Consider the following 115,343-nt stretch of genomic DNA (forward strand, 5'->3'; position numbering starts at 1 on the left):
AGCTCGCCCATGAAGGAAACCATGGGTGTCTATGTAAGCTCGGCCATGAAGGAAATCATGGGTGTCTATGTAAGCTCGCCCATGAAGGAAATCATGGGTGTCTATGTAAGCTCGGCCATGAAGGAAATCATGGGTGTCTATGTAAGCTTACCCTTAAAGGAAATCATGGGTGTCTTAATAAGGAGGAAATCATGGGTGTCTATTTAACGAAGAACAATGGCGCGAATGTAGCGCAGGCCAAAACTCGCCCCATAGTCTGGTCTATTGCTGGCTCTGACAGTGGCGGTGGAGCGGGCATACAGGCGGATAATTTAACCATTCACGACCTAGGAGGACATGCATGTACGGTAGTGAGCGCCATCACTGCGCAAAACTCACAGCAAGTACAAGGGATTACTGCGACTCCCACTGCAATGCTCATAAAGCAATTAGACTGTCTATTAGATGATATGCCCCCCGCAGCCATCAAAATCGGCATGTTAGCCAATGCCGAGCAAATGCTATGCATCAGTGAATGGCTTGCTAATAGCCTAAAACCTTATGAGCAGGCCAATAATCTACAGATTCCAGTGATTTGGGATCCGGTGATGGTATCCACCAGCGGCCAGTCGTTAACTACCAACAATGAACAAAAGGCGCATTCGGCATATCTGGAATTGGCAAAATCCGTAAGCTTGCTAACCCCTAACAATTATGAATTAGCAACACTACTGGAGTTATGCCATATACCAACCCCCACTCATCAAGATCCGCTCACTGATCTTGAAAAGCTTGGCAATCTTCTAAACTGCAACATTCTACTCACAGGTGGAGACTCCCCATTCAGTCCTGAGCAAAACCAAAGGACTCTCAACCAATCGACTCAAAACAGCTTCGCAACCGATTGGTTAGTGGCCAAAAACATAGCATTTACCTCACCTCAGCATCAACATCAGCGAATTGGATTTAGCAGTCCCCGTGTAGTCACCCAGCACAATCATGGAACAGGTTGTACCCTATCTAGCGCCGTAGCCACGGCAATGGCTCTGGGATATCCATTACTGGATGCGATTGTGGTGGCTAAAGCCTATGTTCATCAAGGTTTAACCAATGGGTATCCAGTAGGAGAAGGCCCTGGGGTCCTAGCCCGCAATGCCTGGCCAGAAGACCTTAGGCATTTTCCCATCATCATTCTGCCCAATTACCCTCGGGTAAACCAAGCAGATGACCTTAGTTTTGCAAGGGTCAAACAGCCTTTGCAAGTCTATCCGGTGACCAAATCGGTCAGCATACTCGAACAAGTGCTAAAAGCTGGGGCTCGTACCGTGCAATTGCGCTTGAAAGCCGCAGACAGCACTTATCAGTCTGATCATCAAATTGAACAGGCGATACAAGCAGCGGTCGCACTAGGCAAACAATATCAAGCACAGGTATTTATCAACGATCATTGGCAATTAGCCATGAAACATGATGCATTTGGTGTTCATTTAGGCCAAGAAGATCTGTTGCAGGCGGATTTATCTCAAATTGCAGAAGCTGGTTTAGCACTGGGAATATCGTCCCATGGATATTTTGAATTGCTGTTGGCGCAACAATTGTCTCCCAGTTATTTGGCCATCGGCCATATTTTTTCCACCCCAACCAAATCAATGCCCTCGCAACCCCAAGGGCTGGAAAAATTACAAAGGTATTGCGCGCTACTGGCTGATCGCTTGCCCCTAGTTGCCATTGGCGGCATTGATTACAGCAACCTTGGTGCAGTTAAACAAACACAAGTGGGAGACGTGGCAGTTGTGCGCGCAATCGAAACTGCAATTGATCCCGCAAAAATTTGGCAGGAACTGCAACAAAAATGGCAGACAAAGGTATGACAGAGACATTAAACGACAATCAGTTTATGCAATATTATCGGCAAATATTATTGTCTCAAGTTAGTGAATATGGTCAACAAAAATTGCTTAATCAGCATGTTATTGTCGTCGGTGTGGGTGGCTTGGGTTGCCATGTTACCCAACAATTAACTGCTGCAGGAATCGGACATATTTATTTGCTTGATGACGATTTGGTTGAATTGTCGAACCTGCCCAGACAAATTCTGTTTGATGTAACTTCCATAGGCAAACCCAAAGCGATTTGCGCAGCTGAAAAAGTGATAGCAATGAATAGCGATACTCAAGTACGCTATTTTTGCAAAAAGTTTACTTATTCTTTTGCTGAGGAACTATTGCACACCAATGCGGAACTGCAACAAGCCCATCAAAATGGTCAGTTAATCTTGCTCGACTGCACAGACAACATGCCCACACGGCAGTTAATAAATGCTTGGTGTGCAACTCACTTTATTCCATTGATCAGCGCATCAGTTGCCGCTTTTTCCGGCCAATTGTTGGTAATTGATGGTCAAGTTGCACCTCAAAGTGGTTGCTACCATTGTCTTTTTGGTAGCAATGCAAATCCCCAAGGGTGTGCCAATCTGGGCGTGCTTGGTCCTACCGTTGCGACCATGGCCAGTATGCAAGCACTAACAACGATAAAACACATCTTAAGACTAGACACTGAGCTTAAATACTTACACATTTTTGATGGCTTACAACTCAGTTGGCGACAGTTTGTTCGTCACCGAGATCCAAAGTGTAAAAGTTGTGGACATTGGCCATCCCAATCAGAAAATCAGCTTTCCTCAGCCCATCAAATCAGTCCAAAGAAGGTAAACTTATGATCACCCTATATGTCAATGATCTTCCCGTACACGTCAATAAAAATAGTAATTTACAACAAGTTTTAGCGCTTAGTATCCAATCCCTCAACTTGCAACTAGACAACATTGCAGCAGTACACAATCAACACCTGGTACCCAAAAGTCAGTGGGCAATAAGTGTATGTAATGAAAATGATCAGATTGAAATATTTAGTGCTGTAGCCGGAGGTTAATAATGCTAACCATTGCACAACACCGTTTTTCATCTCGTCTATTTAGTGGCACCGGGAAATTTTCCAGTAGCCAGGTAATGTTAGAAGCCTTGCAAGCTTCAGGAACTGAGTTGGTCACCCTAGCGATGAAACGCCTGGATTTAAAACGTGGAACCGACAATCTGATAGAACCTTTAACCCAAATGGGTGTGAAGTTACTGCCCAACACATCTGGGGCGCGTAATGCAGAAGAAGCAATTTTTGCCGCTCAACTAGCTCGAGAAATGTTACACACCCACTGGATAAAATTGGAAATTCACCCAGATCCTAAGTACTTAATGCCCGATCCAATAGAAACCCTAAAGGCTGCAGAAATCTTAGTTAAAAAAGGTTTTGTAGTGATGCCATATGTACATGCTGATCCCGTGTTATGTCGGCGCTTAGAAGAGATTGGTTGTGCGGCGGTTATGCCCTTAGCCAGCCCCATTGGTAGTAATCAAGGTTTACTGACCAAAACATTTTTACAGATGATTATTGAGCAAGCCCAGGTGCCAGTGGTTATTGATGCGGGGCTAGGTAGCCCATCAGATGCCACAGCCGCAATGGAAATGGGTGCTGATGCAGTTTTGGTCAACACGGCGATCGCTGCAAGCCAACAACCTGTCAGTATAGCCCAGTGTTTTCGCCAAGCCGTTATCACTGGACGCAAGGCCTATCATGCAGGATTAGGACAGGTATCTAAACAAGCCAGCCATACAAGTCCATTAACGGGGTTTTTAAATGAGTTTTGTTGATACCTTTAAGCAATTAGATTTAATCGAATTACAACTATCGTTAAATAGCACTACCTCTGCGGATGTTGAATCTGCTCTGCGCCACCCCAGCGGGGATCTTGATGCATTAATGGCGTTGTTGTCCCCTGCCGCCATCCCATACTTAGAACAAATGGCCCAACAAGCCAGACAAATCAGCTTACAACGGTTTGGCCACAATATTCAGTTATTCGCGCCCATGTACCTGTCTAACCTGTGTGCCAATGAGTGCGATTACTGCGGTTTTACCCTAAGCAATAAAATCAAACGTAAAGTGCTAAACAACCAAGAAATAGAGCAGGAAATGCAAATTCTTAAAAGCCGTGGTTTCGATTCTCTTCTCTTGGTAACAGGAGAACACGAACGTAAAGTAGGCCTAGACTATTTTGCTCGGGTTTTGCCCCAATGCAAACGCCACTTCAGCCATGTATCTATAGAAGTGCAACCTTTAGAAACCGATCAATACAGACAGCTGGTAAGTCTTGGATTAGATGGCGTAATGTTGTATCAGGAAACTTATCACCCCGTTACTTACGCTAAGCATCACATCCGCGGTAAAAAGTCGGACTTTTTCAATCGTTTAGACAGTCCAGATAGATTAGCTCAGGCAAATGTGGATAAAATTGGTTTAGGAGTATTGCTCGGCTTGGACGACTGGCGAATTGACGCCCTGGTAATGGGACATCATCTGGCCTACTTAGAGAATCGCTATTGGCGCAGTAAATACAGTATATCATTGCCACGGTTAAGACCTTGCAGTGGCGGTATTGACCCCAAAGTGCCTATTTCTGACACCGGACTCGTACAACTAATCTGTGCATTTCGCCTATTCAATGAAGCCGTGGAAATTAGCTTATCCACCCGTGAAACAAGCCAATTTCGAAATAACCTTATTCCACTGGGTATTACCCATATGAGTGCCGGCAGCTCCACTGAACCTGGTGGCTATGCTCAGCCAGCGAGCCAGCTAGAGCAGTTTGATATCAGTGACGAGCGTTCGGTTAAGGAAGTGGATGAGGCCATAAAGAGTAAAGGATACACCCCGGTGTATAAAGATTGGCAGGGAGACTGGATCATGGATTAAGTAGATAAACGAAAGGCTATTTAGTTCAAACAAGACGACTCTCTTAGAGTTGAATAGGTAACGTTAGGGCTAGAATTGCTATTGAAAATATTCTATACAAGTAGTTATGTTACCTTTAAACAGGTTAAGCTAGAGTCACTTATCTTCTTGAATGGGTAAAAATGACAGCTATATGTTGAGGGATATCTAGTGGTAAATGCTGAATTTATATTGCTATTGTTAAGCCCAGTATTTCTTATTGCTATAGGGGTAGAGCTGCGCAAACGTAAACAAAGTTACTCGTTCAAGGAATTTAGCCTGAATTTGGGTTTAGCCTTATCACACCAAGTTGCTGACATTCTTGCAATGCTCGCATTAATGCCGTTGTTTTATTGGTTGCACAAGAATTTCGCCATATTTACCATTGAGTTAAGCCTTGGCTGGGTAATCTTGGCCTTCATCTTACAAGACTTTTTATATTATTGGTTTCATCGCGCTAGCCACCAGTGTAATTGGTTATGGGCCGCCCATGTAGTGCACCATAGTTCCACTAATATGAACTTTTCTACCGCAATGCGCCAAAGCCTTTTTTATCCTATTGTTGGCATGTGGATATTTTGGCTTCCATTGGTTATCTTGGGCTACACGCCCGAATTGGTTTTCGCTGTTGTTGCCCTGAATTTAGCCTTCCAGTTTTTTGTTCACACTGAGCTTGGCCCTGAATTTAAAGCACTAGGCAAAATTTTTAATACCCCAACCCACCACTGCGTACATCACGCCACTAACCCCCAATATATTGATAAAAACTATGCAGGTGTACTTATTATTTGGGACAAAATTTTCGACACATTTATTAGTAGTAATGGTGAAGCACCAGTTTATGGTGTGACTGAGCGAGAATATAAGATTTCATTCTTTGATGTACTACTCACACCTTGGCGGATTCTGATTAGCAATGTCAGGCGGCAAAATAACATTTTTACTGGTGTAAAATTGTTATTTAAAAAACCCAGTAAGGTAAATTAGCTAATATCTCAACACACGGAATGTGTGCATTGATGTCGTTTTACTGAGTCCCTCATTATGACAGGGCTATTCAGGCTGGGACACAATGGGTCAGTATCAACAAAAAAAGCCTCGATGATATCGAGGCTTTTTCAACATTAAAATAAACTTGATTAAGAGTTAGCTCTTTTTCTACTTACTAACGCAAATAAGCCTAAGCTAAGCAGTAAAATTGAAGCAGGGGCAGGCACAGCTACCGAACCAGCTTGAGTCTCAATTTGAAATACCGCTTCTGTTCCTGTGAAATCAAAGACGCTGTTACCGTTACCAACATCGTAACTAATTGTTATGCTATTTGCCGTAAAAGATAGTATTTCAGTAATGGCAATATCAGTTAAATTGCCAGATACCCAAGACAAGCCAGTAATAGTTTCACCTGCATCAAACATAATATTGCTAATAGAAGCAGTGAAAACTTCAAAGTCCAAATCGTCTTGCGAGTCGAGTGTAATAATGTTTGTTGATGGATCTAGGTCGATAAACACCAAGCCACCGTTCCAAAAACTATCATTACTTAATAGATCGGAACTGTCTAATTCATTACCAGCCCCAACGGACGCGTTAAGATTTTCATAAGTCAATGGACCAGAATCATAACAACAGTATGGAAGATCAGCTTCAGTGCGAAAGTCACCTGAAATGATAGTAGCATTAGCTACGCCAGCGAAAAGTAAAGCAACGATACATAAAATTCTATTCATTTTTTACACCTCAATGAATGATACTTAGATTTATCATTTTAAAAGCAAATAACATGCCTAAATTACAAGCAATTGAATTTAATGCGATTTTTTAAATAAGATATTTCTTCTAATCAATAACCGTAAAGTAAACTGACAAAATAATTATTATAAACATATACTTAAGTATAATACGCGAGATATTTCCCATGGGCAATAATTATCCTGTTGTACAATTCAATCGTCTAAAATTTGCCCTTTTAGTTAGCGAGTAGGTAATTTCAAAACCAGGCCTCAAGTTAATAGTATTTCGAATAGCATGGACGTACAATGCCTGTAAATCATTCATGCTGTTTAAGGGATAATAGCCAAGGGTCACAGGGTCACCTCGATGGTCGGCGTTTTATCCTGTATTGGCTAAAAAGTCACGACAAGGTATCTCATGAAAATATTATTTTTTATTGGCGCACTTTTTTTAACCGGTTGTGCCACTACTCAAGGTCTATCGGTTTTTTCGTTTACCAATGCGCAAGTGCAATCTTTACTTCGTCAGCAGTTACCCAACTTAAGTGAACAAGCCAGTGTTATGGGTGTTCCTGTAGAATTAAGTGTAAACGACCTAAGCGTAAATATTGGCCCTGATAATCGAGATGTTATTGCTCTTGGCGTGGATTCGGGCGCAGAAATTAATGCTTTTGCATTTAAATATCCTGTCCGCTTGATGTTGCAAATTGAAGGCAGCCCTTCCTACGATAGTGACAAAAAAGCAGTGTATTTACGCAATCTTAAACTTATCGACTCCACAGTAGAAGCTGGGAAATATAAAGGTAATTTGAATGTATTGAATGACCAAGTAATGGCACTTATTAATACATTTTTAGCGACCACTCCAGTATATAAGTTGGATATGACGGATCCGAGAATTGCACTATTAAGTAAAGTACCTTTGAATATGAAAGTGGTAGAAGGTGCAGTTCAATTAGTGCCAAACCTCTAACACAACAGTTATTGAGCACCAAACTGAGTGCAGTTTAGCAGTACATTGCTGCGCTTATGTTAGGAATTGAAGGTCGTTTATTTATGCCACCCCTTGCATTTTCCCGTTTCGCCCTTATTAAACTAAGCAATTCATTACAGGTAGTTAGCATCCTTATATGTGGTCTTGGCGTGCACTAGTATTTAGTTTGTTTATTGCAATTTTTATTGCAACAAGTGCTCCTGCCCGCTCTGTCGATATTAATCTAGATGCAAGCTACGCTTCTCTGACTTCCCAAAGTGATACTCATCTCAACAACGAATACCATCAAATCACGCCCCTTGACGTAACTCAAGCCTGGTCGCCTGAATATATTCTTATTGAACAAAAAACAACCTTGAAAAAGCGAAAATCTAGTCACAAAGAGAATGATAAAGGCAGTTTTCAATCTAATCCTGCTTCTGATTTTTTTAAGGTTAATCGCGATATACGTTGGCCTCCCTTTGAGCGTTCAGCCTACAGTGCATTTAACTCAACAATACAAAACGAACCAATTTTTGTTCTAGCCTACGAATTTTTGCCTGAAATTTTAGGGCGTCAACATTTCTTAGCTCCCCTTAATCCAAGTGTTGATATCCCTTGGTTTCTGCGCCCTGATGCAGCAGATAATCAAAGTAAATTGAGTGGCTGGAAAGATGGAAACACGCAATATTCCGGTGCTATTACCTACCTAAGTTAACACGTTCTGGCACTTCACTAAGTGCACTTTTTTATGGGTATTTATATACCTTCATTTATTTCGCGTGTGAGTAAATCACCCGCGCATCCCGTTAGCCATTGCTTTGGGCAATGGGTATTCGATAAAAAAGAGAAAGAACATGCGTAAAACAACAGCAAAACCCAAGCACACATGGCAGTTAATCGTGATTATTGTCACTGTGCTTATATTAGGATTAAATGCTATCCCAACTTTATACGGTAACAACAATGCGTTGCTAGTTAGCTCCAACAGTCAAGAAACGTCACTCCCAGAACCTCAACGGTTGCGTCAGTTAATGCAACAAGAAAACATTCGCGTCAAACAAATTATCAGTGGAAATTCCGACAGTAAAATCGTTATTGAAGGTGATGATGAAGCGCTTTCCATTGCCCAACAAAAACTGAAACGTGATCTGGGTGACCGCTACGAAATCCGCTTAGGGAGTCAATCAGCAGCGCCGACCTGGTTAAATGAACTAGGCATGTCACCAATTAAACTGGGCTTAGATCTTAGTGGAGGCGTGTTGTTTGTACTGGAAGTAGACACCCCAAAAGCTGATCAAGAACGCATGGAAAGTGCCAAAGACGAAGCTATACACATCATACGTGAGCATGGTTTCAGGGGCATGAGTGTAAAACAGTCCTCAGCAAAAAATGGAACCTCTAATAGTCTTAATCTGCACTTTCTAACTCATCAAACAAATGATGTGAAAACTGTTGTACAAAAGTTGCAACAACATTTACCCGGTATTACCTATACCAAGGTCGATGAGAGTAATATGACTTTGATGTTTTCCGAACAAAGTAGTAGCGAATTTCATCAACAAATTATGGCTCAAGCACTAACGACTTTGCGAGGCCGTATAGAAGAATTAGGGATCACTGAGGCTGTGACTCAACGGCAAGGAGCCAATCGAATTCGGGTAGAGTTGCCGGGAGTGAAAGACCCAGAGCAGGCCAAACGTATCATAGGAGCTACCGCTTCTTTGGATTTTTATGAAGTGGCAAAAGAAGGAGAGATAGGTACAAAAACATTTAAAGATGATAATGGTCGTCAATTGCGCGTCACATCAAAACCCATTTTTACTGGTTCAAGTATTGAAAATGCAACCTCTGGCCGCGACGAAATGGGAATAGCCTTGGTCAATTTATCATTGGATTCAGTGGGTGGCGAAAAGATGTCTGCCTTCTCCAAAAATAATATTGGCAATCCTATGGTAGTCGTTTTTTCAGAATATCATCGCAACGCAGCAGATGAGATGGTTAAAAGTAGCAGGGTCATTAACGTTGCAACTATCCAGGCCCAGTTAGGAAATCGTTTCAGTATTACTAACCTAGAGAGTCAACAAGAAGCCTCCGAGCTTGCCTTATTGTTACGAGCAGGGTCGCTGGATGCCCCCATAACCATTGTTCAACAAAGAACTATCCAAGCTTCTCTAGGCCAGGACAATGTGAACAACGGCATTATGGCGTTAGCCATTGGTTTGGGTGTCACGTTAATGTTTATGGGATTGTGGTATCGCAAACTTGGCATTATTGCCAACACTTGTTTAGTACTTAATTTGGTATGTCTAGTTGGCTTGATGGCATTGTTACCGAATATAGTTTTAACCTTACCCGGGATTGCAGGCCTAGTGTTAACAGTGGGCATGGCAGTTGATACTAATGTGTTGATTTTTGAACGAATAAAAGAGGAGCGAAAACGAGGGAGAAGTAACTTCTTAGCCATAGAGGCTGGTTATAAAGAGGCGTTTAGAACAATTTTAGATGCCAATATCACCACTATGATCACCGCGTTAATCCTCCTTAGTATCGGTTATGGCCCGGTGAAAGGGTTCGCTATGACACTGAGTTTAGGCATTCTAACTAGTATTTTTACCGGCGTTTTCGTCGCCCACGTTTTGACCTATTTAGTGAAACCTCAAATCACAGTTAAGCGAAAGGAACTTATTTCATGAGCACAAAGTTAATCAACAACGAAAACGTTGCAAAAGACCATAATATTGCAAAAAACACCCCTGAAAAATCAATGTCTGCAGGTTCTAGATTCAGTCAATACCGGCTTGCAGGTTTCTATTTAGCGATAGTATTAATGGTGCTTTCAGCTGTGGGATTGGGGGTCAGAGGGTTGAACTTGGGGCTGGACTTCACGGGTGGTTACATGACGGAGTTCACAACTAGCCAAAGTATCGACAAAGTAGATATGCAACGTCAATTGGACACCCATTTAAACGAAGAATATGAACTTAATAGCAGTGTTACAAATACCCTCTGGACTGTGCGCCAAGCTGATGGTGTGTCTGTTGTTATTGATAAGGCTTGGTTAACTAACTTTGCTCAACAAAGTGGCTACGATATTACGCCTCAAGATTCTGTTTTCATTGGCTCCCAAGTGGGCTCAGAATTAATCGATAATGGCGGTTTAGCCATGCTTGTTGCAGGTATTGCGATGATGGTCTATTTGACCTGGCGTTTTGAATGGCGCTTAGCCTGCGGCTCACTGGTGGCGTTAGTACATGATGTTTTAGTGGTGCTAGGATTATTTTCTTGGCTTGGCTTGTCGTTTGATTTGACAGTTTTGGCTGCTGTACTCGCCATTATCGGCTACTCACTGAATGACTCTATCGTAATTGGGGACAAATTACGTGAAGTTATGGGCGCTAAATCCAATCACACAATGAGTGACATAGTTGACATAGCGGTCAAATCAACCTTGACCCGCTCGTTGATCACCTCAGGCACCACGCTGGCAACAATAGCCTCAATCTGGATATTCGGAGGACAGCCATTACAAGGGTTCGCCATCACCCTTTTTGCTGGTGTCATTTTTGGAACGCTTTCATCGATTGCAGTGTCAGCAACAATTCCGCAAATAATCGGCTTAGACCCTGGGTTCTATCAACATCGAGCGCAAGAGTTGTTACTCAATAACGAGCCTTAAAGCTTGCCTGGTAAATATTTCGAGTATTCCTAGGACAGCCACGAGTATTCCTAGGACAGCCACAATAAGGGTTTGCCATTACCCTTTTTGCTGGTGTCATTTTTGGTAGTGACAAACGACTATAGGACACCCACTACAATGGGTGTTTTATAGCACATGTTCTGTGGACATCCATAGCTACGAACAAATATAAAGACACCCATGGTTGATAATCATGGAAATGACCAAGGCACCCATAATTGCGAATGCTAATTATATTTTAGTAACAATCTTTGATATTCAAAATGAATTGGTTTTAAAATGAATTAGGAATGAAATAACCTTGATTTAAGAGGTACTTATCTCTAGTTAATTGATGTGAGGGCTCAATTACCTTATCTCAATTAACGGTTGAGACTAGTGTTATTTGCGCTTGTAATGATTTTCCGACGTGAATACTTCAGGTGTGTTTGAACAATACTTTTGCATTGGCCATACCGCGTATTCGCTGATGTTTTGTGCTGCGCTTAAATTGTTGCATCACTTGTTCACTCCCAGCCGCTGTGAAAAAGTACCGTTCAAATTCAATTGTAAGTGACAGCCATTGCTCAGGATTAAAACCTATACTTTTAAGAATGGAATTTTCTTTAGCTTTTATAAATCCAGTTTTTCCTTGTCGTACGCAGCGACCAGTGCAATGGACTAATTCACAATAATCGATAAAACTGAATGGAATACCAACCGGCCCTTTTTGTCGATGATTACCCACAAATTGCAATAGCGATTCAGGTTGTTTTCCACTTTTTAGATCGTGAATTCGTTTGAAAATACTCGTATGTTTTGAGGTTTCTGGCGTATTTTCGATACCAGCGCGAACCGGATTTAAATCAACGTAAGCCATGCAAGCTAAAACGGCTCGTTCGTCGAGTAATGCTTGTGATTTAAATCTTCCTTCCCAAAACCTTCCCTTACATTCATCTTCTTTGTTAGCTTCTCGGGCTATATATTCGTTCAGATTGCGCATAAACCAACTAATATCATACAAACGGCGACGATACACTTCGGTGATTTGATCCACAGTAGCTTGTTCACATTCACTCAGCTTTTTACCACGTAAAAATTTTTGTGTAAGAAGCGTGCCCTTATGCAATTGGTGCCAACGAGTAACCACCTCTTTTTTTGACCAACTTTCAGCTAGATTGTTATCTACAAACAATACCAAATGGGTATGATTATTCATTACTGCAAATGCCGCTATATCTATAGCGAAAACAGATCCTAAAAAGAGTAAACGGGACTCCACCCAGCCACGCCGGTGCTCATAACTTTGCCCTGTCAATTTGTCTTTACCACATAGGAATGACTGTCTGACACACCGGGATACACAATGATAATAAGAGGTATCACTTAAACTTATCTGGTTTTTTCGGGCTTGGGGCATACGCCATCCATCCTTGGTTGATTGATAACTTCTAAGTTTAGTCAAAAGTGGAAATTTAATAGTATTGAAATTCGCGTATAGGCAAATGCTGTCCCAAAGTAGGTGAAATATTAAAACAATGCTGCGCTAATGTTGGATGTCTCATTATGGCAGTTAAAGGTGGGTGTCCTACTAGCAGAGGTGCGCTAATTGCAAGCTTAAGATGGGTGTCTTAATAATAGTAGTGCGTTAGTGGGAAACTCAAGATGGCTGTCTAAATAACAAGGGCTACTCCGAGAAGCAGCGCTTTTAGAAAACCATGGGTGTCTTAGGTAATGCATATTAAATAACGAAGCCTACCCGTGTAAATCGCTTGTTTAACTACAACCCCGCGTGATATTGACTATCTGTTGATTCTGGCACCATTGCGTTTAATGTTTCTTCCACCTTAGTATCACCCGCAAGTAGTTGCTCGAATTGTTGGATTAGTGCAACCTTATCTGGCGACACTCGGCCACCCGCTCCAATATTGGTTAAATCAATCATAAAACCGTCAAACAAGTCTGCCAAATCATGGATAACCTGCATGTTCATAAACTGATCTTCATTGTAAATACTTGGATATCCCGCTTTTTGTTTATCAATGGCAAACGACATACCCTTAACATTAGTAATACTGGTTGATTTATCGCAAGACAACATGCATCCGTTATCTATTCTCGGCTTTTCACACCCCACACTTTGTTGAAAGAAACACTGCCGGCTGGTCATTAACAAAATAGGATGATAAATACTGTAAAATAATTTGAAGTTTTCAGGACGTGCAATGTTTTTCATTTGCATACGATTAAGCTCGTTAGAAATAAATGCTCCACTGCAATCAAACTCTTCTTTCATCGCCATCAATGCATACGAATTCGTGGTATTTAAAAATGGTCCTGCTATCCATTTTATCCCTAACTGATTAGCACGGTAAGCAATCCCCGTGTTGTTAGTAACTATTAATGGCGGTACAACCTTTTCCAAAATATTAATAGCCACATCATAATCTTTGCCAATTAGTACGGCTGGAAACCAGGGGATCAAGCGCGGATTGTCAGCCAAGAAGTCAATGTACTTAGTGCAGTTTCGTTTATAGGCATCAGGCAATTTAAAATAAATATCGGCCTTAGTAACATCGGCTAAATGGATATCGGCTTCGTCACAGATAAGAATAGAAAGCTCCGATTTAGCGTCACTTTGGGTGGTTTTAGCATGGCTTTTAAGCTTTGGTAATGTCACGGGTGGAATTAACGCTTGGGCACCATTTAACAGTCGCGAAGCTTCATTTTTTAGTAAAGTTAGATCACTAAATGGCACGCTAAGTCCTGCTGTCAACGTTGTTGAATCAACTTTTGCCAATTCATAATCAGCATTACCTAAACTTTTAAAACGTTTCACAAGCACATCATGATCAATGGCATTTTTATTACTTTTGGATAATAAACTGCTCGACTTCAACGTGAAACATTTACCCTCAGTATGGATCATTTTAGCTGCCATACTTTGATGGGAACTTACATCGTTGGTGCGAATACTTAAAGTTAATGGCGAGCCTTCCTCACCAGAAAACACCAAAGACAGTTCTACTTTATCTATACTCAAATATTGAATTTTTTCTCGAACAATATCATGAAGCTCATTTTTTTCTTGATACAGGGTTTGCTTCACTTCTTGTATTTGCACTACTGATATACGATTGCTGTCGTTGTCAGAACTGGCTTTAGCGATTGCATGATTTTTTGAGTTATCTCTTGGGTTATCGATAAACATCGACTGATTTAAGTCGCCACGCAAAAATGCATTAGAAAAATCTCGGTTAAACACTTTATAAAGGCGCTCCCCATCTTCAAGCAGCTCACCCGTTTCAATAAAGCCATCTATTTGTTTACGAAAACTATCCACCACTGTATGAACATAGCTTGCGCCTTTTATTCGACCTTCTATTTTAAATGAGTAAACACCTGCTTCAATAAGTGCTGGCAAGTCAAAAAAGGCCGAATTATCTTTTAGATTAAGAGGGAAATTATGCCCCGATTCTGTGGTTTCATATTCTTCACGACACGCTTGACTGCAGCGGCCACGATTACCTGAATTACCCGCACTTGCGGAGGTTGAATAACACAACCCCGAGAAAGCCACGCACAATGAGCCATGCACGAACACTTCCGTCAAAATATCATGTTCCCGGCTAACCGCAGTTAGTTCAGTTATTTCTCGTAAGTTTAACTCTCTGGATAAATTTACACGTGACGCGCCTAATTTTTTTAGAAAGGCTATTTGACCTGCATTATGGGTAGTCAGTTGGGTAGAAGCATGGATGTCCAAAGTCGGGAAATGTTTTTTCACTAGATTGAACATGCCAATATCCTGCACAATGATGCCATCTAAGGTAGTGTTTACTAGTTTGCTTAATAATTTGGCTAAAGTCGCAAACTCCTGCTCTAGAATGACAATGTTCAAGGTTAGAAAAATTTCACATTCGTACTGATGAGCAAGCCTAATGACTCCCACTAGTTGTTCAAAGGAAATATTAGATGCGCGATTTCGGGCGTTAAAGTTATCTAAGCCACAATAAACAGCATCGGCCCCTGCAATGATGGCTGCCTTAATGGCATCAATATCACCACCTGGCGCTAACAATTCAATTTTTGGGGTGGTTTGGAGATCATTCATGCCAACATTACTCATATAAGTGCGATTCATTTGGGTGTGATTCACAGGAATAGTATAATCCCTGCGACTTTATGCGGGCGATTTTACCTGTATAGTGAATCTTTTAATATGACTTAGGGTAGATAATTCTCTGTAAAGACCGCAAAGTACCAAATTAAGCGATGCTATACATGAAATAACCGCTAACCATTAAAAACAGTAGAAATATAAACTATGACACTGCCGATTCTTTACTCATTACGAAACTGTCCCTATGCAATGCGTGCCAGAATTGCACTTTTCAAAGCCAATCAACCAGTTGAAGTGCGTGAAGTAAAATTAAATAATAAACCAGCAGAAATGCTGCAAGCTTCCGCAAAAGGTACTGTCCCAATTTTAGTTTTAGGCGACGCAGCTTCGCCATCATCGATAATTGAAGAAAGCTTAGAAGTCATGCTATGGGCGTTAACACAAAATGATCCCGATGATCTACTTCTTAGAGATGAGCAAAACGTATTGCCGAATATGCTCAAATTGATCGCTCGTTTTGATGATGAATTCAAAGCCTGCTTAAACGCCTATAAATGTGCAAAGCGCTACAAAGAAGACAACCTAATTGAATGCAGACAAGCATGTGAAGTCTTTATTCAAGAACTAGAAGAACGTTTGAGTTATACGCAGGATAAATATAACGCAGTAGAGCAGCCTTTTATATTTTCCGCCCGAGAAAGTTTAGTTGATATAGCGCTACTTCCCTTTATTCGTCAGTTTGCCAAAGTAGAACGTCAATGGTACCTTCAATCTCCTTATCCCAAAGTGAAACAATGGCTTAATCATTACTTACAAAGTGTGATGTTCACCAAGGTGATGACAAAATTCGAAGTATGGAGTCCAACCAACTAACCTCGTCAGTTTAAATTCGAGTAAGCTTATTTTCTAACGATCCAGCTTCCATCGGCCTGACGACAGGCATTGCCATGCACTACTTCAGAAATTCCTCCAATAGTTGCTTGCACGGTATATTCACGACAGGTATCTCCATCAATTAAGTCAGTTTTAGTCGGCACAACTCGATATTCATACCCCGTATCTGGGTTATACCATTGTGTGGCTACACCGGTGCGAACTGTTTCTAAAGAATGCGTAACATAAGTTCTGTCCGTATGGTTCATATGACGACCAACTCTACCCCCAATATAGATTTCAACGGGAGGGCCAATAATAGTAGCCTTAGCTTGAGCCTCACCTTTGCCAATCTCATGACCAATAACACCACCGATAATACCACCGATGACTAAACCAGTGAGGGGGTTAGCTCCGCCTCCGCCGCCGTGCCCATGATGAATACCTCCACGACCGGCACAAGACGATAAGAATAAAACACTAATGCAACAAAATATAATTACTACTTTTCGGGAGTGTGAAAACATGATTCGTACCTTTATTGTCTAAATATTAGAACTCGGTATTTAACGCAAAGTATCAGTTCATCCCAAAGGGATCTCCAAGCTCTACTTAGCAACTCGTTAAAACCGAAATATTCCTATCAAGAACAAACTAAGGCTAACAATCAAATAGTCAAAAAACGTGTAAAGAATGTGGAGAAAGTGCGGATTTTTTACTATCGATTAATTTTGAAAAGATACAATAAACTTAGATGTCTTTTATTAATATTATCGAGATATTATCGAGACACCCATAATATTATCCCCCCCAATAATGTGTTGAGCATTTCACAACTAACTTCGAGTCTGGTTTGTAAACATGGGTGTCTAGGTTGCGTTGTCTAGGTAGCGTTCTATACATGGGTGTCTAGATAACATTCCTAGATAAGTCAACATGGGTGTCTAGATAGCAGAAAACGAAGTTATTATTGAGGTTGTCACAGGCGGCCTACAGCCATCCCTTTTGATTGGCAATACGTGCTGCATCAACTCGGTTTGTGGCATTCATTTTAGAGATGGCTTCCGACAAATAGTTTCGTAATGTACCTGGTGCTATAAATAACTTTTCGGCGATTTCAGCCGTAGACAAACCTTCAGCCGCAAGTTTGAGCGCTTTACGTTCTTTATCATTAAGTGGATCCTTGTCCCCAAGTGCCATCATGGCAAGCTCGGTATCAATTACTCGTTCGCCTTTTATTATCCGCCGCAAACTGGCAATCAAATAATCACTTGGGGCTTCTTTTAGCACAATCCCCCTCACTCCCGCCTCAATAGCTCGACGCATGTAGCCGGCCTTAGCGAAGGTTGTCATTATCACAACTTTTATATTTGGATATTGCTTCTGTAAAGTTTCGGCAAGTTCGATACCGGTCATACTAGGCATTTCAATATCACTTAATACGAGATCGGGGATGACATCTGAACTATTAATAAAACTAAGCGCTTTTGCACCGTCACCACAAGAAGCCACTACGTTTATATCTGATTCAAAACCAATTAATGCGGTCAGTGCATCGAGCACTAAGGTTTGATCTTCAGCAATAACTAATTTTGTACTCATTAAATTTCCTTTTTAGTTTAATTCATATCTCAAGATCGGCGTTTAGCCTAGCGGCAATGGGACACTTATTTCAAGGTGCATACCCTTGTCATGCTTGATAAGTAACCTGCCATTAATCATATCTATGCGTTCTTGCATACCGGTTAACCCATTTCCAGCTTTATAGGATTTATTAGGCTTACTGCCGTTATCACCTATGCACAAATGCATTGTGTTATCGTCAATACGTGCGTCAATGTAAGCGTTAGTTGCGTTGCTATGTCGCAGAATATTGGTAACGGCTTCTTTGGCGACAAATGACATTTGCAGCTCAATATCTATCGGCAAGTCCACTTTACTCAGCGTATTTGTTGTCAATGCAACTTCGATGTTGGCATTTTCGAGTAATTGAGTCAGCGTCTGTAATTCGCTTTGCAAGGAAAGCTTTTTCATGCCTGAAACGGCTTTCCTTACATCAGACAAGACTTCGCGGGAAACAGCACTAAGCTCAGCAAGTTGCGATTTTGCTTCATCTATACGGTCATGCTGAAGGAGTTTTTCTGCAAGCTCGGCCTTTAATGCAATTGTTGACAGGGTATGCCCAACTAAATCATGTAAATCTCGACCGATGCGTTCTCTCTCAGCAATGGCACTAACCTGCGCCAGCTCATTTGCAGCATGCTGTTTGTGTATTTCGATGAACGCTTCCTTTCGCTCTAGCAAGCCAAAGGTGAATAATGCTAAGCAACTAAAAACCGACGGAATCAGATAGCGTAAGTCAACGGCTTCATAATGCATAACCGAGACTACCATGGCGGTTATAACCGTTAGAAAACTGACCAAACGCGCCCAACCAGCGCCATGATAACCAATTATAAAGGTGGCAAAACCAAATAAAAATACGCCAGCAAAGTTCAAAAAAGTGCCGCCGATACATGCTATTACAAGACAGGTTATTGGTAATATTACCGCTTTCCCCTTAGCCAATACTGACCATATGTAACATCCCACAAAGATGGCATAAATACCGAGGGAAGCAAACAGATGGAAGCTGCTAGGTGCAGCTTCACTGATAAATAATGGGATAAAATAGAAGAATGAGAACACCAACGAAATAAAAGACCATTTCTTGCGTTCTCCGCGCCCAAGGGCCGGCAAGCTTATATTGGTGTTTAAAGACGTGGCTGTCATATTATTTCCTTGTGATTGTTACTGCATCACTTTGCGAGACTTGTTTTAAACGATGTAGCTGTTAATAAATCATTTTTGCTATCAGTTGAAACCTTGATGTTGGCATAACGTTTTTCTTGTATGTAAATACTGATCATATATATCACTACAATGACAGCCGGTACAGTCACAAACACATGCTCAGGAGCAACAAAGTAGCAGGTTACTATCCCGATGGTTCGGGTAATGGCATGAAAGTATCCAACCCAATGCTGAATAGCCCATGATAACGGCATCCACATTAATCCGGCAAGAATCCCTACCGACATAGGAATCGATTCATTTTCTTTTGTTGCGAACGGCATGACGATGGCAAACACTAACAATGCCATTACGACACCAGCCATAAACAAATTATCAAATTCATTTTTAGGGCCTTTGCGATTAAAAAAGTCTTCCCCTGTAAGTTTCGCGAAAAAAATGCCTAAATAGAAAATAGCACCACAACCCAACCAAACCGACCAGACCTTCGTTTCAACTGACTGTGCAAAAAAGCCAATAAGACCAATTACAGTCCAAACTAACATACCGGCTAAAGGCATAGCTAAAAAACGACGTTGACGAAACTGCTCGCGTTGTTGATCTAAAGTAAATGTATTCATTGTAATCTCGTAAGTTATGTAAAGGACGAGATTATTATTACGGATGGGGATACAAACAATAAGGCACAAATGTCACCAATAAGATGTGACATTTGTCATAATAGGTTGGTGGGATCTAAGGTAAAAGTGCAATATTGCACACAACGTCGGCCATACTAAGAAGTTATAGGGCTGTTGGATAAGTTGCTTTCCCCAACTTATCAGTCATTTCATTTTTTACCTTAAGTTGGAAAACCCTGTTGATGGACAAACAGGGAGAAAAAATTAACTTTTATGTATTTTCATCCAATAGTTACAATGAAAAATGATTGTATAAGTGCTCTTAATCTATTAATTTGAGATCCAAATTATTAGATGATAATTAGAAGCTTAAGCTACACTTTTTGTGAGAATGTTCCGTATCATTTAAGTCGTAAGGGAAATAAAATGGTTCAGGTCTTATCCTTACCTTTATTTATCACTTCTAGTATCAGCATACTTTTAAGCTTTTTCTTTTTGCTTTTATATTATCGTCTAACCTCCCGACACGAAGAATCAGTTAAGTATTATTTGCTATTTTCCCTTTCCGCTTTAGTCAGTAGTATTTTTCTTGGCGGCTTTGCGGTGTTATTAAATTCAGGTCAGAACCTGAATTATTTAAACATTGCTAACCGTGTAACAGTTATTTGCGCAATGTATACCACCCTATTGAGCTTGCATTTCTATGTTGCGTTTTTTCAATACAAAGCACCGATATTTCTTAAGTGGTGCTACGTTATCAGTAGTGTTTTTTCATTACTGGCAGTGGTGCCAAATCAATACTTTCTTAGTAAAGAGTTTCACTCAACATCTGCGTACTATACCGGTTTAAAATATGGTTCTTTATTTCAACTATGGGGGGTATGGATATTAGTATTAGCCGTTTACTGCATATTGATTTTAGTGAAAGTCTACTTACGTCAACGTAGACGACAAGAAAACAACAAAACTAACGCAGTATTACTGCTGTTATTAGCAAATACTGTCTGGATGATAACAGGGGTTTCCGATACTCTAACTGGAATACAAATAGTTGATTTACCACCACTTACATGGATAGGTTCATTTTTAGTGATTTCTACCATTGCTTGGGTACTTGTTCTGCATATCGATAATCTGTATGAAGAACGGCAACTGCTAAGTGATCGCCTTTTATATGACCATTTAACCCAAGCCTATTCTCGCAGTTATTTAGATATCCGCTTAAGCGAATCGATAAAGTTAATGTCACGCAATGAACTGACTTCGTTATCTGTTTGTATATTTGACGTGGACAACTTTAAAACCATCAACGACCAATATGGCCATGGGAATGGTGATGAATTACTAAAAAATATCACCACAATTATAAAGGAGAACATTCGGAGCACTGACTGTATTGCGCGATTAGGAGGAGATGAGTTTGTAATATTATTCTCTGATAAACAGCCTGACAATCATGCTCTTATGATTGTCGAACGTATTCGAAAGAACATATCTGAAATGCGATTTGGCATAGGAAATATCAAATTTAATGCATCATGTTCTTTCGGCATAGTTAGCGTAACGTCAGACCAATTACCCATGGATGACTTATCCAACCTGATGTTGACGTCTGCCGATAAGGCTTTATACAGTGCCAAACACAAAGGCAAAAATGCAATTGGTATTGCAAGTCTGTACGATTTGGCTTAACTAATCTGTTTAGCTATCGTCAAGGTAACAAACCTCCCTCATCAGAGTAACTTTATTTGACATCCAACATAGTTGAGTCAAAAGCAACAACTTCAAAAAGCAAACGATGCGCAACCAAAAAGCCTCTGCAAGAACTAACGAGACACCCATAGCATTATCGAGACACCCATATTCACCATATGTCATTAACTAGACACCCATAATTCACTTTAACTTAACTGAGTTATTCAATTAATAGCATGGGTGTCTCGTTAATTTATTCATTTGAATGGGTGTCTAGTTAATTTTGCCAGAGAGTGTCACATTGGTAGATTTTGGCCTCATGCCTCAACATGGGTGTCTAGATAACGGGTAAGGCAGTTAAAATAATGATAATGAAATTTGTCATTGTGGTTGATAATACACCGGCACTTCTTTTTGTTTATATCCGTTAATATAAAATCGAGTAGGCCAATCATGGGGTGGATAGTGCGCATCCATTTCTGGGCGCTTCGGTGTAACATCTTTAGTTTGGGAATGTGGAAGAAGTTGATTACTGCCAGGCACTGTATCTCTGGTATCAATATAAGAGTCACTAAAGTCTCCACATGTACCAAAGTGCTCAATACCATAATCCCAAAATATACCCGAATACACGCTAACAGGATCCAGATAAGTTGTTTGAACAATTAACTGTGGATTCGTTGATTTCGCGCCTTCACATATACCAAGGACAACAAATGCGCCGCAACTATGACCAATAGCATGAATTGCCTTTACGGATGATTGCTTCGCAATCCGCTCCCCAATCTCAATGCCAATTTTTTTACCGGCAACTGAACATAAAAACACATTGCCAGAAAAGTCGCGCCAATCAATGCTGTGGTTCTGTTGTTTTGTGCCAGCTAGTTGGGGGTAAGTATCTTCTGCCATCAAATTTTGCAATTCATCACTCCAATCCGCGGGTGACCCTTTCACCCCATGAGCCGAAAGAGTGATGTACTCCAGTCCTTTTTTGATAGGAAACTGAGTGACCGATGAAAAGTCTCTTGGCCAATATACGTAAATTGCAAATCCTAAGGTGCCCAGTATGAATGGAATACCAGGGATAATTACCAACCACCACCAAATGAAGCGGATCAATGTTTTTTTACTGATTTTGAACACGACTACTCAAATTTTAATAAAGGACCTTTAGTGTGAAGAGTTAATGAATCTTAAGCAAGTTTGTTGCTGTGCCAACTTCGCCACGTTGGTAAATGCATTTTGTAGTAGATATTACAGACTAGTTTGATCGCACCAAGTCTTCTATGAATGCTAACGTTTGGTTCTCCAATGCAAGTAGCACCATCTCAATAAATGCGTTCAACTAACCCCTTTTTAATGAGGCACGGCTAAAAACAATCTGAAGATATGTATTCGCGTTGAAAACCTCAAAATAGAATTTGCATTTGTCATGACGTCCCTTGAATTTGCATGAGTTAACTCCCGAGTAACTTAAATTCCAAAATTAGTCTTTGATAAGCTTCCTACGCTACTTGGGTAAAGTATTCGTAAACGATATTGCATGATTGGCGCTCGCTGAGGCATGCTTAAGGTCAAATAAAAAGACCATAAAGTTTGAGCAGTAAATTGTTTATGGCAGCAATATTTACCGTTGGTCACGATGAATCCTTTAAAAACAGCAGCTCAAACACCTAAGTAACTTCCCAATCGAGTCAAGGATAAAAAACATGTGGAATTTGCGATTATTGATCGTTGTTACCCTACTCATCGCTTTGCCTTTTTTTGCATTCGCCCACCATGGTAGTAGTGGGCAATTTGATACCAGTACAACGTTTGAGGTTAGTGGTCAGGTCACTGATGTAAGACTGGTTAACCCCCATGCCTATGTTTATTTTGATGTCACTAACAGTGCTGGAGAATTGACGAATATGCGTTGTGAATTGCAGTCTGGCTCTTTACTCAAACGTCGAGGGTGGACAACGGATATGTTTAAGGAGGGCACTAAAATTAAAATTCTAGGTTCACCCGACCGTACAGATCCCACTACCTGTTACATGAATCAGATTACTTTTGAAAATGGTATTACTGCCTCGCGTAACAGTATTTTTAATGACGATGGTACACTTGCATCAAGCAGTACAAACTTAGCACAGGAGTCAGCGTTAGCGCATCGCCCAATTAAACGTGCCGATGGTACCCCTAACCTTGATGGAAATTGGGCAATGGTGCGTGAAAAAGGTGCTCCTCCGGGAGCTGGCGGAGGCTCTCCAATAGTGCTAACTGCGGCAGGTAAAGCAGCGGTAGAAGGAGCAAATTCAGAGCAAAACCCGAGATTTCAATGCAAAGCTACCAATATCATAATGGACTGGTGGTTCGATCAAATGGTCAACACCATTCACCAAACAGATTCAAGTATCGAATTAACTTATGGTTTCATGAACCTCAAACGGACAATATATCTAGATGACACTCAGATGCCTAAGGATTTCGTGCCAAATCGCGCCGGATTCTCAACGGGTCAATGGCAAGGTGAAACGCTAGTAGTAACAACGACAGGGTTTGATGAAGGCTGGATAATGGCGCCCTTAGGGGGCGAACGTGGAGGAATGCCAAGAGGCAGACCAGACTTCCCTTCAAGAGGAGATGCAACTAAAGAAGTTGGCAAACGTCCACCTAAGCCACCTGGCGGGGGTGGTCCTCCTTCACCCGCTAAGAACAGCCCAGAATTAACCATCATAGAATACTTTTCATTGAGCGAAGACGGTACGCAGCTTACTCGAGAATACACATTGACGGATCCTGTTAATCTTGAGAAACCAATGACGGGCTCAGATAAAGTTATGCTCACCGATGATGCCTATGAGCCCTATGATTGTGATGACTTAACTACAGAACGAAAAAATGTATCAAATACTCAGAATCTCAATGCAAGCATTTCATTGAAGAAACCTTCTCCTTTGGATAATGCCATCATGCAGCCTCTGCATTGGCTTGAAGACTCTCCCCTTGGTTTGACCATTTCAAGCACACAGTGGGGATACCCCATCGCCCTCTCGTTACATGCAATAGGCATGGCTACTTTGGTAGGTATTGCTTTAATGCTCAGCGTCAAAGTACTAGGTTTTGCATCAGCAATACCAGTAACCGCTATGACTGCTTATTGGCGAGTTGCCCAAGCTGGATTTGTTATAAATTTGCTTTCAGGTGCAGCTTTGTTTTGTGGGAATGCTTCAGAGCTTTATTTTAATTGGGCTTTTCGGATCAAACTAGGCTTAGTATTTCTGGGGTTATTTATTACTTGGTGGATGTACAACACATCCATTAAGCGCTCAAATACAATCATTAAACCCCAGATTAAACTTGCTACTTTTGTTTTGGCTGTATGGGTAGCAGCGATTATTGCTGGTCGCCTAATCGGTTATATGTCCTAAGGAAAAAATTAATGAATAATTTACTATCTTGGGTCATCGATACACTCAACTCAACTTCCTTAAGCGGTCTTGTAATGAACAATGCCTATGTGTTTCCTGCATTGGAAATGGCTCACTTTTCAGGTTTATGCCTGCTATTTGGCTCGTTACTAATTGTCGACTTAAGGATCCTCGGTTTTGCCAAAGCGGTGCCGATTATTCACGTCGAAAAATTCATTCATTTCGCGATTATTGGATTTAGTATCAACCTCATATCTGGATTGCTATTTGTGGTTGGAGATTCAGATCGATATTTAGTGAATATCGCTTTCGGGACAAAAATGGGGATGATTGCACTCGCCGGCATCAATACAATTTACTTTATTCGATACATAAAACCACAACTGCAGGCTGGAAAGCAATCAAAAGACTTAAGCAAAGGAGCTTACACAGTGGCTTGGCTATCTTTGATTTCTTGGACCTGTGTCATTATTCTTGGGCGCTTTATTCCCTATGTAGAATAACCATATTTAACGGTTTATTTATCTAGACACCCATGATGATATATTGCCGTATTTGACGATATTTAACGAGATATTTAACGAGACACCCATGTTTATAGTTTTTCCCAACTTAGTATTCTTTAACGTGGGTGTCCTCGTAAACTCAAAATAGAGATAGTTGCCAAAGAAACTCCTAACATGGGTGTCTTGATAACTCATAACATGGGTGTCTCAATTATTTTTAATTATTAATTGAAGCTATTGGATAAAAAGAGAATCTGAGTGTAGGTTATGGTTTTGTACTAACCCGTAATTAAAACGCGTCGTGAAGGTAATATTACCACTTGAGAAAGGAGTCTATATTTAGTGACTTCCACATTAGTAGTTAATATTCGAAAATGAGTTATTTTACCAAGCCGCTAGAATCCCCTTTTTTGTTCTTAACTTAGTTTTGTAATGCATTTTTTGCACGTATTGCGGCAATACGCTTTATGCCATCTTCAATAACAGTGGCTTGCTTTTCTACAATTAAAACTTGTTCTTCAGTTTCTTCAATGCTGGACTTTAACTGCTCTTTTGCAATATTTTTCTGTTCTATTTCGTTTTCGCGAGCCGCAATTAACGAAATACTGTGTTTATTCATGTTCTCAATAGCCGTTGTTTGTTGCTGGATAGTCGCAATATCCGCTCTTAGTTCATCGCGCTCTTGTTCAGAAATCTGATATTTCGCTAATTCGCGTTTAGCATGAAATAACTGAGCATTATAATCATCGAGGGCTTGGCTAATTCCCTCCGCACGTTCGTTTAAATTATCTAAACGATCGCGCATTGCCTGTAAGAACTTATCAAATTGTCCAGTTGTCGAACCCACTATCACGTCTATTGAACTTTGCTCTTCGGGTTTTTCAGAAACAGCACAACTGGTTAAACTAAAATAAAAAACTATCAAAAAAATCGTCTTCAAATATGACATGGCTTTTCTCCTTAACTAGCAATTAAGTTAGCCATAACTGCTTCATCTGACTTTAATTCATTAATCGTAATTTGCAAATTCGCTAACATAGATGCAAGATTTTGCCTTTTCTTCACGAGCTCATCATAAGCTTGTTGTGTTTTTTCTTTGTCTGTTTCTAAATTAGAAATTTTCGACTTTGACTCTTCTAACGCATTGTCTAAATAAACCAAAGTGTCGTCATAACGATTTTTTAGCAACAAGCTTTCATCAAGGCGCGCTTTGGTGTCAGCTTTGAGTTTTTTCGCTTCTTCAATTTCTGCCGCCGTCAATGAAGCCTTAGCTTTCAAAGCTTCCATTCGCGCACGCGCTTCTTCAATTTCTGTTTGCGTTTTCTCAAGTGCACTTTGACGGGTTTCAATGGCGGATTCTGAAGCTGTTATCTCAGAATCTAAATATTCATATTCACTAGCATAAGCTAGACGTCTAACCCTAATCGCTTCCCCAACATATTCACCAAAGACAATGCCAGCTTTCATACCTATAGCAACACAGGCTGCTATAGCTTTAGAGCGAAATGGCATATTTCCTACCTTTTTATGGCAACCATAACCAAGCGCGATGCCCCCAACCACTTGACCAATTGTTTTTGAAGTTGCGATATCTTCTTTGCCTAACTGCTCAATTGGAGAACTAACATCAAAATCACTTAAATCTTCTGCCTGACCGCTGTCTGATTTATCTTTACTCGGAAAACCTGGAATTGTCCATTCAGCTTGACTAGGTAATGACACTAGAGAGGACGAAAGCGTCAGTAACAAAAGTAGTTTGTACGTATTCATCGTTTAATCCTTTTCAGATTGTTAGTTTTTTCAGTATCAAAGATTGTTTTTCGGTTTTTGTTGTTAACGACGAGACGTCGACAATTAAGTTATGTAAGTCTTTAAAAAATTCAGACTTTTCGTAGTTTCCCCGCACTTTTGTAGAAGCTATTTTATTTTCGATAGTGAGATCGACATCACTCTCTGCGATAGCTCTTTGTTCAGATAATGCGAGGGTTCGTGCGCTAGCACGTTGTAAATTATCTTGAATAGACACTCTGTTTTTGTCGTTGCTGGCAACAAGTATTCGTAAATTTTTCTGGGTTTTGGCATCTAATTCCCCCAGTGACCTGAGTGTATCTATTACACTTTCATTACTTATTATTTCGTTGCGATACATTTCCGCTTTTGACATCAATGTGTAAATAATCTCAATTTCTTCATCTATGTTAATTTTGGCCGTTTCTGAAATAGACTGCTCATCAAAAAGTGCTGATACATTGCTATAACGCAGCCCTATAACAACCAACAAACAAATGATCACTGCGCCACACCAAAGTAAGATAGGTTTCAGCTTGCTCTTTTCTACATGAGTCGGAGTCGGAGTCGGAGTCGGAGTCGGAGCAACAATACCACCAGGTGAGCCATCTGGTGCAATAGTTTTAATTTCGTCTCCTAAATCTTTATCCGAAATAGGATTACTTTGCAGTAATGCAGTTTTAAATTCTTCAGCGGTTTGAAAGCGGTCACTGATGTTAATCGCCATTGCTTTTAAGGTAGTATCAATAAAGTCTTGTGTGAACGCACCTTTAAATTTATCTAACTCTTCCACAGCAGGATCTACTTTTCCCTGCATAACTCGAACGGTTCTAAACTGTGCCTCAGGAGGCTGCGGGTTACTTGTAACGATTCTCCAAATCATTACTCCTACTGCATAAATGTCGGTCCATGCTCCTAAGTCGCCCTCAGAACCGAGTTGTTCTAAAGGCGCATAACCAGGCGTGTGCATTTGATGTTTGGTCTTTTGCGTTTGTTGAAAATTTTGCTTCGCTGCGCCAAAGTCAATCAATAATGGCCGACTATCTGCCTTACGAACAAAAATATTGGTTGGCTTAATATCTCTGTGTAATACACCTTCTGAATGAATAAAACTTAAGCCATCCAATATGGGCACAATAAGACTAATAATCTGCTCTTGTGTTAGAGAGTGACCTGCATCGGCATAATTATGGAGTATTTCAGCTAACTCTAATCCATGCTCTAGGTTCATAACCAGATAAGCGGTACCGTTTAAATCAAAGAAGTCTTTACAGCGAATAATATTGGGGTGGTCTTCAAATACAACGAGCTGTTTTGCTTCGTTTAAAAAAGATTCAATACCAGAGTTAAATTCTTCGGCGCTTTGCTGTGATACGGGTTGTACAGTGCTACCTTGACGAGATGCACAATGTTGTGGGAGATATTCTTTAATGGCAACATCTGAGTCCAGACGTAAGTGCTTGGCTTTGTATACAATACCAAAGCCCCCCATTCCGAGAACTGACTCAATTTGATACTGCTGAAGGATAGTACCTGGAGGTAATGCTAAACTTTCTGTTTGACTGCTCATACTCCGTCACTTTCCTTTCATAGTCCCTTGAAAAACAGCTTTTAGCAAATGCGGTAATGACTAAACACTCGGCAACGCTGTTACGAAAAATATAGCATTAACTTAGTAGACCTTTATTTTATACATCAAAAGCTAAACGCTTACAATCGTTCAAAAATCAAACTTTGTTAGAATGTTTTTCGTACTTCAGAGTCTACAATGACAAATTTGCGATAAATTAGTGTTTAGAAACAAATTCATGGTTGTTTTGTCTGATAAATTGTCAAACTCAGTTGGCCTAATTTGGCTTAAGGGCGTTCATGTAAAACCGAATTGGTCATTCATTAGATGATCGACTTACTGTGCAAAACCGTAGTCATTTTACATAATTGGCACAGTATAGCTTGGGCTTAGGAGACTTAAATGGAGCATTTTATTGTTCGAAAGCCTTTTGGTGATACATTTACTTATCAATATCCTTCTGGCAAAACAGTAAAGAACAAAGGTATTAAACGTTGGGTGAAAAGCTTAGCTATACCTCCTGCGTGGCAAGAAGTGCATATTGAACTAGACCGCAGCGCCAAGGTTTTAGCGTTTGGGCGCGACGCACAAAACCGTAAACAATATATTTATAATCCCAAATGGGCAGAGCAAGCTAGCGAACAAAAGTTTGAGCGTATTTTACGCTTTGCCAAAGAATTATCGACTATGCGAAGAGTCACGGGCCAACATATAACGCAACGTCCTATCGATGAAAAAACGGTTTTAGCCTGTATGACACGAATGCTCGATGAAGCCTTTTTTAGACCTGGCAACCACACTTATACCCGAAATAATCAAACATTTGGATTGACCACGTTACGTGTTAAACACATGAGTATTGAAGATGGTCAGGTACAATTTGATTACATTGGCAAAAGTCAGCAACCCCAGCATAGAGAGGTCGATGATAAATACGTTAAAAAAGTATTAATCCAACTTGAAAAAATGACTGGCTATGAATTGTTTGACATCACACTACCTGATGGCGAACGCAAAAAAATAAACGCGCAAGATTTAAATCAATACATATCCGAGGTTATGGGTGAAGACTTCAGTGCTAAAGACTTTAGAACATGGGCTGGTACCGTACTTATGGCGGTTGCGCTTGATGAACTTGGCCCCGCAACAGATCTGAAGCTAAATAAAAGTAATGTACTGAAAGCGATAAAAAAGGTCGCCAGCGAATTAGGCAATACACCTGCCGTATGCCGTTCAAATTACATCCCCCCCAATGTTATATTACATTACGAAAGCGGCCGCACTCTTGCGTATTTCCGAAAACAACTGAAGCGCTCTCGAGCCAAATACTTCAGTCCTGACGAAAAAGCCACATTGAAATTACTCGAATACTTAGTATCGAATTAAAATCCAAGTTGCATATTGTGGTTTCAGCCGCGATCAATGTCTAAATCTAATCGCCCTAAATCACTAACTATGAATTTTTTATATCGCTTTTTTACAAAAGCCCTTATCAAGACACCCATGATAAGTCCTTGTAGTGTAAATTGGTTTTTCACCCAAGTGCTTTAACTTGACACCCATAGTTATTGTTTATATTTATCTAGACATCCATAAATATATTTCCCACCGATCTAACGATTCTTTAACATGGGTGTCTTGATAAAAAATACTTTAACATGGGTGTCTAGATAAAAAATATTAATAATAATAGGCTATTTATCGTGGTTTTGAAGATTTAGCCCCTTATAATATGTAACAAATAAAGGCCCTCCCACTAAGAAGTTTTATAATGATACGATCCAAAAATGTATTACTCTTTGATCTTGATGGCACTCTGGTTCACAGTGCGCCAGACCTAGCCTTAGCCGTTAATAAAACCTTGCTAGAACTAAACCGTTCGCCCTTCGATAAAAAGACGATTTATCATTGGGTCGGCAATGGCGCAAGAGTGTTGGTAGCTCGTGCGTTGTCCGGTACATCAACAATCAACGAAAAATTAGATGATACGGTTATTGAGGATGCATTAGCCATTTTCATGAAACATTACGAACAATACCTATGTGTTGAGTCGGTTTTGTATGAAGGCGTAAAGCAAGGTTTAAATAGTTTAAAAAGTGCTGGCTTTCGTCTAGCCATAATCACCAACAAGCCAGCAGTTTTCATCGAACCCATTCTAAAAGGTTTAGAACTTAACAATATATTTGAGATACTAATTGGTGGCGATACTTTACCTCAAAAGAAACCACATCCAGCTCCTTTGCTGCATGCCATTGAAAAACTGAACGTGAGCGCTGAGCAGTGCATAATGATTGGGGACTCTAAGAACGATATTTTAGCCGCGAAGGCCGCCAAAATAACAAGTATCGGTGTAACTTATGGTTATAACTATGGCGAAAGTATCGCCAATTCTAGACCTGACAGGTGCTATGACACCTTTAACGAATTAACCTCCGCTTTATTAGCGTCAAAGTAACTAAGCTAAACTACCGAAAATTAGCCTAATACCACAACGCCCTTTTGTGTTTGCAACTGCACCTTCGATAGAAGCTAATCCACCTTTTAAAGACTCAAGTTATTTTGACTTTTACCAAACCACATTTAACAAGACACCCATAATAATTTTTAGCGTAAATAGAGAGTTCGACGAATTAAACATGGGTGTCCTTATAAATTGTTCAACGAATTAAACATGGGTGTCCTGATAAATTTCAACATGGATGTCTTGATAAATTCTTGTTATGGGTGTCTTGATAAATTTTTGATAAATTCTTGTTATGGGTGTCTTGATAAATTTTAGTGTTTGAAGCTTCCGCTTTGCAAAAAGTGAATTGTTTGCTCGGCAACCTCTAGGTTATACCTCATCTGAGAATGGCTAACGTCTATCGTAATAAAATCACTCATGTTAGTTAATTTTGTTGATTCAACCGACACCAAACCATCGTTGGGACCATCAAATTGGTCATTAGTGAGAGTTAAAGATTTTGTGCCCGCAATTACGCCAATGTTTAAATCTAACTCATCTAAGTTGTTACCTAAACCGTTGTCGCCGGTTACCAGTGCTTGACTGACTCCTCCTGCCACATTCATCACCCACGAATCCTTAAAGTGATCTGCCAGTTCACTGCCTTTGTTGGGTGTACCTATTAACACCACCTCTCCCATTCGTGCATTTTCCAGCTCATGTTTGTTTTTTTGAAGGTATGCTCTAATCACTAAACCACCAAGGGAATGCCCTACAAAATGCACTTTAGGTGCGTTTACTATGCAAGCGTTTATTTGTTTGGATGTGTCAGCCAACACAGTAGTCACACTTTCGCCAATAGTAGAATAATTTAAAAGACACACTTTATAATCGGCGAGCTCTAATCGTTGAGCGAGTCGCCACATCGCCCAATCGCTCCTTCCTAAACCATGAGCAACCACAACAAGTTCATCATCGGCTTCATAAGTAGAAGAGAGAACTTGAGAATGAACACAACCGGTAATGTGGAAAAGCAGTACCAAAATGATTGCGGTAACAAATTTCTTGGTCACTGACTTGATCAACGGCTTTCCTCGTTCTTTACGCACCTAACAGAAAGCATATCCCCCTTGTTTAACCGAGCGCGCCGAATTTCCCCTTTGTGGGAATTCCACCAAGAATAGGCAAGTGTCCTAGCGTAAGCATCTTTTTGGGTTACACTGCTACTGGTCCAAAATTCAGTATACGCGCCCTGGGTAATATACCACTTACCAATTTTCACACCGGCAGGTGTAGCAGAGAAGTTATATTTATTTACCAGTGACTGTTTGAAAGCTTTGAACAGCGTGTCGGGTTGCTGGGCTTTAAGGGTGATCGCTATATCATTTTCACCTCGCCAGCCTTCTTTATTTAGCTCAGATTCAGAAATCCCGATGGTTTTTTCAAGGGCTTGCCAATCCGCATCTGATGCTACACGCCATCCCTCAGGACAAAGGTTTCTAACATCGGTGACATCATGCCAATCATAAAGCCTACCGTAAGTTAACAGACTGGATTCATCATCATCTGGAATAAAACCAGTATTAACACTACTTCCGTCTTGAAACCTAGTTGTCCTTAAATTTTCTGCCAACCAAATTTGCTCACCAATTTTTACTGTTGGATAAATGTTGCCCTCATGATCGTGAACCGTCTGTTGAACAGTCTCGTTAGCAACATTTAGCACATCGCTGTCCGCTTTAGCGGTTGAAATGATTGGATTTAACATAAAGCTCCCTGTTATAAAAAGGCCTATTTTCATTTTTGCTTTCATTTTCACTATGTTTAATCGTCCCTTAATAGAACGAGAATCGCTCGTTAGTTTAAATCGGCCAGTTAAGTGATGTTTGTTTTTCAGAAAGCGCCCACAACTGGGTTAAAACGTCTTTTTCCAACACAAATGCCTCAAGCTTACCTTCTCCTACTGGACCACCAAAATTCATCAACCCAGTTGGGCCGTAATAGGCTCGCTCTTTTAAGTTATCTTCTGTAGCACACATCACTTCTGGATAAGCGCCTTTTTCAGCGGTTTGGGCAAGCCCAATCTTTACCATGATCCACCACGAAATTCTGGTCACCAGACTTGCACTTTCTCTAATAAGTGAGGTGTTTGAAGCCCCTGGATGACAGACATAAACCTTCACCTGCTTACCCGCTTTTTTGATTTTGTCTTGAAGTTCATATGCAAACATCATTTGCGCCAGTTTGCTTTGGCTATACACTTTGTTGGGATGATAGTTTTTATCCCAATTCATATCATCAAACTGAATTGTTCTTAATCCCATTTTGTGGCCTTCACTGGACACCACCACAATCCTCCCTTGAGATGCCTCGATGCGCTCAAACAACAACCCGCAGAGCAAAAAGTGGCCGTAGTGATTCACACCAAGCTGGCTTTCAAAGCCATCAACAGTGAATTGCTGGGTAGCCACCTGAGCGATCGCGCCATTACAGATAAGAGCGTCGATTTTCGGCACTTTTTCTAACACTTTATTCGCCCCTTGACGTATTGAGGCAAGATCCGCTAAATCTAAGGCTATGAAACTAACCTTGGCAGCAATACCAAATTCTTTTTTAAGCTCGGTAATGGCTGTTTCTGATTTACTTGGATTGCGATTTAACATCACAACTCTTGCGCCCTTCGACAATAATATTCGCGTAGCCTGGAATCCGGTCCCAGCATTAGCACCAGTAATAACAAAGGTCTTGTCGATAAGTGAACCAAGGCGCTCTGGGCTCCAGCCATTCGGTCCAAATTGATTATCAGTTGTCATAAATTACCCTTCAATATTCGTTTCATTGGTAGCGAGATCATCGCCATAGATAAGTGTGTTCATCAGCACCTTTACTCAACAACGCTTAGCTTAGCTCACTTCATTAAATGCACTATAATGACTTAAATCTCGATTAAACAGACCAAATAATCGCTAATAATTGCCTATTTGTATCATTCCATTGATTTAAGCAGCATCTGAGGTTAGCGTGTGAATAATCTTATAGAAGTGAATGAATTCAAATGAACAAAGAATTAATAAAGCAATTCATCGAAACCCGCATCAGCAAAAGTGGAATGGTAGAGACTGGGATCCCTGGCGTGCAATTATTTAAGATAACGGAATCGATTCGCTGTGCTCCCGCAGTCTATGAGCCTTCAGTGACGGCAATAGTGAGTGGTTGCAAAGAAGCCATTATGGATGGCGATAGACACTTCTACGACAACAGTAAGTACATATGTTGTACTATGCCCCTGCCAATAGAAGCCGGTACCCTAAAGTCTTCCCCCAACGAGCCTCTAATTGGCGTGTACATTTCATTAAATAGTAAAATAATGACCGAGCTCGTCATAGAAATGGAAAGTGCGGCAAGTGATATAAGCATGAGAAAAAGCCCACTGCATCCACAAAGTATTTCGTCAGCCAATTGGGACGAGACCTTCACGGACGCGCTCTATCGATTAATATCCTTAGAAAACAACCCTGCTGATGTTGCAATTCTTGGTAGTAGCCGTTTACGTGAACTCTATTACACTATATTAAAAGGCGAATCGGGATATTCATTCAGACGTTCGTTTGGCATAGGGAATGGAATTGCCCGCTCAATTGAGTTTTTATCTTCTAATTTAAACGAGTCGATTACTATCGAAAATATGGCGGATCAAATAGGAATGAGTCGAGCTGTGTTTCACCGTAAATTTAAACAAGCAACGAATATGTCTCCCATACAATTTGTTAAATCTATGCGACTTAACAATGCCGCGATGAAAATCGCCGAGGGGACAAATGTTAACGTCGCCGCAATCGAAGTTGGCTACCAAAGCTCATCTCAATTTAGTCGCGACTTTAAACGCATGTACGGACAATCGCCAAAGCAGTGGAGCCAGAAAAAAGATAGAATGAACGACTCTATTCGTCAGATGAAAGCATAGAAAACAGACAGGCACGAAGATGGCACGCCAAATACAACCCGTACCAGTATTGAGCTTAGAATGCTAGCTAGGGGTCTTAATAGGCTTGCTTTTCTATTGGTTATCCCTGCTGTTTAATGCCTCTGGTTGAGCAAAAATGAGGTAGTCGTCTGGTGCAGCTACCTTATTTTGCTTGGCTTGATACATTGCAATATCCGCTAACTTTATTAACGTATTCATGTCGTTGCTCATGCGAGGATAAAAAGCAACTCCCACACTCATAGAGACAACTGTGGGGGTTTTATCGTGATTAAAATAGAACGGCTGCTTCACCCCATCATTCACTTTTGCTATAGCTGTCTTAACAGAGGCTTCGTCTTCAGCCTGCAGAAGCAACACAAATTCATCTCCTCCCCAGCGAATAGCCACATCATTTTTGCGGATTTTGTCTTTTAATTGTTCAGATACAAAAATAAGTACTTCATCGCCCGCATCGTGACCAAAAATATCGTTAACGGCTTTAAAACCGTTTAGATCAATTAAGGCGAGTGCAAACTGGTGACCTTTATTCATCAGCTTTGCAATGAGCTTTTCACCACCATTTCGATTGTAAATTCCCGTTAGTGAGTCGAAGTCTGCTTGTAATGCCAGCTTTTGCAATTCATGTTTACGATTTGAAATATCATTTAGCGTTATTTGATAAAAACGCTCGCCGTCTTCCGTTATTAATGGGCTGGCAATCAGTTGAACCCACATAACATTTTTACTGTTAGCTGACTTGAGTTTGAATTCGCCAGTAGCAAACTCGTTGCGCTCAAAGGACTCAAGAAGTGACGCTTTGATTGCCGCAGGATTTTCAAATAACTCCTCCAACAGCTCACCATAATCCTGCTTTTTTGCTAAGCCAATTTTTCCAACCAGGTCGATAAACGCATTATTTTTAAGTTCGATTATTCCACTTTCAGTCATTAAAACCGTTGCCGACTTCGCATTTTCAAAAAGCATCCTAAAACGATATTCCAAAAACTCAATTTCTTCTCTTAATTGGCGCTCTTGGGAGAATTGCTCTTCAACTTTACTTAACAGCAGGTTGGTATAACGCACCAGTGCGCCAATTTCACTGCGAGTATGGTATTTAGGAACGGCAATACGTTGGGTTGTACTGGGAGTAATTTTATGTAGTGAGCGCCCCACCCGAATCATAGGTGAAATGATGATGTAGTAGGTGATCAACAAGGCAACAATACCCACAACAAGTGCTGATGCATATAGCGAATAGCTATTGTCGGTACTGATCTTCTCTGCCTGACGGATGATATGGTCAAGGTTTGGGTATATGTTAACTTCAGCTAACGATTCTTCAGGAATGAAAGGGTGCCGTACTACAAATGCCCGAGATTGCGTATCTTTGTTAATCGCTTCGGTAACGTTTAACTGATAATACAGGGCATCACTTTTAATAGACGCCGCGAGAATCTTTTCACTTGTAACCAAACCATTGATCGCTTCTTTGGCTAAATCTTCATCTTCTAAAAATGCAGCAATGGAGGCGGTTGCATCAACAGTTCGATAAAGTTCTTCAATGTCATGGTTCGCTTCACTGATCTCGTGCTCATAAGTGGCGCGATAAAAAAACTCTGCAGTGGTAAAAACCACCAACATGGATGCAGCAATCAGAAACAGTGAAAATCGAAACCCTAGACCATGTATATTAATCAAAACGATACACTACCTTCATTTTGTTAGTAACATTCGACTCATAAATATATGCCAAGGCAGATTCATCTTCCTCCAGTCTTTGGCAAACATCATTTATCGTCTGTTCAATAACGGGCGGCTTAACGCGACCTGAAAACTTTAACCTAGACCAGTAGGCATTAACACGAGCGAGTGGCAACCCCACTAATGCTTCGTAAAATTGCGCTTTAAGCTCGGCATTTAATTCAACGTCAATGGGCGTGGCTTGTTTTCCATTAGGAAACGCAGAGTACTTGCCCATAAAAAGATCAATTAAGCCTTTTTTATCCATTACTTGCACGTCGTTTTTTTGATTTGTGACGACGACGATTTTCTCTGGCGTAGCGCCTAAACAAGAGAAACTGTTTAATGCCATTAGTATTGTTAGAGTCAGGGAGTAGCGTTTATAAAACGTCATATCAGCCCCCTAAAAACTAAAACTTAAAGCAAGAAATAGGGTATGCGCAACGTCGTCCTCTTCATCATCAACAACTAACCCATCTCGGGCTCTAAGGCCGCTCCCTCTTGCTTCTATATCGGTACGCTCAAATTGTACTTTTAAAGCAAGATTTTCTTTTAAATCCCAACGCCAACCTAAGGAAAGTGATTGCTGATGATGTGCCAAGGTGTTGGCGACTTCTTCCACAAAAATGGCCAACTCGGCTGTATTTGCATTAAAGGGAAAGTCGGGTTTTTCTTGGCTCAGATAATACGCGTCTGTTTTTGCAAATGAATACAAACCGTAAAAGGTATGCGCTCCATAAAGATAACTTATATTCACGAAGCCGTTTAAAGAGTGTCTTAATCCAAGCGAGTCAGAATCAATATGCGATAACTCGCCTGAGATCTCCCAATCACCGAGATAGCGATTTACGTAAAGCGAGGTATAGTGAATATTCGCACCGCGCAAACTCAATGAGTCAGCGAAAGCCTCGGCATCACTCCAGAAAGGTTGTAACTGTGCCACAGACGACGCAACGAACGCAGTGTCAGCGTTATCATTCTTAGCCTCTGTCCGGGTGTGTTTTAATGCAATGCTCCAATCAAACGAGACAAATTCAACACCTATAGAGCGTAAGTCATTAAAGGTTATTGGGCTGTACTCGTTTCTAGAAAAGTCGCTTTCTCCCTGGCCCCAAAAGGCTTTAACTAATAAATTAAAATCGCGATAGGGCTTGAGGTAGCTGATATCCGCCCCATCAAAACTTCTGGCTGGGACAATACCATAGACCTCAGTAGGCACTTTCACCCAAGGGTAGGAAATTGAGACGTCTCTGGTATCACTGAAGTGAAAGATATCGGCCGCAAGTCTCCCTGCTCTCACTTGCCACGAAGGGGAAATTTCGTATCTAAGGAAGGCCATTTGCGTTATCGAGTCGACGTTTTGTTCATCCTGTTCTCGATAAACAAATTGCCCAACAAAATCGAGGTTTTGTGAAAAGCTGTAGTCGAGCTGCACGCCAATTAAACTTAAGGGTTTAAATGCAAAACCATCTTTCTTAGCTATCAGTGCTTGTGAGCGGTCAGTACGAAATTGATGAGTACGAGTATCCGCGGTTGCAGATGCTAAGGTTCCAAACCCGCTAACTTTCAGCTGATTTTGTTCTGCTAAAGCGCTAAAAGTTATCAGTATGCTCATCATTGCTGGGATCAGAGAAAACTGCTTTTTTATCATTTAAGTACATCCATTTCGAAGTTTGTTCTTACTCAGACCAACAAATCCATAATGTTGAAAATATTGGCTACTATAAGCATAGTAAAGAAACAAAAAAAGCACTGAAAAATCAGCCATTTTTTTGCACCTTCCCATGATCTTAAAAAGCGGTTGGTTAACTAAGTTTACCTAAACCATAATCTCACTCAGCTTATATCCCAGTAGCGCGTGGAATTGAATCGCTAGGCAAGGAAATCGATAAATGCGAATAGCCTTTTCCACACAGTGTATCTTCGCCGCACAAAAAAGCCCATAGAACAAAGCGGGATACACAATGACGATAAGGGGTAATAAAGAAGCTAAGTTGTCGTTTCCTTGCCAAAGGCATAATTCATTACCTGAATGAATAATACATAAGCATAATTGATTTGGATTACCCTAGGGGTCAGTTTATGGCTGTCTATGTGATTGCGCATAATTAAAATCCCCCTGCCGTTCGTATGACTTTCTTGGGGTTATACTGTTAGTATTAAGTACTTGTCTTAATTGACATAATTAAATATGGATATTACTCAATAACGTTAGTGAAAACTGGAGTGAGCCGATGAAACTTAAACCAACAATTAACCTGAGTGCTGCAATTAGCTTAGCACTTATCTGCGCAGTGAGCACTCCCCTGATAGCTGCAGAAGACCTATCAAGCTGCGCAACAATTACGACAGAACACAAAGGCCCACCAGGTCCCCCTGGTGGCAAGAAAGAAGAGTCTGCGGAAGAAAAAGCAGTTAAAGCGAGAATGGGGAATACCAGCACGTTGATGCAAACAGTAGCTATACCTGAGTCCGTTAAAGCGTGTGCAAAAGATAGCGGTTATGATCGCCTTGTTTGCCTGACAAATATCTTAAAAACCAACGTATCGGATGAAATGTTAAAGTCTCTTCAGCTCGATTACTCTGTAGCAACTGCGAAAAAGTGGAGCAACCTACCTGCAGGAGCATTCCCATCCAGACCCGGTGTGTTTATGGGCGAGTTCAGCTCTGAACAGCGAGGCGTGGTGAAAGCGATCATGCAACAAGCTGCAAGCTTGTCTGACAACGAAGGGTGGGATGAGATGGTGCAAACCATGAATGCGGATGATTACATTAGTACTGTTAGTACCGACTACAAGGCAGGTTACTCGTCTTACAATACTAAAATCGCATTTTTGGGTAACCCAGCTGACGAAGGTGTTTGGCAACTTTATTGGGGCGGCCACCATTTCGCATTTTCCAATACGTATAAAAACGGTAAGTTAATTGGTGCAACCCCTTCATTCCGTGGTGTTGAGCCATTCCCATCCTTTGAAATGAACGGCATGACAAACATACCTATGCTTCAGGAAAGAGATGCCTTTGCTGATCTGCTGAACTCCCTATCTAAAGAGCAGCTTGCAGAAGCATTGCTTGAAGGAACTTATACTGACGTTTTAGCAGGGCCACAAGCTGATGATGCGATACCTAGTGAGCAAGAAGGTATTAGTGTTGCTAAATTAAATGAAGCGCAAAAAGCACTTCTGATGGTCGCCGTCAGAAAGTATGTGGGTGATATTGACGATGCTGATGCTCAGGCTTATATGGAAAAGTACGGCGCTGAATTGTCAGAGACAGTTCTGGGGTACTCTGGATCGACTGATGTGAAGTGTGAAAATGACTACGTGCGCATTCACGGGCCATCGCTTTGGTTGGAGTTCTCTATGGAGTCTAACAAATCGACAAATAAAGTCGGCAATCATCCTCACTCAGTATGGCGTGACATCGAGAGTGATTACGGCGGTCAGAAACAGTGATGGTCTGCAAATTAGGACGAGCCTTAGTGCTTGCTGTTTTACTGTGTGTTGGGGGTGCTAACCTTGCAAGTGCTCATGCATTGCCTGGGAGTCAGTTAACATTTTCTCAGGATGGCGAGCAACTTGAGTTATCACTACAAATTGCATTGGAAGACTTGATTATTGCTGATCCTGGATTTAAAACACTCATGGGGGAGGCTAATGGACACAAGCTTTCTGGAAAGAACTTTGATCATCTTGCGGCGTATTTTGAAAAGCATATTAAGCTCGCACATCAATCCAGTGTTCTGCCACTGACGTTATCTAGCGCATCATTGAAGGAAGAGATGCAAGACCACCTAGGCACTTATGTTTTGTTGGTCTCTCAATTAATGGTGGATATACCTAACGGTGCAAGTGTTTTTCCGATGACGCTAACCTATGATGCAGTCATGCATGAGGTGCGTAATCACCGAGCGACTATCTTTTGGCAACAACACGGCGAGGCGAATAAACGAATTGCTAACTTTGGTTTTAAGCCCGTTGGCGGCAAGCAACAGGGAAAGTTATTAGAATAAAGAGGGCAAATGTCCCCTTTTTTGCATTTAAACTAGTTTTCTTCAATTCGATAGTTTTCCTTCACTAAAACTATTTTGTATTTAGATGTCGTTCGACTTAAAGTCTTCCAGATCGGCTCCAGATAAAAGTATCGTTGTTCTCCTTCAGGGCAATTATTTTTATTACCGATCATTGCTGTAACATCTATTAATTTACACTAACCCCATTATTTCCCTATTATTTTTAGAGATTAAAAAACGTGCAATTTTAGTAGGAAATATCTTCAAAATGGTCAATACTTAGCTAATTGATTACTAACAATATAAAGCGCTTAAATGGAACCCATCTCGTTAATTGCTGGAGCATTAGCTGCTGGTGCAGCTGCAGGCTTAAAAGATACTAGTCAAAAAGCCGTCGTTGATGGCTATAAAGCTCTTAAGGCGCTTGTTATTAAGCATTGGACGAATTCGGACGTGGGTGACAAAACATCGAATCAGATGGAAGCTCAGGTATTGCTTGATAATCTGCAGCAAGATCCACAGGTATTTCAACCCATTATTGAACAAAAATTAGCCTTAGCATTACCGCAGCCGCCGCCAGAATTATTAGCAAAAGCAACACAATTAAAGTCACTTATCGAGCAAGGTGGAAGTCGCAATGACGTTACTTTAAATGATGCTAAAGGGGTTCAGATAGGCGACAAAAATATCCAAAATAATCAATTTTAAAGGGAAAGAAATCTATGGACGGGAAGCCTCCTAAGACACTTATCACCGACGCTAGAGGGGTTCAAGTTGGTGATGGAAATGTACAGCACAATCATTATTATGCAGCACCCTCTGCGCCTAATTTAGTTTTTTCTTACAAACCTGAAATTGATCTCGAGTTAGCCATTGCTTACTACGATAGAGTGAGCATTTTTCCTACCTTGGCGGCTGAATTTTCGCAACATAAAGTCTCAACAATTTTTATTTTGGGAGGAAAACAAGACTGGCATAACGGGTTATGGAGTCGGCTGAAAAATCATTTGGATTTTCGACTGAATGAAACCGCAAGTTATGCCAGTGTCAGTTGGCCGCAAGAACAACATTTCGAGCGGCGCACGCGTTTTAGTTGTTGGGACCAAACGATAAAGGGGTTTAGCCAACCGTCTAATGGCACGCTTCAGCAAATACAAGAAGACATTACATCACACCTGCTTTGTCTTTCTATCAAACAAGCGCATTTTCGAGCCGTAGTAAGGTATGACATTTCTGCTTTGAATTGGAATACCACCAATTTGAATCATCTTGAATCTCTTGTAAATGACTGGGAAACCATTCATCAAAACCTGCGTAAATACAGCCCCAACCCAGTTTCTATCGGCTTAGTATTTTGTGTTGTTGAAGAGCCAAGGAGTTTATTTGCAAAAGTATTACGCTTCTGTAAAAAAGACCTGAATTCACCGACAGAGCAGGAATACGAGACCTATAAACGTTTATCGACAAAGTATCCAGATGCTTTCTTTGGTGCATTACAGCGGGTTACCGCCGATGAAATAGATGAATGGATAGAAGCGCTGCAGTTTGGTCTTACAGAAGAAAAACGAAATGGTGATTGGTGGCAGAACTTGAAAGTCTCTATGCGCAGACAATTGGAACAGTATAAACATTCAGTTGAACACCGAAAATTGCGTGATGATTTGATTAGTTGTGAACAATTTAAACAAGCTTGGAGGGGCGAAATTGACTAAATCAAGATTTTTTGACGGCACCTTAGATGAACCGCAAAACAATTATCTTAATCTGCCGGTTATTGATCAGAATGCGATGACGCGCCCACAGGATTACCTAGCCAGTAACGAACTCTCGGCTGCCGTAAACGTGGCACTAACATTAGGTATGCCTCTTTTGCTGACTGGCGAACCTGGTTGCGGTAAGAGTGAGCTCGCAAGACGTATCGCCTGGGAGCTAGGATTTCCCAGTTATAATAAAGACGGAAATGCAGAGGTGTTAAAGTATGCGGTGAAGTCAAATACAGAAGCTAGAGATTTATTTTACAATTACGATACGGTCGGTCGTTTTCATGCTTCGCAAGCAAGCCAAAGTCCCAACCAAGAATTAGTCAGCGCAAATCAATTTATCCGTTATCAAGCGTTGGGTTTGGCAATTTTACGAGCGAAAGGCAAACAAGGTGACTTTCCAAGCGGTTTGTTAACGGATAGTCAGTTAGCGAGCTTACCAGAAACTGCACATCGTTCGGTTGTATTGATTGACGAAATTGACAAAGCGCCTCGTGATGTTCCTAACGATATTTTAAATGAAATCGAGCATTTAGAATTTGCTATTCCCGAGTTAGGGGGCGTGCGTGTGGCTATCGAGGGGAATGAGATTGCGCATAAACCCGTGGTAATTATAACCAGTAACTCAGAGCGTGATCTTCCCAGCGCGTTTTTACGCCGATGTGTATATTTTCATCTACCTTTTCCACCATTTAGCACGGAGGATGACACTCAAGTAACGGTGCAAAGTATTGTGACTAGCCGATTAGGCAAAAGGTTTGCTGATTTGCCGGTTTTGCAGCGTGATGCGATCAGTCTATGCCAATTTTTGAGGTTAGAGCAACAAGGGTTATACAAGCAGCCGGGTATAGCAGAGATATTAAATTGGCTGAGCTACATTTCTCAGCACGCTTTGTCACAAGCTACTAGTGGCAAGTTTCCAAGCACTGCTGGGTTGTCTGAAGTGGATTACCAGACTTGTATTTTGGGCTTTAAAACGACTTTACTTAAAACTCGTGAAGATCAATCTCGTGCAGATTCGTTGTTTAAAGCTTGGATAAGCACATCCAGTGAATCAACTAAATAGCGCAAAGCTGCAATGCCAGTATTTATATCAGCATTTTGCTGAGCTGCAGAATCTACTCACTGCCAAAGGAATAGTTATTGGCCCAGACCGTTGGTTAGCCGCTAACGACCTGTTACTTCATTTACAGCACAAAAATCACCCACCCGTATCTGCAAACGAACTTAGAAATTTACTTGGCCCGCTATTTTGCCGGTCTGAGCAAGAGCAAAATTTATTCAAAGAGTTGTTTGATATTTGGGCTTTAGAAAAACAGGCCGATTTAGATAAATCGGAAGTTGTACTTCCTGATTCAATTACCTTAACGAGTCCAGACCCTAAACCTTTTTATAGTAAAATCAGCTTTTGGACAGTCATATTTATTTCCTGCGTCATAATATTACTCAACCTTGAAGAACCCCCACCACCACCACCCGGTTCAGATGTGACGATTCGAACTACAGCGCCTGACGTTATTGAAGACCTCAGTCCAGAACAGCAACCCTGCGAAAATAGCCCAGATGGATGCGCAACTGTTGAGGAGTCTACTACTTCCGATACCATTACCCCCGAAATTGTCAAGCCTGCTAGCTTTAGATACACACCTGAACCGATACGCTTAAACCCAGAAGAACTTTACGATATTTCGCGATGGCAATATGTGGTAATTACTGTGCCACTTTTACTATGGTTAGTAATTCGTATCTATACCAGAGTGAATCGACGTTATGTGCTTCGTCAAGAAAACAATCAGCGCGGTAACCCGTTGGTTTACTTGAAACTTAAGACTACCGAAACTATGCCATTTGCATTAGCTGATTTTAGTAGCTTGCTGCGTTTAAGTATTTTGCGTTCCACCCGCAAATTGGATGCAGATAAAACGATTATTGCTACCATTCGTAATGCTGGGTTATTTAAACCAACGTTTCAACAACGTTATGTTCAACCAGAATACCTCGTCTTGATTGATCGCTCCCACATCAATGACCAATGCGCGGCATTGGCCGATTCATTGTTAGTGAGGCTCCAACTAGAGCATCTACACATTCGTGCATTTCACTTTCAAGGTGATCCCAGTTGGTGTTTTGAAAAAAATACGTCTCATGCTATTTCATTGCAGTCATTGGCGCACAAGTATCCAGATAGTCGATTAATTGTGATAAGCAGTGGACACAAGCTAGTAAATCGTCTATCCGGTGAGCTGGCTAAATGGGTTTCGCTTTTTAAAGCTTGGAAACAACGGGTATGGCTAACTAACCAACCACAACCTTGGGGTTATGCACTTAGTCAAATTGCATTCAGCGGCTTCGCCGTTGCCCCACTGGAAACCGCAGGAGTCAAAGCATCAGCGCAGTGGTTTAGCAAGTTACAAACAGACAATCCCAATAAATCAGGTGTTTGGTATTCCGGTTATTTACAACAGAAATTCCCAGTGCAATTGAAGGATGCAAGCTTCTGGCTAGAAAATGACGCTGAAAAAGCACACAAAAAAAGACTACCTAAACTGCTCGAACAATTGCGGGAATACCTTCATGAGGATGGAATGCTTTTATTGGGTTGCGTTGCAGCTTACCCGGAAATAAATGGCAATCTAAGTATTGCTCTTGAACAAAAGTTATTTCCCGACGCGCATCCAATCGAGCGAGAGCAACGCTTGCTAAAGCTAAGTGCTCTGCCTTGGAGTCAGCAAGGTCAAATGCCGACATACGTCAGGGCAGTTTTGCTCGACGAGTTGAGTAAAGACGAATTTCAACGTATAGGTTACATTTATCGCAACTTATTTGAGCTTGCAAGTACTCCTAAGCATGGTTTGGGAATTCAGGTTCCAGGAGACGTCAATACTTCTGACTCACCAAAACCGTTTAAAAGCCATTCATACCCAACTTCCGATCCGCTGATGATTAGAGCGCTAAGAGGATGGCGTAGTCGTTTGGATTTTATTTTACCTAATAAACTAGCTCGTAAATTTGGCCAAATAACCCAATCTTCATGCTTTGGCTACTTGTCCTTTTCATTAGTTTTGCTTGTTAGTTTGTTTTTGTGGTTTAGCTGGCCTTATTACCTGTCGTATCAAGAGCAACAACGAATCAATGATAAATACACGGACAACATTCAGACCGGCATCATAATTGAAACTGACCCCACAAACATGCAGTTTTCTGAAGCGCTAAATCGTAATCTGGAACGATGGGGCTTTAAGTTTTATAAAACAAATATTGATGAGCAACCTTTTATTGGAAAAGGGCAGATTATCACTGATGACTTAGCGGTTGCAGAACAGATCCAGGCGCGTATTGATTATCTAACCAATGATCAACTGAAGTTGCAATTCGTGTTAGTGAACGCAAAACAAACTAAGCTACCGATTGAGATGCTGGATGATGCTTCGAATTTAGTTAACAGGGTGGTGCGCATACGCTTACCCACAGAGGTGGCGCAAAACCCACTATTAACTTCTTCTGAACAGTATACTCAAGAATGGTATAGGCAACGTGATTTTGTTTTTAATTTATTGCAAGAAAATCAGGACGACGAAGCCGCATACAACGACATTCTGATTACCGAACTGCTACCTAGGTTAGAACACTTGATTGCTGGAAATTTAAATTGGCTATTGCGAAACAATGCACAAGAACAGCAAGTTACTATTTACGAAACGCTTAAAGCTTACTTAATGCTGCAAAACACGAGTAGGTTTGATGCTGGTTATCTGCGTAGTTGGCTAGCAACAACCTTGCGAAACGAAGGTGTCAATATGCAAATGATCACGTTGTCTTATTTTGATGATCTTTTGAATCTTGAGTTAAAGCAGCAATCACTTGACCAAGCTTTAGTTGCCACTGCGCGTGAAGCATTATTACGAATGCCTTTAGCACAAAGGATTTACTCGCAACTCAAAGCGACAGAAGAGAATCGCAAAGTGTATTCGTTGTATGATTACCTTGTTGCTGAAAAAATAACCCTATTTGAGCTAAATGAAATTGTACAGCGAAAGTTAACAATTCCTATTTTGTTTACCGAGTCGGGGTACAAAAATATTAATTTTAGCTATTTAATTTCACAAGGAAAATCTGAACAGTGGGTGCTGAGCGACGCGGCTGATACGCTTAGTGACGCGGATTTAGCTAAATTAGAGTACGAGATAAAGCAACTATACGCGCAAGAATATATTGCTACATGGCAGTCTATTTTATCTAGTCTACAGATTAAGAACTTTAGTCAATATGCGGATGAATTAAATGCATTGGCCGAATTAAAAATCCGCCAAAAATCGGATATATTTAAATTACTAAAGCTCGTTTATCGTCACACTCAGTTTTCATCAACTAATTACACTGGTGCTGACTATGACCAAGCTATGCAAGTTCAACAATCCAGCTCCAGTAAACTGCAGTCTGCTTTAAAAGCATTAGAACCACCGAATGTGTTAGCGAATAGCATCGAACAACAATTTTCAGAACTACATGAGCTGTTTGTAAATGAAGCTGCTTACATGATCAACATTGGAGAGCCCATCGCGCGCATAGAAGAAGCTCTTATCCAAATTTATACCTCTAATTCGCCAAATAAAGCAGCGTTTACTAATATCAAAGAGGGGTACGACGGTAGAGGCATTTCCTTTTCCGCTTATAATCAATTTCGCGCAAGAAACCTACCTGCGCCGATTGACAAGTGGTTAATCAGTATTACTGATAATGCAACTCGTGATGTTTTTTACCGAGCAAGAATACACATTAACCAGAAGTGGCAAGAAAATGTTCTTGCCGTTTATCGCAAGAATATAGTAAACCATTACCCCTTTAATAAACGTGCAAAACAAGACGTCAGCTATGCTGATCTGGTTGCTTTGTTTGGTCCAAACAGTGCATATCAGAGTTTTGAGAATGAGTATGTAGCTCCGTTTGTAGATAATGTTGATAACAGAGTGGTGAACCGCATTGTTGCAGGCATGAGTATGGACTTTAGTCAGGAATTTTTTGTATCTTATGAAAGACTAAGTAAGTGGTTTGAGTTTTTGACACTAATCGAGAAAGATGGACGTGTTATTATCGACTATAGACCCGTAACATTAACTTCAAATTCTAAGCAATTCACCTTGGAGTTCAACGGACAACGTTTGACCTATGCACATGGACCACAGCGCCAACAAAAAATTGCGCTTTATTTTCCGTTTTATTCCCAAAACCAAAAAACTGACGATATTCGATATGCTTTTAATTCAATCAGCAAAGAATCCAGTTCCACTAAAAGTTTTGTGGGAGATTGGGCGTGGTTTAGATTTTTGCAAGACAACAAAATGCAGTTCACGCGTTCGAGTGAAATGGTGAGGTTAGTGATTAGCTCTAAAAACGACAAAATCGATCAACAAATGGTATTGGATTTAAACTTTCAAGAAAGCTCTTCTGAATTTATTGTGGGGAAATTATTTGAAAATGTCTCACTACCCCAAAATGTTTTTCAAACTGAGGAGTAATGGGATCAGAGAATATCTTTTTGAGGTTTATATGGACAGCCATCTTTTCAGGAAAATACATATAGCAATCGGGTATATTTTTTGAAGGTCCAGTCTGTGGGTGTTCGTGTGATTTCCGTATGATTTAAATACATGACACCATCAAGCTAACTGAAACTTTAGGCGAGCGGCTGATACAATAGGGTCGTAAAAGCGTCCGCTGCGGGGGAAGAAGGTCTATCGCGGTATCGCAGTTGATACAACGGGCGAGATAACATTTGATAGTGTCTGGTCGAGATCACTTTTAGTTTTTTCAGTTGCACCAAATCCTCAGTAACCACTTGAGGTAGCAAAGCTACCCCTAAACCTTGTGTGACCGCGCGGGCAATCGCCTCGTTACTGCCCAGTTGCATGCTGTCATTCACTGTTATGCCTTGTTTAGCTAATAAGGTAAATGACATTTGCCGAGTACCCGACCCCGGCTCTCGCAACAGCCATCGCTGCTGACTCAACCAGTTCGCTTTATCGCCTATGGCAGTCAGCGAACCCGGGATCACTATGCTCATTGGGTCATCTTGCCAATGCTGGCTACTAATGTGTGAATCGTTTGCATGCCCTTCGACCAAAGCGAGGTCGATGGTGCAGGCAAGAAGAGCTTGTTCGATTTGCGCTGTGTTAGCGACTTGTACTTCTACTTTAATGTGTGGGTATTGTTGGGTGAATCGCGCTAAATAAGGTGCCAGCCAATAACCCGCTATTGTGGTACTCGCCCCTAACACTAATGTGCCTTGTTTCAACCCTGTGCGCGCTCTTACATCTTCAAGTGCAGCTTGCTCTATAGCAAATATGCTTTTTGCATGATTGAACAAGCTCTGGCCGCCTTCGGTTAACGCTAATTTTTTACCTCTGGATGCTCGCGCGATTAACTGCATACCTAACTGATGCTCAAGTTCCTTTAACGCTTTAGAAACAGCAGGTTGACTGATACATAAGGCATCCGCCGATCGAGAGAAACTGCCCAGTTGAGCAACACTATGGAATACCCTGAGCGCATGTAAATTCATATTAATTAACCTAAAGTTATCAATACATGATTTTAATGTATTGGAGTTATATTTTGCCAAGTCCTATTATCAAGTCAACCTTTAATAGTGATAGCAATAGGAGCAGCCTTATGTACAGTGCAGTTAAGCGTTTTTTCAATACCGGCCAGCAAGGATGCTCACAACAAAGCAGTCACTTTTACGATTCGCGCTGGTGGCAAGGCTTAATAATGGTTACGGCTATCGCGTTGGTTGCAACCTATCTGAGTCATGTTCCTTTTGTTCAGCAAACAGGATTAAGCTCTTTAACCATTGGGATCGTGCTCGGTATTATTGTTGGTAATACCCTCTTTTCACGGGTAGCCGTGCACACTGATGTCGGCGTAGATTACGCTAAAAGCATATTATTAAAAGCTGGCGTAGTGTTGTTTGGTTTTCGTATTACCTTTGCCCAAGTGGCGGGCGTGGGTTGGCAAGGCCTAGTCACTGACATGGCAATGCTGGGCTTAACGTTCTGGCTGGCGGTGCAGCTGGGCAAGCGTGTTTTCAAATTAGACGAACAGACCACCATTCTTATTGGTGCTGGCAGTTCAATTTGCGGTGCAGCCGCAGTCATGGCGACAGAGCCCGTGGTAAAAGCCCAAGCGCATAAGGTATCTGTTGCGGTTGCCACTGTGGTGGTGTTTGGCACCTTGAGCATGTTTATTTACCCTCTTGCTTATGGCTACTTAGGGTTAAGTGAACACGCCTACGGAATTTATGCTGGCTCTACCATTCATGAAGTGGCACAAGTGGTGGCGGCAGGCAGTGCGGTTAGCCCTGAAGCTGCAAATGTGGCCGTGATTGAAAAAATGCTAAGAGTCATGATGCTTGCGCCTTTTTTAGTGTTGTTGTCAGTGTGGCAAAACAAAAAACACGCAAAAACGTTGTCAGCAAACGAAGCTGGCAAGCCAAATAAAAGCAACATTATGATCCCTTGGTTTGCCGTGCTATTTATTGTGGCCAGTGGCATCAACTCGGCTCAGATTATCCCTGCAATTATCACCGAAAAAATAATTCATTTAGACGCTATTTTACTGACTATCGCTATGGTGGCATTGGGACTACGCACCCATATTGGCGCAATTCGCCAAGCCGGGCTAAAGCCTTTATTACTGGCAGCTTGCTTGTTTTTATTTCTTACCCTTGGTGGGTATGGGATAAATGTGGCGATAGCAGGCATATAGTCTTTTTACATGGATCCACAGATTTCAAATAGAGGCCGAGTTTTAAAGGGTTCAATAGACTTGCATCTTTTAAGGTAGTTGCAATAGCAGCCCAAAAACATACCACTGGTGGACGACGAAACGTTTCAACCCAGTGGTATTTTAGAAAAATACATATAGCAATCGGGCACCTATGAAAACTGGGGTTAATGATTAATTTACACTGACCCCATTATTTCCCTGACCCCAATTTTATTTAATTTTTATAGGAAGGATCAATACGATCCAATTTCCTTAGCCAAGCTTGCCACACTATATGACGTTCATGCTCTACTTTCTTAAACTGCGAACTAACATATTGAGCTAATTCATTAGAAATAGTCGACATTTTTGACAGGCTTCCCATTTGCGAAGCAGCCAACTGAATTTCACAGGCACGATTAAGGTAATACATAATTTGAAATGCATCTGCGACACTTTCACCTACCGTTAATAAACCATGGCTGCGCAGGACTAACCCTATATTATTGCCTAATGATTGTTGAATACGTTTACGCTCTTCAAGGTTCCATGCAACACCTTCATAGTCATGATAACCAAGACGATCATAGAACTCAGTACTGATCTGATTTAGCATCAATAAACCATCATCACAAGCCGCTAAAGCCATACCTGCCAGTGTATGGGTATGCATCACACAATGGGCATCGTCACGCGCCATATGCACAGCACTATGAATAGTAAAACCAGCGAGATTATAATCTGCGTCACCTTCTAAAATCTTACCTTGAGAATCAACAACAACTAAATCACTGGCACAGATTTCATCAAACATTAGCCCAAAAGGGTTAATCAAAAAGCGGGGAATTCCATCCCCAGGTAAACGGACTGAAAAATGAGTATACAAAGTATCTTCCCAACCTAGCATCGCAGCTAGTCGGTATGCTGCTGCTAAATCACGACGTAAAATCGCTTCTTGTTGTAAATTATCACTGCTCATTGTTTAACTCTCATAAATTCTATCCAGTAAATTAGTAATGTTGTGGAATATACTTAAAATAAAGCATAAGTCATTTCATTCATCATCATTAGGTCAATCAAATGTTATAATCATTGCCGTATAATTATCGACTAGCGGAAAAATACATGGCAAAGCCTAATAAAAAAGCCCCAGAGTCATCCGTAGACATCTTCTGCAGCCAGTGTAAAACCCAGCTATTTAAATACCGCAAAGGCGGCAAGGGATCGCTACTTAAATGTTTTAAGCAACGCATCACTAAAGATTTCACTTTATCGCCCTGCACTTGCCCAAAGTGCAATAGCATCTTCGCCAGAGATACGTTAATAAGAGGCACTCCCGCATTTAAAATGATCGGTGGTAAAGTGTTTAGTAAATAATGACTATTCTACAGCAACAAGTCGAATTAGTGTGACAGTCTTGCTAATTACTCCCGTGAATTACCCTAGTCCTTGTAACAACCCTCGTAACCCTTTGCCATGATTTAGATTGAACACTTGGGTTTTACCGTATTGTATCAACACAGATTTAATATCTTCGGAAAAGTAGTTATGCCAGTTGCAAACAAAGCCCATGCTCCATTTGGGGTAATCTCGCTTTTCTATTATTTCAGAAATAATGACGCGCAAATTTTGATGGCGGGGATCACGCCTGATTGACTCTAATAGAGTATAAACCTGCTCTTCTGAACCTTCTAAGACCTGAAAAAAATTCTGACCATTCACCACAAGAAAACCAGTTATATCTTGTTCGTCATTATTTTTTGTCGATACGGCAAGAATATCGTCGAAATCTTGCTGATTTAGTTCTCGAGCAAAATCACTAACATAGATTAAGTGAATCATAAATCGTCCGTTTTGATCTGATATAGTTTCAATCTACTAATTGGCGACTTAGTACAAAAAAATACCTAGGTCGTAATAGTTAAAATGACTCGTTATTAAAAAGTCCTATTTAAAATATAATGCAAATAATGGGTTCAATAGACAAACATCTTTTCAGGTAGTTGCGATAGAGGCCAAAATTACCACTGCTGGACAAAGAAAAGTTTCAACCTGGTGGTATTTTAGGAAGGTACATATAGCAATCCGGTATATTTGTTGAGGGTCCAGTCTGTGGCTGTCCGTGTGATGGTCTTCTCATTATATAGCTGACGTTGATATCGGATTTGTCTAACATTTGGCCTTTATTGCTTAAATGTGTCAGAACCGCACCATGAACCATTATAGTTATAAGAAAAATTGTTGTTTTAAACACAAGGGAGCCTTGCATCAGTTTCTGGTGTTTTTAATTAGTTGATAGTGATGTTACATGGTTTAAAAAACGCAGTATCACATCAAGTTCTAACCTTATCAGGACAGCCATAGTAAGAAGAAATTTATGTGCACAGCACCAAAAAATGCCACAAGCATGCTTTTGATTTACCCTCGACTCTAATTTTCCAAATTCCAAATAGACTTGCCAGATGTCTAGACATGGACGTCTGGACAAGGCGAATTGCTTTACATGGATGTTACCTTTCGCCGCTCTGGCATAGGAGTCTATTTTTAATTTGAATAGAAAATTGGCCGGAGCGCGGCCTCTTTTGCTTACTTTTCTTGGCTGTTGAAGAAAAGTAAGTCGGACCGCAGGGATGCGGTTTGAAACCCCGCAATGGATTGCGGTGAACGAAATGAATAATATTTGTCAGCAAAGCCTATTTTTTATGGCTCAACCATAAAAAAAGCGAGCCTAAGCTCGCTTCTTCAAAACAACAACAATCAATCTTCCATATAAGTCTCAATACTCGGACAAGAACAAATAAGGTTACGATCTCCATATACGTCATCGATGCGGTTAACACTTGGCCAGAATTTGTTTCTAGCCACTGACGGCACTGGATAGGCGGCGGTTTGCCTGTCGTAGCTGCGGTTCCAGTCGCTGTCGCAGATGTCGTCGATTGTGTGTGGTGCGTTGTGTAATGGGTTGTCGATTGCGTCCCATTCGCCACTTTCCACTTTAGCCATTTCAGCACGTATGCAGATCATTGCTTCAATGAAGCGGTCTAGTTCTGCTTTTGCTTCTGATTCGGTTGGTTCAATCATCAGCGTTCCGGCTACTGGGAAGCTCATGGTAGGCGCGTGGAAACCATAGTCATTTAGTCGTTTTGCCACATCCATTTCCGTTACACCTGAGGTTTCCTTGGCTGGACGCAAATCGATAATACATTCGTGGGCTACACGGTTGTTACGACCTTTGTAAAGCACTGGGTAATGCCCCTCGAGTTTCTGTGCGACGTAGTTGGCATTCAACATGGCAACTTCGGTGGCCTTTTTAAGTCCTTCACTGCCCATCATTTTGATGTACATATAGCTAATTGGCAGAATTGAGGCACTTCCCCAAGGCGCAGCTGAAACAGCGCCGTTACCTGCGGTGGTATTGCCCGTATCAACAACTTGGTGATTCGGTAAGAAAGGGGCCAGGTGGGCTTTTACGCCGATTGGTCCCATACCTGGGCCACCGCCTCCGTGTGGAATACAGAAGGTTTTGTGCAAGTTCAGGTGAGATACATCGCCACCGATCAAACCAGGTGAAGTTACCCCAACCTGTGCGTTCATGTTAGCGCCATCCATGTAAACTTGACCGCCAAATTGGTGCACTATGTCACACATTTCTTTAATAGTTTCTTCGTATACACCGTGGGTAGATGGATAGGTGATCATGGCACATGATAAGTTATCAGCCACTTCTTCGGCTTTTTTACGTAAATCTGCTAAATCAACGTTACCATTTTTATCACAGTTGACTACAACCACTTTCAAACTCACCATTTGCGCTGATGCTGGGTTAGTTCCGTGGGCGGAACTTGGGATTAAACAAATGTTTCTATGCCCTTCCCCGCGGCTTTCATGGTAATGTTTAATTGCAATTAAGCCAGCATATTCACCCTGTGCGCCTGAGTTAGGTTGCATCGACATGGCATCGTAACCGGTGATGTTTATCAACCAATCACTTAGCTCGTCAATCATATGTTTATACCCTTGTGCCTGCTCAATTGGCGCAAACGGGTGCAGTTTGCCAAATTCTGGCCAAGTGACCGGGATCATCTCTGCCGTGGCATTGAGTTTCATGGTACAAGAGCCTAGGCTAATCATTGAATGATTCAAAGCTAAATCTTTGTCTTCTAAAGATTTAATATAGCGCAGCATTTCTGTTTCAGAGTGGTATGAATTAAACACTGGGTTACTTAGAATTTCATCGGTGCGCAACAAATCTGCTGGTAGAGACTTCGAACCTTGAGTGGTAATTTCTGCATCCATCATTTCAATATCGAAACCATGGGTGTCTCCGCAAAATAAGTCTATAAGACCTTTTAAATCGTGACGTGTGGTGGTTTCATCTACTGAAATACCGATTAGGTTATCTGCTAAATCAGCGCGTAAATTCATGCCAGCTTCTGCAGCACGAGCAACTATCGCGTCTTTATCATCAACCATCACAGTAATGGTATCGAACCAAGTATTGTGCTTAAGTCCATATCCATGGCGCGTAAGTGCTGCGGCTAATAAATCGGCAAAACGGTTAATCCGTGTGGCGATAGTTTTTAGGCCTTGAGGACCATGATAAACCGCATAAAAAGATGCCATATTTGCTAGTAATACCTGAGCGGTACAAATGTTGGAGTTAGCTTTTTCACGGCGAATATGTTGTTCACGGGTTTGCAGTGCCATGCGCAGTGCTGGACGGCCTCTCGTGTCTTTAGACACACCAATTATTCGACCAGGTAACGAGCGTTTATAGGCATCACGGGTGGCGAAAAAGGCGGCATGTGGACCACCGTAACCCATAGGAACCCCAAAACGTTGCGCGGAACCTAAAACTACATCGGCTCCCATTTCTCCAGGAGATTTTAACAACACAAGGCTCATAATATCGGCAGCAACAGAAACTATGGCTTTATTTTCATGTAATGCACTTATGATATCGGTAAGATCTTTCACTTCACCTGTGGTACCAGGATATTGCAACAAGGCACCAAATATATCGTGAGAAGCCGCTTCTGATTCTTTGCCAACTATTACATCAAAACCAAACATTTCCGCACGAGTTTTTATGACGTCTAATGTTTGCGGATGCACATCGTCGGCAACAAAAAAGCTATTAGCTTTACGGTTTTTAGACACACGCTTAGCTAGCCCCATAGCTTCAGCTGCAGCGGTTGCTTCATCCAGTAACGAAGCAGAGGCCAGTTCAAGCCCAGTTAAATCAATTGTCACTTGTTGATAGTTTAATAGTGCTTCTAATCGGCCTTGGGCAATTTCTGGCTGGTAAGGTGTGTAGGCTGTATACCAACCTGGATTTTCCAAAACATTTCGTAAAATCACATTTGGTGTAATGGTGTCGCTATATCCCATACCAATAAAACTGCGATTAATCTGATTCTTACCGGCAATTTCCTTAAGTTCTTGTAACGCTTGAACTTCGGTTATGCTGTCGCCGATTTTTAAAGACTCTGGCAAACGGATCCCCGCGGGTACAGTCTGCTTCATTAAGTCGTCTAATGATTCAGCGCCAACAAATTCGAGCATTTCTGCCATTTCGCTTTCGCTTGGGCCAATATGGCGCCTAACAAAATCTTCAGTTTGTTCTAGCTGAGAGAGTGAAAACGGGGTTTTAGCCATGAATGATTGCCTTTATTTTGAACAATGAGATACCGGAAATAGAAATGCAAAAGCTATCTATATGCATATGAATTCAAGAAATGTTTTGATATCAATATCAAATACTCGCCACCTGAAATTTTAAACAGACAGGTGGGAGCATTTACTTGATTACCAATATTAGTCTTCGTCGATACTGTTTTCGTAACCTTCAGCATCTAATAAAGATTCCACCTCAGCAGGATCTTCAGCTTCAATTCGGAATAACCAACCATCGCCAAACGCGTCGCTGTTTACCATCTCAGGTGTATTTTCCAAATCTTCATTAATCGCGACGATTGTGCCAGTAATTGGTGCATATACGTCTGAGGCAGCTTTAACTGATTCAGCCACAGCTACATCATCGCCCGCGGCTACCGCGTCGCCAACTTCTGGCAATTCAACAAATACCATATCACCCAAAAGTTCTTGGGCATGTTCAGTAATCCCGACGGTGAATGTGCCATCACCTTCAGGTCTAACCCATTCGTGAGTTGATGCATAACGTAATTCTGATGGAATGTTGCTCATAATCGTTCCTAAATATTGGTTTTTATAATATTACTTAATCGAAATTTCACTTTAGGTGTAGCTTTATCACTTGTTAAAGAACGCTTTTTCCGTTCCTAACAAAGCTAGGTTTAACAATACTAACTGTTACCCATTTTTTACGCATTTCTACTTCTGCAGTTGCATCTTTAGTGGCTGGAATTCTAGCCATTGCGATACTGTGACCTAGTGTAGGGGAAAATGTTCCAGAGGTAATCACGCCTTCACCTTCTGACACTTTGACTTTTTGACCGGTGCGTAAAACACCTTTATCGGTCATCACTAAGCCCACTAACTTTTGGGTTCCTTCGGCTTTTTGCGCTTCCAGAGCCTTGCGGCCCATAAAATCACGATCAGCGGGCTCCCAAGTTACTGTCCAAGCCATATTTGCGGCTAACGGAGAGATAGTTTCATCCATGTCTTGGCCATACAAATTCATGCCTGCTTCTAAGCGCAACGTATCGCGAGCACCTAAACCACATGGTGCAACGCCAGCTTCAATTAAACGTTGCCAGAAATCACCTGCCATATCGTTAGGCACCATAATTTCATAACCAGCTTCACCGGTATAACCGGTTGTAGCGATAAATAAGTCTTCTGCTTGCACACCGAAGAAAGGCTTCATACCCGCAACGGCTTCTTTTTGCGCGTCGGAAAATAAGGTAGCGGCTTTATTTTTCGCGTTAGGACCTTGCACAGCAATCATGGCATAGTCAGGAATTTCAGTAATAGTGACGTCAAAACCGCTTGCCACGCTGTTTAACCAGTCCATATCTTTTTCACGAGTCGCAGAGTTCACCACTAAACGGTAGTTGGTTTCATCGAAGTGATAAACAATTAAATCATCAACCACGCCACCATCTTCATTAAGCATTCCACTGTAAAGTGCTTTGCCTTTTTCAGTTAATTTAGCGACATCATTAGCCAAAAGTTTACGTAAATAACCTTTTGCTTCGCTGCCTTTCACGTCCACAATCGTCATATGAGAAACGTCAAACATGCCAGCATCGTTTCTAACCGCATGATGTTCTTCTATTTGTGATCCGTAATTAATTGGCATTTCCCAGCCATGGAAATCCACCATTTTGGCGCCAGCTTCAATATGCTTTGGGTGCAGCACAGTTTTATTGGTCATTTACGTTTACCTAATTTAGTCACTTTGGAATAGCAGTATAGAAATCACTCGGCTCTGGGACAAATTGATAATTCAAATGCTTACATTAATTTTTTAAATGTATTAAATTACTTAAATTAGTAATCTAAATGAACTTTTAACCTAAGAATGACCTATGCGACAACTTTCCTTAGACAATTTGCGTACCTTTGTGACTGTAGTGGAGCTGGGAGGCTTTGCCAAAGCCGGCGACATGCTAGGCCGTTCTCAGCCGGCCATTAGTTTGCAAATAAAGAAATTAGAAGAACAGCTTGGACGCCGCCTGTTTGACAAAATAGGTCAACGCCAGTTAGTTAACCAAGATGGACAGGCACTGTTACAACAAGCAAGAGCCATGTTAGGCATTAACGACGACATTTTTAGGCAATTTGAACAATCGTCCTTGCGAGGCCGTTTACGACTTGGCATTCCTAGCGAGTTTGCCACAACGTTGCTACCCAGTATCATCGGAGAATTCAGTAAACAATATCCAGACGTAGCTCTAGAAGTCACCTCAGAGCTAAGCCGGAGTTTACTCAATGATAAAAATCACCGTGATTTCGATTTAGTCTTAGCCCTAGTGCACCCGGATCAGCAAACTGAAGGGGAAGTGGTTTTAGAAGACGAGTTGATTTGGGTGGGAGATGCAAATAAAGCCATAACTGCAAATAAAGTGGCGCTGGTTTTGGCACCAGATGGCTGTGTTTATCGCTCCCGAGTGATTGAGAAGCTTAAACAACAAACCACCAGCTGGCGGATCACCTACACCAATGCCGATCTTTACGGGTTAATAGCAGCGATACAGCAAGGTTTAGGCATTACGGCCTTAGCGCGTTCGAGTTTACCCAGCACCTTACAAGAAATTCGCCATAAATCGTTGCCGCAGTTGGGAAAAATCAAAATATGTCTATTCAACCTCGACACCCAACACCCACAAATTAGTCGCGCCCTAGCCGATTTCATCATGGCACGTTTGAAGTCGTAACCTGCCCCGCGCAAAAATCCATGACCTGAGACCCCATGGCCTAAAGACCATGCTACAAGGGTTGGTTCTCCTGTAGGCGGTGGCTTTAGCCCCGCGCAAAAAACCATGACCTGAGACCCCATGGCCTAAAGGTCCTCCTGTAGGCGGGTGCTTTAGCCCCGCGCAAAAACATGGCCTGAGACCCCTATGACCTAGCCCCCATGGCCTAAAGACCATGCTACAGGGGTTGATTCTCCTGTAGGCGGGTGCTTTAGCCCCGCGCAAAAAACATGGCCTGAGACCCCTATGACCTAGCCCCCATGGCCTAAAGACCATGCTACAAGGGTTGGTTCTCCTGTAGGCGGGTGCTTTAGCCCCGCGCAAAACCCATGGCCTAAAGACCATGCTACAAGGGTTGTAATTTAAACGCTGTGAAGCAATGCTAAATCGACTTTAATATATACAAACAGGCTTTTTATCGGCAAACTTAATCTTGTTATTCTAAAAACTAAAAATCAAAGCCGTAAAATGGACTTATTCTATGAACACTAATCCGCACACAAAAACCAATAATTTTTTTATCCGAAATACATTTTTCATTATTTTATTGAGTGTATTTTCGGGGTTAAGTAACGCCCAACAAATGGGAGGAAACAGCTCTGACTCAGCTTTTGTAGAAGCTTCAACTCAAATTGGAGTAGCCTTTGCTGGCGCCCTTAATGATCAAGACATTGACAGCTTGGGTGAGATGACCGACGTGAAACACCTAGGTCAAATTGTGGGCAAAACCCTGTTTTCTAAACCAAGAGAAGTCAATGATTTTGTGCGAGGATTTTCGGGAGAAAACACACGAAAAACCTTAATTAATAATTTATTTATGCAGTTTTTTATTGAGGAATCCAACTCTAAATTTGTACGCATGCTTGAAGAGCAAGGCGCACAACGCCCCCTTATCCGAATCGACTACGCAACGGGTGGGCACGAATACCTTATTTTGTTTATCAATGACGATAAAAAAGTATTTGATTTCCATATCGCCAGTAAAGGAACTGAGTTCAGTGATTCCTTAACCCAAGCCACCGCCTTAATGATATCTACTGATGATTCTTTTTTTGGCAAGATGTTTGGAAAAGAAAAAGTCAATGAGGAAGTGATGAGCCAATTCCAACGCATTGGTAGTTTACGCCAGTCGGGTCAATTTGTAGAAGCCTATAAATTGCTGCTCAGTATGCCTGAAGAGATGAGAAAACAACGGGTAATCATTGATACAGGTATTGGCCTTGCACAAAATATCAATGATGAAGAATATTTAGCCCAGCTTAGCATGTTAGACAAATACTATGGCCATTTACCGTCTACCCAATTCATGCTGCTAGATTATTATGTGATGACTGAGAATAACATCAAAACAATTCGCGCCATGGAGAACGTGATAAAACGTTTCGGTATGGATGGTGCCCTTGGTGAGCTCACCGCAAATTTATATTATAACGTTGGTAATTTGAGCGAAGCGCTTAAATACGCTTACCTGGGAGTCAATGCCGAGCCGAGTTTCGAACCTCCTTATTGGACATTATTAACAATCTATAATGAACAACAAAATTATCAGGGCGTTGCCGATACCTTAGATCTCATTAGTGAGCGATTGTATTACGAATTTACCCCTGAGAGTTTGGGAAGCGAACCTGCATTTGCCGGTTTTTTAGCCTCAGATGCATACAAGTTGTGGTTACAAAATTAATCACAAAAATCGTTAAGAGGTAATGTGAAATCACTCAACATCTGAGTTTAAGCTGGCATTAAGTTTTGCCAGCTTAGGTAAATTTCCGTCGATACCAACAGCGTGTTTAATCAAGTCATTTTTTAACGGCGACAAGTTATTTGTCGCCGTTAAACCGATATCTCGAATCAACTTTTTCAAGGGATTAGCGCCATTAAAAAGCCGTTTAAAACTTTCCATTACGGCTATCATTTGTAATGCCTCAGATTTCCGCCAGCGCTCAAACCCGCGCAAGTTTTCAGTTAAGCCTATATCTTTGTGTTGTTGATGTAATTCAATAATCACTTCGGCCAAAGCCGCAGCGTCGGCAATGCCTAAATTCGCCCCCTGCCCAGCTAGTGGGTGGATGGTATGAGCTGCATCGCCAATTAACACCATACGATCACTTACCCATTTCCGACAATAACGCATTTTTAGAGGATAACTGGCTCGTTTACTGACAAGTTTCCCTTGCCCTAAACGCATGTCACTGCAAGCACTCAAAGCACTATTAAAGGATTTATCATCCATTTTTAGCAAAGACTCTGCCTTTTCTACCCGTTGAGACCAAACAATTGAGCACAGGTTTTTCTCAAATAAAGGTAACAAGGCAAGAGGCCCATCTGGGGTAAAGACTTGGCGAGCAACATTGTTGTGAGGTAGTTCAGTTTCAATGGTGGCGACTATCGCTATTTGATCATAATCCCAAAACGTTAGGGGTAAGTTTGCCACCTTACGCACTAACGAATTTGCGCCATCCGCACCTACCACGAGCTTGCTGCTTAGGTGATTACCATTTTCCAGGCTAATGAAACTTTCTGACTGACCAATGGAGATATTGGCTATTTTGGCATTGTCGGCGATGTCTACGTTTGGTGAGTTTTTTAGTTGTTGCAGCAAACCTAAACGAATAGCCTGATTTTCAATAATACTTCCTAAACGTGTTTGCTGAATATCAGATGCCGAGAAGTCAATTTTAGCAAAACTGTCTTGCTCCCAAACATGCATATGCTGATAAGCCTGCAGCCGCTGGTTTTGGATATTGTCCCAAGCACCTAAATTGCTAAAGATGTTCTGACTCGCCAGATTAATGGCACTTACGCGTAATTCCGGCTCATCACTCAGGGGCTGTGTTGCTGGCTCAGAATCGATAATTACTACATTTAAATCAGTGTTTTGCAACGACAATGCGGCGGTTAAACCTATGATACCCGCACCAACAATAGCCACATCATAATTTTGCATTGAATTTTCCTGAAATGCCGTGAAAGCCCATGGCATGGTGAGCTAAAATGTGTTTTAACCTTGGCTGACTGTCTATCATACCAAGGGCCAAATTACGTCCTAAAACCAGCGGTGGATACAGATTAGAAAAAGTATGAACCAATAAATCTGTTGCGCCAATTAAACGACTTTGATCATTTTTTCGATTTTGTTGATAGCGTTGTAACCCTTGATAGCTACCTATATCCGAGGTTTTATCGGAGGACGAGGTAGACAGTACCACTTGCATCAGTTCATGCACATCTCTTAGCCCCAAATTTAACCCCTGGCCTGCAATGGGATGCAAGGTTTGGCAAGCGTTTCCCAATAATGCCGTGCGATGATGAATATGTTGTTGAGCTTTGCTTTGTACTAGCGGGAAGGCACTGCGACTCCCCACCGCTTTCAATTTGCCTAATCGATAACCAAACTCATCCTGCAAGCGGGCAATGAAATCTTCATCACTTAGCGCCAATATCGCTTCACATTGCGCTGAAGATAACGTCCAGACTAACGAACTACGAAAAGAATCAGGCTGTTGCATTGGGGGCTTTAACGGCAATAACGCCAGTGGACCATCTGCAGTGAAACGCTCGAAAGCGGTGTTGTTATGGTCGTTATATAGCGCCACATTGGCCACTATTGCAGATTGTCCATAATCTTTAAGCTGAACGTCAATACCCGATTTTTCGCGGGTTGGGGAGCTTCCACCTTCCGCAATTGCCAATAACGCGGCTTTCAATCGTTGTTTATCACTTAACTCGACTTCCACATATTCCGCAGACTTGTGCAGGTGCTCAATGGATTGGCCATAAAAGAAGGTGACTTGTTGTGGGTGTCTACGTATCTCGCTTTGTAATAATTCAATTAATACGGGCAACTCGATGACCTGCCCTAAGGCATCCAACTGGTAATCTTGCGCATGTAAACTAGCTCTGCCTAAATGCCCTTTGTCTGACACATGGATGTGGGAAATGGGACAGCCAAATTCCGACAACCCGGTTACACCCAATGAGCTTAACAGTTGAGTAGATTGGGCGGAGAGTGCAACGCTACGTAAATCCAAATAGGAAAAATCACCATCACTTTGCTGTTCCACATCAGGACCTTCATTGGCTTCTATAACGGCAACTTTAAGCTGGCTTTGTTGCACAATTCCTAAAGCCAAGGTGAGCCCGACGGCTCCACCACCTGCGATCACCAAATCAAATGATTCTTCACCTTTGTTCATTATTGTTAATTCGCCATCAAACTTTCTATATCTGCAATGGTTTTGGGTACTCTGTCGGTTAACACTCTATAGCCACCTTCAGTGATCACAATATTGTCTTCAATACGAATACCAATACCTTTCCATTTAGGATCAACCTCAGCGGTTGCAGAAACATACAGACCAGGCTCAACAGTTAACACCATACCGGGTTCAAACTCCCGATCTGCACCAGCAACTTTATAATTGCCCACGTCATGCACATCTAGCCCTAGCCAGTGTCCAAGACCATGCATGAAAAACTGACGATAATGTTGTTGCTCAATATTGTCTTCTAGTTCACCACTCAATAACCCCAACTCAATTAATCCGGCCGTCAGCACTTCAATCGCTTTATCAGAAGCGGCCTTAAAAGTACTGCCAGGTTTAAACAAAGCGAAAGAGGCTAATTGCGCATCTAATACCAGTTGATATAAGGCTTTTTGCGGCTCGGTAAAACGTCCGTTTACGGGAAATGTGCGGGTAATATCGGCGGCATAGCCCTGCAGTTCAGCACCAGCGTCGATGAGCACTAAGGTATTGTCTTGAAGTTCACAATTGTTTTCGGTGTAATGCAGTATACAAGCATTTTCGCCACTCCCCACAATGGTAGAATAGGCGGGAGATTTCGCTCCTTGCATCGCAAAATGGTGATGAATGGTCGCTTCTAGGTGAAACTCATTTTTCCCTACTTCGCTGAATTTCATTGCGGCAACATGGGCATCAGCAGAAATATTAGCGGCTTGAGCCATAATCGAAAGTTCGAAATCAGATTTGAACAAACGCATTTCATGTAGCAAAGTGCGGATATCGAATTCGCAACTAGGTGCAATTTTCGATTGTTTGGGCGCATTTCGCAGTTTGCTCAGCACGTCATCTATTAACACATCGCTAGGACCATGATGACCGCGGGCAAAATACAAATTTTCATGGCCATTGATATAACTTACTAATCCCACATCGATATCATCTATGGGGTGGGCAATATCCACGGCATAATCTTCAGGTGCGGCTTCTACACCAATCCGCCTGCCCTGCCAAATTTCTGCTAATTCATCTTTAGGTAAACAAAACAATGCGCTGAACACATCCCCCATTAACGGGCTATTGCTTATGACTAAATACCCGTCTGGCTCAGGGAACGCGGATAAATAATGAAAATCGCTATCTTGGCGAAAAGGAAACTCCGTATCATTACTGCGGGTTAGCAAATTAGCGGCAGGTATCACGGCAATACTGTTTGGCCGCATTTTGTCACGTAAAATTTGTCGACGTTTAGTGCATTCTTTGATGAGTTCTGATGACATTAATGTACCGTCTTAGGTTCAGTTTGTGCTTGGTCGGCCGAGTGGCCCAATTCATTGAAACATAACATGCAAGACACTCGCACATACTCAATAACTTCGAACAACGCTTTTTCGGCTTCCTCGTCTTCTGGCATAGTTTCATCCATACGAGAAATTTCATAGAAATCTTCCAACGCTTCTTTTACATCGGCAGAACACGCCGTTAAATCAGCCTGATGAAAACCAAATCCCAACATAAAACCTTGAATCCAATTAATTAACGCTTTGCCTCTTTCGTTGATCGGGGCTGAGTCATCGGGCATACACAAGGTTAAGGTAAAATCAGTTTCCAATAATTGTTGACAGGTATCGTTATAAAGTGCGGTTAATTGCACTTGAACCTCATTGGGTAAACTGTCACCTTGATTGATTGAATCATTTAGTGCAGCTGACCAGTCCTGACTTTCTAATGCCATACCGCCGGCCAACATACCGCAAAAAATGCCATGTACTTCAGATGCATCAGTGAGAATATTGTGTTGCTCTAATAAGGTAGACAACTCTTCATATTTTAAATGCGTTGGATTCAATTCGGTTTCCTTTATTTTCATTCATACCCATTTCAATAAACAAGAGGTACAAGATAGGGATTCCAGATCGTATCACTACCAAAGGAGCCTGCCTAGAGCGGATGCCCCATAAGTAACGCATTGTTCTTTTCGGCTCTGCTGGCAATATTAAAATAGCGTGATTTAGTCCAGTTTATAAGCAACTAGAAAGGAATTACCAGTTTTCGATTTTATTTTCGCGCCGCTATGGTAAAATTCGATATCTCCTGGGATGTTTGCCAGTTCAGTTTTGTCCCTGGCCGATGCTAATTAACCTGGAAATTGATTCCACTACTATTGTGCAAGCTTGGCTAGTATCAAGAAGCCTACGGTAGTGATGATGTTTCCGCCCTGAACTTTCGGTTCACGGGCCCACACCGAACAGCGGCATTTTGGGAGAATCCAATTTTATAGGGCGATGTGTCAACTTATTTGACACATCGCCTTTTCAATCCTCTCCGTAAATCTCCAACCATTTGATTATAATGGAAATAAATCTTTTCGGTTCATAAATTGCAGGTTAATATGTTATTGCTGCATGAATGAAAAAAGGCACACTAAATAGCCGTAAAGTGCATGTGTACTTTACGCATTATTCAAACATACATATGCGGCATATGAGCACAACGGAGTTAACCTGTTCATTAGGGTTAGCAGCACTGAGTGATGCAGGCATCCCAGTGTAAATCATCACTGAATAGTGAACACCAATTTAAAAAGATATCAATTAAATGAAACTGCCCTCAACTGAACAACAGGCAATTTATGATGCTTGCCCGGAATTTTTTGATGATTTATCCCCCCAAATTGAATGGAAGTGGGATGACCATTTTGGTTGTCTTCTGGCTGAGTTTTCAGTGGATCATGCCCAACAGGTTTACGCCATTGCGAAAAAACACTTCCCCCACACTTGGAACAAAAAACAACTAAAAAAAGCAGACCCATACCTCAAGCATCGCGCGGGCTTTTTCGGTATTCTAGAGAAAAAACAAGAGCTATTCAGTAAAGATGACAATGGTCAACAAGAGATAATGTTATCTTGGTGGCCCTGGGGGCATGGTGCAACGGTTTCAGTTCGCGTGTTTCAGGTGAATCAACAACCCTACGAAAAACCACAAGGTTTTTTCGATAAAATAGCAGGTATTTTTGGTCGATAGTCCGTTAATCGATTTGAGTTATAAATGACATCAAACTACGCGAAAGATTAAAAAACATGATGTTCTATGAAAAAGTTGACCAAATGGTCAAGTTAAACTGTTCTTTTTAGCGCAAACTTGTGGTACAAACTCACTTCTTAGTTATTTCTTCGTGTTAAATTGGAATTTATATGGCTGTTATTAATTTTGGGTCAATCAATATTGATCATGTTTATCAGGTCGAGCATTTTGTTCAACCCGGTGAAACATTGTCCTCCACAGATTATCAACAATTATTGGGAGGCAAAGGAGCTAACCAGTCAATCGCTTTAGCTAAAGCGGGTTCCGATGTTCAACATGTGGGTAAAATTAACGAACATGACGCCCACTTTAAACAAGCAATGATTAAAGCTGGGGTTGATTGTAAATATGTGCAATGTACAGACTCCCCTACAGGTCATGCCATCATTCAAGTGGCCTCTTCCGGTGAAAACGCCATTGTGCTGTTTGGCGGCGCAAATTTAGAAATAGACAATAAAGACGTACTCAGAGCATTAGATGATGCCGATGAGTCAGCTTGGGTACTCACTCAAAATGAAACCAGTTCTATAGACGTCGTATTTCAAGAAGCAAAAAAGTTAGGCTTAAAGGTTGCTTTTAACCCAGCGCCAATGACAGAGTCAGTAAAACAATTACCTAGTGATTGTATTGATCTGTTAATTGTTAATGAAGTGGAAGCGGCTGAAATAGCAGGCATAAACGACATTGACCAAATAGAAGCGTACTTTCGCAATCACTGGTCTCATGCGGAAGTATTAATCACCTTAGGCAAGCAAGGTGTACGTTTCGTATTAGCTGAAGAAACCATTGATGTTCCGGCATTTTCGGTTGAAACAGTCGATACTACAGCGGCTGGCGATACCTTTATTGGTTATTTTTTAGCAGCTTACAGCCGCCGTAACAAGCCCAAAGAAGCTTTAGTTCGGGCATGTGCTGCGTCAGCTATAGCAGTTACTCGTAATGGCGCAGCCCAATCTATTCCAAGTATTGAAGAGGTCGATCTTTTCCTCAGTCAACATCAAGCTTAACCACAATTTATCATTAAAGAGAACGATTATATGGCTCATAAAATAATTCTCGATACCGATCCAGGTATTGATGACGCAATGGCAATATTTTTTGCCTTCCAATCTCCTGATATCGAAGTATTAGGTTTGACCACGGTTTTCGGTAACGTTCCTGTTACTATGTCTGCTCAAAACGCCCTCACCTTGTGTGAACTGGCGGGTCAAGATATTCCCGTCACTAAAGGCGTTGGTATGCCTTGGGTGGGGCCTGAGTCAGGATACGCGCATTTTGTGCATGGTGAAGATGGTTTTGGTAACATCGATTTCCCGCCTTCAAAACGCGAACTCGACCCGCGTAGTTCAGCTCAATACATTGTAGACATGGCCCGCAAACACCCTGGTGAAATTACCTTGGTTGCCATTGGCCCCTTAGGAAACCTAGCCTTAGCATTGCGCTTGGAACCGGAATTACCTGATTTAGTAAAAGGCGTGGTCATTATGGGTGGTGCTGCCTTCGTGAAAGGGAATGTGACACCTGTAGCTGAAGCGAATATATGGAATGACGCCCATGCAGCAGAAATTGTATTTGCTGCGTCCTGGGATCTGAAAATGTTCGGTTTAGACGTTACCAATGACGTTCCTTTCACCTTAGATTTTCTCGATGAACTTGAAGCAAAAAATCCGAAATTCGGGGGGTTTGTTAAAAAATCTTCGCAGTTTTATGTGGATTTTTACTCCCAAGATAGAGACGACCGTGTTTGTTTCTTCCACGATGCAATGCCCCTTGCTTATCTAGTCGACCCTAGTTTGTTTGAGTTTACTCGTGGCCATGCAAGAGTTTCAACGGATCCATTAAACCGAGGACAAACCACGGTCGCGCCGGAAGGCAGTACGGCAAGTCCACTATGGTTGGAAGCACAGCAAATTGATGCTGCAACCAAAGTTGACCATGAGCGGCTTCGCAAACTATACGTTGACACTTACTCCTACTAATCTGTAGGTTTTAATCTCAATGGTGTAACCATAAAGTTGTCGAAGATGGTGATCAGTATTACCATCTTCGATAATGTTTAAAATCAAAGCTACATTTATGCTGAATGAGCTTGGTTAACCTGTGTTGCTCAAAGGTGTTGCCACATTGTTAGAAAGTAAAACTCAGTTGCGCAAAAAGTATCGACAAGCGCGTCGTAACTTAACCCCACAACAACAAACCCAAGCCAGTCGTCAGGCTTTGCAAACGGTGCTTAACAACAAATTACTAGAAGACGCCGAGCATATCGCCCTTTACCTTAGTCAAGACGGTGAATTATCTTGTTGGGATATCATTGATTGGTGCTGGCAGCAGGGCAAAAAAACCTATTTACCGGTTTTAGATCCTCAGCGTGAAAATTTTTTAGTTTTTGTGGAATACCACGCCAATACCCAAATGCAAACCAATCGGTTTAACATTCCAGAACCTGTTTTGTCACTGTCAAAGGCGGAGGCATTGCCTCAACTCCATTGCATATTTTTGCCCTTAGTCGCTTTTGATGAGTCTGGCAATAGATTAGGCATGGGTGGCGGATTTTATGATAGAACCTTGGCGCAGATTCTCTGCTCCCCATTAAAACCACAACTCTACGGTTACGCTCACGATTGTCAGCAAGCACCTAACCTCACCACTGAAAGTTGGGATATTCCAGTGCATAAAATAGTCACCCCCAGTCGAGTTATTTCCATCTAATTATCACCTAACTCAAGCTTTCCTTTGCAACAGTGTTGCTAGCCGCGCGGGAACTAAGTGCGTTATACTCTGCGCAAATTTAAAGAATGTGTTTAACATTGTCCATTGAAAGGATCACCCATGACGCAAGATGAAAAAAAACGAGCCGCCGGCGAAGCTGCGGTCAAATTTGTAACTGACGACAGTATTATTGGTGTGGGCACAGGTTCAACTGTTCACTATTTTATCAGTGCGTTGGAGAGCGTGAAGCATAAAATTAAAGGCGCGGTGTCCAGTTCAGATGATTCAACGGCAAAATTAAAAGCCATGGGCATCGAAGTATTCGACCTTAATTCAGTAGATAAATTTGATATTTACGTTGATGGGGCTGATGAAATCACCAAACATAAACATATGATCAAAGGTGGTGGTGCCGCACTAACCAGAGAAAAAATTGTCGCTGCTGTGGCCAACAAATTCATTTGTATTATTGACGATAGTAAACAAGTACCGGTTTTAGGAGGCTTCCCTCTACCCGTTGAAGTCATTCCCATGGCGCGTTCCTATGTAGCTCGAGAATTAGTCAAACTAGGTGGCGATCCGGAATACCGTCAAGGTGTAATTACCGATAACGGTAATGTCATTCTCGATGTACACAACCTCAAAATTCTTAACCCAGTAGAATTGGAAAAACAAATTAATCAAATTGCTGGTGTGGTCACCAATGGTCTGTTTGCCATGCGCGCAGCAGATACAGTTTTAGTTGCCACAGACAGCGAGGTAATTGAGATTGATTAGATGAAATTAATATAACAGGCTCTTTCTTATTTGAAAAAGTTCTGGTATTTTTCCACTTTCAAATAGACGTCCAGATGTCTCTCAAATCTGATGTCTTTCACTAATTATGTACGGGAACATTAATGAGCAAAGTATCACTGCCCAAAGAAAAAATTAAGATATTGTTGCTAGAGGGTTTACACCAAAGTTCAGTGGAAACCCTTGAAGCCAATGGCTATACCAATATTGAATATATCAAGACGTCTTTATCGGAAGAAAAGTTGATTGAAAAGATCGCTGATGTTCACTTTATTGGTATTCGTTCGCGTACACAATTAACCGCTAATGTCATAGATGCAGCGAAAAAACTGGTCGCAGTTGGCTGTTTTTGTATTGGTACTAACCAAGTAGACCTTAAAGCGACGCAAAAACGTGGAATACCGGTATTCAATGCCCCCTTCTCCAATACACGTTCGGTTGCAGAATTGGCTCTTGGTCAGATAATTTTATTACTTCGTGGTGTTCCAAGTAAGAATGCTAAAGCCCACCGTGGTGTATGGGAGAAAAGTGCCGTAGGCTCCTACGAAGCGCGCGGAAAAACGTTAGGGATTATTGGTTACGGTCACATTGGTACACAACTCAGTATCTTGGCTGAGCATTTAGGTATGCGCGTCCAATTCTTTGATATTGAAGATAAACTAGTGTTAGGTAATTCAACTCAAGTTAAAACCCTTGAAGAGCTACTCAGTACATCAGATGTGGTTTCCTTGCATGTACCAGAAACAGCGCAAACTCAGAATATGATAGGTAAAAAAGAGTTAGCGATGATGAAAGATGGCGCTATTCTAATGAATGCCGCCAGAGGAACCGTAATTGACATTGATGCACTTACTCAAGCTATGGAATCTGGCAAGCTAAATGGGGCTGCGATTGACGTATTCCCGGTCGAACCTAAATCAAATGACGAAGAATTTATTTCGCCGTTAAGACAGTTTGACAATGTAATTCTCACTCCTCATGTTGGCGGAAGCACCCAAGAAGCACAACAAAATATTGGCTTTGAGGTTGCGGGCAAGTTGGTTAAATACAGTGATAATGGCTCGACACTTTCAGCGGTTAACTTCCCTGAGGTATCCTTACCAGAGCATATAGATCGCTCTCGTTTGTTGCATATTCACGTTAATGCGCCTGGGGTGTTAACACAAATTAACCAAGCGTTTGCAGCTCATAACATCAATATTGCTGCACAATATCTGCAAACTAACGAAAATATTGGTTATGTGGTGATTGATGTTGAAACGGATGATGCAAAAGAAGCATTCGAACAACTGACACAAATTGACGGCACCATTAAAACCCGTATTTTACACTAAGGAAATAACGCTGCCTCATACCACTATGAGGGCGAGTTTGGGTCAAGAGTAATTGCAGTCTCTTGGCCCGAACGCAACTTTACACCCCCCTCTTACGAAACTCATTCCCCATTGATCCATATTTCATTAAATTTACTAATAAACTAGCGCGAAATGTAATTCGCGGTGTTATACCTCTATTGAGAGATCCAGCTGTTAATTAAAATGTAACTAGCGTCATTTAAGGGTATATTATTAGGAAATTAATTCGTTAAAAAGTCGTTCTACTGCATATGCTTTTAGTGCTTTTGGAAATTGAGAATGAAGTTTATTAAAAAGATATTTTGGTTAGGTTCAGCATTTGTTTGTATCAACGCCCAAGCAATTCCGGTTACCTTTGATGTTATCAGCAATCAGGATTCACCTGTTTTTCAAACGGTGGTTTACTTAGAACCCGATGGTGAGGTTGAAATTGCTGAAAGTAAAAAGCAAGTGGCTGTTATGGATCAAGTTGATCGCCAATTTATGCCACATATCTTAGCGGTGCAAAAGGGTAATAAGGTCGTATTTCCAAACTCTGACTCCATCAAACATCATGTCTATTCCTTTTCTCCTGCTAAACAGTTTGAGTTGAAGCTGTATAAAGGTTCAGACGCTGAGCCGTTATTATTTGAAAATCAAGGGGAAGTAGAACTAGGCTGTAATGTACATGACTGGATGCTTGCTTATATTTGGGTAGTAGACACGCCTTATTTTGCTAAAACAGACCAAAATGGCAAAGTGACCATTGACGTTCCGTCAGGCAATTACCGGGTTAAAGTTTGGCATCCGAGAATTCAAGACGACTTAGAAGGCTTGACCCAAGAAGTAAGCATTAACGCGCCAACCAATGTGAGTTTTAGGTTAAAACAAAAGCTTCTACAAGATCTCAGCTTTTATGAGCAAGCAGCAGATAAATTAACCGATTATTAGTGCTTCTAGCAACTTGGAACTTTACTCTTGATAGCTAACCATAGTTTTAAAAATAGAATCGTTATTATCTCATTTGTACTTGCTTTGCTGTTGGCTGTGAACGTCATGCCCCCTGCCGCAGCAAATCAGGTTGGCGGCATTGTGCAAGTGTACATAGCTAATACCGACGATTGGCAATCTTATCAGAATCACGGAACAGGGATCCTTCGTCAAGATGATAATGTAGCAGGAATACAGCAAGCTCTGCTGCATACAAACATCGACGTAACATCAAGTGTGAGCTTAAACGCAGTGGCGCATTATTATCCCGACGGCGAGCAGCAACTGGGATTTTCGCAGTTGTCTATGCAATACAAACCGTTAAGTCCAAATAAGATCAAATTCAAAGCCAGAGCGGGATTCTTTTATCCACGACTTTCCCTGGAAAATGTCGATGATGGTTGGCTATCACCCTACACCTACACCCAATCAGCGATTAATAGTTGGGTGGGGGAAGAAATGCGCACACTTGGCTTGGAGTTTTCAATTTATAGCCCGGGCAGAGCCAGAAGAAGTCCTTGGTCATGGGAAGTGGTTGCAGCAACCTTTAAGGGCAATGATCCCCTAGGTACCATTATAAGTTGGCGTGGGTTTGCTATGCATGACCGACAGTCTCTCAACAACGACAGAGTGAATTTTGCCGCCTACCCCACTGTGATTGATACAGACTTTATATGGCATCCTGACTACGTAGAACCTTTTCATGAACTTGATCAACGTTGGGGGTTTTATACCGGCTTACACTTCCGTTATTTCAATCAAACAAGCCTTCGTTATTATTACTATGACAATCAGGCAGATCCATTAGCGGTAAATAGCCAACGACTTTATGGTTGGCGCACTAAATTCCATTCTTTATCTTTTCAGCACAAATTAGATAACAATACGCGTTTAATAAGCCAATTGATGAGTGGCAGCACGGTGATGGGGTTAAAATATGTTTATGTGGATTTTGATGCCTGGTATCTGATGCTCAGCCATCAGGTATCGCAACACCGGATAAGCGTGCGTTACGACCGATTTATCGTATCCGAAGATGATATTTTTCCCACAGACATGAATAATAGTGATGGCTATGGACTCACGTTGGCCTGGCGTTATGACCTAAATGACAACTGGCAATTGGGCTTAGAACAACACTTCAATAAAAACTCAGCACAAAATAGAGCACAGTTAGATCTGCCGGTAGATGCCAACCAACAACAGACATTATTGGTCGCGCAGTTTCGTTGGTAGCAAGTTTTAGTTAAACATGAAAAAGCCGGCGTAATGAGCCGGCTTTGGACAACTAAGTATGGTTTAGAAGAATGTATAAACCAGAGTAACCGCAGTTTGCGTATCCAGTTTATCAGTGTCATCTGCTGCACCAGAGTTATGATCCAAGGTCACACTAAATTTCATAGATAGAGAACCATTGATCGCAGCCGACAATGAAGTCACAGATTTAGATTTTGTGTTGTCTTCACCGATTTCTGTTGATAGCAATTGTTTAAAGGTTGCTGTATCAGAGATTTTCCATTGGTAATCTAACGCACCACGGACAATTAGCCCTTTCTCCGTTTCACCTGGCACAAGAATTCCAGCGTCATCATAAGTGTCTGCAGTTTTATTATATGAATAACCAGGACCGATACTGTATTCAAATGACGAAGTTTCATCCGCCCACAACTTTTGGTTCCAACCCGCTGCGATTGTAGATTGATAATCATAACTACTAAAACGGTTATCTTCGTATGAAGCGAATCCAAATAAGCGATGATCTGGGTTTTCTAGTTTATAGTTAGCCTGACCAGATGCGAACCAACTTTGAGCGGTAGTTTGCTCAACAGTTTCGTCATCAACGGTTACTTGGTCTTTTTTGTATAACCCTTCAATAATGAAGTCGTTGCTCCACTTTTCCAACTCTTGGTGAGCAGATAATTTACCTTTAACAGAAGTAGTTTCAGTATTACCAGAGGTGACGATTAAGCCAAACTCGCCATCCATGGTAAAAGGTTTAGTTTCTTCTGCGCTAACATTTGCTGACATTGCGCAAAATATAACTGAACATAAAACTGATTTTTTCATTCGACTTTCCTGATTTTAATTAGAATTAAAACAGCTGATATTATTATTGTTTTACTGAATATTGTTTGAAACATTTCAAACCACCAATGTGGTAAACACAAAGTGTACCAAGTTGCTGATTTATGATTATTTTTTAGTCAATCAATTTAAAAAAACTGATATACCAATGTGACTGAAGTTTGAGTATCTAATGGCTCATCCAACTCTTGAGGTGAACGGTTATGGGTCATATTAAACGACAACTTCATGGCCAAAGATCCGTTTATCTTTGCCGCTAAAGACGTTTCTGAAAAAGACCGAGAAAACTCTTCGTCGGTTTCAGTGCTCAAATATTGCCTAAACGTAGCCTTATCATTAAATTTTTTCTCGTACTCCATTGCCGCGCGGATTATAACACCAGTTTGATCCAACACATCAGTATTTTCTTTGGCAATGGATTTTGCATAACCGGGGCCGACACTGTAGGTAAATTCACTCTCTTCATCTGACCATAACTGTTCGGTGTAGCCTACAGCCAAGGCAGCTTGGTATTGATAGGAATTAAAACGATCGTCTTCATATTCACCATAGATAAAAAGACGGTTACTGGGGTTTCTGAGTTTATAATCGGATTGCATTGAAACAAACACATTTTGTGCACTAGTCACCAGTTGACTATTGGAATCAATGACTTGTTCATTTTGTTTGTACAGCACTTTGGCTACATACCTATGATGCCACTTCAGCAGATCCTGTTTAGCATTTAACTTACCGGTAACAGTTGTACCCGTCGTATTCCCACTGGCATAAATAATCCCAAGCTCACCATTCATTTCAAAAGAATCTTGATGCTCAGCAGTTGCATCACCGTGAAATGGGGCATCAGCAAGGAAAAGCGCCCGTATTACATCTGTACGTGCACTGCTAGAAAAGCTTATGAAAAGGAATAAAGTGGCGCAAATTAGCTTCATATAAACCAGCGTAAATTAAATTTAGTTCTATTTTTGCGACATTGTATATAATAATGTAACAATATGCAGCACCAAAATAGACTAAAAATCAATCAAATAGTTCCTCGATACCACTAATTTATTGGAAAAGTTTGCGTGTCTGCATTTAAAGACACTAATTGAAGAGTCCAATTCAATTTGGACTGAAGATAGACATCATCTGATTTATTTCTTGATTGCTAAAGGTAATCGCGTCTACAAGAATCTCAACGTCTAAATCAACACTTGCAAAAATAGCTGAATTCACAACCTCCTCAGGTTTACCAGGAAACTGGGTTGCCAGCAAATAGCCGACGATTGAGGCCACATGCATAATCGCCACTTCTTTGTTTCCCATGGCATAATCTTGATCGGCAATATGCATAATGGTCATTGATATTTGGGTAGGCAATTGCCAGAGTTGTAAAATCGTTGAGCTGCATTGGGGATAAGTAAAACCAAGAATATCTTTTTGCAATTCAAATGGCAGAATTTGATGGTCTGTTGGAATACATTTAGCAGCCAACTCAGGGCTTTGTTTTGTCACAACCAATTCCGCTAAATTATGTAATAAACCTAATAAAAAGAAACGTTCAGAGCCCCTAATTCTAGCTAATTTCGCCATATGCTTTGCCAGCAATCCGGTGTATAAACTCTGTCTCCAGAAACGCTTAAGATCCATATTTTCACTGCTTAGTGAATCGAAGGCGTCTTTTGCTGTTTCAGCCATCACTAAATTATACAGTGCTTCCCCCCCTAAAATACTTACCGCTTTACCAATATTATCGACCTGTGATCGAAATCGAAACAGGGGACTATTGGCCAATTTGAGAAGCTTGGATGCAAGTGAAGGGTCTAAACTAATAAGGTTACCAATATCGTCAACGTCGGATTGATGATCGTCTAACATTTCACGAATACGAAGGCATATCTCCGGCAACGCGAATGAAGCGCTTGCATTTTTGGCGTAGTCAATTGCTTGCATAAATACTTCTGAGTGATCTGTGATTGCTGATAGACACCATTATAGCCACTGTGAGTTGAAATTTTGTTTTTTTTTATTCTCCATAATCAAAGGTATAGTTAATTTAGCAAAACTGCCAGCCTCCGCATCTGAATTGACAAAAAGGTTGATATTTATGCTGTAAGGCGTACGGTATATTTCATAACATTTTGTTAACGCGGGACTCAGAATGGAAGAACTCTCAGGGTTAGATGCTGCTTTTTTATTTTTAGAAACTGAAAAAGTGCCTATGCATATAGGTGGGGTTTGCATAATAGAAGGCTCGATGAAATTCGAAGAGTTTTACGAGTTTATTGAAAAGCGCGTTCACCTTGTATCTAAGCTCACCGAGAAATTAGTCACCGTTCCCTTAAGCCTCAATAGACCATACTGGGTGGAAGACCCTGAGTTTGATTTGAGTTTACACATAAAGCGCACAAAACTGCCTGCGCCAGGCTCATGGAAAGAACTTCGATATGCGGCCTCCCAACATTTTTCAACCTGTCTGGATAGAAGCAGGCCACTGTGGGAGTTCGTTTTTGTTGAAGGTTTAGACAAGGTTTCTCAAGTACCAAAAGGGTCGGTTGCCCTGATTACTAAAGTGCATCATTGTGGGTTTGACGGTAAATCCGGCGCTGACCTTATGGCTATGATGTGGGATATCACCCCCAAACCAAGGCCGATTCCCGCGAAAAAGCCAAAACCGCAAGAAAAAATTCCCGGTCCAATGAACCTTGTTGCCCGCAGTGCGTATAATTTAGTCAGTATTCCTGGAAAGTTACCAGGTTTGTTGTGGAATACGGGGAAAGCAACACTGAAGGCCAGCTATCTGTCCCGTGTGCACGGTATAGAAGCGCCAACCCTTCCCTTTCGAGCGCCCAAAACGCCTTTTAATGGCATTGTTGAGCAAGAGCGAAAATGGAATTCAGCTTTACTTGAAATTGACCGGGTAAAAGCCATACGGAAAGCAGTCGATGGGGCGACCCTAAATGATGTCATTTTGACTATTTGTGGAGGGGCTTTACGAAAATATTTGTTGGCCAAAGATGCGTTACCTGAACAACCATTGGTAGCCATGGTACCGGTTTCAACACGCTCGAAACAAGAAAAGAACGCCATGGGAAACCAGGTCTCTGCCATGTATATACAATTGGCAACTAACCTAGAAGACCCAATTAAACGATTGGAAAAAATCCATATAAACACCTTGGTTGGCAAGTTGTACCAAGATGCCATAGACGCAAAAAGTTTAATGGGTTACGCCGACTTAATTCCTTTTGGTTTAGCGGGCGTGGCGTCGCGGTTTTATACTCGAGCAGCTTTAGCTAAATGGCACAAACCGTTTTTTAATTTGGTCATTACAAATGTTCCTGGGCCAAATGTTCCACTTTATTTGGGTGGACATAAACTCATTACCAATATGGGCACAGCCCCTATATTTGATGGTATGGGGTTAATTATGCCGGTGTTAAGTTACGATGGAACTATTACTATCAGTCCAACTAGTTCCGCGAACTTGATGCCTGACATCGATGTTTTAACCAAATGCATATTAGATTCCGCAAATGAATTGGAAGCTGCCGTGCATAAAAAGCAAGCGAAAATGGCTGCGTTTAACGCTTTATTAAATGAAAAGTAATGGGCGCGCTAAATACCAAAGAAGTAGGGAATTTATATGAACAACGAATTAGCCACAATAGCTAACAACCGTCCTAAAAAACGACATATGCTCACCGAAGGACGTGCGCTATTCGAATTCGGAACAACCAGTTTGATGATGCCACTGTTGTTACAGGCCCCCCGCGGTGATAAACATCCAGTGATGGTATTACCCGGTTTTTTAGCCTCAGATATTTCCACCAAACCTTTACGCACTTTCCTTAAAATGAAAGGTTATAAACCCCATGGTTGGGGGTTAGGCAGAAACCTGGGGACCCATATTGTTGGTGGACGACATATCGTCAGTGACCAATTGTTGAATAAAGTCATAGAATTACATGTCAAATATGATGCAAAAGTTAGCCTTGTAGGCTGGAGTTTAGGCGGCATTCTCGCGAGGGAAATTGCGCGAGCGATACCCGACTGTGTACGCCAAGTGATTTCACTGGGTAGTCCATTTAATGGTCCCCAAGGCTCTGCGCCGGTTGCAGCTAAAATGTTTGAATTAATTAATGGTGATCTAAGCCAGCGAGAACCTGATGCAGCTAAACGAATTATTCCTCCACCGGAGGTTCCCAGTACTGCTATTTTCTCCCGCAGTGATGGAGTGGCTCATTGGCAATCTTGTATGAACGCCAATGAACATCTGCACGCGCTTTCAGAAAATATTGAAGTCAAAGGTAGCCACATGGGGTTAGGTCATAATTCCCGTGTGCTATGGATAGTCGCAAACCGCTTAGCGCAAAAAGAAGGGCACTGGCAGCCTTTTAGGCAAAACGTTTTTCATAAAGTACTGTTTCCAAATCCTGATAGGGCATAAATTTGAGGGAAGTAATTAGCAGCGAAGAACGATTCGCAGACGTAAATGGAATTACCTTGTGTTACCAAACCTTTGGCAACCCTAACGATAGACCCTTGTTGTTGATTATGGGGCTAGCCACTCAAATGATCCATTGGGATCCGCGTTTTTGTCAAAAACTAGTGGACCAAGGGTATTGGGTAATTCGCTTCGACAATCGCGATATTGGTAGAAGTACCATTTTGCAAAATCAAAAAAAGCCGACTCTTTTTTCAGTGGCGGCGAATCAGTTGTTCGGTAAGAAACTTCACGTCCCTTATAATTTGCATACTATGGCTGGCGACGCGGTAGCATTATTAGATCATCTAAAGGTTGACCGTTGCCATTTAGTTGGGGTATCAATGGGCGGGATGATTGCCCAATGTATTGCAATTGACTATCCAAATCGAGTTGCCAGTCTTACCTCGATTATGTCGACTACGGGCAACCGCAGGCTGCCAAAACCTAAAAAGTCGGTCATGTTCAGCATTCTGCAACCACCTCCTAAAGAGCCCAAAGCCTATCTGAGGTATTCAGTAAGACTGTGGAAAATGCTCCACGGTAAACATTACCAGTTTGACCAAGCTAAAATTGCAGCACTATTACAACACGCCAGAGAGCGCTCTTTCAATCCTGACGGAGTATGGCGACAAACCTGCGCAATACTAGCCTCACCCGATCGCACACAAGCTTTGCACAAAATTAGATTACCTAGCCTTGTCATTCATGGTGATAATGATCCGTTAGTCCCTGTAGAGTGTGGAATCGCAACCGCTGCAGCGATAAATAACTGCGAACTGTTGATTATCAAAGGAATGGGACACACCCTGCCAGAGGAAGCGTGGGAGCAAATTATTGACAGTATTGTGAAGTTAGCGGATTAGTCAAATGCAGCCTGAGTCGACCCCCAAGGATGGTTAATCAAAAAGATCCCCTTGTTGCGGTGTTGTGGTGTTAAGATTGGCTTGTTTTTTACGTTTCGCGATGGCTTTACGCCTTTGGCAAGCTTTGACAATGACGCGTTTTGCGTAAGGAGTAGCTTGATTCCAATAAAGCCTTTCGTCTCTACTTCGGAAACATCCTGAACAATAGCCACTTTTTCCCGATTGGCAAACACCAATACAGGGGCTAGGAATGTCAAAAAACTCGAGTTGATCCACAATATTGGCTTATTTAGATAAATTCAGATCATTTCCTATAGTTTACACCTTTATGCAGTAGCAGGTGAAATACCGATTAGAATCGAAATAATCTGAGATTAAATGAGCCTATGGCTACTCTGGATATTGTGCGAATTTAGGTGCTGCTTGTCCTTCGTCGTACCAAGCAAATTTCTCTTCCCAAAATATATTGGCTTGGGGAGTGATATCAGGAACCCCATCTAAAAATCCTGCGGGTATGCACAACAGACTGCCATCACGGGTTAAATAAGGCACCTGAGACCCACATTCGGTACAAAACACATTGCTAAAGCGCACTGCATTTGGCAAATCAAAACGTTTTATGTTGTCTTTACCGCTGTGCCATTGAACATTATCAGGATCGGTAAAAATGAGTGAGGCGAAAGCTGAGCCTGTTTTCTTTTGACAGCGATCACAGTGACACTGATAAAAGCGTTTAAATGGGCCGTGAACCTCACAGGTTACTGTTCCACATAGACAGCTACCTTTGATTTCCTGAGACATCGTATTTCCTTTTAAATAGGTTTGATTTTAAAAATGAATCTAGCTTATTGAGGGTCTAATTTACAGACCTATTCCTAAGATAAACCGCTCCTTCTAAAATACATTAGACATAAAAAAATGCCAGTATGCTTAACACAGACTGGCATTCTTAATATCCGTTAAAGCATTACTTTTTCTTTGCTTTAGGATTCGGCAAGTCAGTAATACTTCCTTCGAAGATTTCAGAGGCTAAACCGATTGACTCATTCAACGTTGGGTGAGCATGAATTGTCAAAGCAACATCTTCAGCATCAGCGCCCATTTCAATGGCTAGACCAATCTCACCTAACATTTCACCTGCGTTGATACCGATAATTGCACCACCGATAACACGATTAGAATCTTTTTCGAATATCATCTTAGTCATACCTTCAGTACGACCTGAAGCGATAGCTCTACCAGAAGCAGCCCAAGGGAAAGTAGCAGTTTCGTAACTTACGCCTTGCTCTTTCGCTTCTTTTTCAGTTAATCCTACCCAAGCGACTTCTGGGTCAGTGTAAGCAACCGAAGGAATACATTTAGGGTCAAAGTAATGCTTCTTACCAGCAATCACTTCTGCAGCAACATGGCCTTCATGTACCGCTTTGTGAGCAAGCATAGGTTGACCAACAAGGTCGCCAATTGCATAGATGTGGCTAACGTTAGTGCGCATTTGCTTATCAACGTTAATGAAACCGCGTTCATCTACTTTCACACCCGCTTTATCGGCAGCAACTAAACTACCGTTTGGACGACGTCCAACGGCAACAAGAACTTTATCGTATTTGACTGGTTCAGCAGGTGCTTGTTTACCTTCAAAGGTAACATACAAGCCGTCTTTTTTAGCTTCAACTGCAGTCACTTTGGTTTCTAACATCACGTTAAATTTATTTTTAACGTATTTTTGATAGATTTTGATAACGTCTTTATCCGCAGCTGGGATCAACTGGTCTAAAAATTCAACCACATCAATTTGCGAACCTAGAGAACGATAAACGGTCCCCATTTCCAAACCAATAATACCACCACCTAAAACAAGCATTTTTTCTGGAATGTCTTTCATTTCCAATGCACCGGTAGAGTCGATTACACGATCATCATCATTTGGAATGAAAGGAAGAGAAACTGGCTCAGAACCCGCCGCAATAATTGCATTATCGAAAGTAATGGTGGTTTTACCGTCTTTGCCTTCTACTTCAAGGGTATTAGAACCGGTGAACTTACCGTAACCTTGCACAAATTTAACTTTGCGCATTTTCGACATACCTGATAAACCTTTAGTAAGTTGCCCTACTACACTGTCTTTCCAGCTGCGTACTTTATCTAAATCAATTTTCGGCTCACCAAAGACTACACCATGGGATGCCATTTCTTTTGCATCATCAATAACTTTGGCAACGTGAAGTAACGCTTTAGAAGGGATACAGCCTACATTAAGACATACTCCGCCTAAGGTTTCACGGGAGTCAATGATGACTGTTTCAATACCTAAATCGGCAGCTCTAAAAGCTGCGGAATAACCACCAGGTCCTGCACCTAGCACAACCAGTTGAGTTTTAATTTCGCTCATTATGACCTCAAATTTCGAATTCTATTCTGACAGACCTGTAAAATACTACCTTCGCAACAGTATGTTAGCAAAGGAAAGCACGACTAATCACGAAAAATATCAAAAAAGTGCGCTTTTACATTATTTATATATAAGCGCACCTATATTGCTAGCTAAAGTAGAATTTGACGAAGATCTGCTAACACATTGCTTAGGTGCACCGCAAAGCGTGCAGCCACAGCACCATCGATCACACGGTGATCGTATGACAATGATAGTGGTAACATAAGTCTTGGTTCAAAATCTTTACCATTCCATTTAGGTTTCATCTCACTCTTTGAGACACCCAAAATAGCCACATCAGGAGCATTTACGATAGGCGTAAATGCCGTACCACCAATGCCACCTAAGCTAGAGATAGTAAAACAACTCCCCTGCATATCAGGGCCTTTCAATTTGCCTTCTCTGGCTTTAATACTAATTTCAGTAAGCTCACGAGATATTTCGACAATACCTTTTTTATCTACATCACGCACAACAGGAACAACAAGTCCTCCTGGCGTCTCAACCGCAATACCAATATGGTAGTACTTTTTCTGGATCAAAGATTCACCAGATTCAGATAACGATGTATTAAATACTGGATAGGCCTTTAACGCATCAGCTACCGCTTTCATCATAAACACTAGCGGTGTGATTTTAACCCCGAGTTTACGTTTTTCGGCGATGACATTTTGTTCTTTACGGAATTTTTCTAACTCAGTAATATCCGCTTCTTCAAACTGAGTAACATGTGGAATCGTTACCCAATTGCGATGCAGATTCGGTCCAGAAATTTTCTGAATTCGCGTAAGAGGAACTTCTTCCACTTCACCAAACTTAGCAAAATCCACTTTAGGTGGAGCGAGTACTTGCAAACCACCTGAACCGCTTCCTACCGATGAACCTGGCGTCATCTTAGGACGTGATAATTCATATTTAACAAAAGATTGAACATCTTCTTTTAAAATACGTTTCTTAGGACCGCTACCAGTTACCTGAGTTAAATCGACACCAAACTCTCTTGCTAGGCGTCGTACCGAGGGTGAAGCATGCACTTTACCACTGGACTTTTTATCAGCCGCAGAAGGATGATGAGGAACTGGAGGTTTGCGAGCACTTGCAGGCGCTGCTTGAGCTGGGGCAGCAGGTGCCGCAGCTTTTTGTGCAGGAGCAGGGGCCGCAGCCTTAGGCGCTGATTTTTCAGTGACTTCAAGGGTAATAACCAAACTACCTTCAGACACTTTATCACCGACTTTGAGTTCAACACTTTTTACCGTACCACTTTTGGGTGACGGCACGTCCATCGTAGCCTTATCTGTTTCCAACGTGACCAGTCCGGCTTCAGCTTCAATCTCATCACCAGCTGCAACTAGTACTTCAATCACATCGACATCAGTGTCGCCACCAATATCTGGGACGTTAACATCAATCACAGACGTCGTTTCTTCACCGGAATCTGCCTCTTCTGTTGCAGGCTCTTCTGAAACAGTTGCTTCTTGAGCTGGCGCGGATGCAGGTTCTGACGCTGCAGGCGCGGCTTCAGCGCTTGAGTCTGATGCACCTTGCGTTGCTAACTCAAGTACTAAGGTTCCTTCAGAAACTTTGTCGCCCACTTTAATTTTTAAGGACTTAACCACACCCGCTGCAGGTGATGGTACGTCCATTGTGGCCTTATCAGTTTCCAACGTAATTAAACCGGTTTCAGCTTCAATTTCATCGCCTTCAGCAACCAGTACTTCGATAACATCCACATCGGTATCACCGCCAATATCAGGCACTTTAACTTCAATCACTTCACTGCTTGAACTTGCGGCAGCTTGGGACGTTTGTGGCGTTGATTCTGGTGCTTTTTCTGGCGTTGCATCAGACGCTGGTGCTTCTGACGAAGCACCTTCAGCAGCAAGTTTCATTATCAAAGTATCTTGACTGACTTTATCGCCAACCTTTACCAGAATATCGGCAACTGAGCCTGCAAACGGCGCAGGAATATCCATACTGGACTTATCACTTTCTACCGTTATTAGGGAAGATTCAGCTTCAACCTCTTCGCCAACCGAGACACAAATTTCGATAACTTCTACTTCTTCACCGCCCACATCGGGGACCAATACATCTTTTAAATCTGACATTTTGAGTCCTCCCAATTACGCGTAAAGCGGATTAAGTTTGTCGCCATCAATACCAAACTCTTTGATAGCCTCTAGTACAACTTTCTTATCGATATCACCGGCTTTGCTTAACTCAGTTAGCGCAGCTAAGGCGATAAACTTAGCATCAACTTCGAAATGGTGACGCAAGTTAGGACGACTATCAGAACGTCCAAACCCGTCTGTACCTAGCACTTTATATTGACCTGGAACAAATGCACGAACTTGGTCTGCGTAGTTTTTAACGTAATCAGTAGCGGCAATAGTAGGTCCTTCGAACCCTTCTTCAAGTACGCTGGTGATATAAGGTACTTTTGCTTTTTTGTCTGGATTAAGCATATTGTAATGTTCACAATCTAAACCATCACGGGCCAATTCATTAAATGAAGGCACACTATATACTTCAGAAGCAACAGAGAACTTGTCTTTCAACAATTGCGCAGCTTCACGCACTTGCAACAAAATAGTACCAGAACCAAGTAATTTAACTTTCTTCTTACTCTTCGCTGTGCCTACTTTTTCTAGAGAATATATCCCTTTAATGATGCCTTCTTCTGCCCCTTTAGGCATTTCTGGCTGGGCATAGTTTTCGTTCATTACCGTTAAGTAGTAGAAAACATTCTCATGATTTTCACCCATTCGACGTAAACCGTCTTGTACCACAACGGCCACTTCGTAACCATAAGTCGGATCGTAAGTCACACAGTTTGGAATCAGAGCCGCTTGCACGTGGCTATGTCCATCTTGATGCTGTAAGCCCTCACCATTGAGTGTCGTCCGGCCAGCGGTTCCACCTACCAAGAATCCTCTTGCCTGACTATCACCGGCTGCCCACGCCATATCACCCACACGTTGGAAACCAAACATAGAGTAATAAATGTAGACTGGGATCATAGGTAAATTATTGGTCGAGTATGACGTCCCTGCTGCTAACCACGACGCCATAGCACCGAGTTCGTTAATCCCTTCTTGTAACACCTGACCTTTTTTATCTTCACGATAGTAGGCCACTTGATCAGCATCTTGAGGAACATATTTTTGTCCCTGACTAGAATAAATACCCACTTGGCGGAACAAACCTTCCATACCAAAAGTACGGGCTTCATCAGGAATAATAGGTACGATACGACTACCAATCTGTTTATCTTTGAGCATAACAGTCAAGACGCGAACAAAGGCCATGGTTGTGGAGATCTCACGCTCTCCAGAGCCTTTAGTGATAGCTTCGAAAGACTTTAACGGTATCGCAGGTAAATCTTCTGTGCTGTCAGCTAAACGGGTTGGCATATATCCAAACAGTTTTTCTCTGCGTCGTCTAAGATAAGTTAACTCTGGGCTATCTTCAGAAAACTTGTAATAAGGTAAGTTTTCAAGATCCTCATCAGCAACCGGAATATTGAAGCGATCACGATATTGGCGAACCGCATCGATATCCATCTTCTTAACGTTATGGGCGATATTCTTACCTTCACCAGCAGAACCTAAACCATAACCTTTAACGGTCTTGGCAAGAATTACCTGCGGACGACCTTGGGTTTCTGAAGCGCGTTTATAAGCAGCATAAACTTTAACCGGATCGTGCCCACCACGATTCAAACGCCAGATATCGTCATCTGACATATTTGAAACCATTTCTTTCAGTTCTGGGTATTTTCCAAAGAAGTTCTCACGGGTGTAAGCGCCTCCTTTAGCTTTGTAGTTTTGGTATTCACCATCTACCGTTTCATTCATTACATCAAGTAACTTTCCAGAAGTGTCACGCGCTAAAAGCGGATCCCAATAGCGACCCCAAATCACTTTGATGACTTCCCAACCTGCTCCGCGGAATGTCCCTTCTAATTCTTGGATAATCTTTCCATTACCACGAACAGGTCCATCTAGACGTTGCAAATTACAGTTAATAACGAATGTTAAGTTGTCTAAACCTTCACGGGAAGCTAGACCAATAGCACCTAAACTTTCTGGCTCATCCACTTCACCATCACCCATGAAACACCATACGCGCTGTTCTGAACAATCTTTTAGTCCACGATTGGTAAGGTATTTTAAGAAACGGGCTAGATAGATAGCCTGCATTGGACCTAAGCCCATAGATACCGTTGGAAACTGCCAAAAATCTGGCATCAATTTAGGATGCGGGTATGAAGAAATCCCCTTGCCATCCACTTCCTGACGGAATCCATCTAACTGCTCTTCCGATAAACGACCTTCGATGTAAGCTCGCGAATATATGCCGGGAGAAACATGCCCCTGAACAAATAAATAATCGCCGCCATCCTTGTCGTTAGGTGCGCGGAAAAAGTGGTTAAAGCCCACATCATAAAGCATAGCTGAGGATGCAAAACTTGATATATGGCCACCTAACTCTAAATCTTTCTTAGAGCCGCGCAAAACCATCATCATTGCATTCCAACGGATTGCTTGACGAATTTTAGCTTCAATCGTTTGATCCCCGGGCATAGTCGGTTCTTGACCTGCGGGAATGGTGTTTATATAGGCAGTTGTTGCTGTATAGGGTAAGTACGCACCATTACGGCGAGCCTTTTCTATCAAGCTTTCTAATAAGTAGTGGGCGCGTTCTACACCCTCTTCTTCAAGTACTGCGTCTAGGGCTTCTATCCATTCCTGGGTTTCTTGTGGATCCACATCCGGATGCATCATATCAGCCATGGTGCTTTCCTTTAGTTAGTTTAAAGATAAATTTACTGACCGAGAAAACAAAGAATAGTTTATTTTCATATTCTTTTCTTTCAGTTCAGTAAGTAAATTACATAAATTAGCAAAATTAACTTTGCCAAAAAGGTTATTCCTGTATTTCAATTCTTCTAAGTGCCCGTTGCACTCGGGTATCTTGTCGATTGATCTCTAACAAAATATCTTCAATGAACGCCAAATGTTCATTACTTGCTTGTCTAGCTGTTTCTGGATTACGAGAAACTATGCCAGCTAATATTTTTTCACGCTGCTTATGAATAATGTCAGTAACATCATCTCGAATTGCCAACATTTCAAAGTTCGCTTTGATATTTTCCTGCAACATTGATTTCAAACTACGCATAACATGCACTAACACTAAATTATGTGAAGCCATGGCCATGGCAAGATAAAACTCCACCAAGGCTTTGGACAAATCCGTTTTGTCTGACTTTTTAGAAAGCTCTGAAATCGAGGCTAGTGCATTTTCGAGTTTGATATAATCTTCTGGTTGCCCTCGCAAGGCAGCATAATAAGCCGCCATGCCTTCTAAAGCATGACGAAATTCTAATAAATCAAATTGAGTTTCTGGTCGTTTGGCAATGAGATCCATTAGTGGATCTGTAACCGATGCAGTTAAGTTGCGCTTGACAAAAGTACCGCCGCCTTGTTTACGCAACAATAAACCGCGGGCTTCTAAATTTTGAATCGCTTCACGCAAGGACGGCCTAGAAACAGCAAACTTCTCGGCAAGTTCACGCTCAGATGGTAACTTTTGCCCGGCTAATAAACGGCCGTCAATGATCATTGATTCCAACTCTTCAGTAATCACATCAGAAAGTTTTCGTGACTGTATGCGTTGCATGTTTGCGCGTGCTTCCTCAAAAAGTGTTAGGGCTCGCCATAGTGTTAATTAGCAAAAAACGCTTCTGCTACACCCACACACTAAAATTGGTAAGACCATTTTACCTAATAGGTTAGACTAGTTATTTAATTACGTAAACCTTTTACCTGAAAAACTTTTTCAAACATTCTGTTAAAAAAACTCGAAAGTTGTTAAACAACCTATTTTTAAAGGCTTTTCATGAATGGTCAGACCACAATCCGCAAATTGGCGCAAAGTGCAGTTAATTTACCTCAGCCAACCCGAAAGGGACAACACCGAAATTAACACCACTAAAAACATTACATTTCGTTTTGCTAATCGAACCAGAGTACAAGGTTCTTCAGTATAGTCTGATTTATCACATTCGACTTCCTCTGCAGCATCAGCAACACTGCATAACATTTCTTTAGCTGAAATACTAAGGTCAAATAAATAGGTTAACCATATGGGAAGCGCTTTGGAAAAATGCCCCATTAAAAGTAATCCTAAGGTGGTTATTCTGACAGGCAGCCAATCAAGTACCGCCATTAATTGTTCAGCGATAGTGAGGTCTTGCTGATATTCATTTTTATAAGCTTCTGTTGAGCTTCTTGCTATTACATACATCACGGCACCAGCAGGGCCCAGAATGGCAAACCAAATAATGACAGCTGCATAATGCTGGTAATTCAACCAAACTAAGGCTTGACCAAATGACCTTGGGCTGTCACCGCTGTGTCCTAATTGATCCGCATACAGTGAACAAGCTTGAAAATCACCTCTATTTGCTGCTTGCAGATAACATTTATAAATTTCCCGCAACTTTGGGCAACCGATACATACCATTAAAATAGCAGTATCGAGAATTAATCTAATTAACGAGTTATCCACGCTATTTAGCAGCACCAGAATGAAAAAAGCAGGGATTAACACAACCGCTAAAAAAGTAATACTGGTCATATCTTCAGAAAAGATACCTTTGCGGGTTAAGAAATTTTGGTATATTCCATTGTAAAAACTCTCTCGCCAATATTTAGTTTGGGTGGCTATACGCTCTGCCATTAAAACCACAATTAAGCTTATTAATGTCATGGAACTTCCTTTTGTTAATTATCTTCATTTAAAAAAACTGTGGATTGCATTAAAAATCACGAGAAACAGGGTTAAGAATTATAGAAAAAACCAATCTGTTGTCGATACCTGCCCCAGTCAAAGCTCACACCAGGATCCGTTTTTCGCCCCGGAGCAATATCATTGTGCCCAACTATCCTAGACAAATTAATTAAAGGATATTGAGCAACGATGGCGTGTGTTGCTCGAACTAACGCTGCATATTGCTGTGCACTATATTCGGTATTATCTGTTCCTTCTAACTCAATGCCAATGGAAAAGTCATTGCATCTGGTACGACCTTGAAAGGAAGAGACACCTGCGTGCCAGGCACGGTTTTCAAAGCCTACAAATTGGACGATTTGACCATCTCTTCGAATTAACAGGTGAGCAGACACGCGCATTTGGTAAATTTGTTCGAACATAGGATGAATATGCGGCTGAAGCTTACCCGCAAAAAAATCTAAAATATACGGGCCACCGAACTCCCCTGGTGGCAATGATATATTGTGGATTACCAATAGACTGATATCATTGGGATCTGGTCTACAATCAAAATGTTCACATTCTGAGCGTTTAACCGAGTCAAGCCAACCCGCGTGTATTTGCAATCTGGTGTCTGAGACCATATATAAAACAAGCCGTTAGTTTAAAAGCGATAAAGAAGCAGCATAGCAGGGTATAGAATGGAACAAAATCAATCACCAGCGGAAAACTCCACTAAAATAGGAAAATGGATGTTTTTCGCCTTTTGGATAGTTGGCCTGTTGCTGCTATCGCTGTATTTCGGTGATCGATTAGAAAAACAAATCAATCCCAATCAGAATCCTGAAAGTCAACTCAACAATGGTGCGGTTGAAGTCAAGCTTAAGCGTAATCGAATGGGACACTATGTCGCTAGTGGTCTGATTAATGATCAACCTGTGACGTTTTTATTGGATACCGGAGCAACCAATGTTTCTGTGCCTGCTCACCTGGCAAATGAATTAGGGTTGGTAGCCGGTGCAAGATATACAGTTTCAACGGCCAATGGCAACGTGACAGTAGCACAAACAAATATACAACAACTGGATTTAGGCTCAATTCGAATAAACAACGTTCGTGCCAGTATCAACCCCGGCATGTTAAGTGATGAAATACTGTTAGGTATGAGTGTACTCAAACAGTTGGAATTTACTCAACGCGGTGATTGGTTGATACTGCGACATTAACAATACTGAATAGATTACCCCCTAGGCTAATCTGCCACTACTTTACTTGTGTGACTTTTATATGAATCAAAATTTGATAACCAAAGATGTTGAGCAAGCGCTTAACGAAGACTTAAATGGCTTAGGCCCCATAGATGGAGATATTACGGCTGCGTTAATTAGCAACGATGTTATGGTCAAGGCATCTATTTTAACCCGAGAAGACTGCATTATTTGTGGAATTCAATGGGCAACAGAGACGTTTAACCAAGTCAACCCTGACATCAACGTGAATTGGTTAGTGGCCGATGGCGATGAATGTACCGCCAATCAAATCTTCTGCGAGCTGTCCGGCTCTGCCCGCTCCATATTAACCGCTGAGCGCACGGCACTGAACTTTTTGCAAACTTTATCAGGTACTGCAACCACAACTAAAGCCTATGTTGATTTACTTTCTGGCAGCGGTATCACCTTACTAGACACGCGTAAAACCATTCCCGGTATGCGCTTGGCCCAAAAATATGCAGTGAAATGTGGAGGAGCGCAAAATCACCGCATCGGTTTATTTGATGCGTTCTTAATAAAGGAAAACCATATACTTGCTTGCGGTTCTATTGCTAATGCAGTGCAACAAGCGCGGCAAAACAAGCCACAAGCGAAAGTAGAAGTTGAGGTGGAAAGCCTTGATGAGCTTAAACAAGCCATAGATGCAAGAGCTGATATTGTAATGTTAGATAATTTTGATCACGAAATGCTAAGTCAAGCAGTTTTGATCAATCAAAAAACCGTTAAATTGGAAGTTTCAGGCAATATAACCCAAGAAAAATTGCAAAACTTACGGGGTATAGGTATAGATTTTGTGTCATCAGGGGCATTAACCAAGGATGTCAAGTCTATTGATTTATCCCTTAGAATCAATTAGTTAAATATTTAAGCGCTGTATTTTTGTTTGATGAACGAGACTTGAGTATGTTTCTACATACTTGTCAGTAACGGATCTCGTTCTATACTGATTATGAATTCAACGAGGACGCCATCAAACGCAAACGTTGTTGTGGCAACAAACAACTTAACTAACTATTTTACAGTAACTTAAATCGCACTAATTGGTGCAGGAGATAAATACCATGAAAATGACTCAAATGACTAACAACAAAGGTTTTACACTAATTGAATTGATGATCGTTGTAGCGATTATCGGTATTCTTGCAGCCATCGCATTACCTGCGTACCAAGGTTACACGGATAAAGCAAAATTCTCTGAAATAACGAATGCGACTGCAGCAGCGAAATCAGCCGTTGAAGTATGTGCTCAGGTTAACAATGCATTGACAGCCTGTGACGGTGGTGCAAGTGGTATCCCTACTGACATCGCTGCAACTGCAACAGTGAACGGTTTATCCACTACTGATGGTGTAATTGTAGCAACTTACAAATCTGATAGTTCTTCATTAGATGCTGCTACTTTCACTTTGACGCCAACTCTATCAGGTGGTCGTGTTGAATGGGCTTCAGCATGTAACCCAACTACTCTTTGTTAATACCGATAGTGTAGTAAATTGCTTAAACTTAGTAATAAAATATAATGTAAAGCCCAGGTTATCTGGGCTTTTTCGTCTCAACATTAAGATAATTGGGTTCGAATCATGGCAAAGACTGCAGAAGTTTACACTTGGATTGGCGTAGATAAAAAAGGCCACAATCGCAAAGGCGAAATTAGCGCACTTTCTTTATCTGAAGCGAAGAATATGCTCCGCCGTCAAGGTGTCTCTGCCACCAAGGTTAAAAAGCTAGCCAAACCCTTGTTTGGTAGAAAAGACAAAGTCTCTGCCCAGGATATCAGTGTGGTTTCCCGGCAAATAGCCACTATGCTCGGAGCCGGTGTTACCTTAATTCAAACCATCGACATGATAGCCCAAGGCCATGCAAAACAAAGCATGCGCCGGTTGCTTTCTGAAATTGCCGATGAGGTAAAAGCAGGTAATCCGTTATCAAGTGCCCTACGCAAACACCCTGACCAATTTGAAGATCTATATTGCGACTTAGTGGAAACCGGAGAGCAATCCGGGGCTCTGGAAACCATCTATGACCGCATTGCAACATATAAAGAAAAAGCCGAAGCCCTAAAATCAAAAATCAAAAAAGCCATGTTCTACCCAATTGCAGTTGTGGTGGTGGCTTTTATCGTTACGACTATCCTACTGGTATTTGTGGTGCCGCAATTTGAAGAGATTTTTAGTAGTTTTGGCGCAGAATTACCCGCGTTTACACTTTTCGTGTTGGCAATTTCCCAGTTTGTGCAAGACTTCGGTATTTTTATCGCCGCGGGGGTAGCCATTGCCGCTGTGCTCTTTATTCGCGCCCATAAAAAGTCACGAAATTTACGAGACAGTGTTGATAAGAAAGTCCTAAAAATTCCAGTGATTGGCGAAATTTTGAAAAAAGCCTCCATTGCGCGATTTACCCGCACCCTTGCCACTACTTTTGCTGCGGGTGTGCCTTTGATTGGCGCATTAGATTCAGCGGCAGGCGCGTCTGGGAATGCCGTATTCCGCGATGCGATTTTATTTATTAAGCGGGAAGTTGCTGGCGGTATGCAAATGAATACGGCAATGCGCGCCACTGGGGTGTTTCCAGATATGGTCACACAGATGATTGCCATAGGCGAAGAATCCGGAGCTGTGGATGATATGCTCAGTAAAATTGCAACCATTTACGAAGCAGAAGTAGATGATATGGTTGATGGTTTAACGAGTTTATTAGAACCGATGATTATGGCTGTATTAGGTGTGGTGATAGGTGGTTTGATTGTGGCGATGTATTTACCTATCTTCCAAATGGGTAACGTGGTTTAGTAAAAGTCAGCATCACGTTATATAATTCGTAATATGCTTGCTAGAAAGGTTTCTACCTAAACACTTTTCTGGCAAGCTTAGAAAAAATATTTTTCACTTTAATAAGAACCTATATATGCCTGCGATGTTTGAGCTACTAGCCGAGTCCCCTATATTTTTTATTAGTTTCGTTTTTATTATCAGTTTATTAGTAGGCAGTTTTTTAAATGTAGTTATTTATCGTTTACCGGTAATAATGGAGCGGAGTTGGAAACAAGAATATCAACAGTACTTTCACCCAGAAACGTCTGAGCAAACTAGCCAAGAAACATTCAATTTAGTCAAACCCGATTCTACTTGCCCCAAATGCCAACATAAAATACGAGCTTGGGAAAATATTCCGGTTATTAGCTGGTTGTTCTTGAGGGGAAAATGCTCCCAATGTAAAAATCCCATTTCAATTCGCTACCCTGCCGTAGAACTTTTCACCGCTTTAACCAGTGTGGCTATCGCATGGCACTTTGGATTTGGTTGGCAAGCCGCTGCTGCAGTTTTGCTGACGTGGTGTTTAGTGGCCTTAATCTTTATTGATATCGATAAAATGCTGTTACCCGACCAAATCACTCTGCCTATTTTATGGTTGGGACTGATACTGAGTACTATGGACGTATTTGTTACGCCCAAGGACGCGATCATTGGCGCTGCTGCGGGTTACCTAAGCTTATGGAGTGTTTATTGGTTATTTAAATTACTGACTGGCAAGGAAGGTATGGGCTATGGTGATTTTAAATTACTAGCAGCTTTAGGTGCATGGGTGGGTTGGCAGTATCTTCCCATCATTATTCTGCTCTCATCCTTTGTGGGCGCAATAATCGGAATTAGTTATTTATTGATTAAGGGAAAAGATAAAGGTAGCCATATCCCTTTCGGGCCTTACCTAGCAATTGCTGGTTGGCTAACGTTAATTTATGGTGAAAGTATCGCTAACTGGTATTGGAGTTGGGCTTTAGCATGAGTGATTACGTAATTGGGTTAACTGGCGGTATAGGTAGCGGCAAAACAGCCGTTTCCGATATATTTTCTGATATGGGTATTGACGTCATTGATGCTGATGTTATCGCTCGTGAAGTGGTAGAGCCAGGCAGTCCAGCACTGCATGTTATTGCCAAAAAGTTAGGTGAAAAATCGTTGTTAGCAGATGGTAATTTAAATAGGCAGTATGTAAGAGAGGTGGTATTTTCTGATCCTAAGTTGAAAGTCTGGCTAGACAATCTGCTGCATCCAATGATCCGCAAGAATATGCAACGCCAATTAAAGCAAGCAAAATCGCCCTACTGCATTCTTGCTGTCCCCTTATTAGTCGAAAATAATATGATGGCAATGGTCAATCGGGTTTTGGTAGTTGATGTGTGCGAAGATGTTCAATTGCAACGAGCGTCGAACAGAGATCAACAATCCAGCCAACAAATTAAAAACATAATGGCTAATCAAGTATCCCGCGAAGTACGCTTAAGCCATGCTGACGACGTGATCGATAATAACGGACTGATAATTGACTTAAAAAAACAAGTTGAGCAATTACACCAACAATATTTAGTACTGGCAAACAATCAAGCTGTTGTGGTTTAAGTTAAATTTACAGCAAACATCTATATTGCTAGACAAACTACTTACCCCTTTCGAAAATATGTTAAGTTATAGTGCTTAACGCTGCATTTCAGATTGAGAACCCTTATTCCTGTATTTTCTGGAGTCATTTGATTTACAACTTTATTATCTTGGGGTTGAAATCTGACGCGTTTTGCGGTGTAGTTCCCAATAAGAATAATCATTCAATAGTCAGTTCTAACTATTTTGATTTGCTTTTTAAGAACAATAAATCTTCCGTCTGCGTATAAATTCTTTAGGATAATCAATGTCATTAGCTGTTTATGAGTTTCCATTAAACGAAAAAGTCAGGACTTATCTCCGTCTTGAACAGTTGTTTATTCAGCTCAAGCAAAGCGCACAAGCCCAAGAAGACTGGCAGTTTATGAGTTTTTTTGAGGCTCTTTTTACGTTACTCGACCTCTTAGAGCGACTGGATTTACGCAGTGACATTTTAAAAGACATTGAAGTTCATGAAAAAAACTTAGTGTTTTGGTCACAGCATCCAAAAATTGACTCTGAAGCACTCCAGGCAGCATTACAAAAAATACTTCACCTTAGAGATCAACTTAAACACTCTAAGAAAGTGGGCGCTTCACTGAAAGAAGATAAGTTTTTAAGTTCAATTAGACAGCGTTTTTCAATACCCGGCGGTACCTGTAGTTTTGATTTACCCAATTTACATTACTGGATAAAGCAACCGTTAGAATTGATCCGCACCGATATTGATAACTGGTTAAAAGAATTCAACTTAATTAATGAAGCTATCGATATCACCTTAGCGTTTTTACGTGAACGTGGCAGATTTACCGACATCACGGCTGAAAAGGGTTTTTATCAAGGCATTGCAGATGATAAAAGTGAATTAATTCGCATCCAAAGTATCACCGATGAAGGTTATTACCCCATGTTAAGTGGCAACAAATACCGTTATGCAATTCGATTTATGTTATTTACCGCCAATGAAAATGGCAGTAGTCAAGTGCATGAGTCTATCCCGTTTAAAATTGCCAGTTGTTAGGAGTTTAAATTTACTATGGTAGTAAGCTGTCCCACTTGCTCAAAAAAAGTAGAATGGAATGAATCAAGTTTATTCCGACCATTTTGTTGTAAACGTTGCCAACTTATTGATCTGGGCGAATGGTCAAATGAAGAAAAAGTGATTGCAACACAAAACTCGGAAACCAATAATACAAGTACGTCACTACCTGATATTGAAGACATTGAAGCCATGTTGGCGCAAAAGCAACAGGATTTTTTTAAAGAATAGGCTCTAACGCTTCTATCATTAATTGCAAATTCACTCGCCCTCGAAACTCGTTTATATCCAACTTGTAAGCAAGTTGAACTTGCTTACAGCTATGATTGGGCCAAAGATCTGGGTCAATATTAAATGCTATGGCATCCACTAATACCCCTGACTCACTTTTCAGCATAAGCTTGAGATGTTTGCCAGCTAATAATTTTTGATCGACAGGTGTAAAAACGCCATCAAAAATAGGCTCAGGAAATCCTTGCCCCCAAGGTCCGCAATCTTTTAACTGCTGCGCAAACTCAAGGGAGAATTCTTGCTGTGAAAGTTCCCCATCACTGAGAACCTGCCCGCTTAAATCGCGATCTTTTAATAATTCATGACTAACTTGCTCGAAAACCTGTTTAAATGCGGCAAACTTGTTGGCGGCTATTGTTAAGCCAGCGGCCATAGCATGACCACCAAACTTAACAATCATATCAGGATAGCGACTGTTGATTTCTTCTAGCAAGTCGCGAATATGTAGACCAGTGATTGATCTGGCTGAGCCTTTTAAGGTGTCATCGTCTTGATTTGCAAATGCAATGGTAGGACGATTGTATTTTTCTTTGATTTTACCCGCAACAATGCCAATAACGCCTTGGTGAAAATCTGCTTGATATACAACGATCCCATTTTTCCATTGGTCGCCATCAATTTCCAAGCTTTCTAAACTGGCTAACGCTTGGTCTTGCATAGATTGTTGAATTTCTCTGCGTTCTCGATTTAGTGAATCGAGCTCAACGGCCATTTGCCTGGCTTTAGCCTGATCTGCAGCCAATAAGCATTCGATTCCCAAAGACATGTCATCTAATCTGCCCGCTGCATTCAGGCGCGGGCCGAGTACGAATCCCAGATCACTAGATACCATAGTCGCTGCGTTCTTCCCTGCCACTTCCACTAAGGCTGTGATACCTGGGCGGCACTTACCACTGCGAATACGTTGTAAGCCTTGGTAAACTAACACTCTATTATTACTATCCAAAGGCACCACGTCCGCCACTGTCCCCAATGCAACAATATCCAAAAACTCCGCTAAATTAGGTTCAGGAATAGCTTTTTCCGCAAACCATTGACGTTGTTTTAAATGATTTCTTAGGGCTAACATTAAATAAAATGCGACCCCCACTCCGGCTAAATTTTTAGATAAAAATTCACAGCCAGGTTGATTAGGGTTGACGATTGCATCAGCTTGGGGAAGACGGTCAGCAGCTAAATGATGATCGGTAACCAGCACTTTAATGCCCAGCTCTTTCGCTCTATCTACACCGCCAAAACAAGCGATACCGTTATCAACTGTGATAATCAATTGCGCACCTTGCTGATGGGCAACCTCGACTATTTCAGGACTCAAGCCGTAGCCAAAATCAAATCGATTAGGAACGAGGTAAGCGTGATCACGGGCTCCCATTCTCGCCAAACACAGCATAGTCAATGCTGTGCTTGTGGCGCCATCGGCATCAAAATCTCCCACGATGATAATTTTAAGCTGTTGCTCCAAAGCGTCACTAAGTACTTCAACAGCGGCATCGATTCCTGAAAGATTTTGATAATGGAGTAAAGCCCTTGCACCTTTATCCAACTGACTTGCATCTTCTATTCCTCGACTTGCAAAAATTTGTCGAATAATAGGTTGGGAAATATGGTTTAGATGAGAATCAGAGACAGGTTGGCGACGGACGATTTTGGCAGGCATAAGTTACCGTTGTTTGAAATGGCAGAAGTAACACAGAAACAAGGCTCAAAACAGCGAATGCTTTGAGCCCCAAGATTAAATTAGATTTGTGATAATTTTTGGAGTAAGGCATCAGCTGGCATGTAACCACCCACCAAAGAACCATCAGGTAAAATGATGTTTGGTGTCCCATTTACGCCTACACGCGTACCAAATGCATATTCATCAGCAACTTTATTGCTGCAGGTGGAACCATTTACATCGGCACCGGTTTTTGCCGCTGTAAGGGCACTTTGTTTATCATCAGCACACCACACTGCAACCATATCGTAATATGTTTGAGTATTAAGACCACCGCGAGGATACGCTAAATAACGAACGGTAATACCTTTGTCGTTATAGTCATCAATTTCTCGATGTAACTTACGACAATAACCGCAAGTAATGTCAGTGAAAACATTAATTACGTACTTTTCATCCTTTGCTTTAAACTCAATAACATCTTCGTCTGAAAAATCTGAAACCCCTTCTAAACGCAATTCGGATAATTTAATGTCAGTCTCATTACGCATACCAGCATCCACATTAAATATGCGGCCACTTACTAAATATTTGCCATTTTCACCGGTGTAAAATAGCCCTTGATTAGTAGAAACTTGAGCTAGATTAGGAATCGGTGAGTCACCTATGGCTAATACTTTAAGGCCTAACACGTTTTCTAGTTTTTGTTTCGTTTGAGCATAGTCAGTACTGGCCGAGGCAGCATTAACTTGTGAGTCAACTTTAGGCATCATTTCGGCTGGTTGTTCAACTATTACGTTAGCGCTATCTTGGCTATCCGACGAATTCTGTTTGTCTTGCATCATTGCATAAGTCGACGCTGCTGCAATACTCAACGTCACCAAAATTAGCGGTGGTTTTATCCAGTTTTTCATTTACCTTCCTATTAATTAACCATTATTCACTGCGTTGTAAGATATAGACCTACGATATGCATAAAAAATTGCATCTAAACAGTTAATTTTGAGTGTTCAAGATTAACCCGTAGTTTATAACGAAAGCGGCTATAATCCAATGTAAGCAAAGTACACCTTGGCATATATTTTCACCTTTTTAACGCATATCCTGTATTTGGAAAGCAATGAATACAGTTTACTGATCTATCCTCTTGGATGATGCTCTTCCACCAGCATTTGTAACCTTTGCGTCGCCACATGAGTGTATATTTGTGTGGTCGATAAATCGCTGTGTCCTAGTAACATTTGTACAACCCTCAAATCTGCACCATGATTCAGTAGATGAGTCGCAAACGCATGGCGTAATGTATGGGGCGAAAGATGAGTTTGAATACCTGCTACCAGGGCGTAATGTTTAATCCTGTGCCAAAACGTTTGCCTGGTCATCATTAGGCCACGATTACTCGGAAAGACAATATCAGACTCCCCTTTCAATAAGTTACCCCGAGCTAGTTTAATGAACCTCAATAACCATTCAATGGCTTCTTCACCTAGGGGCACTAATCTTTCTTTGTTACCTTTCCCTGTTACTCTAATTACGCCTTGCTGTAAGCCCATTTGTTCCATTCGCAAGGAAACCAATTCCGATACTCGTAACCCCGTGGCGTACAGAACTTCCAACATGGCCTTATCTCTAAACTCAATGGGGTTATCTATATTTGGCGCATTGAGCAAATCATCAACCTGCTCTTCACTCAAGGTTTTAGGCAGGGATTGGGGGAGTTTGGGGTTACGCATTTGGGCAATGGGATCATCTTCTCGTAACTTGGATTGCAACAAATAAATATTGAACATCCGCAAGCTACTTAAAAAACGCGCGATACTGCGTTCTGACATATTCAAGTCGTATTGATAGGCTAAGTATTGATCAATGTCAGATTTATTAAATTGCTGAAGGTTAAAGTTAGCCTCCTGCTTTTCAGCAAACATACAAAACTTCAACAGATCTGAGCGATAAGCACTTAACGTGTGCTCACTTAACCCTTTTTCAATCCAAATGGAGTCGATAAAGGTCTCAATGAGTGTCAAATGATGATCTTGTACTGTCACTTACTGTTCCTTAACACCATTTAACGTAAATTTTTAAGCAGTAATTTGGCTTCTTCAGAGCCTTTTTCCACAGCCTTTTTGAGCCAACGCTTAGCCTTTTGAGGATCAGATTTTGTGCCTACTCCATTAATATAGGCTTTGGCTGTGGCTAACATCCCCTCTACCGATCCCCATTTGGCGCTTTGTTCATAAAACACTGTAGACAACACCAAATCTTTTTTAAGTCCATTTTCCTGTTCATGCAATTGCGCTAGCCCAAACGCTGCAGCAGAATTTTGCATTCCATAGGCAATAATATAATAAGACTCCGACTTTTGCGGATTAACCTCGACCTCCTCACCACTTGCGTATATATAACCTAGTTCAACCAATGCACTTTGATTGTTGTTTGCCGCACTTTGTTCTAAATATTGCAATCCCTTATCAATGTTTTGCTCCCGACCTTCACCATAAAAATAGCAATAGCCAAGATCATATAGAGCACTACTTAAACCGAACTCAACCGCTTTTTCATAGTAATCACAGGCGAGTTGATAGTCGGATTCGCCATGCTCTCCTAGATAATAAATATCAGCCAAATTTTCCGCCGCAAAACCATTTCGTTGGCTTGCGGCTTTTTGGTACCAATTGATTGCCTCATCGAGGTCCTTTTCTACTCCCTTGCCATAACGTAAAGAAGTTGCATAGTTGTTTTGCCCCGTTGAATTTCCTCCTCGCGCAGAGAATTGGTAAAAATTAACCGCTCTTTCTAAATCAACGTCTACACCTTCTCCGTGCTCATACAAATAGCCTAAATTCGCCGCGGCTCGAAAGCTGCCACGATTGACCGCTTGCACGTAATATGCAATGGACTGCTGGAGGTTTTTTTCAACGAGTTCACCCTCTCGGTATATGATACCCAACTCAAACAAGGCATCTTTATCCCCCAACCTAGCCGCCTGCTTAAAGCGTTGCACACCCTGAGCAATATTTTTGTGATGATCAATTTCAATGAAGGCTAAACCATATGCACAACTGGCAATTTCTTGAGCGTTGCTTTGGGGATCATCGATAACCTCTTGATAAAATGATGCCGCCAAATCGTAATTACGCTTTTCTATCTCATCAGCGTATATGTCGCCTAATCTGCAGCCCGCCAACTGAAACCCGGCGTCGAGGGATTTTTCAAAATAATCAATGGCTTGAGATAAATCTTGGCCAACGCCTCGACCAAACCGATAAGCAAGACCAAGGTTATACAGGGCGTTAGGCTCCCCTTGTTGCGCCGCTTGCTGATACCAATAGACTGCTTTTTCTCGATCTTTGCTGAGACCAAAATGCGAAAACGTGTACAAGATCCCATAGTCCAATTGGGCTTTTGCATAACCTTGTTCAGCCAACTGCTCAATAATTGCCAAACCAGTTTCACTGTCTTGTTGATTGTTCCAGTTTCCGTTCAACAAAATGTGGGCGTAGTCTAATTTTGCCCGTGGATATTTCTCCCCTAAACGTTGCAGCAAATAGGTCAGCTTTTGATTAACTAAAGGCGTGATCAGTCCAAATGTTGTGTTGTAGCCATTGATAGCATTACGCCAATACGAATAATATTCTTCAGGTAAATTAGCTAATAAATAATCAAACGCTTGGGTAAGGTTGGGTTGATTTAAAAACCCATCTAACCATGCATTGGTTGCTTCTTCAGCCCCTAGGGTCTTAACATTATATTGATATAGATGAGCAGCCTCTTCCATTTCGAAAGGATCTTGGATGGATAACATATATTGTCCAAGTGCTGCACTGGCATTCAAAAAGCCGTTTTCTGAAAAGGTTAGCAAATCGTCCATTCTAAATTCGAATTCATTGTAATTTTGCTCATGCAAATACGCGTTAGCCAAGGCAACTGAAGCAACAGCACCTAAATTTTCAGCGTTTTCCAACGATTGAATCACTAACTCAGGATGGTCATTCTTCAGCCAGGTATTAAATTGCCAAAGAAACGCCGCGATACTTCCTGTTTGGAAACGATTCTCCATTTGTATTTTAGCGAGCTTTTTACTTTTTCCATTTTGTGGGATAAGTAGATTTTGTTGACGGGCAAAAAATTCAGTGTTTTCCACATAATAGACTGAATATTTTGAGGTTATCCTATCCATTGCGTGCACTTTGAATACAACCTGATTCGCCAAACGAATCATTTCCATATCAAACACACTGATACCCATCCAATTAAAGATGATTTGAGCTTCGTAGAGCTCCCGAATCGTGATTGCTTCTTGAGGCGTTTTGCCACTTCCTGATTGCAACAACAAAGCGGAGATAAGATCAATCTTATGCCTAATCTGCAGAGCTTGCTCTTCGTTTAACGCCTCATCAGCACAATGCAGTGCCATTCGATAGGCCATTAAGCTGGTGTTATTTAGGGCCAAAAGCTCATTGATAGCGTGCTGATGTTGGGGGCTACAAAAATCCTCTTCTGGCCAAGAATTTAAACGTTCCAATTGGGTATTATATGGTGTAATAACCGTATTAACGTCCGCCATAAAAAACTGATTTATTTGCTGTAACCAGTATTTTTTGTCTTCACTCATATTCGCGGTATCGAAATCAAGTACGATCTTGGGAGCCATAACCTGTGTGGGTTGAGTAGTCGTTGTTGCACATCCTGCCAGTCCTCCACCAATGAGTAAGATGGAAGATATAACTTGCAAAAAAAACACCCAAGGCTGTTTCATATCATTTGAACCCTTTGACTTGTTTAATCAAATCATAAGCCGATTGTATATCCTGGGCCTTATTTTTTGCTATTTCAATAGCTTGTTTCGGTAGGCCTTTAGACACCAGTTTATCAGGGTGATATTCGGTCATCAGTTTGCGATACGCCTTTTTGATCGTCCGTCCGTCGTCGTTTTCATTCACCCCTAATATTTTATAAGCATCCGCTAACGATTGTTGTTGGGAATAATGAGGTTGCTGAGAATGAGTGCGACCACGGCTACCGCCTGCTTGCCCCGTACGGAAACGTATTTCCGCTTCATACATGGAAAGTAAATACAGAAACTCATGCTCTTTAAAACCTAAATGACGGGCTGCACTTTCCAATACATGCTGTTCTTTTTTATCTAATTTGCCATCCACAAAGGCCGCTTGAATGAGAATCTCTAAGAAGACTTGTAAGACATCTCGGCGACCATGACAAGACGCTTTAAACTCGCGCAACACCTCTTCCACTGGAAAGTCATTTGCTTTACCTTCACGAAAAGCTTGTTGCGCTTCCTTGCGAGTATCCCCTTGTAGATTCATTTGATCCATCAGGGCCGTGGCCATGCGAATTTCAGAATCCGTCACTTGGCCATCAGCTTTAGCGATGTGCCCCATAAGGGAAAATAACGCATGAAAAAATATCGCTTGGGATTTCAGTTCATCTTGACTGGTAAAAAACCGACTGAAGCCTCCCATCTGATTGAAATCGCGACTGTATCCCTTATCAAAAAAGTGGCCTATGATATATCCAATTAGTGCTCCTATCGGGCCTCGGAACATAAACCCAAAGACAGTTCCTAACACTCTTCCCCAAATCGGCATTATTACCCTTCCATATTATTAATTTGTGCTAAACGTTGTGGTGTACCTATATCAAACCAAATACCAGAATGATGCTGACCTGAAAGTTGGCCTTTATCTGCTAAGTCAAAAAGAAGCGGGGCCAATGATGATTTACGCCCTTCAAGGTTAGCGAATAAATTCACATCATAAACAGCTATTCCGCTAAAAGTGAATTGTTTTGGTGACTGACGCACAACGGTGTTTTCATTTAAACTAAAGTCGCCCTTTACGTTATGTGGGGGGTTATCGACTAAAACCAAATGGCCTTTGCTGCCATTTAACCCATCGGGTAGACAACTAAACTCAAAATCAGAGTAAACATCCCCATTTATCACTGCAAAGTAACGCTGTTCACGCAAACAGGCTTTAATGATTGGCAATGCGTTGATTATTCCACCGGCAGTTTCCAGTGCGTCAGTTTCTGCTGAGTAATGAATATGCAGATTGTAACGCTCGCCACTGCCTAGATAGTGTTCAATTTGCTCACCCAACCAGGCATGATTGATGACCACATGCTCAAAGCCAGCAGCGGCTAACTTTTCCAAGTGAAGTTCGATTAACGCTTTCCCTCTAACCTTTAACAAAGGTTTAGGAGTCGTATCCGTAAGCGGCCGCATTCGCTCACCTCTGCCCGCAGCCAAAATCATCGCGACTTTCACTTAGATAACTCCAATAATTTAGGTTTAATTGTGTTTTCTATTAGTGCAACCAGGTCTGTTAACTCTGCATACTGGCTCCCCACCTCGAGAATATATTCTAAGGTTCGTGGAATATGCGTTAAATAGTCATTTTTGCCATCGCGGTGGAAAAGTCGACAAAAAATTCCACTCGCTTTAAGGTGTCGTTGTAAGCCTGTAAGATCAAACCAACGGGAGAAATCTTGCCATTGATATTGCCCATAAAAACGCTGGTGAAACTCACGTAGTAAAGAATCGACTAATTCCCTGGGCCATTTTTGATAGCAATCTCTTAATAACGATACCGCATCATAAGTAATAGGGCCAATCACCGCATCTTGAAAATCAATCACGCCAATATCGCCATTGTCCAATAACATCAAATTACGACTATGGAAATCTCTATGCACCCCTACTTGCGGTTGAGATTTAAATGTTTGATGCAAAAATTCATAGCATTTATCCACTGTATCCTGTTGGTTTTTTGTTAGCTTGATGTTTAAATGCACCTCAATTAACCAGTGGGTAAAAATGTACTTTTCTTTTCCTAGCAACTCGTTATCGTACAAAGGTAAAGGTTGGCCGTTGGTCACCGTACAGGATTGAATTGCAGGAATTTGATTAAGTGCTTGAGTATATAGTGGATGCATCGAATCCAAATTTAATCCTTGGCTGAATTGCATATCGCCAAAGTCTTGTAAGCAATAGAAACCGCGTTTGGGATCATGCGCTAGCACTTTGGGCACTATAACTTGATGTTGGAAATAGGCATTGGCAAGATTGACAAATTTTGAGCTATCTTCGAATTCTGGTGGAGCATCTACCGCAATAATTGAGGTATGACTGACTTCATCCCAAAATCGAAAATAGCGACGAAAACTTGCATCACCAAAAATCATTTCTATGTTCTGGCATTTAAACGCGGTGGAAGAATTTATCCATTCTAACAATGCCTGCTTAATTTGCACTATTTGTGTCACGTTTTACCTCATATTTGTGGTATAAATATAGCCAATGCGAAAGCATAATAGATCAAAGGAAATCCATTGTGGTGTATTTTTTGGGAAGTTTATTAGTAAATCGTGTTCAAGTACTTAAAATTTACACTTTTAATGTCGATTATCGACCTCTACATGGCAATTTAACTTAGACCCTGTATGCAAATTAACCATATCACTTCTATCCTCCTAACATGCACCGTTGGGAGTGTTGCAGCTCAAGTACAGCCAATATCTTCTTGTAAAGTTAATACACAAGAGTTTATTGCTGACCAATCTATTTTAGCCGATCAAATTAGAGTCAAAGCCAACCGCGCTGAAATTAAACAAAACCGGTATGCAACATTCGAGGGCGATATCGTCATTGATAACGAAAAAGCCCGTATTCTGGCCGACAATGCAACCATAGACAAAGATAATACAGAATTAAAGGCCTCTGGGGATGTGAGTTATAACGACAATTTAATGGTCGTGCAAAGCAGCGATGTTCGGTTAAACACAACCTCGGGTCAATTGTCCATGAATAACACCGAATATCACTTACGCCAATTCGGAGGCAGAGGTGCCGCCGGGGTAATCGATATTGATGAGCAAGTGGGAATTGAGTTAACTGATGTCAGCTACACAACCTGCCCGGAAGGTGATGAAGATTGGAAAATAAATGCTAGCAGCATCAAAATTGAAGAAGATGCTTTGTGGGGAGAAGCGATTAACACTGTCTTTTACTTGAAAGACATTCCTGTTTTTTATCTACCCTATTTTGTTTTTCCGGTGTCGGACCAACGACAAACCGGATTATTATTTCCAGAGATCACCACCTCTAGCACAACGGGATTAGATTACGAACAACCGTTCTACTGGAATATTGCGGAAAATTACGACGCTACCTTTTCACCTCGGGTCATGACTGACCTTGGGGTAATGTTAAAAACCGAATTTCGCTATCTAACTGAGCAAAGTACTGGACAAGTCAATATCGAATATTTGGATGATGATAAAAGTACCGGTGATAGTGATGCCAGATACTTTTATCGACTGTTGAATTCCACCAGCATCGGAAACAATTGGCACTTAAACATTGATTACAATGCGTTGAGTGACGATAACTATATTGTGGACTTTGGCTCAGATTTTTATAATCGAGCAGACACCCACTTATACCAAACAATGGCCCTGAATTATTACAGCGATAAGTTAGATTTCTCCCTTCACGTGAGAGATTTTGAAATTATTGGTGATCATCCAACCAATTATCGCGCACTACCTGAGCTAAAACTGAATTATCAAACGGATATGTTTGCTGGATTAGAATTTCGAATTAATTCAGAACTTGCTTATTTTGAAAATAAGCAGTCAGACTTACCCAAAGCAACGCGATTACATTTAGCTCCAAGCGTCGCCTTGCCTTTGCAGGCCCATTGGGGGGAGTTTTTAGCAGAAGCCACTTTATTGAATACCTATTATCGTCAAGATAACATTGAAGGAACTGAGCTGGCAAAGCGCACTAATCGCTCTTTGACCCAAGGTCGGGTTTATGGCGCTTTACATTTCGAAAAGGATATTGAGTGGTTCGATAACGAATTAAGACAAACCTTAGAACCTAAAATTCAATACTTATATACCAGTTACGAAGACCAGAATGATATAGGGCTTTATGATACAACTCGCCTTTTAAATGACTTTAATGGGTTATTTCGTGGACAGGAATTTACTGGCCTAGACCGAATTAGTGATAACAATCAGGTGACCGTGGGGTTAACAACAAGAATATTAGATGAAAATAGTCGGGAACAATTTGCCCTTAGTTTAGGTCAAATTTTCTATCTCAAAGAGAACCGTGTAGTCGCAGCCAGTAAAGATGAAGATCAATCTGCCCTAGCTTCTGAATTAGATTGGAAAATAGGCAGTAAATGGTTTGCCCATTCAGAAATACAGATTGCCACTAAAACTGATAAAGTAGAGCGCAGCAGTATTTCATTGGAATATCAATTAAGTGAAGATAAAATATTTCAGTTGAATCACAGATTTGTGCGTAATTTATCCGGCGAAAAAATCGATCAAATGGGTGTGACGGCAAGTTGGCCATTGGCTAAAAATTGGCACTGGGTAGGTAGATGGTATAAAGATTTGAACACCCAACGTACCATTGAAACCTATACCGGTATTCAGTACGAGTCATGTTGTTGGGCAGTCAGCATTGTTGGCCAGCGATACTTAAGCAACCGGTTTGATGACAGTGGAATACAAGATACACAGGAATTTGAGACCAGTGTTAATTTGAAATTTAGCTTTAAATTTACCGGTGGCGAAGCTAGCTCGAGTCGCCGAGATATGCTCGAAGATGGTCTTTTTGGTTATCGCCAATCTTACCTGATAAATTAATAACAGATATAATGTCCAAATTGCGGACATTTTCACAACGTTTTGAGTAAAAGTAATAAACATGAAATTATTAGTCGTCGTTATAGCTTTAACCACACTTCTTAGCTTTCAAAGTGTGGCACAACAGGTTTCACTAGATAAAGTAGCCGTTATTGTTGATCAAGGAGTCATTTTAGAAAGTGAAATAGATGCTTTGGTTGGACAGGTGAAGCGCAATGCAGAAACCAACAATCAAACTCTACCTTCAGATCGCGCCCTGCGCACCCAAGCCATTGAAAAATTAGTCACAGATAATTTGCAAACCCAAATGGCTGAAAAAATGGGGATACAAATAAGCGATCCTCAGCTCGATCAAACCATCGCGGGGATTGCAGCGAATAATAATTTATCAATGGATCAATTCAGAGCCGCCATTGCCAAAGATGGGATTCCTTTTGAAGTCTACCGTGAAGACATTCGTAAAGAGTTGATCACCCAAGAAGTGCGACGTGCAAACGTACGTAGAAGAGTTTATATCACACCGCAAGAAATTGAGAACTTAGTGAAGTTAATTGATGAGCAAGGTGCGGAGCAAGCGGAATACAACTTGGGACATATATTAATTGGCTTTCCTCCCCAGCCTACAGATGAAGATATTGCCAAAGCGAAATCAACCGCAGATAAAGTATTAGAACTACTCAACAGTGGTTCTGATTTCACACGAATTGCAATCGCTTCATCGTCGGGTTCTAAGGCGCTAGAGGGCGGTGATTTAGGTTGGATGAATATCAACTCCATGCCCACTCTTTTTGCAGAAGCCGTGCAAGATAAAGGCAAAGATGAAATTGTTGGGCCGATTCGAAGTGGAGCTGGATTTCATATTTTAAAAGTGAAAGATTTACGTGGTATCGAAGTTGTAAAAGTACAAGAAGTAAATGCCAGACATATACTGATTAAACCTTCGGTAATATTAAGTGATGAAAAAGCCAAGGAAAAACTAGAAGAATTCCGTAAACAAATTATTGACGGCGAAGCGACTTTTGAAGACCTTGCGAAAGAGCACTCTGCCGACCCGGGTTCGGCAATTAAAGGGGGCGAATTAGGCTGGAATGACCCTAATATCTATGTACCCGCGTTTAAAGATGCCTTAAGTAAATTAGAAAAGGATGAAATTGGTCAACCGTTTCGCTCTTCACATGGCTGGCACTTAGTGCAGCTGATCGATAAGCGAGTTGATGATGCCACCGACAAGCGCAAAGAAGACAAAGCTTATCAGCTTATTTTTAATCGTAAATTTACTGAAGAAACCGATGCTTGGTTGAGAGAGATGCGCGATGCTGCTTATATCGAAGTGTTAGAGACCTCATCTGAATTAGGAAGTTAAATAATTGCCCTTTAAAATAGCCATCACGCCAGGAGAACCCGCGGGAGTTGGTCCTGACCTTATTATTCAGCTAGCACAAAAAAAGTGGGACGCTCAATTAGTCGTATTTGCTGACCGGAACATGTTAACTGAACGAGCAGCAATGCTTGATCTGCCTTTGACGTTGCTTGATTATGAAAATGGTGTTGCCCAGGTGCAAGGGCCAGGGCAACTATACATCATTGATATTCCGACAAAAGTAAAAGTCGTTGCTGGTCAACTCGATGCTAAAAACGGCTTATATGTTGTGGAGACCTTACGCCAGGCCTGCGCCAAAAACATGAATCAAGAGTTTGACGCGGTTGTCACAGGTCCGGTGAATAAAGGCATTATTAACGAGGCTGGTATTTCCTTCAGTGGGCATACCGAGTATTTTGCCAGCCAATCAAACACCCAAGACGTGGTTATGATGTTATCCACAGAAGGCTTGCGAGTTGTATTAGCCACTACTCATATCCCGTTAGCTTATGTGGCAAAGGCGATAACCCGTGAAAGGTTACATAAAGTGTTGCACATTGTGCATACCGATATGAAGCTTAAATTTGGCATACCCACGCCGCATATTTTTGTATGTGGTCTAAACCCCCATGCAGGTGAAGATGGACATTTAGGGCGCGAAGAAATCGATATAATTATACCTGCATTAGATGAGTTACGTGAGCAAGGGCTGAAGATAACGGGTCCTTTACCAGCAGACACTATGTTTCAAGAAAAGTATATGCAGCAAGCTGACGTTATTCTGACCATGTTCCATGACCAAGGGTTGCCAGTGTTAAAATACAAAGGCTTTGGTAAGTCGGTTAATACCACCTTAGGCCTACCCTTTATTCGTACATCAGTTGACCATGGAACGGCATTAGATTTGGCTGGAAAAGGCGAAGCCAATCCAGGAAGCTTCGAATGTGCCATCAATGACGCCCTAAAATTGGCAGTAAAACGTATATGAGTAAACAACATTTAGGCCATACTGCGCGTAAACGTTTTGGTCAAAACTTCCTTCACGATGCCTATATAATTGATCAAATAGTCTCTGCGATTCATCCCGTCGATGGAGAAAACTTAGTTGAGATAGGTCCGGGTTTAGCCGCTTTAACCGAACCTGTGTGTGAGCATATAAGTAAACTTAACGTTGTCGAATTAGACCGAGACTTGGCGGATAGACTGAGATCTCACCCATTCATTTCGAAAAAATTGAATGTAATAGAAGCAGATGCTTTAAAATTTGATTTCTCTGAATTAGGTGATGAGCAAAATCCTCTGCGGGTTTTTGGCAATTTACCCTACAATATTTCCACGCCTTTGATGTTCCATCTATTCTCTTTTGCAAATAAAATTAAAGACATGCACTTTATGCTGCAAAAAGAAGTAGTGAATAGATTAGCCGCTAAAGCGGGTGAAAAGAACTACGGTAGGTTATCTGTCATGGCACAATATCACTGCCAAGTGATACCTGTTTTGCATGTACCGCCAGGAGCGTTTAACCCGCCACCAAAGGTTGATTCAGCGGTGGTAAGATTATTACCGCATAGCGAAAAGCCAGTACAAGTAATTGAACAAAAAATGTTGAATCAAGTCTGCGCTCAAGCGTTTAATCAGCGCAGAAAAACCATTCGCAATAGTTTGAAAAAATTGATAGAAGAAAAACAACTTGAAGACCTGGGAATTAATCCGGAACTAAGAGCAGAAAACCTAAGTCTTGCTGATTTTGCAACTGTAGCCAACTTCCTCTCTCAACAAGGAACTTTAGAATAATGGACGCTAACGATATTAGCATCGATGTGCAAACTCAATATCTTGAAGATAGATTTCCAGAAACCGAGGAAAAATATGCCTTTGCATATAAAATAACCATCACTAACAATAGTAAAGATGAAGTGACGCTGCGCAACCGTTACTGGCTCATTACGGATGGAAATGGTGACAAATCAGAAGTTGCTGGTAAGGGCGTGGTGGGCGAGCAGCCGTTAATAAAACCCGGAGAATCTTACCAATATACCAGCGGTGCCATTTTAGACACTCCCGTAGGGACTATGCAAGGCCACTATGAATTCAAATGTGCTGAAAATGATGAGCTGCTCAAAGTACCCATAAAAGTATTTAGGCTAGCTGATAGCAACGTTCTTAATTAATCATCATTCAAACTTTATACAAATTATATGTCTAATTATGTCGTGGGTGATATTCAAGGTTGCTATTCGGGTTTACGGCAATTATTGGATAAAATACAGTTTGACCCAAACCATGATAAATTATGGGCCGTAGGTGATCTTGTCGCCAGAGGGCCTGATTCACTTAACACCCTGCTATTCTTAAAATCCCTTGGTGGAGCTTTTGAAACGGTTTTGGGCAACCACGACTTACATTTTCTTGCCATATTAGGGCAATTGAAAAAGGCGAAACGCAGCGATTTTTTAGGTCCACTATTACAATCAGAACACGCTGAAGAATTGGCTAACTGGCTGAGAAAAAAGCCTTTGGCTTTACGCATCAACAAAGATACCTTATTGAGCCATGCTGGCTTATATCCCCAATGGTCATTTAAACAAGCAATAGAGTTAAGCGATGAAGTTAGCACTATTCTAGCAGGCCCAGATTACTTAAGTTTGTTAGCATCCATGTATGGCGCTAAGCCTGATCGTTGGGATGAACAATTAAAGCATACACAGCGATTACGGTTTATCATCAATGCCTTTACCCGTATGCGATACTTGAAAAAATCGGCTATTTTGGAATTTGAGACAAAATGTTCACCGACTAAACAGAACAGCTCTTTGAAACCTTGGTTTGAAGTTCCAAATGAGAATATCAATAAGAATCAACGTATTATTTTCGGTCACTGGGCAACGTTAATGGGGCAAACCCAATCTAATCAATATGTTGCCCTAGATACAGGTTATGTTTGGGGCAACACCATGACTTTATATTGCATTGAAAACGAACAGAAATTTAGCGTTCAAAATGAGACGAATCCATTCACTTAATCCCCCTCATAATTCCTTTCTAAAGAAACAGAACATTATGTCGATAAATTGAAATAGAGTTTAATTTACTAATCAATTCAGTAAGTTAATACAAGATGCTTAGAATTTAACTATTATTGATAATTGAAAAACAGTTAACAGCGCTTATTAAAACGGATTTGAGAAATATACTTAGTCATCGTTTTATGTACGTATCAACTCATAAAGTCATTATGTTTAGTCAAAACCAGTGATAAACTGATTTGCATAGTTAAGTAATTTATGACTTTTATATCAAAGTTTGGCACACTAAAATCGCAATTGTTAAAAGTATGATCTGTGCGAACACAATAATAATAAGATCACGAAACCAGAGGAATATCTAAATGAAAATATCAGTCGCATTAAGGGTAATAGGCGGGTTTGCCGTTATTTCTGTTCTACTTCTGGTAATCGGTATTTCTTCGCTAATAAACTTTAATTCCATTGATTCGGCAACTGACGAAGTGAATACATTAGCCATTCCCACCTTAAATGCCAGTAATCAACTTAAAATTTCTTTTTTGAATATGGGTAGGCTTACTGTAGCGGGATTTTATGAAACAGATTCTGATGCCTTAAATAGTCAATTGGAGAACTTGCTGGTTAGTGAATCTAACTTCAAAAATGAAGTCTCTATGGTTAAAAGTAAAGTTAGTAAGGACCCTAGGTTTAGTCAAGCGGTGCAAAATGTTGATGGTATTTATCAGCAATACAATAGCAACGTAACTAACATGTTTGAAAACCGTAAGGCCTATTTAGACGAAGGAGCCCGGTTAGAGGAAATAGTTGAAACAGTTGAAGATAATTCAGATGACTCATCCACCTTATTGCTTGATTTTGCCGATTTAGAAAGTGTTCAAAATGATGACCAATTGAGTAAAGCTGCAGAAATAGGAAGTAACTTAGAAACCTCATTACTGTCGCTCTTAACTGTCAGTGCAGACTACATTAAGACTGAAAACTTGGTTCGCGCCGACACTATTGGTAACGAAGTAGAGTTAGTTATTGCACAAATATCTAAACAGTTAGGAGAAATGCAATCATTGGTGGGCAACCGTGATGACAGTGGCACTATGCAAGAAATCACTAATTTAGTGAATTCTGTCATTAGTTCGGTAACCGCTTCTGATGGCTTGTTAAACACGCAAATTACGCGCTTAAACAATCAAATAAAATCTGCAGAAGCGTTGAATGCTTCAGAACAAAATATTCAAGAAGCCATTGCAGAATTAAATGCGCTATTGAAAGTTGCTGACGAAAAAACCAACGCAATGAAAGAGCAAGTGGCCAATCGTGTATCCTTAGCAACAACTATCATCATAGTCTTAACTATTGTCTCAGCGGTATTAGCAGCCTGGATAGCATGGGCTAGCGTAAGAGCCATTACCGTGCCCTTAGGGAAGGTCAATGACGTATTACATGTTGTCTCTTCAGGTGATTTAACCCGCAAATTAGACGATAGCTCCGATGATGAGTTTGGGGAGTTGGCAACTAGTGTAAATAACCTAATCGATAGCCTCAAAACCTTAATAAGTGGAATAAGTACACGCGCCTCTCAACTTGCCGCTGCATCTGAGCAAACCTCGACGGTAACCGCCCAAACCACTCATTCCATTCAGAATCAGAAATCTCAAGTTGCTCAAGTGGCAACGGCAACTACTGAAATGCACAGTACGTCTCAAATGGTTACCCAAAGCGCGGAAGATACCTTGAACCAAATTCGTCACGCCGATAAAGAAGCGGAAAAAGTCAAAGGTATTTCTTTAAACAATAAGATGACCATTGAAAAGCTGGCGATTGATGTAGATGACGCTGCAAACGTCATTAATAAACTTCACCAAGATAGCGCGAGTATCGGCGGGATTTTGGACGTTATCCGCGGAGTAGCTGACCAAACTAACCTTTTAGCACTAAACGCTGCCATAGAAGCGGCTCGCGCCGGAGAACATGGTAGAGGGTTTGCCGTGGTAGCAGATGAAGTGCGAACTCTGGCCAGCAGAACGCAAAAATCAACGCAAGAAATAAATGACATGATAGAAGTGCTGCAAGCTGGCGCGGAAAAAGCTGTGATGGTGATGAACCAGGGCAAAGAACAAGCCACAGTGTGTGTTGATGAAACAGAAAAAGCCACTCAAGCCCTAGACTTAATTACAGAAGCAGTGCATAGAGCCCATGATGTGAGCAGTCAGATAGAGCAATCAGCCAGAGAGCAAAATGTCGTGTCACAAGAGATCAGTGAGAAATTAGAGAATATTGTGGGCATTGCAGAGGAAACGTCAACGGGGGCTCAACAAACGGCTGAATCAAGTGAAGAAGTCGCGCGCTTAGCAGAAGAATTGCAAGCATCTATTCAACAATTTAGAGTGTAAATAACACTAAAGTAGAACATTGAATAGACAGTCTTCATAGAAACCAAAACGCTGCTTTAAGAAGCAGCGTTTTTTATGGAAATTGATAAATGGATTGAGCTTATTCGAACAGCGAACGGTGCAGTTCTTTGACAATCTCAGTACTGTCATCTTGATGGACTAAAAATGACATATTGTGGGGGTTGGCGCCATAACAAATCATGCGCAAGTTATAATCCCTCACCGATGAAAATATTTTGGCTGAAACACCGGCAGCACTATGCATATTGTTACCCACTACGGTGACTAGATCATAATCGCTCTCAACCACCACTTCACAGAAATCTCGCAACTCATCAAGGGTTTCGCGATTCAGCTTTTCGGCAACTGAATTAGTCGGATTATCCAATGTAAATGACACTGCGATTTCAGATGTGGTGACCAAGTCAACACTTAAACTGTGCTTAGCGATGATCGTAAATACTTGCTGCAAGAAACCTTGAGCATGCATCATTTTTGGGGTTTTTACCGTCACCATTACTTGTTGTTTACGACGTGTAATAGCCCGATAAGGAGGTTCATTATCACAGTCTCTGACAATCCAGGTTCCACCTTTTTCCGGCTCTTTACTTGAACCAACAAACACTTTAATGTTTTTACGTAAGGCTGGCTCCATCGTCGCGGGATGCAGTACTTTTGCCCCAAAGTTAGCCATTTCGGCCGCTTCATCGAAGCTCAATTCTGGTAACGGTCGAGCAGCATCAGTGATGCGAGGATCTGTGGTGAATACGCCGACCACATCCGTCCAAATTTCGCAACTAACCGCATCCAAAGCTTCAGCCAGAAGTGCAGCACTAAAATCACTTCCGCCGCGGCCTAATGTGGTTGTTCTGCCTTGCTCGTCGGCACCAATAAAACCCTGAGTGACATACACTTTTTGTGATAGTTCCGACTTCATCACTTGGCTTGCTAAGGATTTAATTTGCTCAATTTGCGGAACCGCCTCACCAAACACAGAATTTGTACGCAGCACATTACGGGCATCAAAATTCTCTGCTTGTACTCCCTGCTCTTTTAATACTTCTGTAATCAATAAAGATGACATACGTTCACCAAAAGACAGTAATTTGTCTTTCAAATCATCCCGATGTAACAGTTCTTCGTGATAAGCTACTTTTTCCATTGCATCAAATAACGAGTTCAATTTCTCCGTGACTTGCTGGGGCTGTGCAAGCTCAGCGACAATTGCATTTTCAATGGTTTTGATGTGCTCTATAGTATTGGCTATTTGTGCGTGAGTTAACGCCGTATTAGCGAGACTAACTAAATGGTTCGTTACCCCCGCAGACGCACTCACTACCACCACCCGGGTAGATGGATTAGCTGCGATAATCTTTGCGCAGTTTTGCATTGCGGCATAATTTGCCACACTTGTGCCACCAAACTTGGCGATATTAAGGTCAGGAATTGTCACGCTTGATCCTCTTTGAAAATAATCGCTGTAAATTACCAGATATACACATATTTAAAAGCAATAAATTGCAATTTCCTTCGATTAGTTTTGTATTGAATATGCATTTTTTAACTGAATAGTTATTTATTAATTTCAAATAATAATTCAAAAATCAACTTATAAATATCTCAATGTCTGCAAATGGAAGTCAGTCAGGAAACGAGCTCATACAGAACAACTAGTTCAACTTACTTTTGTGGGCGAGTTTGGCGGCGTTGTCTTCCCAATTTTGACCATCGAAAGGGACAATGGTGATGTTTGCAGGCTTGCTATCTAAACAACGCACATTC

Annotated in this window: 101 protein-coding genes and 1 other RNA gene (1 of these 102 running past the window's edge); 55 read left to right on the plus strand and 47 right to left on the minus strand. The window is 41.3% G+C overall.

Annotated elements, in window-relative coordinates:
* The 7 genes from Q4574_RS16685 to Q4574_RS16715 all read left to right on the plus strand — a co-directional run.
* Positions 1 to 207, plus strand: a 207-nt coding sequence (locus tag Q4574_RS16685) for a hypothetical protein (RefSeq protein WP_303475541.1), incomplete at its 5' end; no start/stop codon positions are given.
* Positions 192 to 1,850, plus strand: a complete 1,659-nt coding sequence (gene thiE / locus Q4574_RS16690) for a thiamine phosphate synthase (protein WP_303475543.1) — start codon at positions 192 to 194, stop codon at positions 1,848 to 1,850. The genes Q4574_RS16685 and thiE, both read left to right, overlap by 16 nt.
* Complete coding sequence (locus Q4574_RS16695) at positions 1,832 to 2,698, plus strand: HesA/MoeB/ThiF family protein (RefSeq protein WP_303475545.1); 867 nt, start codon at positions 1,832 to 1,834, stop codon at positions 2,696 to 2,698. Before thiE ends, Q4574_RS16695 begins: the two co-directional genes overlap by 19 nt.
* Positions 2,695 to 2,910, plus strand: coding sequence for a sulfur carrier protein ThiS (gene thiS, locus Q4574_RS16700; RefSeq protein ID WP_303475548.1), 216 nt, complete (start codon positions 2,695 to 2,697; stop codon positions 2,908 to 2,910). The genes Q4574_RS16695 and thiS overlap by 4 nt, the downstream gene beginning before the upstream one ends.
* Positions 2,911 to 2,912: 2 nt before the next feature.
* Positions 2,913 to 3,683 (plus strand): thiazole synthase, encoded by a 771-nt coding sequence (locus Q4574_RS16705; RefSeq protein WP_303475551.1) that lies wholly within the window; start codon positions 2,913 to 2,915, stop codon positions 3,681 to 3,683.
* Positions 3,670 to 4,785, plus strand: a complete 1,116-nt coding sequence (gene thiH, locus Q4574_RS16710) for a 2-iminoacetate synthase ThiH (protein WP_303475554.1) — start codon at positions 3,670 to 3,672, stop codon at positions 4,783 to 4,785. Before Q4574_RS16705 ends, thiH begins: the two co-directional genes overlap by 14 nt.
* Positions 4,786 to 4,974: 189 nt before the next feature.
* Entirely contained in the window at positions 4,975 to 5,790 is an 816-nt protein-coding gene (locus Q4574_RS16715) for a sterol desaturase family protein (RefSeq protein ID WP_303475556.1), read from the plus strand.
* Between the two features lie 152 nt (positions 5,791 to 5,942).
* Here Q4574_RS16715 and Q4574_RS16720 read toward each other — a convergent pair whose 3' ends face one another.
* Positions 5,943 to 6,530: a PEP-CTERM sorting domain-containing protein gene (locus tag Q4574_RS16720; RefSeq protein WP_303475559.1), complete on the minus strand. Its 588-nt coding sequence runs from the start codon at positions 6,528 to 6,530 to the stop codon at positions 5,943 to 5,945.
* Positions 6,531 to 6,951: 421 nt separating this feature from the next.
* Between Q4574_RS16720 and Q4574_RS16725 the strand changes: the two genes are divergently transcribed.
* The 4 genes from Q4574_RS16725 to secF all read left to right on the plus strand — a co-directional run bounded on the left by Q4574_RS16725 (position 6,952) and on the right by secF (position 11,185).
* Complete coding sequence (locus Q4574_RS16725) at positions 6,952 to 7,506, plus strand: DUF1439 domain-containing protein (protein WP_303475562.1); 555 nt, start codon at positions 6,952 to 6,954, stop codon at positions 7,504 to 7,506.
* A gap of 157 nt (positions 7,507 to 7,663) precedes the next feature.
* On the plus strand, positions 7,664 to 8,224 hold the full coding sequence (locus Q4574_RS16730) for a hypothetical protein (RefSeq protein ID WP_303475564.1): 561 nt from the start codon (positions 7,664 to 7,666) through the stop codon (positions 8,222 to 8,224).
* Positions 8,225 to 8,363: 139 nt separating this feature from the next.
* On the plus strand, positions 8,364 to 10,202 hold the full coding sequence (gene secD / locus Q4574_RS16735; RefSeq protein ID WP_303475565.1) for a protein translocase subunit SecD: 1,839 nt from the start codon (positions 8,364 to 8,366) through the stop codon (positions 10,200 to 10,202).
* A gap of 71 nt (positions 10,203 to 10,273) precedes the next feature.
* Positions 10,274 to 11,185: a protein translocase subunit SecF gene (gene secF / locus Q4574_RS16740; protein WP_368411653.1), complete on the plus strand. Its 912-nt coding sequence runs from the start codon at positions 10,274 to 10,276 to the stop codon at positions 11,183 to 11,185.
* Positions 11,186 to 11,624: 439 nt separating this feature from the next.
* On the opposite strand, the gene Q4574_RS16745 is transcribed toward secF, so the two are convergent.
* Together Q4574_RS16745 and Q4574_RS16750 are read right to left on the minus strand one after the other, a co-directional pair.
* Positions 11,625 to 12,605, minus strand: a complete 981-nt coding sequence (locus tag Q4574_RS16745; protein ID WP_303475570.1) for a transposase — start codon at positions 12,603 to 12,605, stop codon at positions 11,625 to 11,627.
* A 360-nt stretch (positions 12,606 to 12,965) separates the two neighbouring features.
* On the minus strand, positions 12,966 to 15,299 hold the full coding sequence (locus Q4574_RS16750) for a peptidase U32 family protein (RefSeq protein ID WP_303475572.1): 2,334 nt from the start codon (positions 15,297 to 15,299) through the stop codon (positions 12,966 to 12,968).
* Between the two features lie 213 nt (positions 15,300 to 15,512).
* Between Q4574_RS16750 and Q4574_RS16755 the strand changes: the two genes are divergently transcribed.
* Positions 15,513 to 16,181, plus strand: coding sequence for a glutathione S-transferase (locus Q4574_RS16755; protein WP_303475575.1), 669 nt, complete (start codon positions 15,513 to 15,515; stop codon positions 16,179 to 16,181).
* Between the two features lie 26 nt (positions 16,182 to 16,207).
* Here the strand turns inward: Q4574_RS16755 and Q4574_RS16760 are convergent, their stop codons facing one another.
* The 4 genes from Q4574_RS16760 to Q4574_RS16775 form a co-directional block, all read right to left on the minus strand.
* Positions 16,208 to 16,708 (minus strand): RT0821/Lpp0805 family surface protein, encoded by a 501-nt coding sequence (locus Q4574_RS16760; RefSeq protein WP_303475577.1) that lies wholly within the window; start codon positions 16,706 to 16,708, stop codon positions 16,208 to 16,210.
* A 463-nt stretch (positions 16,709 to 17,171) separates the two neighbouring features.
* The gene (locus Q4574_RS16765) at positions 17,172 to 17,783 is read right to left on the minus strand and encodes a DNA-binding response regulator (RefSeq protein WP_303475580.1); all 612 of its coding nucleotides are present in this window, start codon (positions 17,781 to 17,783) and stop codon (positions 17,172 to 17,174) included.
* 42 nt (positions 17,784 to 17,825) lie between these two features.
* Positions 17,826 to 18,953: a sensor histidine kinase gene (locus Q4574_RS16770; RefSeq protein ID WP_303475582.1), complete on the minus strand. Its 1,128-nt coding sequence runs from the start codon at positions 18,951 to 18,953 to the stop codon at positions 17,826 to 17,828.
* Between the two features lie 26 nt (positions 18,954 to 18,979).
* Positions 18,980 to 19,594, minus strand: coding sequence for a hypothetical protein (locus tag Q4574_RS16775; protein WP_303475585.1), 615 nt, complete (start codon positions 19,592 to 19,594; stop codon positions 18,980 to 18,982).
* A 426-nt stretch (positions 19,595 to 20,020) separates the two neighbouring features.
* On the opposite strand from Q4574_RS16775, the gene Q4574_RS16780 reads away from it, so the two are divergent.
* The gene (locus tag Q4574_RS16780; protein WP_303475587.1) at positions 20,021 to 21,286 is read left to right on the plus strand and encodes a GGDEF domain-containing protein; all 1,266 of its coding nucleotides are present in this window, start codon (positions 20,021 to 20,023) and stop codon (positions 21,284 to 21,286) included.
* Between the two features lie 384 nt (positions 21,287 to 21,670).
* On the opposite strand, the gene Q4574_RS16785 is transcribed toward Q4574_RS16780, so the two are convergent.
* The gene (locus Q4574_RS16785; protein ID WP_303475590.1) at positions 21,671 to 22,432 is read right to left on the minus strand and encodes a hypothetical protein; all 762 of its coding nucleotides are present in this window, start codon (positions 22,430 to 22,432) and stop codon (positions 21,671 to 21,673) included.
* A gap of 566 nt (positions 22,433 to 22,998) precedes the next feature.
* Here Q4574_RS16785 and Q4574_RS16790 point away from each other — a divergent pair.
* A complete protein-coding gene (locus Q4574_RS16790) occupies positions 22,999 to 24,702 on the plus strand; it encodes a DUF6152 family protein (RefSeq protein WP_303475593.1) in 1,704 nt (567 codons plus the stop codon).
* Positions 24,703 to 24,713: 11 nt separating this feature from the next.
* Positions 24,714 to 25,205, plus strand: a complete 492-nt coding sequence (locus tag Q4574_RS16795) for a hypothetical protein (RefSeq protein ID WP_303475596.1) — start codon at positions 24,714 to 24,716, stop codon at positions 25,203 to 25,205.
* A gap of 424 nt (positions 25,206 to 25,629) precedes the next feature.
* Here the strand turns inward: Q4574_RS16795 and Q4574_RS16800 are convergent, their stop codons facing one another.
* From Q4574_RS16800 to Q4574_RS16810, 3 genes are read right to left on the minus strand one after another with little or no spacing between them, the layout of a single operon-like run.
* Positions 25,630 to 26,157, minus strand: a complete 528-nt coding sequence (locus tag Q4574_RS16800) for a hypothetical protein (protein WP_303475599.1) — start codon at positions 26,155 to 26,157, stop codon at positions 25,630 to 25,632.
* Between the two features lie 11 nt (positions 26,158 to 26,168).
* The gene (locus Q4574_RS16805; RefSeq protein WP_303475600.1) at positions 26,169 to 26,978 is read right to left on the minus strand and encodes a hypothetical protein; all 810 of its coding nucleotides are present in this window, start codon (positions 26,976 to 26,978) and stop codon (positions 26,169 to 26,171) included.
* Between the two features lie 13 nt (positions 26,979 to 26,991).
* On the minus strand, positions 26,992 to 28,566 hold the full coding sequence (locus tag Q4574_RS16810) for a serine/threonine-protein kinase (protein WP_303475602.1): 1,575 nt from the start codon (positions 28,564 to 28,566) through the stop codon (positions 26,992 to 26,994).
* 402 nt (positions 28,567 to 28,968) lie between these two features.
* Here Q4574_RS16810 and Q4574_RS16815 point away from each other — a divergent pair, with 402 nt between their 5' ends.
* Together Q4574_RS16815 and Q4574_RS16820 are read left to right on the plus strand one after the other, a co-directional pair.
* Positions 28,969 to 29,952 carry a DNA topoisomerase IB gene (locus Q4574_RS16815; RefSeq protein WP_303475604.1) on the plus strand — a complete coding sequence of 328 codons (984 nt, stop codon included), beginning with the start codon at positions 28,969 to 28,971 and terminating at the stop codon, positions 29,950 to 29,952.
* A 385-nt stretch (positions 29,953 to 30,337) separates the two neighbouring features.
* Complete coding sequence (locus tag Q4574_RS16820; RefSeq protein WP_368411649.1) at positions 30,338 to 31,021, plus strand: phosphoglycolate phosphatase; 684 nt, start codon at positions 30,338 to 30,340, stop codon at positions 31,019 to 31,021.
* 320 nt (positions 31,022 to 31,341) lie between these two features.
* Here the strand turns inward: Q4574_RS16820 and Q4574_RS16825 are convergent, their stop codons facing one another.
* The 3 genes from Q4574_RS16825 to Q4574_RS16835 all read right to left on the minus strand — a co-directional run bounded on the left by Q4574_RS16825 (position 31,342) and on the right by Q4574_RS16835 (position 33,822).
* Positions 31,342 to 32,094 (minus strand): alpha/beta fold hydrolase, encoded by a 753-nt coding sequence (locus Q4574_RS16825; protein WP_303475606.1) that lies wholly within the window; start codon positions 32,092 to 32,094, stop codon positions 31,342 to 31,344.
* Positions 32,091 to 32,810: a fibrobacter succinogenes major paralogous domain-containing protein gene (locus Q4574_RS16830; protein WP_303475609.1), complete on the minus strand. Its 720-nt coding sequence runs from the start codon at positions 32,808 to 32,810 to the stop codon at positions 32,091 to 32,093. Before Q4574_RS16830 ends, Q4574_RS16825 begins: the two co-directional genes overlap by 4 nt.
* A gap of 61 nt (positions 32,811 to 32,871) precedes the next feature.
* Positions 32,872 to 33,822, minus strand: coding sequence for an SDR family oxidoreductase (locus Q4574_RS16835; protein ID WP_303475612.1), 951 nt, complete (start codon positions 33,820 to 33,822; stop codon positions 32,872 to 32,874).
* Between the two features lie 242 nt (positions 33,823 to 34,064).
* On the opposite strand from Q4574_RS16835, the gene Q4574_RS16840 reads away from it, so the two are divergent.
* Positions 34,065 to 34,973 carry an AraC family transcriptional regulator gene (locus Q4574_RS16840; RefSeq protein ID WP_303475615.1) on the plus strand — a complete coding sequence of 303 codons (909 nt, stop codon included), beginning with the start codon at positions 34,065 to 34,067 and terminating at the stop codon, positions 34,971 to 34,973.
* Between the two features lie 93 nt (positions 34,974 to 35,066).
* Here the strand turns inward: Q4574_RS16840 and Q4574_RS16845 are convergent, their stop codons facing one another.
* The 3 genes from Q4574_RS16845 to Q4574_RS16855 are packed head-to-tail and all read right to left on the minus strand — an operon-like array spanning position 35,067 to position 38,364.
* Positions 35,067 to 36,671 (minus strand): diguanylate cyclase, encoded by a 1,605-nt coding sequence (locus Q4574_RS16845; protein ID WP_303475617.1) that lies wholly within the window; start codon positions 36,669 to 36,671, stop codon positions 35,067 to 35,069.
* Complete coding sequence (locus tag Q4574_RS16850; RefSeq protein WP_303475619.1) at positions 36,664 to 37,107, minus strand: hypothetical protein; 444 nt, start codon at positions 37,105 to 37,107, stop codon at positions 36,664 to 36,666. The genes Q4574_RS16845 and Q4574_RS16850 overlap by 8 nt, the downstream gene beginning before the upstream one ends.
* Before the next feature lie 9 nt (positions 37,108 to 37,116).
* The gene (locus Q4574_RS16855; protein ID WP_303475621.1) at positions 37,117 to 38,364 is read right to left on the minus strand and encodes a hypothetical protein; all 1,248 of its coding nucleotides are present in this window, start codon (positions 38,362 to 38,364) and stop codon (positions 37,117 to 37,119) included.
* A gap of 583 nt (positions 38,365 to 38,947) precedes the next feature.
* Here Q4574_RS16855 and Q4574_RS16860 point away from each other — a divergent pair.
* The 6 genes from Q4574_RS16860 to Q4574_RS16885 all read left to right on the plus strand — a co-directional run bounded on the left by Q4574_RS16860 (position 38,948) and on the right by Q4574_RS16885 (position 48,001).
* A complete protein-coding gene (locus Q4574_RS16860) occupies positions 38,948 to 40,168 on the plus strand; it encodes a DUF3500 domain-containing protein (protein ID WP_303475623.1) in 1,221 nt (406 codons plus the stop codon).
* Positions 40,165 to 40,725, plus strand: a complete 561-nt coding sequence (locus Q4574_RS16865; RefSeq protein WP_303475626.1) for a hypothetical protein — start codon at positions 40,165 to 40,167, stop codon at positions 40,723 to 40,725. The genes Q4574_RS16860 and Q4574_RS16865 overlap by 4 nt, the downstream gene beginning before the upstream one ends.
* A 315-nt stretch (positions 40,726 to 41,040) precedes the next feature.
* A complete protein-coding gene (locus Q4574_RS16870; protein WP_303475630.1) occupies positions 41,041 to 41,433 on the plus strand; it encodes a hypothetical protein in 393 nt (130 codons plus the stop codon).
* Positions 41,434 to 41,447: 14 nt separating this feature from the next.
* Complete coding sequence (locus Q4574_RS16875) at positions 41,448 to 42,437, plus strand: hypothetical protein (protein ID WP_303475632.1); 990 nt, start codon at positions 41,448 to 41,450, stop codon at positions 42,435 to 42,437.
* Positions 42,430 to 43,551 (plus strand): MoxR family ATPase, encoded by a 1,122-nt coding sequence (locus tag Q4574_RS16880; RefSeq protein ID WP_303475634.1) that lies wholly within the window; start codon positions 42,430 to 42,432, stop codon positions 43,549 to 43,551. Before Q4574_RS16875 ends, Q4574_RS16880 begins: the two co-directional genes overlap by 8 nt.
* Positions 43,535 to 48,001, plus strand: coding sequence for an ImcF-related family protein (locus Q4574_RS16885; RefSeq protein WP_303475637.1), 4,467 nt, complete (start codon positions 43,535 to 43,537; stop codon positions 47,999 to 48,001). The genes Q4574_RS16880 and Q4574_RS16885 overlap by 17 nt, the downstream gene beginning before the upstream one ends.
* A gap of 158 nt (positions 48,002 to 48,159) precedes the next feature.
* Here Q4574_RS16885 and Q4574_RS16890 read toward each other — a convergent pair whose 3' ends face one another.
* Complete coding sequence (locus tag Q4574_RS16890) at positions 48,160 to 49,044, minus strand: LysR family transcriptional regulator (RefSeq protein ID WP_303475640.1); 885 nt, start codon at positions 49,042 to 49,044, stop codon at positions 48,160 to 48,162.
* 110 nt (positions 49,045 to 49,154) lie between these two features.
* Between Q4574_RS16890 and Q4574_RS16895 the strand changes: the two genes are divergently transcribed.
* Positions 49,155 to 50,249, plus strand: a complete 1,095-nt coding sequence (locus Q4574_RS16895) for a YeiH family protein (RefSeq protein WP_303475643.1) — start codon at positions 49,155 to 49,157, stop codon at positions 50,247 to 50,249.
* Positions 50,250 to 50,484: 235 nt separating this feature from the next.
* Here the strand turns inward: Q4574_RS16895 and Q4574_RS16900 are convergent, their stop codons facing one another.
* Positions 50,485 to 51,228: a class II aldolase/adducin family protein gene (locus Q4574_RS16900; protein ID WP_303475646.1), complete on the minus strand. Its 744-nt coding sequence runs from the start codon at positions 51,226 to 51,228 to the stop codon at positions 50,485 to 50,487.
* Between the two features lie 146 nt (positions 51,229 to 51,374).
* Here Q4574_RS16900 and Q4574_RS16905 point away from each other — a divergent pair, with 146 nt between their 5' ends.
* The gene (locus Q4574_RS16905; protein ID WP_303475648.1) at positions 51,375 to 51,626 is read left to right on the plus strand and encodes a hypothetical protein; all 252 of its coding nucleotides are present in this window, start codon (positions 51,375 to 51,377) and stop codon (positions 51,624 to 51,626) included.
* Positions 51,627 to 51,686: 60 nt separating this feature from the next.
* Here Q4574_RS16905 and Q4574_RS16910 read toward each other — a convergent pair whose 3' ends face one another.
* The 4 genes from Q4574_RS16910 to gcvT form a co-directional block, all read right to left on the minus strand.
* Entirely contained in the window at positions 51,687 to 52,091 is a 405-nt protein-coding gene (locus Q4574_RS16910) for a BLUF domain-containing protein (RefSeq protein WP_303475651.1), read from the minus strand.
* A gap of 915 nt (positions 52,092 to 53,006) precedes the next feature.
* Positions 53,007 to 55,907 carry an aminomethyl-transferring glycine dehydrogenase gene (gcvP, locus tag Q4574_RS16915; RefSeq protein ID WP_303475653.1) on the minus strand — a complete coding sequence of 967 codons (2,901 nt, stop codon included), beginning with the start codon at positions 55,905 to 55,907 and terminating at the stop codon, positions 53,007 to 53,009.
* Between the two features lie 159 nt (positions 55,908 to 56,066).
* Complete coding sequence (gene gcvH / locus Q4574_RS16920) at positions 56,067 to 56,456, minus strand: glycine cleavage system protein GcvH (RefSeq protein WP_303475655.1); 390 nt, start codon at positions 56,454 to 56,456, stop codon at positions 56,067 to 56,069.
* Positions 56,457 to 56,529: 73 nt separating this feature from the next.
* The gene (gene gcvT, locus Q4574_RS16925) at positions 56,530 to 57,609 is read right to left on the minus strand and encodes a glycine cleavage system aminomethyltransferase GcvT (RefSeq protein ID WP_303475656.1); all 1,080 of its coding nucleotides are present in this window, start codon (positions 57,607 to 57,609) and stop codon (positions 56,530 to 56,532) included.
* Between the two features lie 154 nt (positions 57,610 to 57,763).
* On the opposite strand from gcvT, the gene Q4574_RS16930 reads away from it, so the two are divergent.
* On the plus strand, positions 57,764 to 58,612 hold the full coding sequence (locus Q4574_RS16930; RefSeq protein ID WP_303475659.1) for a LysR family transcriptional regulator: 849 nt from the start codon (positions 57,764 to 57,766) through the stop codon (positions 58,610 to 58,612).
* 520 nt (positions 58,613 to 59,132) lie between these two features.
* Complete coding sequence (locus Q4574_RS16935) at positions 59,133 to 60,332, plus strand: hypothetical protein (RefSeq protein ID WP_303475661.1); 1,200 nt, start codon at positions 59,133 to 59,135, stop codon at positions 60,330 to 60,332.
* Between the two features lie 30 nt (positions 60,333 to 60,362).
* On the opposite strand, the gene Q4574_RS16940 is transcribed toward Q4574_RS16935, so the two are convergent.
* From Q4574_RS16940 to Q4574_RS16955, 4 genes are read right to left on the minus strand one after another with little or no spacing between them, the layout of a single operon-like run.
* Complete coding sequence (locus Q4574_RS16940) at positions 60,363 to 61,595, minus strand: FAD-dependent monooxygenase (protein ID WP_303475663.1); 1,233 nt, start codon at positions 61,593 to 61,595, stop codon at positions 60,363 to 60,365.
* Positions 61,582 to 62,844 (minus strand): 2-octaprenyl-6-methoxyphenyl hydroxylase, encoded by a 1,263-nt coding sequence (ubiH, locus tag Q4574_RS16945; protein ID WP_303475665.1) that lies wholly within the window; start codon positions 62,842 to 62,844, stop codon positions 61,582 to 61,584. The genes Q4574_RS16940 and ubiH overlap by 14 nt, the downstream gene beginning before the upstream one ends.
* A gap of 5 nt (positions 62,845 to 62,849) precedes the next feature.
* On the minus strand, positions 62,850 to 64,169 hold the full coding sequence (gene pepP / locus Q4574_RS16950) for a Xaa-Pro aminopeptidase (RefSeq protein ID WP_303475667.1): 1,320 nt from the start codon (positions 64,167 to 64,169) through the stop codon (positions 62,850 to 62,852).
* On the minus strand, positions 64,169 to 64,759 hold the full coding sequence (locus Q4574_RS16955; protein WP_303475669.1) for a UPF0149 family protein: 591 nt from the start codon (positions 64,757 to 64,759) through the stop codon (positions 64,169 to 64,171). Before Q4574_RS16955 ends, pepP begins: the two co-directional genes overlap by 1 nt.
* Positions 64,760 to 64,977: 218 nt before the next feature.
* On the opposite strand from Q4574_RS16955, the gene ssrS reads away from it, so the two are divergent.
* From ssrS to Q4574_RS17000, 9 genes are all read left to right on the plus strand, one after another.
* A non-coding RNA gene (gene ssrS / locus Q4574_RS16960) (6S RNA) lies at positions 64,978 to 65,159 on the plus strand.
* Between the two features lie 328 nt (positions 65,160 to 65,487).
* On the plus strand, positions 65,488 to 65,913 hold the full coding sequence (locus tag Q4574_RS16965; protein ID WP_303475671.1) for a hypothetical protein: 426 nt from the start codon (positions 65,488 to 65,490) through the stop codon (positions 65,911 to 65,913).
* 170 nt (positions 65,914 to 66,083) lie between these two features.
* Positions 66,084 to 66,980, plus strand: a complete 897-nt coding sequence (locus Q4574_RS16970; RefSeq protein WP_303475673.1) for a ribokinase — start codon at positions 66,084 to 66,086, stop codon at positions 66,978 to 66,980.
* A 30-nt stretch (positions 66,981 to 67,010) separates the two neighbouring features.
* Positions 67,011 to 67,952, plus strand: coding sequence for a nucleoside hydrolase (locus tag Q4574_RS16975; protein ID WP_303475675.1), 942 nt, complete (start codon positions 67,011 to 67,013; stop codon positions 67,950 to 67,952).
* Positions 67,953 to 68,073: 121 nt separating this feature from the next.
* Complete coding sequence (locus Q4574_RS16980) at positions 68,074 to 68,682, plus strand: 5-formyltetrahydrofolate cyclo-ligase (RefSeq protein ID WP_303475678.1); 609 nt, start codon at positions 68,074 to 68,076, stop codon at positions 68,680 to 68,682.
* A gap of 120 nt (positions 68,683 to 68,802) precedes the next feature.
* A complete protein-coding gene (rpiA, locus tag Q4574_RS16985) occupies positions 68,803 to 69,459 on the plus strand; it encodes a ribose-5-phosphate isomerase RpiA (protein ID WP_303475680.1) in 657 nt (218 codons plus the stop codon).
* A gap of 122 nt (positions 69,460 to 69,581) precedes the next feature.
* Positions 69,582 to 70,811 (plus strand): phosphoglycerate dehydrogenase, encoded by a 1,230-nt coding sequence (serA, locus tag Q4574_RS16990; protein WP_303475683.1) that lies wholly within the window; start codon positions 69,582 to 69,584, stop codon positions 70,809 to 70,811.
* 300 nt (positions 70,812 to 71,111) lie between these two features.
* Entirely contained in the window at positions 71,112 to 71,762 is a 651-nt protein-coding gene (locus tag Q4574_RS16995) for a methylamine utilization protein (protein WP_303475686.1), read from the plus strand.
* 27 nt (positions 71,763 to 71,789) lie between these two features.
* Positions 71,790 to 73,037: a hypothetical protein gene (locus Q4574_RS17000; RefSeq protein WP_368411650.1), complete on the plus strand. Its 1,248-nt coding sequence runs from the start codon at positions 71,790 to 71,792 to the stop codon at positions 73,035 to 73,037.
* 63 nt (positions 73,038 to 73,100) lie between these two features.
* Here Q4574_RS17000 and Q4574_RS17005 read toward each other — a convergent pair whose 3' ends face one another.
* The 3 genes from Q4574_RS17005 to Q4574_RS17015 form a co-directional block, all read right to left on the minus strand.
* Positions 73,101 to 73,868 (minus strand): YdiY family protein, encoded by a 768-nt coding sequence (locus Q4574_RS17005; RefSeq protein WP_303475688.1) that lies wholly within the window; start codon positions 73,866 to 73,868, stop codon positions 73,101 to 73,103.
* 146 nt (positions 73,869 to 74,014) lie between these two features.
* Positions 74,015 to 74,818, minus strand: a complete 804-nt coding sequence (locus Q4574_RS17010; protein WP_303475690.1) for a YdiY family protein — start codon at positions 74,816 to 74,818, stop codon at positions 74,015 to 74,017.
* Positions 74,819 to 74,990: 172 nt separating this feature from the next.
* Entirely contained in the window at positions 74,991 to 75,821 is an 831-nt protein-coding gene (locus Q4574_RS17015) for an HDOD domain-containing protein (protein WP_303475692.1), read from the minus strand.
* A 208-nt stretch (positions 75,822 to 76,029) separates the two neighbouring features.
* Here Q4574_RS17015 and Q4574_RS17020 point away from each other — a divergent pair, with 208 nt between their 5' ends.
* Genes Q4574_RS17020 through Q4574_RS17030 form a run of 3 tightly spaced genes read left to right on the plus strand, consistent with a single transcriptional unit; the run spans position 76,030 to position 79,220 of the window.
* Positions 76,030 to 77,478: a wax ester/triacylglycerol synthase family O-acyltransferase gene (locus tag Q4574_RS17020; RefSeq protein WP_303475695.1), complete on the plus strand. Its 1,449-nt coding sequence runs from the start codon at positions 76,030 to 76,032 to the stop codon at positions 77,476 to 77,478.
* A gap of 36 nt (positions 77,479 to 77,514) precedes the next feature.
* Positions 77,515 to 78,318 (plus strand): hypothetical protein, encoded by an 804-nt coding sequence (locus tag Q4574_RS17025; RefSeq protein WP_303475698.1) that lies wholly within the window; start codon positions 77,515 to 77,517, stop codon positions 78,316 to 78,318.
* Positions 78,319 to 78,320: 2 nt separating this feature from the next.
* Positions 78,321 to 79,220 carry an alpha/beta fold hydrolase gene (locus Q4574_RS17030; RefSeq protein WP_303475700.1) on the plus strand — a complete coding sequence of 300 codons (900 nt, stop codon included), beginning with the start codon at positions 78,321 to 78,323 and terminating at the stop codon, positions 79,218 to 79,220.
* Positions 79,221 to 79,253: 33 nt separating this feature from the next.
* Here Q4574_RS17030 and Q4574_RS17035 read toward each other — a convergent pair whose 3' ends face one another.
* The 8 genes from Q4574_RS17035 to ampD form a co-directional block, all read right to left on the minus strand.
* The gene (locus Q4574_RS17035) at positions 79,254 to 79,496 is read right to left on the minus strand and encodes a DUF1289 domain-containing protein (protein WP_303475702.1); all 243 of its coding nucleotides are present in this window, start codon (positions 79,494 to 79,496) and stop codon (positions 79,254 to 79,256) included.
* A gap of 114 nt (positions 79,497 to 79,610) precedes the next feature.
* Positions 79,611 to 80,021, minus strand: coding sequence for a GFA family protein (locus Q4574_RS17040; protein WP_303475704.1), 411 nt, complete (start codon positions 80,019 to 80,021; stop codon positions 79,611 to 79,613).
* Positions 80,022 to 80,187: 166 nt separating this feature from the next.
* Positions 80,188 to 81,609 carry a dihydrolipoyl dehydrogenase gene (lpdA, locus tag Q4574_RS17045; protein WP_303475705.1) on the minus strand — a complete coding sequence of 474 codons (1,422 nt, stop codon included), beginning with the start codon at positions 81,607 to 81,609 and terminating at the stop codon, positions 80,188 to 80,190.
* A 152-nt stretch (positions 81,610 to 81,761) separates the two neighbouring features.
* On the minus strand, positions 81,762 to 83,759 hold the full coding sequence (aceF, locus tag Q4574_RS17050; protein ID WP_303475706.1) for a dihydrolipoyllysine-residue acetyltransferase: 1,998 nt from the start codon (positions 83,757 to 83,759) through the stop codon (positions 81,762 to 81,764).
* Positions 83,760 to 83,774: 15 nt separating this feature from the next.
* Positions 83,775 to 86,447 carry a pyruvate dehydrogenase (acetyl-transferring), homodimeric type gene (aceE, locus tag Q4574_RS17055; protein ID WP_303475707.1) on the minus strand — a complete coding sequence of 891 codons (2,673 nt, stop codon included), beginning with the start codon at positions 86,445 to 86,447 and terminating at the stop codon, positions 83,775 to 83,777.
* A 133-nt stretch (positions 86,448 to 86,580) separates the two neighbouring features.
* Positions 86,581 to 87,336, minus strand: coding sequence for a pyruvate dehydrogenase complex transcriptional repressor PdhR (gene pdhR, locus Q4574_RS17060; RefSeq protein ID WP_303475708.1), 756 nt, complete (start codon positions 87,334 to 87,336; stop codon positions 86,581 to 86,583).
* A 267-nt stretch (positions 87,337 to 87,603) separates the two neighbouring features.
* Positions 87,604 to 88,428, minus strand: coding sequence for a beta-lactamase regulator AmpE (gene ampE / locus Q4574_RS17065; RefSeq protein WP_303475709.1), 825 nt, complete (start codon positions 88,426 to 88,428; stop codon positions 87,604 to 87,606).
* 71 nt (positions 88,429 to 88,499) lie between these two features.
* Positions 88,500 to 89,075, minus strand: coding sequence for a 1,6-anhydro-N-acetylmuramyl-L-alanine amidase AmpD (gene ampD / locus Q4574_RS17070; protein WP_303475710.1), 576 nt, complete (start codon positions 89,073 to 89,075; stop codon positions 88,500 to 88,502).
* A 57-nt stretch (positions 89,076 to 89,132) separates the two neighbouring features.
* On the opposite strand from ampD, the gene Q4574_RS17075 reads away from it, so the two are divergent.
* From Q4574_RS17075 to yacG, 8 genes are all read left to right on the plus strand, one after another.
* Positions 89,133 to 89,657 carry a TIGR02281 family clan AA aspartic protease gene (locus Q4574_RS17075; RefSeq protein WP_303475712.1) on the plus strand — a complete coding sequence of 175 codons (525 nt, stop codon included), beginning with the start codon at positions 89,133 to 89,135 and terminating at the stop codon, positions 89,655 to 89,657.
* A 61-nt stretch (positions 89,658 to 89,718) separates the two neighbouring features.
* Entirely contained in the window at positions 89,719 to 90,558 is an 840-nt protein-coding gene (gene nadC, locus Q4574_RS17080) for a carboxylating nicotinate-nucleotide diphosphorylase (protein ID WP_303475713.1), read from the plus strand.
* A 205-nt stretch (positions 90,559 to 90,763) separates the two neighbouring features.
* Positions 90,764 to 91,177, plus strand: a complete 414-nt coding sequence (locus tag Q4574_RS17085) for a prepilin-type N-terminal cleavage/methylation domain-containing protein (protein ID WP_303475715.1) — start codon at positions 90,764 to 90,766, stop codon at positions 91,175 to 91,177.
* A gap of 105 nt (positions 91,178 to 91,282) precedes the next feature.
* Positions 91,283 to 92,491, plus strand: coding sequence for a type II secretion system F family protein (locus tag Q4574_RS17090; RefSeq protein ID WP_303475717.1), 1,209 nt, complete (start codon positions 91,283 to 91,285; stop codon positions 92,489 to 92,491).
* A 115-nt stretch (positions 92,492 to 92,606) separates the two neighbouring features.
* Positions 92,607 to 93,485, plus strand: coding sequence for an A24 family peptidase (locus Q4574_RS17095; protein ID WP_303475719.1), 879 nt, complete (start codon positions 92,607 to 92,609; stop codon positions 93,483 to 93,485).
* Positions 93,482 to 94,099 (plus strand): dephospho-CoA kinase, encoded by a 618-nt coding sequence (gene coaE, locus Q4574_RS17100; RefSeq protein ID WP_303475721.1) that lies wholly within the window; start codon positions 93,482 to 93,484, stop codon positions 94,097 to 94,099. The genes Q4574_RS17095 and coaE overlap by 4 nt, the downstream gene beginning before the upstream one ends.
* 286 nt (positions 94,100 to 94,385) lie before the next feature.
* A complete protein-coding gene (gene zapD / locus Q4574_RS17105; protein ID WP_303475723.1) occupies positions 94,386 to 95,138 on the plus strand; it encodes a cell division protein ZapD in 753 nt (250 codons plus the stop codon).
* A 15-nt stretch (positions 95,139 to 95,153) separates the two neighbouring features.
* Positions 95,154 to 95,387 (plus strand): DNA gyrase inhibitor YacG, encoded by a 234-nt coding sequence (yacG, locus tag Q4574_RS17110; RefSeq protein WP_303475724.1) that lies wholly within the window; start codon positions 95,154 to 95,156, stop codon positions 95,385 to 95,387.
* Here the strand turns inward: yacG and recJ are convergent.
* From recJ to Q4574_RS17145, 7 genes are all read right to left on the minus strand, one after another.
* Entirely contained in the window at positions 95,377 to 97,104 is a 1,728-nt protein-coding gene (gene recJ, locus Q4574_RS17115) for a single-stranded-DNA-specific exonuclease RecJ (RefSeq protein WP_303475727.1), read from the minus strand. The two genes, yacG and recJ, sit on opposite strands and share 11 nt — an antisense overlap.
* Positions 97,105 to 97,184: 80 nt before the next feature.
* Positions 97,185 to 98,018, minus strand: a complete 834-nt coding sequence (locus tag Q4574_RS17120; protein ID WP_303475729.1) for a thioredoxin fold domain-containing protein — start codon at positions 98,016 to 98,018, stop codon at positions 97,185 to 97,187.
* 225 nt (positions 98,019 to 98,243) lie between these two features.
* Positions 98,244 to 99,149: a site-specific tyrosine recombinase XerD gene (gene xerD / locus Q4574_RS17125; RefSeq protein ID WP_303475732.1), complete on the minus strand. Its 906-nt coding sequence runs from the start codon at positions 99,147 to 99,149 to the stop codon at positions 98,244 to 98,246.
* A gap of 20 nt (positions 99,150 to 99,169) precedes the next feature.
* A complete protein-coding gene (locus tag Q4574_RS17130) occupies positions 99,170 to 101,860 on the minus strand; it encodes a hypothetical protein (RefSeq protein WP_303475734.1) in 2,691 nt (896 codons plus the stop codon).
* Between the two features lies 1 nt (position 101,861).
* Positions 101,862 to 102,710 carry a co-chaperone DjlA gene (gene djlA / locus Q4574_RS17135; protein WP_303475736.1) on the minus strand — a complete coding sequence of 283 codons (849 nt, stop codon included), beginning with the start codon at positions 102,708 to 102,710 and terminating at the stop codon, positions 101,862 to 101,864.
* Between the two features lie 2 nt (positions 102,711 to 102,712).
* Positions 102,713 to 103,390 carry an N-acetylmuramate alpha-1-phosphate uridylyltransferase MurU gene (gene murU, locus Q4574_RS17140; RefSeq protein ID WP_368411651.1) on the minus strand — a complete coding sequence of 226 codons (678 nt, stop codon included), beginning with the start codon at positions 103,388 to 103,390 and terminating at the stop codon, positions 102,713 to 102,715.
* On the minus strand, positions 103,387 to 104,388 hold the full coding sequence (locus tag Q4574_RS17145) for an aminoglycoside phosphotransferase family protein (protein ID WP_303475737.1): 1,002 nt from the start codon (positions 104,386 to 104,388) through the stop codon (positions 103,387 to 103,389). The genes murU and Q4574_RS17145 overlap by 4 nt, the downstream gene beginning before the upstream one ends.
* Before the next feature lie 177 nt (positions 104,389 to 104,565).
* Here Q4574_RS17145 and lptD point away from each other — a divergent pair, with 177 nt between their 5' ends.
* From lptD to Q4574_RS17180, 7 genes are all read left to right on the plus strand, one after another.
* A complete protein-coding gene (lptD, locus tag Q4574_RS17150) occupies positions 104,566 to 106,788 on the plus strand; it encodes an LPS-assembly protein LptD (RefSeq protein ID WP_303475739.1) in 2,223 nt (740 codons plus the stop codon).
* A gap of 61 nt (positions 106,789 to 106,849) precedes the next feature.
* The gene (surA, locus tag Q4574_RS17155; RefSeq protein ID WP_303475741.1) at positions 106,850 to 108,151 is read left to right on the plus strand and encodes a peptidylprolyl isomerase SurA; all 1,302 of its coding nucleotides are present in this window, start codon (positions 106,850 to 106,852) and stop codon (positions 108,149 to 108,151) included.
* 4 nt (positions 108,152 to 108,155) lie between these two features.
* Positions 108,156 to 109,136 (plus strand): 4-hydroxythreonine-4-phosphate dehydrogenase PdxA, encoded by a 981-nt coding sequence (gene pdxA / locus Q4574_RS17160; protein WP_303475744.1) that lies wholly within the window; start codon positions 108,156 to 108,158, stop codon positions 109,134 to 109,136.
* Positions 109,133 to 109,942 carry a 16S rRNA (adenine(1518)-N(6)/adenine(1519)-N(6))-dimethyltransferase RsmA gene (gene rsmA, locus Q4574_RS17165; RefSeq protein ID WP_303475747.1) on the plus strand — a complete coding sequence of 270 codons (810 nt, stop codon included), beginning with the start codon at positions 109,133 to 109,135 and terminating at the stop codon, positions 109,940 to 109,942. The genes pdxA and rsmA overlap by 4 nt, the downstream gene beginning before the upstream one ends.
* On the plus strand, positions 109,942 to 110,319 hold the full coding sequence (gene apaG, locus Q4574_RS17170; protein ID WP_303475750.1) for a Co2+/Mg2+ efflux protein ApaG: 378 nt from the start codon (positions 109,942 to 109,944) through the stop codon (positions 110,317 to 110,319). The genes rsmA and apaG overlap by 1 nt, the downstream gene beginning before the upstream one ends.
* Before the next feature lie 27 nt (positions 110,320 to 110,346).
* Positions 110,347 to 111,171 carry a symmetrical bis(5'-nucleosyl)-tetraphosphatase gene (locus tag Q4574_RS17175; protein ID WP_303475753.1) on the plus strand — a complete coding sequence of 275 codons (825 nt, stop codon included), beginning with the start codon at positions 110,347 to 110,349 and terminating at the stop codon, positions 111,169 to 111,171.
* 365 nt (positions 111,172 to 111,536) lie between these two features.
* Positions 111,537 to 113,561 carry a methyl-accepting chemotaxis protein gene (locus tag Q4574_RS17180; RefSeq protein ID WP_303475756.1) on the plus strand — a complete coding sequence of 675 codons (2,025 nt, stop codon included), beginning with the start codon at positions 111,537 to 111,539 and terminating at the stop codon, positions 113,559 to 113,561.
* Positions 113,562 to 113,661: 100 nt separating this feature from the next.
* Here Q4574_RS17180 and lysC read toward each other — a convergent pair whose 3' ends face one another.
* Both lysC and Q4574_RS17190 read right to left on the minus strand, forming a co-directional pair.
* The gene (gene lysC / locus Q4574_RS17185; RefSeq protein WP_303475759.1) at positions 113,662 to 115,014 is read right to left on the minus strand and encodes a lysine-sensitive aspartokinase 3; all 1,353 of its coding nucleotides are present in this window, start codon (positions 115,012 to 115,014) and stop codon (positions 113,662 to 113,664) included.
* 217 nt (positions 115,015 to 115,231) lie between these two features.
* Positions 115,232 to 115,343: the 3' portion of a GFA family protein gene (locus tag Q4574_RS17190; RefSeq protein WP_303475762.1), read on the minus strand. 272 nt of this gene lie beyond the right edge of the window; only the last 112 of its 384 coding nucleotides appear in the window; the start codon falls outside the window, past its right edge; its stop codon occupies positions 115,232 to 115,234.

The sequence above is a fragment of the Aliiglaciecola sp. 3_MG-2023 genome (assembly GCF_030548205.1).
GTDB lineage: Bacteria > Pseudomonadota > Gammaproteobacteria > Enterobacterales > Alteromonadaceae > Aliiglaciecola.

Excerpts from the sequence above, each read along its gene's own strand:
- Q4574_RS16800 (WP_303475599.1), bottom strand. The coding sequence starts at position 26,157 with ATGTCATATTTGAAGACGATTTTTTTGATAGTTTTTTATTTTAGTTTA.
- recJ (WP_303475727.1), bottom strand. The coding sequence starts at position 97,104 with ATGCCTGCCAAAATCGTCCGTCGCCAACCTGTCTCTGATTCTCATCTA.
- Q4574_RS16895 (WP_303475643.1), top strand. The coding sequence starts at position 49,155 with ATGTACAGTGCAGTTAAGCGTTTTTTCAATACCGGCCAGCAAGGATGC.
- ampD (WP_303475710.1), bottom strand. The coding sequence starts at position 89,075 with ATGGTCTCAGACACCAGATTGCAAATACACGCGGGTTGGCTTGACTCG.
- Q4574_RS16770 (WP_303475582.1), bottom strand. The coding sequence starts at position 18,953 with ATGACAGCCACGTCTTTAAACACCAATATAAGCTTGCCGGCCCTTGGG.
- Q4574_RS16995 (WP_303475686.1), top strand. The coding sequence starts at position 71,112 with ATGAAGTTTATTAAAAAGATATTTTGGTTAGGTTCAGCATTTGTTTGT.
- rpiA (WP_303475680.1), top strand. The coding sequence starts at position 68,803 with ATGACGCAAGATGAAAAAAAACGAGCCGCCGGCGAAGCTGCGGTCAAA.
- coaE (WP_303475721.1), top strand. The coding sequence starts at position 93,482 with ATGAGTGATTACGTAATTGGGTTAACTGGCGGTATAGGTAGCGGCAAA.
- Q4574_RS17090 (WP_303475717.1), top strand. The coding sequence starts at position 91,283 with ATGGCAAAGACTGCAGAAGTTTACACTTGGATTGGCGTAGATAAAAAA.
- Q4574_RS16795 (WP_303475596.1), top strand. The coding sequence starts at position 24,714 with ATGAATAATTTACTATCTTGGGTCATCGATACACTCAACTCAACTTCC.
- Q4574_RS16805 (WP_303475600.1), bottom strand. The coding sequence starts at position 26,978 with ATGAATACGTACAAACTACTTTTGTTACTGACGCTTTCGTCCTCTCTA.
- Q4574_RS16765 (WP_303475580.1), bottom strand. The coding sequence starts at position 17,783 with ATGAGTACAAAATTAGTTATTGCTGAAGATCAAACCTTAGTGCTCGAT.
- Q4574_RS16755 (WP_303475575.1), top strand. The coding sequence starts at position 15,513 with ATGACACTGCCGATTCTTTACTCATTACGAAACTGTCCCTATGCAATG.
- Q4574_RS17020 (WP_303475695.1), top strand. The coding sequence starts at position 76,030 with ATGGAAGAACTCTCAGGGTTAGATGCTGCTTTTTTATTTTTAGAAACT.
- Q4574_RS17180 (WP_303475756.1), top strand. The coding sequence starts at position 111,537 with ATGAAAATATCAGTCGCATTAAGGGTAATAGGCGGGTTTGCCGTTATT.
- ubiH (WP_303475665.1), bottom strand. The coding sequence starts at position 62,844 with ATGAACAAAGGTGAAGAATCATTTGATTTGGTGATCGCAGGTGGTGGA.
- Q4574_RS16870 (WP_303475630.1), top strand. The coding sequence starts at position 41,041 with ATGGAACCCATCTCGTTAATTGCTGGAGCATTAGCTGCTGGTGCAGCT.
- surA (WP_303475741.1), top strand. The coding sequence starts at position 106,850 with ATGAAATTATTAGTCGTCGTTATAGCTTTAACCACACTTCTTAGCTTT.
- Q4574_RS16965 (WP_303475671.1), top strand. The coding sequence starts at position 65,488 with ATGAAACTGCCCTCAACTGAACAACAGGCAATTTATGATGCTTGCCCG.
- nadC (WP_303475713.1), top strand. The coding sequence starts at position 89,719 with ATGAATCAAAATTTGATAACCAAAGATGTTGAGCAAGCGCTTAACGAA.
- Q4574_RS16875 (WP_303475632.1), top strand. The coding sequence starts at position 41,448 with ATGGACGGGAAGCCTCCTAAGACACTTATCACCGACGCTAGAGGGGTT.
- Q4574_RS16745 (WP_303475570.1), bottom strand. The coding sequence starts at position 12,605 with ATGCCCCAAGCCCGAAAAAACCAGATAAGTTTAAGTGATACCTCTTAT.
- Q4574_RS17015 (WP_303475692.1), bottom strand. The coding sequence starts at position 75,821 with ATGCAAGCAATTGACTACGCCAAAAATGCAAGCGCTTCATTCGCGTTG.
- Q4574_RS17130 (WP_303475734.1), bottom strand. The coding sequence starts at position 101,860 with ATGAAACAGCCTTGGGTGTTTTTTTTGCAAGTTATATCTTCCATCTTA.
- Q4574_RS16930 (WP_303475659.1), top strand. The coding sequence starts at position 57,764 with ATGCGACAACTTTCCTTAGACAATTTGCGTACCTTTGTGACTGTAGTG.
- Q4574_RS16840 (WP_303475615.1), top strand. The coding sequence starts at position 34,065 with ATGAACAAAGAATTAATAAAGCAATTCATCGAAACCCGCATCAGCAAA.
- gcvP (WP_303475653.1), bottom strand. The coding sequence starts at position 55,907 with ATGGCTAAAACCCCGTTTTCACTCTCTCAGCTAGAACAAACTGAAGAT.
- Q4574_RS16790 (WP_303475593.1), top strand. The coding sequence starts at position 22,999 with ATGTGGAATTTGCGATTATTGATCGTTGTTACCCTACTCATCGCTTTG.
- Q4574_RS16935 (WP_303475661.1), top strand. The coding sequence starts at position 59,133 with ATGAACACTAATCCGCACACAAAAACCAATAATTTTTTTATCCGAAAT.
- Q4574_RS16940 (WP_303475663.1), bottom strand. The coding sequence starts at position 61,595 with ATGCAAAATTATGATGTGGCTATTGTTGGTGCGGGTATCATAGGTTTA.
- Q4574_RS16850 (WP_303475619.1), bottom strand. The coding sequence starts at position 37,107 with ATGACGTTTTATAAACGCTACTCCCTGACTCTAACAATACTAATGGCA.
- Q4574_RS16775 (WP_303475585.1), bottom strand. The coding sequence starts at position 19,594 with ATGAATACATTTACTTTAGATCAACAACGCGAGCAGTTTCGTCAACGT.
- pepP (WP_303475667.1), bottom strand. The coding sequence starts at position 64,169 with ATGTCATCAGAACTCATCAAAGAATGCACTAAACGTCGACAAATTTTA.
- Q4574_RS16820 (WP_368411649.1), top strand. The coding sequence starts at position 30,338 with ATGATACGATCCAAAAATGTATTACTCTTTGATCTTGATGGCACTCTG.
- Q4574_RS17075 (WP_303475712.1), top strand. The coding sequence starts at position 89,133 with ATGGAACAAAATCAATCACCAGCGGAAAACTCCACTAAAATAGGAAAA.
- aceF (WP_303475706.1), bottom strand. The coding sequence starts at position 83,759 with ATGTCAGATTTAAAAGATGTATTGGTCCCCGATGTGGGCGGTGAAGAA.
- aceE (WP_303475707.1), bottom strand. The coding sequence starts at position 86,447 with ATGGCTGATATGATGCATCCGGATGTGGATCCACAAGAAACCCAGGAA.
- Q4574_RS16750 (WP_303475572.1), bottom strand. The coding sequence starts at position 15,299 with ATGAATGATCTCCAAACCACCCCAAAAATTGAATTGTTAGCGCCAGGT.
- djlA (WP_303475736.1), bottom strand. The coding sequence starts at position 102,710 with ATGCCGATTTGGGGAAGAGTGTTAGGAACTGTCTTTGGGTTTATGTTC.
- Q4574_RS17175 (WP_303475753.1), top strand. The coding sequence starts at position 110,347 with ATGTCTAATTATGTCGTGGGTGATATTCAAGGTTGCTATTCGGGTTTA.
- Q4574_RS16890 (WP_303475640.1), bottom strand. The coding sequence starts at position 49,044 with ATGAATTTACATGCGCTCAGGGTATTCCATAGTGTTGCTCAACTGGGC.
- ampE (WP_303475709.1), bottom strand. The coding sequence starts at position 88,428 with ATGACATTAATAAGCTTAATTGTGGTTTTAATGGCAGAGCGTATAGCC.
- Q4574_RS16905 (WP_303475648.1), top strand. The coding sequence starts at position 51,375 with ATGGCAAAGCCTAATAAAAAAGCCCCAGAGTCATCCGTAGACATCTTC.
- thiE (WP_303475543.1), top strand. The coding sequence starts at position 192 with ATGGGTGTCTATTTAACGAAGAACAATGGCGCGAATGTAGCGCAGGCC.
- Q4574_RS17040 (WP_303475704.1), bottom strand. The coding sequence starts at position 80,021 with ATGTCTCAGGAAATCAAAGGTAGCTGTCTATGTGGAACAGTAACCTGT.
- lptD (WP_303475739.1), top strand. The coding sequence starts at position 104,566 with ATGCAAATTAACCATATCACTTCTATCCTCCTAACATGCACCGTTGGG.
- Q4574_RS16705 (WP_303475551.1), top strand. The coding sequence starts at position 2,913 with ATGCTAACCATTGCACAACACCGTTTTTCATCTCGTCTATTTAGTGGC.
- Q4574_RS16810 (WP_303475602.1), bottom strand. The coding sequence starts at position 28,566 with ATGAGCAGTCAAACAGAAAGTTTAGCATTACCTCCAGGTACTATCCTT.
- Q4574_RS17095 (WP_303475719.1), top strand. The coding sequence starts at position 92,607 with ATGCCTGCGATGTTTGAGCTACTAGCCGAGTCCCCTATATTTTTTATT.
- secD (WP_303475565.1), top strand. The coding sequence starts at position 8,364 with ATGCGTAAAACAACAGCAAAACCCAAGCACACATGGCAGTTAATCGTG.
- Q4574_RS16955 (WP_303475669.1), bottom strand. The coding sequence starts at position 64,759 with ATGAAAATAAAGGAAACCGAATTGAATCCAACGCATTTAAAATATGAA.
- zapD (WP_303475723.1), top strand. The coding sequence starts at position 94,386 with ATGTCATTAGCTGTTTATGAGTTTCCATTAAACGAAAAAGTCAGGACT.
- Q4574_RS17085 (WP_303475715.1), top strand. The coding sequence starts at position 90,764 with ATGAAAATGACTCAAATGACTAACAACAAAGGTTTTACACTAATTGAA.
- Q4574_RS16910 (WP_303475651.1), bottom strand. The coding sequence starts at position 52,091 with ATGATTCACTTAATCTATGTTAGTGATTTTGCTCGAGAACTAAATCAG.
- rsmA (WP_303475747.1), top strand. The coding sequence starts at position 109,133 with ATGAGTAAACAACATTTAGGCCATACTGCGCGTAAACGTTTTGGTCAA.
- gcvH (WP_303475655.1), bottom strand. The coding sequence starts at position 56,456 with ATGAGCAACATTCCATCAGAATTACGTTATGCATCAACTCACGAATGG.
- gcvT (WP_303475656.1), bottom strand. The coding sequence starts at position 57,609 with ATGACCAATAAAACTGTGCTGCACCCAAAGCATATTGAAGCTGGCGCC.
- thiH (WP_303475554.1), top strand. The coding sequence starts at position 3,670 with ATGAGTTTTGTTGATACCTTTAAGCAATTAGATTTAATCGAATTACAA.
- yacG (WP_303475724.1), top strand. The coding sequence starts at position 95,154 with ATGGTAGTAAGCTGTCCCACTTGCTCAAAAAAAGTAGAATGGAATGAA.
- lpdA (WP_303475705.1), bottom strand. The coding sequence starts at position 81,609 with ATGAGCGAAATTAAAACTCAACTGGTTGTGCTAGGTGCAGGACCTGGT.
- Q4574_RS17010 (WP_303475690.1), bottom strand. The coding sequence starts at position 74,818 with ATGAAGCTAATTTGCGCCACTTTATTCCTTTTCATAAGCTTTTCTAGC.
- Q4574_RS17025 (WP_303475698.1), top strand. The coding sequence starts at position 77,515 with ATGAACAACGAATTAGCCACAATAGCTAACAACCGTCCTAAAAAACGA.
- Q4574_RS16860 (WP_303475623.1), top strand. The coding sequence starts at position 38,948 with ATGAAACTTAAACCAACAATTAACCTGAGTGCTGCAATTAGCTTAGCA.
- Q4574_RS16760 (WP_303475577.1), bottom strand. The coding sequence starts at position 16,708 with ATGTTTTCACACTCCCGAAAAGTAGTAATTATATTTTGTTGCATTAGT.
- thiS (WP_303475548.1), top strand. The coding sequence starts at position 2,695 with ATGATCACCCTATATGTCAATGATCTTCCCGTACACGTCAATAAAAAT.
- Q4574_RS16720 (WP_303475559.1), bottom strand. The coding sequence starts at position 6,530 with ATGAATAGAATTTTATGTATCGTTGCTTTACTTTTCGCTGGCGTAGCT.
- Q4574_RS16815 (WP_303475604.1), top strand. The coding sequence starts at position 28,969 with ATGGAGCATTTTATTGTTCGAAAGCCTTTTGGTGATACATTTACTTAT.
- Q4574_RS16725 (WP_303475562.1), top strand. The coding sequence starts at position 6,952 with ATGAAAATATTATTTTTTATTGGCGCACTTTTTTTAACCGGTTGTGCC.
- Q4574_RS17005 (WP_303475688.1), bottom strand. The coding sequence starts at position 73,868 with ATGAAAAAATCAGTTTTATGTTCAGTTATATTTTGCGCAATGTCAGCA.
- Q4574_RS16780 (WP_303475587.1), top strand. The coding sequence starts at position 20,021 with ATGGTTCAGGTCTTATCCTTACCTTTATTTATCACTTCTAGTATCAGC.
- Q4574_RS17120 (WP_303475729.1), bottom strand. The coding sequence starts at position 98,018 with ATGAAAAACTGGATAAAACCACCGCTAATTTTGGTGACGTTGAGTATT.
- Q4574_RS16695 (WP_303475545.1), top strand. The coding sequence starts at position 1,832 with ATGGCAGACAAAGGTATGACAGAGACATTAAACGACAATCAGTTTATG.
- secF (WP_368411653.1), top strand. The coding sequence starts at position 10,274 with ATGTCTGCAGGTTCTAGATTCAGTCAATACCGGCTTGCAGGTTTCTAT.
- apaG (WP_303475750.1), top strand. The coding sequence starts at position 109,942 with ATGGACGCTAACGATATTAGCATCGATGTGCAAACTCAATATCTTGAA.
- Q4574_RS16900 (WP_303475646.1), bottom strand. The coding sequence starts at position 51,228 with ATGAGCAGTGATAATTTACAACAAGAAGCGATTTTACGTCGTGATTTA.
- Q4574_RS16855 (WP_303475621.1), bottom strand. The coding sequence starts at position 38,364 with ATGATAAAAAAGCAGTTTTCTCTGATCCCAGCAATGATGAGCATACTG.
- Q4574_RS16835 (WP_303475612.1), bottom strand. The coding sequence starts at position 33,822 with ATGACAACTGATAATCAATTTGGACCGAATGGCTGGAGCCCAGAGCGC.
- serA (WP_303475683.1), top strand. The coding sequence starts at position 69,582 with ATGAGCAAAGTATCACTGCCCAAAGAAAAAATTAAGATATTGTTGCTA.
- Q4574_RS16970 (WP_303475673.1), top strand. The coding sequence starts at position 66,084 with ATGGCTGTTATTAATTTTGGGTCAATCAATATTGATCATGTTTATCAG.
- Q4574_RS16730 (WP_303475564.1), top strand. The coding sequence starts at position 7,664 with ATGTGGTCTTGGCGTGCACTAGTATTTAGTTTGTTTATTGCAATTTTT.
- Q4574_RS16830 (WP_303475609.1), bottom strand. The coding sequence starts at position 32,810 with ATGAAAATAGGCCTTTTTATAACAGGGAGCTTTATGTTAAATCCAATC.
- pdhR (WP_303475708.1), bottom strand. The coding sequence starts at position 87,336 with ATGCAACGCATACAGTCACGAAAACTTTCTGATGTGATTACTGAAGAG.
- Q4574_RS16975 (WP_303475675.1), top strand. The coding sequence starts at position 67,011 with ATGGCTCATAAAATAATTCTCGATACCGATCCAGGTATTGATGACGCA.